The sequence below is a fragment of the Methanoregula formicica SMSP genome (assembly GCF_000327485.1).
Classification (GTDB): domain Archaea; phylum Halobacteriota; class Methanomicrobia; order Methanomicrobiales; family Methanospirillaceae; genus Methanoregula; species Methanoregula formicica.
In genome coordinates this window covers 959,665-1,069,364 of record NC_019943.1, presented here as the reverse complement: position 1 = coordinate 1,069,364, position 109,700 = coordinate 959,665, and the positions used below count along the sequence as shown (strand labels likewise).

At 56.7% G+C, this 109,700-nt stretch carries 126 protein-coding genes, 3 tRNA genes and 1 pseudogene (1 of these 130 running past the window's edge); 50 read left to right on the top strand and 80 right to left on the bottom strand.

Annotated elements, in window-relative coordinates; all coding sequences use genetic code 11:
* The first annotated feature begins 58 nt into the window (after nt 1–58).
* Nucleotides 59–835, top strand: coding sequence for a helix-turn-helix transcriptional regulator (locus METFOR_RS05475; protein ID WP_015285111.1), 777 nt, complete (start codon nt 59–61; stop codon nt 833–835).
* Between the two features lies 1 nt (nt 836).
* Here the strand turns inward: METFOR_RS05475 and METFOR_RS05470 are convergent, their stop codons facing one another.
* On the bottom strand, nt 837–1,688 hold the full coding sequence (locus tag METFOR_RS05470; RefSeq protein ID WP_015285110.1) for a UbiA family prenyltransferase: 852 nt from the start codon (nt 1,686–1,688) through the stop codon (nt 837–839).
* A gap of 212 nt (nt 1,689–1,900) precedes the next feature.
* Between METFOR_RS05470 and METFOR_RS05465 the strand changes: the two genes are divergently transcribed.
* A complete protein-coding gene (locus tag METFOR_RS05465) occupies nt 1,901–2,149 on the top strand; it encodes a U32 family peptidase C-terminal domain-containing protein (RefSeq protein WP_015285109.1) in 249 nt (82 codons plus the stop codon).
* A 224-nt stretch (nt 2,150–2,373) separates the two neighbouring features.
* On the opposite strand, the gene METFOR_RS05460 is transcribed toward METFOR_RS05465, so the two are convergent.
* The 14 genes from METFOR_RS05460 to METFOR_RS05395 form a co-directional block, all read right to left on the bottom strand.
* On the bottom strand, nt 2,374–2,784 hold the full coding sequence (locus METFOR_RS05460) for a RidA family protein (protein WP_048111187.1): 411 nt from the start codon (nt 2,782–2,784) through the stop codon (nt 2,374–2,376).
* Between the two features lie 625 nt (nt 2,785–3,409).
* The gene (locus METFOR_RS05455; protein ID WP_015285107.1) at nt 3,410–4,156 is read right to left on the bottom strand and encodes a hypothetical protein; all 747 of its coding nucleotides are present in this window, start codon (nt 4,154–4,156) and stop codon (nt 3,410–3,412) included.
* Nucleotides 4,157–4,262: 106 nt separating this feature from the next.
* Nucleotides 4,263–4,451 carry a 50S ribosomal protein L18Ae gene (gene rpl18a, locus METFOR_RS05450; protein ID WP_015285106.1) on the bottom strand — a complete coding sequence of 63 codons (189 nt, stop codon included), beginning with the start codon at nt 4,449–4,451 and terminating at the stop codon, nt 4,263–4,265.
* A gap of 6 nt (nt 4,452–4,457) precedes the next feature.
* The gene (locus tag METFOR_RS05445) at nt 4,458–5,120 is read right to left on the bottom strand and encodes a translation initiation factor IF-6 (protein WP_015285105.1); all 663 of its coding nucleotides are present in this window, start codon (nt 5,118–5,120) and stop codon (nt 4,458–4,460) included.
* A gap of 1 nt (nt 5,121) precedes the next feature.
* The gene (locus METFOR_RS05440; RefSeq protein WP_015285104.1) at nt 5,122–5,388 is read right to left on the bottom strand and encodes a 50S ribosomal protein L31e; all 267 of its coding nucleotides are present in this window, start codon (nt 5,386–5,388) and stop codon (nt 5,122–5,124) included.
* A gap of 3 nt (nt 5,389–5,391) precedes the next feature.
* Nucleotides 5,392–5,544 (bottom strand): 50S ribosomal protein L39e, encoded by a 153-nt coding sequence (locus METFOR_RS05435; RefSeq protein ID WP_015285103.1) that lies wholly within the window; start codon nt 5,542–5,544, stop codon nt 5,392–5,394.
* A gap of 12 nt (nt 5,545–5,556) precedes the next feature.
* Nucleotides 5,557–6,147, bottom strand: a complete 591-nt coding sequence (locus METFOR_RS05430) for an alpha hydrolase (RefSeq protein ID WP_015285102.1) — start codon at nt 6,145–6,147, stop codon at nt 5,557–5,559.
* Nucleotides 6,147–6,485, bottom strand: a complete 339-nt coding sequence (locus METFOR_RS05425) for a DNA-binding protein (RefSeq protein WP_015285101.1) — start codon at nt 6,483–6,485, stop codon at nt 6,147–6,149. Before METFOR_RS05425 ends, METFOR_RS05430 begins: the two co-directional genes overlap by 1 nt.
* 8 nt (nt 6,486–6,493) lie before the next feature.
* Complete coding sequence (locus METFOR_RS05420) at nt 6,494–7,084, bottom strand: 30S ribosomal protein S19e (protein WP_015285100.1); 591 nt, start codon at nt 7,082–7,084, stop codon at nt 6,494–6,496.
* 143 nt (nt 7,085–7,227) lie between these two features.
* Nucleotides 7,228–7,677, bottom strand: a complete 450-nt coding sequence (locus METFOR_RS16140; RefSeq protein ID WP_015285099.1) for a YhbY family RNA-binding protein — start codon at nt 7,675–7,677, stop codon at nt 7,228–7,230.
* Nucleotides 7,661–7,987, bottom strand: coding sequence for a ribonuclease P protein component 4 (locus METFOR_RS05410; protein WP_015285098.1), 327 nt, complete (start codon nt 7,985–7,987; stop codon nt 7,661–7,663). The genes METFOR_RS16140 and METFOR_RS05410 overlap by 17 nt, the downstream gene beginning before the upstream one ends.
* A gap of 93 nt (nt 7,988–8,080) precedes the next feature.
* Entirely contained in the window at nt 8,081–8,689 is a 609-nt protein-coding gene (gene purN / locus METFOR_RS05405; protein ID WP_015285097.1) for a phosphoribosylglycinamide formyltransferase, read from the bottom strand.
* On the bottom strand, nt 8,686–9,990 hold the full coding sequence (locus tag METFOR_RS05400; RefSeq protein ID WP_015285096.1) for a hemolysin family protein: 1,305 nt from the start codon (nt 9,988–9,990) through the stop codon (nt 8,686–8,688). Before METFOR_RS05400 ends, purN begins: the two co-directional genes overlap by 4 nt.
* An 88-nt stretch (nt 9,991–10,078) precedes the next feature.
* Complete coding sequence (locus METFOR_RS05395; RefSeq protein ID WP_015285095.1) at nt 10,079–10,900, bottom strand: sugar phosphate isomerase/epimerase family protein; 822 nt, start codon at nt 10,898–10,900, stop codon at nt 10,079–10,081.
* A gap of 42 nt (nt 10,901–10,942) precedes the next feature.
* On the opposite strand from METFOR_RS05395, the gene xseA reads away from it, so the two are divergent.
* Together xseA and xseB are read left to right on the top strand one after the other, a co-directional pair.
* Nucleotides 10,943–12,199, top strand: coding sequence for an exodeoxyribonuclease VII large subunit (gene xseA / locus METFOR_RS05390; RefSeq protein ID WP_015285094.1), 1,257 nt, complete (start codon nt 10,943–10,945; stop codon nt 12,197–12,199).
* Complete coding sequence (gene xseB / locus METFOR_RS05385; protein WP_015285093.1) at nt 12,183–12,368, top strand: exodeoxyribonuclease VII small subunit; 186 nt, start codon at nt 12,183–12,185, stop codon at nt 12,366–12,368. Before xseA ends, xseB begins: the two co-directional genes overlap by 17 nt.
* Here the strand turns inward: xseB and METFOR_RS05380 are convergent.
* Nucleotides 12,343–12,780 carry a DUF371 domain-containing protein gene (locus METFOR_RS05380; RefSeq protein ID WP_015285092.1) on the bottom strand — a complete coding sequence of 146 codons (438 nt, stop codon included), beginning with the start codon at nt 12,778–12,780 and terminating at the stop codon, nt 12,343–12,345. The genes xseB and METFOR_RS05380 overlap by 26 nt on opposite strands.
* Before the next feature lie 33 nt (nt 12,781–12,813).
* On the opposite strand from METFOR_RS05380, the gene METFOR_RS05375 reads away from it, so the two are divergent.
* The gene (locus tag METFOR_RS05375) at nt 12,814–13,389 is read left to right on the top strand and encodes an HVO_0476 family zinc finger protein (RefSeq protein WP_015285091.1); all 576 of its coding nucleotides are present in this window, start codon (nt 12,814–12,816) and stop codon (nt 13,387–13,389) included.
* A 258-nt stretch (nt 13,390–13,647) separates the two neighbouring features.
* On the opposite strand, the gene METFOR_RS05370 is transcribed toward METFOR_RS05375, so the two are convergent.
* The gene (locus METFOR_RS05370) at nt 13,648–14,340 is read right to left on the bottom strand and encodes a hypothetical protein (protein WP_015285090.1); all 693 of its coding nucleotides are present in this window, start codon (nt 14,338–14,340) and stop codon (nt 13,648–13,650) included.
* Nucleotides 14,341–14,483: 143 nt separating this feature from the next.
* Between METFOR_RS05370 and METFOR_RS05365 the strand changes: the two genes are divergently transcribed.
* Entirely contained in the window at nt 14,484–14,957 is a 474-nt protein-coding gene (locus METFOR_RS05365) for an Hsp20/alpha crystallin family protein (RefSeq protein WP_015285089.1), read from the top strand.
* Between the two features lie 87 nt (nt 14,958–15,044).
* Nucleotides 15,045–15,830 (top strand): CBS domain-containing ParB/RepB/Spo0J family partition protein, encoded by a 786-nt coding sequence (locus tag METFOR_RS05360; protein ID WP_015285088.1) that lies wholly within the window; start codon nt 15,045–15,047, stop codon nt 15,828–15,830.
* An 89-nt stretch (nt 15,831–15,919) separates the two neighbouring features.
* Here the strand turns inward: METFOR_RS05360 and METFOR_RS05355 are convergent, their stop codons facing one another.
* Complete coding sequence (locus METFOR_RS05355; RefSeq protein ID WP_015285087.1) at nt 15,920–17,083, bottom strand: sugar phosphate nucleotidyltransferase; 1,164 nt, start codon at nt 17,081–17,083, stop codon at nt 15,920–15,922.
* Nucleotides 17,084–17,208: 125 nt separating this feature from the next.
* On the opposite strand from METFOR_RS05355, the gene METFOR_RS05350 reads away from it, so the two are divergent.
* Complete coding sequence (locus METFOR_RS05350; RefSeq protein ID WP_015285086.1) at nt 17,209–17,475, top strand: hypothetical protein; 267 nt, start codon at nt 17,209–17,211, stop codon at nt 17,473–17,475.
* Here METFOR_RS05350 and METFOR_RS05345 read toward each other — a convergent pair.
* The gene (locus METFOR_RS05345; protein WP_048110830.1) at nt 17,468–18,928 is read right to left on the bottom strand and encodes a cobyric acid synthase; all 1,461 of its coding nucleotides are present in this window, start codon (nt 18,926–18,928) and stop codon (nt 17,468–17,470) included. The genes METFOR_RS05350 and METFOR_RS05345 overlap by 8 nt on opposite strands.
* 191 nt (nt 18,929–19,119) lie before the next feature.
* Here METFOR_RS05345 and yciH point away from each other — a divergent pair, with 191 nt between their 5' ends.
* The gene (yciH, locus tag METFOR_RS05340; RefSeq protein ID WP_015285084.1) at nt 19,120–19,425 is read left to right on the top strand and encodes a stress response translation initiation inhibitor YciH; all 306 of its coding nucleotides are present in this window, start codon (nt 19,120–19,122) and stop codon (nt 19,423–19,425) included.
* Between the two features lie 81 nt (nt 19,426–19,506).
* On the opposite strand, the gene METFOR_RS05335 is transcribed toward yciH, so the two are convergent.
* The 5 genes from METFOR_RS05335 to METFOR_RS05315 form a co-directional block, all read right to left on the bottom strand.
* Nucleotides 19,507–20,541, bottom strand: coding sequence for a type II secretion system F family protein (locus tag METFOR_RS05335; RefSeq protein ID WP_052310763.1), 1,035 nt, complete (start codon nt 20,539–20,541; stop codon nt 19,507–19,509).
* A 2-nt stretch (nt 20,542–20,543) separates the two neighbouring features.
* Complete coding sequence (locus tag METFOR_RS05330; RefSeq protein WP_048110829.1) at nt 20,544–21,467, bottom strand: type II secretion system F family protein; 924 nt, start codon at nt 21,465–21,467, stop codon at nt 20,544–20,546.
* Nucleotides 21,460–23,769: a type II/IV secretion system ATPase subunit gene (locus tag METFOR_RS05325; RefSeq protein WP_015285083.1), complete on the bottom strand. Its 2,310-nt coding sequence runs from the start codon at nt 23,767–23,769 to the stop codon at nt 21,460–21,462. The genes METFOR_RS05330 and METFOR_RS05325 overlap by 8 nt, the downstream gene beginning before the upstream one ends.
* Before the next feature lie 149 nt (nt 23,770–23,918).
* The gene (locus METFOR_RS05320) at nt 23,919–24,320 is read right to left on the bottom strand and encodes a roadblock/LC7 domain-containing protein (RefSeq protein WP_158491354.1); all 402 of its coding nucleotides are present in this window, start codon (nt 24,318–24,320) and stop codon (nt 23,919–23,921) included.
* Between the two features lie 50 nt (nt 24,321–24,370).
* Entirely contained in the window at nt 24,371–24,718 is a 348-nt protein-coding gene (locus METFOR_RS05315; RefSeq protein ID WP_015285081.1) for a roadblock/LC7 domain-containing protein, read from the bottom strand.
* A 262-nt stretch (nt 24,719–24,980) separates the two neighbouring features.
* On the opposite strand from METFOR_RS05315, the gene METFOR_RS05310 reads away from it, so the two are divergent.
* From METFOR_RS05310 to minD (METFOR_RS05300), 3 genes are all read left to right on the top strand, one after another.
* Complete coding sequence (locus METFOR_RS05310; RefSeq protein WP_015285080.1) at nt 24,981–25,667, top strand: flagellar biosynthesis protein FlhF; 687 nt, start codon at nt 24,981–24,983, stop codon at nt 25,665–25,667.
* Nucleotides 25,668–25,750: 83 nt separating this feature from the next.
* Nucleotides 25,751–26,266, top strand: a complete 516-nt coding sequence (locus METFOR_RS05305; RefSeq protein ID WP_015285079.1) for a hypothetical protein — start codon at nt 25,751–25,753, stop codon at nt 26,264–26,266.
* 70 nt (nt 26,267–26,336) lie between these two features.
* Entirely contained in the window at nt 26,337–27,134 is a 798-nt protein-coding gene (minD, locus tag METFOR_RS05300; RefSeq protein ID WP_015285078.1) for a cell division ATPase MinD, read from the top strand.
* A gap of 36 nt (nt 27,135–27,170) precedes the next feature.
* On the opposite strand, the gene METFOR_RS05295 is transcribed toward minD (METFOR_RS05300), so the two are convergent.
* The 3 genes from METFOR_RS05295 to METFOR_RS05285 all read right to left on the bottom strand — a co-directional run bounded on the left by METFOR_RS05295 (nt 27,171) and on the right by METFOR_RS05285 (nt 29,843).
* Nucleotides 27,171–27,971 (bottom strand): response regulator, encoded by an 801-nt coding sequence (locus METFOR_RS05295; RefSeq protein ID WP_015285077.1) that lies wholly within the window; start codon nt 27,969–27,971, stop codon nt 27,171–27,173.
* Nucleotides 27,972–28,023: 52 nt separating this feature from the next.
* Nucleotides 28,024–29,130, bottom strand: a complete 1,107-nt coding sequence (locus tag METFOR_RS05290; RefSeq protein ID WP_015285076.1) for a V4R domain-containing protein — start codon at nt 29,128–29,130, stop codon at nt 28,024–28,026.
* A gap of 101 nt (nt 29,131–29,231) precedes the next feature.
* Nucleotides 29,232–29,843 (bottom strand): hypothetical protein, encoded by a 612-nt coding sequence (locus tag METFOR_RS05285; RefSeq protein WP_015285075.1) that lies wholly within the window; start codon nt 29,841–29,843, stop codon nt 29,232–29,234.
* Between the two features lie 133 nt (nt 29,844–29,976).
* Here METFOR_RS05285 and METFOR_RS05280 point away from each other — a divergent pair, with 133 nt between their 5' ends.
* The 3 genes from METFOR_RS05280 to METFOR_RS05270 all read left to right on the top strand — a co-directional run bounded on the left by METFOR_RS05280 (nt 29,977) and on the right by METFOR_RS05270 (nt 31,845).
* The gene (locus METFOR_RS05280; RefSeq protein ID WP_233504456.1) at nt 29,977–31,188 is read left to right on the top strand and encodes an A24 family peptidase C-terminal domain-containing protein; all 1,212 of its coding nucleotides are present in this window, start codon (nt 29,977–29,979) and stop codon (nt 31,186–31,188) included.
* A gap of 1 nt (nt 31,189) precedes the next feature.
* Complete coding sequence (hisI, locus tag METFOR_RS05275) at nt 31,190–31,558, top strand: phosphoribosyl-AMP cyclohydrolase (RefSeq protein ID WP_015285073.1); 369 nt, start codon at nt 31,190–31,192, stop codon at nt 31,556–31,558.
* 95 nt (nt 31,559–31,653) lie between these two features.
* Nucleotides 31,654–31,845, top strand: a complete 192-nt coding sequence (locus METFOR_RS05270; RefSeq protein WP_015285072.1) for a hypothetical protein — start codon at nt 31,654–31,656, stop codon at nt 31,843–31,845.
* Nucleotides 31,846–32,022: 177 nt separating this feature from the next.
* Here the strand turns inward: METFOR_RS05270 and METFOR_RS05265 are convergent, their stop codons facing one another.
* Nucleotides 32,023–32,685, bottom strand: a complete 663-nt coding sequence (locus METFOR_RS05265; RefSeq protein WP_048110827.1) for a DUF4013 domain-containing protein — start codon at nt 32,683–32,685, stop codon at nt 32,023–32,025.
* Between the two features lie 240 nt (nt 32,686–32,925).
* Between METFOR_RS05265 and METFOR_RS05260 the strand changes: the two genes are divergently transcribed.
* Nucleotides 32,926–33,741, top strand: a complete 816-nt coding sequence (locus tag METFOR_RS05260) for a hypothetical protein (RefSeq protein ID WP_015285070.1) — start codon at nt 32,926–32,928, stop codon at nt 33,739–33,741.
* A gap of 221 nt (nt 33,742–33,962) precedes the next feature.
* Here the strand turns inward: METFOR_RS05260 and METFOR_RS05255 are convergent, their stop codons facing one another.
* The 4 genes from METFOR_RS05255 to METFOR_RS05235 form a co-directional block, all read right to left on the bottom strand.
* Complete coding sequence (locus METFOR_RS05255; RefSeq protein ID WP_015285069.1) at nt 33,963–34,520, bottom strand: hypothetical protein; 558 nt, start codon at nt 34,518–34,520, stop codon at nt 33,963–33,965.
* Between the two features lie 203 nt (nt 34,521–34,723).
* Complete coding sequence (locus METFOR_RS05250) at nt 34,724–35,320, bottom strand: hypothetical protein (RefSeq protein ID WP_015285068.1); 597 nt, start codon at nt 35,318–35,320, stop codon at nt 34,724–34,726.
* An 86-nt stretch (nt 35,321–35,406) separates the two neighbouring features.
* Nucleotides 35,407–37,032 (bottom strand): putative manganese-dependent inorganic diphosphatase, encoded by a 1,626-nt coding sequence (locus METFOR_RS05245; RefSeq protein ID WP_015285067.1) that lies wholly within the window; start codon nt 37,030–37,032, stop codon nt 35,407–35,409.
* A gap of 138 nt (nt 37,033–37,170) precedes the next feature.
* The gene (locus METFOR_RS05235) at nt 37,171–38,661 is read right to left on the bottom strand and encodes a DHA2 family efflux MFS transporter permease subunit (protein ID WP_015285066.1); all 1,491 of its coding nucleotides are present in this window, start codon (nt 38,659–38,661) and stop codon (nt 37,171–37,173) included.
* 125 nt (nt 38,662–38,786) lie between these two features.
* Here METFOR_RS05235 and METFOR_RS05230 point away from each other — a divergent pair, with 125 nt between their 5' ends.
* The 8 genes from METFOR_RS05230 to METFOR_RS05200 all read left to right on the top strand — a co-directional run bounded on the left by METFOR_RS05230 (nt 38,787) and on the right by METFOR_RS05200 (nt 44,110).
* Nucleotides 38,787–39,305, top strand: a complete 519-nt coding sequence (locus METFOR_RS05230) for a hypothetical protein (protein ID WP_015285065.1) — start codon at nt 38,787–38,789, stop codon at nt 39,303–39,305.
* Nucleotides 39,306–39,478: 173 nt separating this feature from the next.
* Nucleotides 39,479–39,808: a hypothetical protein gene (locus METFOR_RS05225; RefSeq protein WP_015285064.1), complete on the top strand. Its 330-nt coding sequence runs from the start codon at nt 39,479–39,481 to the stop codon at nt 39,806–39,808.
* A 153-nt stretch (nt 39,809–39,961) separates the two neighbouring features.
* Nucleotides 39,962–40,111 carry a hypothetical protein gene (locus METFOR_RS15510; RefSeq protein WP_015285063.1) on the top strand — a complete coding sequence of 50 codons (150 nt, stop codon included), beginning with the start codon at nt 39,962–39,964 and terminating at the stop codon, nt 40,109–40,111.
* A 336-nt stretch (nt 40,112–40,447) separates the two neighbouring features.
* Nucleotides 40,448–40,747, top strand: a complete 300-nt coding sequence (locus METFOR_RS05220) for a winged helix-turn-helix domain-containing protein (RefSeq protein WP_015285062.1) — start codon at nt 40,448–40,450, stop codon at nt 40,745–40,747.
* A 5-nt stretch (nt 40,748–40,752) separates the two neighbouring features.
* On the top strand, nt 40,753–41,178 hold the full coding sequence (locus METFOR_RS05215; RefSeq protein WP_015285061.1) for a hypothetical protein: 426 nt from the start codon (nt 40,753–40,755) through the stop codon (nt 41,176–41,178).
* Nucleotides 41,179–41,301: 123 nt separating this feature from the next.
* Complete coding sequence (locus METFOR_RS14495; protein WP_015285060.1) at nt 41,302–42,948, top strand: hypothetical protein; 1,647 nt, start codon at nt 41,302–41,304, stop codon at nt 42,946–42,948.
* A gap of 528 nt (nt 42,949–43,476) precedes the next feature.
* Nucleotides 43,477–43,773 (top strand): nucleotidyltransferase family protein, encoded by a 297-nt coding sequence (locus tag METFOR_RS05205; protein ID WP_015285059.1) that lies wholly within the window; start codon nt 43,477–43,479, stop codon nt 43,771–43,773.
* Nucleotides 43,766–44,110 (top strand): HepT-like ribonuclease domain-containing protein, encoded by a 345-nt coding sequence (locus METFOR_RS05200; RefSeq protein ID WP_015285058.1) that lies wholly within the window; start codon nt 43,766–43,768, stop codon nt 44,108–44,110. The genes METFOR_RS05205 and METFOR_RS05200 overlap by 8 nt, the downstream gene beginning before the upstream one ends.
* A 44-nt stretch (nt 44,111–44,154) precedes the next feature.
* Here the strand turns inward: METFOR_RS05200 and METFOR_RS15270 are convergent, their stop codons facing one another.
* The 3 genes from METFOR_RS15270 to METFOR_RS05195 form a co-directional block, all read right to left on the bottom strand.
* Nucleotides 44,155–44,352, bottom strand: a complete 198-nt coding sequence (locus METFOR_RS15270; RefSeq protein WP_158491353.1) for a hypothetical protein — start codon at nt 44,350–44,352, stop codon at nt 44,155–44,157.
* Nucleotides 44,353–44,513: 161 nt separating this feature from the next.
* Entirely contained in the window at nt 44,514–45,344 is an 831-nt protein-coding gene (locus tag METFOR_RS15265) for a transglutaminase domain-containing protein (RefSeq protein WP_015285057.1), read from the bottom strand.
* A 326-nt stretch (nt 45,345–45,670) separates the two neighbouring features.
* Nucleotides 45,671–46,816, bottom strand: coding sequence for a TIR domain-containing protein (locus tag METFOR_RS05195; RefSeq protein WP_015285056.1), 1,146 nt, complete (start codon nt 46,814–46,816; stop codon nt 45,671–45,673).
* A 342-nt stretch (nt 46,817–47,158) separates the two neighbouring features.
* Between METFOR_RS05195 and METFOR_RS05190 the strand changes: the two genes are divergently transcribed.
* The 3 genes from METFOR_RS05190 (at nt 47,159) to METFOR_RS05180 (ending at nt 53,285) form a co-directional block, all read left to right on the top strand.
* On the top strand, nt 47,159–49,114 hold the full coding sequence (locus tag METFOR_RS05190) for a PINc/VapC family ATPase (protein ID WP_015285055.1): 1,956 nt from the start codon (nt 47,159–47,161) through the stop codon (nt 49,112–49,114).
* Between the two features lie 22 nt (nt 49,115–49,136).
* Complete coding sequence (leuS, locus tag METFOR_RS05185) at nt 49,137–51,923, top strand: leucine--tRNA ligase (RefSeq protein WP_015285054.1); 2,787 nt, start codon at nt 49,137–49,139, stop codon at nt 51,921–51,923.
* Nucleotides 51,924–52,016: 93 nt separating this feature from the next.
* Nucleotides 52,017–53,285, top strand: a complete 1,269-nt coding sequence (locus METFOR_RS05180; RefSeq protein ID WP_015285053.1) for a WD40 repeat domain-containing protein — start codon at nt 52,017–52,019, stop codon at nt 53,283–53,285.
* Between the two features lie 31 nt (nt 53,286–53,316).
* Here the strand turns inward: METFOR_RS05180 and METFOR_RS14490 are convergent, their stop codons facing one another.
* Nucleotides 53,317–54,690, bottom strand: a complete 1,374-nt coding sequence (locus tag METFOR_RS14490; protein ID WP_015285052.1) for a zinc ribbon domain-containing protein — start codon at nt 54,688–54,690, stop codon at nt 53,317–53,319.
* Nucleotides 54,691–54,844: 154 nt separating this feature from the next.
* Nucleotides 54,845–55,162 (bottom strand): DUF5611 family protein, encoded by a 318-nt coding sequence (locus METFOR_RS05170; protein WP_015285051.1) that lies wholly within the window; start codon nt 55,160–55,162, stop codon nt 54,845–54,847.
* A 34-nt stretch (nt 55,163–55,196) separates the two neighbouring features.
* On the opposite strand from METFOR_RS05170, the gene METFOR_RS05165 reads away from it, so the two are divergent.
* Together METFOR_RS05165 and METFOR_RS05160 are read left to right on the top strand one after the other, a co-directional pair.
* Nucleotides 55,197–56,003, top strand: a complete 807-nt coding sequence (locus METFOR_RS05165; RefSeq protein WP_015285050.1) for a proteasome assembly chaperone family protein — start codon at nt 55,197–55,199, stop codon at nt 56,001–56,003.
* A gap of 6 nt (nt 56,004–56,009) precedes the next feature.
* Nucleotides 56,010–56,411, top strand: coding sequence for a DUF473 domain-containing protein (locus tag METFOR_RS05160; protein ID WP_015285049.1), 402 nt, complete (start codon nt 56,010–56,012; stop codon nt 56,409–56,411).
* A 181-nt stretch (nt 56,412–56,592) separates the two neighbouring features.
* Here the strand turns inward: METFOR_RS05160 and METFOR_RS15905 are convergent, their stop codons facing one another.
* Both METFOR_RS15905 and METFOR_RS16185 read right to left on the bottom strand, forming a co-directional pair.
* Entirely contained in the window at nt 56,593–57,054 is a 462-nt protein-coding gene (locus METFOR_RS15905; RefSeq protein WP_048110823.1) for a PEGA domain-containing protein, read from the bottom strand.
* Between the two features lie 267 nt (nt 57,055–57,321).
* Nucleotides 57,322–57,621 (bottom strand): annotated as a pseudogene (locus METFOR_RS16185) (IPT/TIG domain-containing protein); the annotation flags it as partial.
* A gap of 168 nt (nt 57,622–57,789) precedes the next feature.
* Here METFOR_RS16185 and METFOR_RS05150 point away from each other — a divergent pair.
* Nucleotides 57,790–57,864 (top strand) — tRNA-Arg (locus METFOR_RS05150).
* Nucleotides 57,865–57,936: 72 nt separating this feature from the next.
* Here METFOR_RS05150 and METFOR_RS14485 read toward each other — a convergent pair.
* From METFOR_RS14485 to METFOR_RS05090, 12 genes are all read right to left on the bottom strand, one after another.
* Complete coding sequence (locus METFOR_RS14485; RefSeq protein ID WP_015285047.1) at nt 57,937–58,638, bottom strand: metal-dependent hydrolase; 702 nt, start codon at nt 58,636–58,638, stop codon at nt 57,937–57,939.
* 76 nt (nt 58,639–58,714) lie between these two features.
* On the bottom strand, nt 58,715–59,191 hold the full coding sequence (locus METFOR_RS05140; RefSeq protein ID WP_015285046.1) for a NusA-like transcription termination signal-binding factor: 477 nt from the start codon (nt 59,189–59,191) through the stop codon (nt 58,715–58,717).
* Nucleotides 59,192–59,206: 15 nt separating this feature from the next.
* Complete coding sequence (locus METFOR_RS05135; protein ID WP_015285045.1) at nt 59,207–59,497, bottom strand: 50S ribosomal protein L30e; 291 nt, start codon at nt 59,495–59,497, stop codon at nt 59,207–59,209.
* Between the two features lie 26 nt (nt 59,498–59,523).
* Nucleotides 59,524–60,699, bottom strand: coding sequence for a DNA-directed RNA polymerase subunit A'' (gene rpoA2, locus METFOR_RS05130; protein ID WP_015285044.1), 1,176 nt, complete (start codon nt 60,697–60,699; stop codon nt 59,524–59,526).
* A 2-nt stretch (nt 60,700–60,701) separates the two neighbouring features.
* Nucleotides 60,702–63,341: a DNA-directed RNA polymerase subunit A' gene (locus METFOR_RS05125; protein ID WP_015285043.1), complete on the bottom strand. Its 2,640-nt coding sequence runs from the start codon at nt 63,339–63,341 to the stop codon at nt 60,702–60,704.
* A gap of 1 nt (nt 63,342) precedes the next feature.
* A complete protein-coding gene (rpoB, locus tag METFOR_RS05120; protein ID WP_015285042.1) occupies nt 63,343–65,157 on the bottom strand; it encodes a DNA-directed RNA polymerase subunit B in 1,815 nt (604 codons plus the stop codon).
* Nucleotides 65,154–66,713, bottom strand: a complete 1,560-nt coding sequence (locus tag METFOR_RS05115; RefSeq protein WP_199484008.1) for a DNA-directed RNA polymerase subunit B'' — start codon at nt 66,711–66,713, stop codon at nt 65,154–65,156. Before METFOR_RS05115 ends, rpoB begins: the two co-directional genes overlap by 4 nt.
* A 19-nt stretch (nt 66,714–66,732) precedes the next feature.
* Nucleotides 66,733–66,984 carry a DNA-directed RNA polymerase subunit H gene (locus METFOR_RS05110; RefSeq protein ID WP_015285040.1) on the bottom strand — a complete coding sequence of 84 codons (252 nt, stop codon included), beginning with the start codon at nt 66,982–66,984 and terminating at the stop codon, nt 66,733–66,735.
* 76 nt (nt 66,985–67,060) lie between these two features.
* Nucleotides 67,061–67,134: transfer RNA gene (locus tag METFOR_RS05105), tRNA-Lys, on the bottom strand.
* 125 nt (nt 67,135–67,259) lie between these two features.
* Nucleotides 67,260–67,895, bottom strand: coding sequence for a response regulator (locus tag METFOR_RS05100; RefSeq protein ID WP_015285039.1), 636 nt, complete (start codon nt 67,893–67,895; stop codon nt 67,260–67,262).
* A gap of 134 nt (nt 67,896–68,029) precedes the next feature.
* Nucleotides 68,030–68,665, bottom strand: a complete 636-nt coding sequence (locus tag METFOR_RS05095; protein ID WP_015285038.1) for a response regulator — start codon at nt 68,663–68,665, stop codon at nt 68,030–68,032.
* The gene (locus METFOR_RS05090) at nt 68,665–69,024 is read right to left on the bottom strand and encodes a roadblock/LC7 domain-containing protein (protein ID WP_015285037.1); all 360 of its coding nucleotides are present in this window, start codon (nt 69,022–69,024) and stop codon (nt 68,665–68,667) included. Before METFOR_RS05090 ends, METFOR_RS05095 begins: the two co-directional genes overlap by 1 nt.
* A gap of 257 nt (nt 69,025–69,281) precedes the next feature.
* Here METFOR_RS05090 and minD (METFOR_RS05085) point away from each other — a divergent pair, with 257 nt between their 5' ends.
* From minD (METFOR_RS05085) to METFOR_RS05060, 6 genes are all read left to right on the top strand, one after another.
* Complete coding sequence (gene minD, locus METFOR_RS05085; RefSeq protein WP_015285036.1) at nt 69,282–70,064, top strand: cell division ATPase MinD; 783 nt, start codon at nt 69,282–69,284, stop codon at nt 70,062–70,064.
* 12 nt (nt 70,065–70,076) lie between these two features.
* Nucleotides 70,077–70,274, top strand: coding sequence for a hypothetical protein (locus METFOR_RS05080; protein WP_233504455.1), 198 nt, complete (start codon nt 70,077–70,079; stop codon nt 70,272–70,274).
* 76 nt (nt 70,275–70,350) lie between these two features.
* A tRNA-Pro gene (locus tag METFOR_RS05075) sits at nt 70,351–70,424 on the top strand.
* A 30-nt stretch (nt 70,425–70,454) separates the two neighbouring features.
* On the top strand, nt 70,455–71,315 hold the full coding sequence (locus tag METFOR_RS05070; RefSeq protein WP_015285034.1) for a damage-control phosphatase ARMT1 family protein: 861 nt from the start codon (nt 70,455–70,457) through the stop codon (nt 71,313–71,315).
* Between the two features lie 139 nt (nt 71,316–71,454).
* Nucleotides 71,455–71,913, top strand: a complete 459-nt coding sequence (locus tag METFOR_RS05065; RefSeq protein ID WP_015285033.1) for an NfeD family protein — start codon at nt 71,455–71,457, stop codon at nt 71,911–71,913.
* Nucleotide 71,914: 1 nt separating this feature from the next.
* The gene (locus METFOR_RS05060; protein ID WP_015285032.1) at nt 71,915–72,997 is read left to right on the top strand and encodes an SPFH domain-containing protein; all 1,083 of its coding nucleotides are present in this window, start codon (nt 71,915–71,917) and stop codon (nt 72,995–72,997) included.
* 221 nt (nt 72,998–73,218) lie between these two features.
* Here METFOR_RS05060 and METFOR_RS05055 read toward each other — a convergent pair whose 3' ends face one another.
* From METFOR_RS05055 to rnhB, 3 genes are all read right to left on the bottom strand, one after another.
* A complete protein-coding gene (locus METFOR_RS05055; RefSeq protein WP_015285031.1) occupies nt 73,219–74,454 on the bottom strand; it encodes a hypothetical protein in 1,236 nt (411 codons plus the stop codon).
* Nucleotides 74,455–74,519: 65 nt separating this feature from the next.
* Nucleotides 74,520–75,821, bottom strand: a complete 1,302-nt coding sequence (locus tag METFOR_RS05050) for a site-2 protease family protein (RefSeq protein ID WP_048110821.1) — start codon at nt 75,819–75,821, stop codon at nt 74,520–74,522.
* 131 nt (nt 75,822–75,952) lie between these two features.
* On the bottom strand, nt 75,953–76,594 hold the full coding sequence (gene rnhB, locus METFOR_RS05045; RefSeq protein ID WP_015285029.1) for a ribonuclease HII: 642 nt from the start codon (nt 76,592–76,594) through the stop codon (nt 75,953–75,955).
* Between the two features lie 54 nt (nt 76,595–76,648).
* Here rnhB and METFOR_RS05040 point away from each other — a divergent pair, with 54 nt between their 5' ends.
* Nucleotides 76,649–77,317, top strand: a complete 669-nt coding sequence (locus METFOR_RS05040; protein ID WP_015285028.1) for a potassium channel family protein — start codon at nt 76,649–76,651, stop codon at nt 77,315–77,317.
* On the opposite strand, the gene METFOR_RS05035 is transcribed toward METFOR_RS05040, so the two are convergent.
* Both METFOR_RS05035 and METFOR_RS05030 read right to left on the bottom strand, forming a co-directional pair.
* The gene (locus METFOR_RS05035) at nt 77,306–78,502 is read right to left on the bottom strand and encodes an NAD(P)/FAD-dependent oxidoreductase (RefSeq protein ID WP_015285027.1); all 1,197 of its coding nucleotides are present in this window, start codon (nt 78,500–78,502) and stop codon (nt 77,306–77,308) included. The genes METFOR_RS05040 and METFOR_RS05035 overlap by 12 nt on opposite strands.
* The gene (locus tag METFOR_RS05030) at nt 78,486–78,668 is read right to left on the bottom strand and encodes a 4Fe-4S binding protein (RefSeq protein WP_015285026.1); all 183 of its coding nucleotides are present in this window, start codon (nt 78,666–78,668) and stop codon (nt 78,486–78,488) included. The genes METFOR_RS05035 and METFOR_RS05030 overlap by 17 nt, the downstream gene beginning before the upstream one ends.
* 48 nt (nt 78,669–78,716) lie before the next feature.
* On the opposite strand from METFOR_RS05030, the gene METFOR_RS15505 reads away from it, so the two are divergent.
* Both METFOR_RS15505 and ppcA read left to right on the top strand, forming a co-directional pair.
* The gene (locus METFOR_RS15505; RefSeq protein WP_158491352.1) at nt 78,717–78,881 is read left to right on the top strand and encodes a hypothetical protein; all 165 of its coding nucleotides are present in this window, start codon (nt 78,717–78,719) and stop codon (nt 78,879–78,881) included.
* Between the two features lie 58 nt (nt 78,882–78,939).
* Nucleotides 78,940–80,406: a phosphoenolpyruvate carboxylase gene (gene ppcA, locus METFOR_RS05025; protein ID WP_048110820.1), complete on the top strand. Its 1,467-nt coding sequence runs from the start codon at nt 78,940–78,942 to the stop codon at nt 80,404–80,406.
* A gap of 65 nt (nt 80,407–80,471) precedes the next feature.
* Here the strand turns inward: ppcA and METFOR_RS05020 are convergent, their stop codons facing one another.
* From METFOR_RS05020 to METFOR_RS05010, 3 genes are all read right to left on the bottom strand, one after another.
* The gene (locus METFOR_RS05020; RefSeq protein WP_015285023.1) at nt 80,472–82,490 is read right to left on the bottom strand and encodes a monovalent cation:proton antiporter family protein; all 2,019 of its coding nucleotides are present in this window, start codon (nt 82,488–82,490) and stop codon (nt 80,472–80,474) included.
* 108 nt (nt 82,491–82,598) lie between these two features.
* Nucleotides 82,599–83,729, bottom strand: a complete 1,131-nt coding sequence (locus METFOR_RS05015) for an endonuclease Q family protein (protein WP_015285022.1) — start codon at nt 83,727–83,729, stop codon at nt 82,599–82,601.
* A 66-nt stretch (nt 83,730–83,795) separates the two neighbouring features.
* Nucleotides 83,796–84,413 carry an SIS domain-containing protein gene (locus METFOR_RS05010; RefSeq protein WP_015285021.1) on the bottom strand — a complete coding sequence of 206 codons (618 nt, stop codon included), beginning with the start codon at nt 84,411–84,413 and terminating at the stop codon, nt 83,796–83,798.
* A 486-nt stretch (nt 84,414–84,899) separates the two neighbouring features.
* Between METFOR_RS05010 and METFOR_RS05005 the strand changes: the two genes are divergently transcribed.
* Nucleotides 84,900–85,352 (top strand): redoxin domain-containing protein, encoded by a 453-nt coding sequence (locus tag METFOR_RS05005; RefSeq protein ID WP_015285020.1) that lies wholly within the window; start codon nt 84,900–84,902, stop codon nt 85,350–85,352.
* 59 nt (nt 85,353–85,411) lie between these two features.
* Here the strand turns inward: METFOR_RS05005 and METFOR_RS05000 are convergent, their stop codons facing one another.
* From METFOR_RS05000 to METFOR_RS04960, 9 genes are read right to left on the bottom strand one after another with little or no spacing between them, the layout of a single operon-like run.
* A complete protein-coding gene (locus METFOR_RS05000) occupies nt 85,412–86,170 on the bottom strand; it encodes a proteasome assembly chaperone family protein (protein ID WP_015285019.1) in 759 nt (252 codons plus the stop codon).
* Complete coding sequence (locus tag METFOR_RS04995) at nt 86,163–86,318, bottom strand: RNA-protein complex protein Nop10 (RefSeq protein ID WP_015285018.1); 156 nt, start codon at nt 86,316–86,318, stop codon at nt 86,163–86,165. Before METFOR_RS04995 ends, METFOR_RS05000 begins: the two co-directional genes overlap by 8 nt.
* A gap of 7 nt (nt 86,319–86,325) precedes the next feature.
* Nucleotides 86,326–87,111 (bottom strand): translation initiation factor IF-2 subunit alpha, encoded by a 786-nt coding sequence (locus METFOR_RS04990; RefSeq protein ID WP_015285017.1) that lies wholly within the window; start codon nt 87,109–87,111, stop codon nt 86,326–86,328.
* 8 nt (nt 87,112–87,119) lie between these two features.
* Nucleotides 87,120–87,308, bottom strand: a complete 189-nt coding sequence (locus METFOR_RS04985; RefSeq protein ID WP_015285016.1) for a 30S ribosomal protein S27e — start codon at nt 87,306–87,308, stop codon at nt 87,120–87,122.
* A 6-nt stretch (nt 87,309–87,314) separates the two neighbouring features.
* A complete protein-coding gene (locus METFOR_RS04980) occupies nt 87,315–87,593 on the bottom strand; it encodes a 50S ribosomal protein L44e (protein WP_015285015.1) in 279 nt (92 codons plus the stop codon).
* 38 nt (nt 87,594–87,631) lie between these two features.
* Complete coding sequence (locus METFOR_RS04975; RefSeq protein WP_015285014.1) at nt 87,632–88,372, bottom strand: hypothetical protein; 741 nt, start codon at nt 88,370–88,372, stop codon at nt 87,632–87,634.
* A 35-nt stretch (nt 88,373–88,407) separates the two neighbouring features.
* Nucleotides 88,408–89,538, bottom strand: coding sequence for a DNA primase small subunit domain-containing protein (locus tag METFOR_RS04970; protein ID WP_015285013.1), 1,131 nt, complete (start codon nt 89,536–89,538; stop codon nt 88,408–88,410).
* Nucleotides 89,535–91,121, bottom strand: a complete 1,587-nt coding sequence (locus METFOR_RS04965) for a tRNA uridine(34) 5-carboxymethylaminomethyl modification radical SAM/GNAT enzyme Elp3 (protein ID WP_015285012.1) — start codon at nt 91,119–91,121, stop codon at nt 89,535–89,537. Before METFOR_RS04965 ends, METFOR_RS04970 begins: the two co-directional genes overlap by 4 nt.
* Nucleotides 91,122–91,126: 5 nt before the next feature.
* Nucleotides 91,127–91,396 (bottom strand): UPF0058 family protein, encoded by a 270-nt coding sequence (locus tag METFOR_RS04960; RefSeq protein WP_083883398.1) that lies wholly within the window; start codon nt 91,394–91,396, stop codon nt 91,127–91,129.
* A gap of 75 nt (nt 91,397–91,471) precedes the next feature.
* Here METFOR_RS04960 and METFOR_RS04955 point away from each other — a divergent pair, with 75 nt between their 5' ends.
* Entirely contained in the window at nt 91,472–92,347 is an 876-nt protein-coding gene (locus METFOR_RS04955) for an ADP-ribosylglycohydrolase family protein (RefSeq protein WP_015285010.1), read from the top strand.
* A 196-nt stretch (nt 92,348–92,543) separates the two neighbouring features.
* Here METFOR_RS04955 and METFOR_RS04950 read toward each other — a convergent pair whose 3' ends face one another.
* Both METFOR_RS04950 and METFOR_RS04945 read right to left on the bottom strand, forming a co-directional pair.
* Nucleotides 92,544–92,990 (bottom strand): UPF0179 family protein, encoded by a 447-nt coding sequence (locus METFOR_RS04950; protein WP_015285009.1) that lies wholly within the window; start codon nt 92,988–92,990, stop codon nt 92,544–92,546.
* 10 nt (nt 92,991–93,000) lie between these two features.
* Entirely contained in the window at nt 93,001–94,080 is a 1,080-nt protein-coding gene (locus tag METFOR_RS04945; protein WP_048110819.1) for an NAD(P)-dependent glycerol-1-phosphate dehydrogenase, read from the bottom strand.
* Between the two features lie 11 nt (nt 94,081–94,091).
* Here METFOR_RS04945 and METFOR_RS04940 point away from each other — a divergent pair, with 11 nt between their 5' ends.
* Genes METFOR_RS04940 through proS form a run of 3 tightly spaced genes read left to right on the top strand, consistent with a single transcriptional unit; the run spans nt 94,092 to nt 96,965 of the window.
* Entirely contained in the window at nt 94,092–94,958 is an 867-nt protein-coding gene (locus METFOR_RS04940; RefSeq protein ID WP_015285007.1) for a DUF63 family protein, read from the top strand.
* On the top strand, nt 94,951–95,517 hold the full coding sequence (locus METFOR_RS04935) for a stage II sporulation protein M (protein WP_015285006.1): 567 nt from the start codon (nt 94,951–94,953) through the stop codon (nt 95,515–95,517). Before METFOR_RS04940 ends, METFOR_RS04935 begins: the two co-directional genes overlap by 8 nt.
* An 11-nt stretch (nt 95,518–95,528) precedes the next feature.
* Nucleotides 95,529–96,965, top strand: coding sequence for a proline--tRNA ligase (gene proS / locus METFOR_RS04930; protein WP_015285005.1), 1,437 nt, complete (start codon nt 95,529–95,531; stop codon nt 96,963–96,965).
* A 69-nt stretch (nt 96,966–97,034) separates the two neighbouring features.
* Here the strand turns inward: proS and METFOR_RS04925 are convergent, their stop codons facing one another.
* Nucleotides 97,035–97,859 (bottom strand): ion transporter, encoded by an 825-nt coding sequence (locus METFOR_RS04925; RefSeq protein ID WP_015285004.1) that lies wholly within the window; start codon nt 97,857–97,859, stop codon nt 97,035–97,037.
* 76 nt (nt 97,860–97,935) lie between these two features.
* Complete coding sequence (locus tag METFOR_RS04920; protein ID WP_015285003.1) at nt 97,936–98,478, bottom strand: hypothetical protein; 543 nt, start codon at nt 98,476–98,478, stop codon at nt 97,936–97,938.
* A 218-nt stretch (nt 98,479–98,696) separates the two neighbouring features.
* On the opposite strand from METFOR_RS04920, the gene METFOR_RS04915 reads away from it, so the two are divergent.
* The 3 genes from METFOR_RS04915 (at nt 98,697) to METFOR_RS04905 (ending at nt 100,968) form a co-directional block, all read left to right on the top strand.
* Nucleotides 98,697–98,972, top strand: coding sequence for an acylphosphatase (locus METFOR_RS04915; RefSeq protein ID WP_015285002.1), 276 nt, complete (start codon nt 98,697–98,699; stop codon nt 98,970–98,972).
* A 233-nt stretch (nt 98,973–99,205) separates the two neighbouring features.
* Nucleotides 99,206–99,484, top strand: a complete 279-nt coding sequence (locus METFOR_RS04910; RefSeq protein ID WP_015285001.1) for a hypothetical protein — start codon at nt 99,206–99,208, stop codon at nt 99,482–99,484.
* A gap of 122 nt (nt 99,485–99,606) precedes the next feature.
* Nucleotides 99,607–100,968 carry a YcdB/YcdC domain-containing protein gene (locus METFOR_RS04905; protein WP_015285000.1) on the top strand — a complete coding sequence of 454 codons (1,362 nt, stop codon included), beginning with the start codon at nt 99,607–99,609 and terminating at the stop codon, nt 100,966–100,968.
* Nucleotides 100,969–100,987: 19 nt separating this feature from the next.
* Here METFOR_RS04905 and METFOR_RS04900 read toward each other — a convergent pair whose 3' ends face one another.
* From METFOR_RS04900 to tsaA, 4 genes are all read right to left on the bottom strand, one after another.
* Nucleotides 100,988–101,443, bottom strand: coding sequence for a hypothetical protein (locus METFOR_RS04900; RefSeq protein WP_015284999.1), 456 nt, complete (start codon nt 101,441–101,443; stop codon nt 100,988–100,990).
* A gap of 169 nt (nt 101,444–101,612) precedes the next feature.
* Complete coding sequence (locus tag METFOR_RS04895) at nt 101,613–101,921, bottom strand: hypothetical protein (RefSeq protein ID WP_015284998.1); 309 nt, start codon at nt 101,919–101,921, stop codon at nt 101,613–101,615.
* A 3-nt stretch (nt 101,922–101,924) separates the two neighbouring features.
* Nucleotides 101,925–102,827, bottom strand: coding sequence for an Mrp/NBP35 family ATP-binding protein (locus METFOR_RS04890; protein ID WP_015284997.1), 903 nt, complete (start codon nt 102,825–102,827; stop codon nt 101,925–101,927).
* Nucleotides 102,828–102,919: 92 nt separating this feature from the next.
* A complete protein-coding gene (gene tsaA, locus METFOR_RS04885; RefSeq protein WP_015284996.1) occupies nt 102,920–103,351 on the bottom strand; it encodes a tRNA (N6-threonylcarbamoyladenosine(37)-N6)-methyltransferase TrmO in 432 nt (143 codons plus the stop codon).
* Between the two features lie 89 nt (nt 103,352–103,440).
* On the opposite strand from tsaA, the gene METFOR_RS04880 reads away from it, so the two are divergent.
* Together METFOR_RS04880 and METFOR_RS04875 are read left to right on the top strand one after the other, a co-directional pair.
* Nucleotides 103,441–103,899: a YbhB/YbcL family Raf kinase inhibitor-like protein gene (locus METFOR_RS04880; protein ID WP_015284995.1), complete on the top strand. Its 459-nt coding sequence runs from the start codon at nt 103,441–103,443 to the stop codon at nt 103,897–103,899.
* Nucleotides 103,900–104,023: 124 nt separating this feature from the next.
* Nucleotides 104,024–105,211, top strand: a complete 1,188-nt coding sequence (locus tag METFOR_RS04875) for a deoxyguanosinetriphosphate triphosphohydrolase family protein (RefSeq protein WP_015284994.1) — start codon at nt 104,024–104,026, stop codon at nt 105,209–105,211.
* A 6-nt stretch (nt 105,212–105,217) separates the two neighbouring features.
* On the opposite strand, the gene METFOR_RS04870 is transcribed toward METFOR_RS04875, so the two are convergent.
* From METFOR_RS04870 to METFOR_RS04860, 3 genes are all read right to left on the bottom strand, one after another.
* The gene (locus tag METFOR_RS04870) at nt 105,218–105,409 is read right to left on the bottom strand and encodes a hypothetical protein (RefSeq protein ID WP_015284993.1); all 192 of its coding nucleotides are present in this window, start codon (nt 105,407–105,409) and stop codon (nt 105,218–105,220) included.
* Between the two features lie 25 nt (nt 105,410–105,434).
* Nucleotides 105,435–107,549 carry a protein kinase domain-containing protein gene (locus METFOR_RS04865; RefSeq protein ID WP_015284992.1) on the bottom strand — a complete coding sequence of 705 codons (2,115 nt, stop codon included), beginning with the start codon at nt 107,547–107,549 and terminating at the stop codon, nt 105,435–105,437.
* An 81-nt stretch (nt 107,550–107,630) separates the two neighbouring features.
* A complete protein-coding gene (locus METFOR_RS04860; protein WP_015284991.1) occupies nt 107,631–108,413 on the bottom strand; it encodes an FHA domain-containing protein in 783 nt (260 codons plus the stop codon).
* Nucleotides 108,414–108,666: 253 nt separating this feature from the next.
* On the opposite strand from METFOR_RS04860, the gene METFOR_RS04855 reads away from it, so the two are divergent.
* Nucleotides 108,667–108,903, top strand: a complete 237-nt coding sequence (locus tag METFOR_RS04855) for a hypothetical protein (RefSeq protein WP_015284990.1) — start codon at nt 108,667–108,669, stop codon at nt 108,901–108,903.
* A gap of 307 nt (nt 108,904–109,210) precedes the next feature.
* Here METFOR_RS04855 and METFOR_RS04850 read toward each other — a convergent pair whose 3' ends face one another.
* On the bottom strand, nt 109,211–109,700 hold the 3' portion of the coding sequence (locus tag METFOR_RS04850) for a hypothetical protein (RefSeq protein WP_015284989.1). Its footprint extends 452 nt past the window's final position; 490 of the gene's 942 nt are visible here — the last part of the coding sequence; its start codon lies beyond the right edge, outside the window; its stop codon occupies nt 109,211–109,213.

The following is a 109,700-nucleotide window of genomic DNA, read 5'->3' as shown; positions in this document are numbered from 1 at the left end:
TTTTTTCTCATGGGCTGTTGATCATAGTACTGGATAGTACAGGAGAACCGGGTGGTTTATGAACGAACTTCTGAACGTCGTCTCTGCATCGGACAAGCGAAGGAACCTCCTGATCCTTCTCAACAACGGGCCCTGCGAATGGGACGATATCAAGCGAATCCTGAAGGTAACCTCGACGGGAATGCTCCCCCAGATCAAGATTCTGGAGGAGGAGCACCTGATCGAGCGCAACGGAAGGCGGTTCTCCCTGACACCGATGGGAAAAGTGCTGGCAACCCACATGGAGCCCCTCATCAGGACCCTGGAGGTTTTTGAACGGGACCGCAAGTTCTGGTCCGAGCATACTATCGATGTCCTGCCCTTCGATATCCTTTCTGATATCCGGTTGCTCGGAAACTATGAGATCATCGAGAATTCCGACGAGGAGATATTCGACGTCAGTACCTTTCTGAAGAATATCTCCCCTGCAAAAAAGGTGAGGGGACTGGCACATACCGTTCACCCGACATGGCCCGCGTTCTTCATGGACATTGCCAGAAACGGGGTTGATTCATCCCTGATCTTCACGCCGGGGGTCATCAAGACCCTTAACGAGAAATATCCCGGGTGGATACAGGAGTACCTGGAACTTGACAATACCAGCATTTACGAGACAAAAAAGGACTTCAAGTTCTCTTACACCGTTACCGATACCTACTTCTCCATATCCCTGTTCTATACTACCGGTTTCTTTGATTCCAAGAACGACGTCACCAGCCGGGATCCGTCCGCGCTCGAATGGGGAGAGCGGATATACCGGTACCTCGTGAAAAACTCCGAAAAACTGAAAAACTGAATTATCCCGGGAGACAGGCCCTGACACCGACAGACAGGATCGACTCCCAGGAGATTGCCAGTTCCCTCATTTTCCGGTAAAAGACTGAAGGGCTGTTCTCGAATGCCGGCGAATAGACCACCAGGAATGCGATCGTGACCGCAAGGCTGAAGAGCAGGATCACCCATTCGTCACGAATCACACCGAAGAAAACTGCAAATCCCATGACCGTATACATGGCGGCAAGGACTGCGAGGAGGATTTTCTTTGTCGTCTTCTCCCCAAGATAGGCCGGAAGCGTCCTGACACCGGCAATGATATCTCCCTTTACATCCTTGAAGTCATTCACGCACGACGTGATGAAGACCTTCAGGCTGAAGAACAGGAGGATGATCCCGATGGTCATCAGGTTGCTGCACCACTGGCCGACGATGAGTGCGATGGTTGCAGCCCAGGTTATCCCGACAATGATATTCTTCCCGCCGAGGCTTCCTTTCAGCTTGAGCTGGACCGGCCCCAGGCGGAACCCTCTGGAGTAGAAATACCCGATGACAAACGGAACGAACGGTGCCAGATAGATACCGTCGAGAAAAAGCAGGACGGTACCGGCCAGGAACGCGAGTATGCAGGCAGCCAGCCCGATCTTCCGGTTCGCCCCGCAGAGTTCGCTCTTGTTGATGGCATCTTCTTTGCATTCAAGGGCCCGGTCAAGCGTATAAGTCGCATACATGATCAGGCCGAAGGCGATATACGGCAGGAACCGTGTGGCAATGCCGGCAAGCAGGAACGCAATATGGAGCCGGAACGCGGCCGAGATCGCTACCACTGTCGAGGAATTCAGGAGTTTCAGCGTGGGTGTATTGACAATCAGCATGAAAAAAAATTTAACCGGATTTTTTTATTACAAACCCATGAAAAATTACAACACCATTAAAAAATCCAGCCGGATTGTACGGAGAAGTGCGCCACCATTATCCGGTTCACTGGCCGGAAACCGGTAACCCGGGCCGGGTATGCAATGCCCGTTTTTGGAGAACCTTTATTTCCCGGCCCGGATAGTAGTCTCATGTCGGGAGGGAACCGACAATGGAGACCGTAATTGGGAAAGTGACCCACTACTACCCGAGAGTGGGTGTGGCCGCTATCGTCCTCTCGGATCACCTTGCGCGGGGGGACCATATCCACATCCTGGGACCGCATGACGACATCCACCAGACCGTGACGTCGATGGAGTTCGACCACAGCCCCATCGTGGAGGCTGACCCGGGGCAGGACATCGGCATCCGGGTCAGCGAGCGGGTCCACGAGGGCGATCTGGTGTACCGCGAGTACTGACTGCCCCTCACTTTTTTAATAATACAGGGTTGACTGTAGAAAACAGAAAAAAATACTCTGTTGAACTCCGTTGAAGTGATGATGGGGGCTGATGCCCCCATACCCCCGGTTGTGATGAACGGTCGCCACCCCGAAGGGCGCCCCCTCGGGGGCAGGGCTGGCGCAAGGGGGGGGGGAACAATGACTGGATGGAGGTTTTCTACAGAGCAAAAAAGAGAACAACGTTACCGCTTCTCTGCAATCATCTCGATTTCCACGAGCGCATCTTTGGGCAGGCCGGCAACCTGCACCGTGGATCGGGCCGGGAAGGTATCGGTGAAATACGTACTATAGATCCGGTTGACCGCAGTAAAATCGCTCATGCTGGTAAGATAGATCCGTGTCTGGACCACATCAGCGAAGGTGAGACCGGACGCGGTGAGGACCGCTTTCTGGTTCTCCATGGCACGGGTTGTCTGTTCTTCGATTCCTCCGGTCAGGTTCCCCGTTGCAGGATCGATACCTATCTGTCCCGAGAGCCAGACAAAGCCCCCGGACCGGACCCCCTGGCTGTAGGAGCCGATCGGCTCCGGTGCCTGCCGTGAATACACGGACTGTTTTTCCGGATGTGCTGCTCCGGGCGAAAGGGAATTCATATACAAGGCTCCGAGCAGAACCCCGCACGCAAAGATCAGGACAAGCAGCATCAGTTTCTTGTGGACGGTATTCAGGGTGACCCTCTCCGGATGTGATGATTAGCTACAGTACGGGGGTCTGGAAATATATCTGTCTGCATTGCGATGCAGGGGGGTATCCGGTATACCCCCCACCCGTTCCGGAAAAAATCCGTGCAAACCACCCCAACCACAGGGAGGGGGGGTATCCGAAAGACCCCTCCCCCCTTTGGCCGGAACAGACTCGCCACTACCATTTTCGGGTATGATAGGACACGCATTATCTGACGGAGAGGTCATGGAAAACCGTGAACGATCCTGTGTGCACTACTGCATACATCCTGGTTTTGAGTGGGGGGTGTCCGGCATACCCCCCCATCGGCATGTGGTGAAAATCGATCAGACCTCCCGCCATGAGGGGAGGGGGGTATACCGGATACCCCCCTGTAACGATGAGAAATAGCAGGAAAAACAGGTGAACGGGAGATCTGCTGTATGCACGGTCACGTCTGGCAACAGGGTAAAAAAGAGGGCCGGGGCAGGTACCCGCGGGTAGGGGGGTACGCAGGAACCCCCCTACCCCTTGTTTTTAAGAGGGGGATACCCCCTACTGTACCACTACGCTTGCTTTTGCGTCAAACGGGTTCTGCCGCATCGCGAGGCTGAAGAGGTACGGGTAATGGTTCTTTAAGTATTCCATATATTTCAGCCACTCGGGCACGAGCCGGGAATACACCCGCTCCATGTCTCCCTCAAGATGGGCAATATCGGCCGGGGGAAGGATCGAGAGGTCGTCCCGGGCCTTCAGTTCCTCGGTCAGGTGGGTTACGGCAAGGATCAGCTCCGTGAAGGTCTCGTGCTCGAAGACTGTCGGATTCTCGATGATGCGCAGGAGGAAGTCCTCGTTGCCGTCAAGGAGCGTGCGGAGCGATTCCCGGTCAATCCCTGCCGGATCAACTTTGCACTTCCACACGTCAAGGGAAGCCCGCGCCTGGCGGAACCGGTCGGCGGTCCAGTCCGCGGGGCTGACCTCCAGTTCCCTCTGTAGAGGCAGATTACAGGGATCCGCTTTCGAGAGACGGGAGAGGAGTGGGGTACCGACGCGGGAGAAGAAGATCCCGATCACCATGTTCAGCTTCTCCATGCGCTGCTGCTTCTCCCGGGATTCAAGGAGCTGGTCAATGATCAGGGTAACGCAGAGGACCTCGACCGGTATGAAGACCAGGTCGCCGACAAAGAAGATGCCAAGGTGGTGCAGGTCTTGGAATACCAGGTAGTGGACGGTCATCAGGAACAGCGTCAGGGTGACAAGCGCAAGCCCCACGAGCACCTTCCAGCGGGTGTCTTCCTTCATGCCGGAGATATCCGGCACGATACGTGATAATGAATCCGGTACCGGTGACCGTCCGGTCAGGGCCACAGGAAAAGACCGGATAAAAGGAGAGAAAATGTGATGGATGTTATGCCTTGACCGGCTTGACGCCGTCGACCTTGATGTAGCGGCGTTTCAGCTTGTGCTTGCTGCCGATCGTCGCAAAGGTGCGTTCCTCGGCCTGCTTCTCGTTGGGTGCCTCGACAACTTTCGTGTAGGGCATCCAGTCCTCGCCCATCAAAAACGAGCCTTTCACTTCAAACTTCTGATCTGCCATGTTGAATCACTCCAGAAAACCAAATACGTCTTCAATCCTGCCCAGTTCAAACCCGCTCGTGGCATTGCCCGCGATGTAGCCCTGTTCGTTGACAAGGAGGCCGGTGCAGACAAGTCCGCTGCCCATGTTAACGGACCCGGTGCCCACCGGGACCTGTGCAATCTTTTCCAGCTGCTCGATCTGCCGGTCGGTTGCCCGCGGGTGCACGATCACGCCCTTGTTGGTCGCAACCCCTGCCATTCCCACGGTCTTGACGCCGCCAAGAACGAGTGCAATGGTCTCGACGCCGAGGAACTCGCCGATGGCTTCCCTCAGGTCGGACGGCATGTCCGGGTGGACTGCGGCAAAACTGTCGTTTGCCATGATCACGTTTCCCGCCGCGTTCATCGACTCCGTCAAAAGCAGGACCTCGCGGTGCTGCGAGAGGATATCGATCTCCTCCTCGGTGGCAAGCCCCGAGACAACCAGGCCCCGGCTGTTGCCGGCAACAAGCGAGCCGATGATCGAGCTCCCCTGGACAGTTGTCTCGACAAGTGTCACGCCGAGCGCGGCCCTGAGGGCTGCCTTGAAATCCTCCGGTGCTTCGGGGGGGATGATGGCGATGTCGCCGAGCACCCGGGCAAAGACCCCGATGTTCGGATCGCCGTCGAACGTGATCGTCCTTTCCATCTTATGATTCCGGTGCAAGTTCTGCCTGAACCTGCCCGTCCTCCATCTTCATGGCACGGACACGGATCTTTGACGGCGGCTTCGAGCTGCCCCGCGACCATACCTTCTCGTTAATACCCTGGTCGAGTTTTACATCCTCGCTCTTCATGTGCTTGGCCAGGTACTTCCGGATGTCCTTGATAGCGCCGTTCGAGCGCTTCCAGCGGGGCATGCGGCGTGCATCCCGGAGGGGGATGACGTAGACGTGCTCTTCCATCTTCTCTGCCATTGTCTACACCTTCAGCGTGCTCTTGCGCCAGTTGCGCCTTCTTGGGTGGTTCACAACTCCCCGCTTTGTCCTGACCATGACCCACTGGGGCACGCGCCGGTTCTGGTCGCATGCCTTCGCGAGCCGGATTTTCCTACCCTTGCTTACCTTGCTCATCGTTGTTCACCTTTAATTGTTTTTCCTGCCGACAACGAGCGACTGCTCGTGGTGGGACGGGAAGAGGGGTGCCGGATCGAGCCCGCGGGCCCGGATCGCGTCCCTCAACTCTGCTTCATAGTCGCCGTTTGTGATCGTGCCGGTCTCCCCGTAGTTCACCACGAGGAGCTGGTCCGCCAGCCGGTCGACTTCGCGCCTGGGGATGCCGAGCAGGGGCCGCACGTACGAACACCCTGTCCTGCTCATCAGGCTCTGGACCGCATCACGCGGGAGCATCGGGACCCGGTCATCAAACCGTGTGCCGTCCCCGACCACGTCATACTCCGCTGCGAGCGATTCCACGGCGGCCCGGTGGATAGCATTGATGGCATCGTTCGGATACCCCTTTGTTATCACCAGGTTAGCCATTTCTTCAATCATTCCTTGTCTGAATACCCTCTTTTTCAGGGGGTAACCGAGTGCACCTGCCGCAGCCTCCACGGACGGGATCTGGCGGAGCGGGTCGAACACGAACGTGTTGAGTTCGACCTCGTAATACGTACCCAGCAGGATCGCTGCAAGGGAACTGTCCTTTCCGCCGCTGTACAGCACTCCAGCTTTCATTATCGTCTGGTGATGGAGTAATCCCGCTTTGCAGGCGCGAGCTGCCGGAGCAGCTCCTTAAGCTGTGCATCGGTAATCTTCTTCTGGAGCCTGCCGCTCTGGGCAAGCGCCACAAGCTGCTGCTCGACCGCCCCGGCAAACTCAGGTTTGGTCAGCTTGATGGTATTCAGCCGTTCCCGCGCATCAGGCTCGAGAACCTGCATGAGTATCATCTGGATCTGGGATTTCATGCGCTGCTGCCGCTCGAGCTCTTCCTGCATTGCCTGCTGGTCGCCAGCCTGCTGCTGGAGTTGGGCCATTCTGCGTCTGCGGAGTTCTGCCAGCTCGTCGTCTCCCATAATACACCTCACTGGGGTGCTTCTGCTTTATCTGCCTTCTTCTTGGCAGGCTTCTTCTCGGCCTTGCCACCTTCGGCACCGTCAGCAGCTGCTGCCTTCTCGCCCTTTGGCTTGCCCTTCTTGCCTTCAGCCTTCTTGGGCTCCTCGGCAACGGGCTTGACACGCTTCGGTACCGGTGCAGGCGGGTTCTTTAAGACATCTGCGGAGAGATTGTCCATGAACTTCATGCCTTCAGGGGAAACCCGGCGCCCGGTCTTGTCGTGGATGACGAGGCCGGCTGCCTCGAGCTGCTGGAGGGACTTACGGAGGATGGAGCCGCTGCCCTTGCGGAACGCGTTGGGCTTGGAACCGCGGTTCTTCTTTCCGCCGTAGAAACTCCGCATCCGTTCAACGCCCAGGGGGCCGTCGACATAGACACGTCTCAGTACTGCTGCTGCCCGGGTGAACCACCAGTCGGGGTCTTCAGGGGGCATCTCCTTGTGGACACCCGTCTTGGCAAAGGCAGCCCATGCGGGGGGAACGATCTCCTTCCGCTTCTTGAGCTCCTCGGCGACCCTCCTGATGATGTGGTCAGCGGGAACATCGTATACAGTCGTCATGTGATACCTCTACTGTTGATAATGAAATAACAGTCTTAACTTATAGGGCAGGAGGGTTCTTATATATTTCCACCGGCGGAAGTAACGACGGAGATACAGGTAAGAAAACGATGAATGAAAAAGGGCGTTATCAGGACCGTGAATTACTTCTTCCCTGCCTTCAGCGCCCCGGTCTGGCGCGGTTTTCCGGCAGGGCTTTCCGTTGCCGGGGATCTGGCTGCCGGCGCCCGACCCTTTGACTGGACCGCTACTGACCTGCCCTCTTTCCGGGCAGTCGTACGGGTGGTCCGCTTCACCGGTGGTTTTCCCAGGGTGTTTCCCGGGGCTTTTTCGGGGCGCACGGGAGATGCGGCACCCTTTCCCTTTTCGGCAAGCACCAGCGTCCTGCCCCGGACCTCCACGAGCCGGGCCTTTGCCCGGGCCGCGATCTCCTCCGGTTCGACCTCCGCACTCTGGAGCCACTTTACCTTGATCAGCTTCCGTTTCTTCAGCTGGGCGACAATCTCCTCGATCATCGTGTCTGAACAGCCCTGTTTGCCGATCCATACGGTCGGCTTTAAGTCCTGCATGGATCGGTCATTTGGTTCCGGCATCTGGTCTCACCACACGGTATCTCATCTTTTTGTTGCAGGAGCCGCAGGTGACAACAACATTGCCGTCGTGTACCCGTACCCGCATGTTGCTGCCCGGGACAAGGAAGGCGTAGCAGTGATGGCAATATTGCCGGCGGAGTTCGCGGTCGATCCGGACCCGCTGGCGCATCGCGATCTTCCGTGCGAGCTCCACATACCGGTTGCTCCGTTCCGGGTGTTCGGGAAAGGCCTGCTTTGCCTGCGCGAACAACTCGCTGATCCGTTCTTTTGCGATCTTCTTTGTCGCCGGGTTCTTGGATTTAGGCTTCATTGTCCCTGGTGCGGCTCCCGGTTGTGGTAATCTTTCGGTGTTCCGGGTAATAACCTTCCGGGTCAGAAAAGCAACAAGGGCGAGAAACTAGCCCTAATTCCGGGTCCTGACTTTTCGTCCCACAATCTCCAACCTGTCCTCGCAGAAGAGCCGGATCGCTTCTGGGAATGCGATATGCTCCTGTTCGAGAATGCGTTCGGCAAGGGAGTCCTCATCATCGGTATCGAGGACCGGCACGGTCCGCTGGAGGATGATTGGGCCGCCATCCAGGCTCTCGTCCACGAAATGGACGGTGCAGCCCGAGACCTTCACGCCATAGAGCCATGCCTGCCGCTGGGCGTGAAGGCCCTGGAAGCTGGGGAGCAGCGCCGGGTGGATGTTCACCATCTTCCCGGGAAATGCCCGTACGATCTCCGGGCCCACGATGCGCATGTAGCCGGCAAGGACGAAGAGGTCGGCGTGACACTCCTGCATCGCGGCAAGAAGGGCACGCTCGTATGCCTCCCGCGCGGGAAAGGAGGCATAGTCGACAATCTTTACCGGGATCACTGCTGCTCCTGCCCGCTCGATTGCATAAGCCTTCGGGTTGTCCGTGATGAGCGCAACGCAGGTTGCCGGTATCGTTCCTGCGGCTATGGCATCAATCACGGCCTGGAAGTTCGACCCCCGGCCAGATGCAAGGACTGCAATGCGCTTCTTCATGGTTTCTCCGGGGATGGCTCATCGCCAGCCGGTTTTTTGCCATTCCCGTGCACGGAGTGAACAAGGACTTTCACTTTCACGATCCTGCGGCCGTGCATCTGCATGACCGAGAGCGTGATATTCTGTTCCGGGAACTCGGCTTTCTCCCCGGGATGGAGCGGCAGGTGCCCGAGCCGGTCGATGAGCAGGCCCCCGATCGTCTCATAGGACTCGTCTTTGGGGAGACTGATCGCCATCCGTTCATTGGCGTCATCGATCCACATCTGGGCGTCAACGACAAAGACGCCCGGGGCAACCTCCTGGACATCGGGGTCCTCCTTGTCGTACTCGTCCATGATATCTCCGACGAGTTCCTCAAGGATGTCCTCGACCGTGACAATGCCGACGAAACTGCTGTACTCGTCGATGACGACTGCCATCTGGACGCGGTGGACCTGCAGCTCCTTTAACAGGTCATCGATCTTCTTGGTCTCGGGAACGAAGATGGGGTCGTACATCACTTCGTTTATCGTGGCGTTCTTCCTCCGCGAGACCATGGCGGCAAAGACGTCCTTGACATTCAGGATACCCTTGATGTTATCAATCTGGTCATGGTAAACCGGTATCCGGGAGAAGCCCGTCTCATTGAAGATCCGGATGGCGTCCTCGAACGAGACCGTGTCCTCCATCAGCGTGACATCAACCCGGGGCGTCATGATCTCGCGGGCGGTGGTGTCGCCGAACTCGAGCACCGAATAGAGCATCTCCTGCTCGTCCTGCTCGATGGTCCCCTCTTCCTTGCCTACGTCGATCCATTCCTTGATCTCCTCTTCCGTTACCGAAGGCTCTGCCGTATCCTTGCCAAGTCCCAGCTTCGGGGTCACCCGCTCGACAACCCAGATGATGGGAGAGAACACCCGGGAAAGGAAGAGGATGATCGGCGCCACGGTCAGGGCAAACGTATCGGGAGCCCGCGTTGCATAGATCTTCGGGCCGATCTCGCCGAAAACAAGGAGGATGATAACGACAACCCCGGTTGCAATCCCGACCCCGATATCGCCAAACCACCGGATGGCAATTGCGGTTGCCAGGGATGCTGCGGAGATATTGACGATATTATTGCCGATGAGGATCGTTGTCAGGAGGTGCTCCGGGTGCTCTTTCAAGGCCATGAGGGCATGAGACCCGACACGGTTCTCGTTGTCGAGGGTCCGTACCTTTGCCCGGGTCATCGAGATGAGCGCGACTTCCGAACTCGAAAAAAATGCAGAGAGGATGACGCAGATGATGAAAAGGAAGATCTCAAGTGCGTTTTCTATCATTGGATTTCACAACGTGCGGGTGCACGATATACGACTTCGCCTTAAAGTGTACCAGTATATTCGGGAGCGAATTTAATAAAACCAGCGATTACTCCATGCATTCCTGCATGAAGGCACGGTCGCGGGCGAGGATTGCGATCTTCTCCTCCGCTGAGAGGGGCCTCCCAAAGTTCAGGTCATCGATCTCGAGCGTCAGCGGACCCCGGTACCCGATCTCCAGGAGGGCTTTCATGACCCCGGCCATGACCGGGCTCCGGTCCAGCGGCATATGGAGTGTCTTTCCCTCTTTGCGGCTGATATGCACGTTTGCAAGCCGGTCACCGCACAGCTCGATATAGCGCAGCGGTTCCTCATCGTCTTTCGAGAGCGCGTGGGCAACATCGAGGGTGAAATACAGCCAGGGCTCGTCATCGAGCAGTTTCCGCATCCGTTCCGGTGTGCAGAGAAGCGAATTGACGATGGGTTCCATGTTCTCCATGCTCACCTTTATGGTGTCTTTCAGGGAGGTCTCGCGGACTACCGCGATGTACCGGGCGAAGCGGGCAAAATCCGCTTCACCGGGTGGACGTTTTGCCGTGCGCCGCCCGGGATGGAGGGTTATGACGCGGGACCCCATCTGCCCGGCCATCTCTATGGATCGTGCCGCATATTCCAGGGAAACCTCGGCAACATCGGGATTGATCGAGCACGGGTTCAGGTCCAGGATCGGGGCATGGACGGTGAGCGTCGCGATCTCCGGGTGGTTTGTGTGCTCGGTAACAACTTCGTGAACAGGGAGGTCCCGGAGCCAGAAATGCGGGGTCTCGATCCAGTACTCGATCGCGTCGAGCCCGGCCCGCGATACAGAGGAGAAGATCTCCGGGGTCGTGTACTCGTGGAAGACCATGCTGGATACGCCGAGCGGCACCATAACACTACTATTTGATATGCGGTTTTACCCTAATAGTTGTTGATGGACTGGTTCAACACCCCTGATGAGCCGGAAAAGAAGGCTGCACCGGCAGCCCCATTGCTCGTCTCCGAGCTCTCGGCCATCATCAGCGACCTGCTCGATGACCCCCGGCTCCAGGATGTCCGGGTCCGGGGCGAGGTGACCAACTACAAGCACCATGGCAGCGGGCACCGGTACTTCTCCCTCTCGGAGAAGGGAGGTGGAAGCACGGCAGCCGTGATCAAGTGCGTGATGTGGCGCTCGGATGCGGACCGACTTGCCTTCCGGCCGGAAGAGGGAATGGAAGTCGTTGTAACGGGATCGGTCACCCTGTATGCCCCGCATGGAGCGTACCAGCTCCGGGTGCGGTCCATGGAAAAGGCAGGGCTCGGTGAGAAGTACCTGCTTCTTGAGAAGTGGAAGAAGGAACTCGCGGCAGAGGGACTTTTCTCCCAAGAGCGCAAGCGGGATCTGCCCGCATTCCCGTTGCGGATCGGGGTGGTCACTTCCGAGACCGGGGCCGTGATCCACGATATCCGCAATGTCATCACCCGGCGTTACCCGGTCGAAATCATCATCTCCCCTACCGCTGTGCAGGGGGAGGAGGCACACGGGGAGATTGCCGCGGCAGTCCGACGGCTCTCCGGGCTCGCGGATGTCGTGATCGTTGCACGGGGAGGAGGAAGCTTTGAGGACCTCTTTCCCTTCAATCACCCGGATGTTGTCAGGGCAATCGCCTCCTGCCCGGTCCCGGTGGTCAGCGCCATCGGCCACGAGGTGGATGTCACGCTCGCCGACCTTGCCGCGGACGTCAGGGCGCCGACGCCTTCAGCAGCTGCCGAACTGGCTGTCCCGGACCGGAACACCTTACGGTTGCAGCTTTTTGAGTTGCGTGACCTGATGGGCTCTGCCCTCATCGGTAGGCTGGCATGGGCAAAGGAAGAGATATCCGGTCTCCGTGACCGGCTCCGGCCTCGTAGGTTGGCACAGAAGATCGAAGAACGGCAGCAGTTTGCCGCCGACCTTGCGGAACGGCTTGAACGGGCATGTTCCACCCGGCTCGAACGGGAACGCCTCGTCCTGGCAGGAATGCGGGTGGCACTCGACAGCCACAATCCTTCCGCCGTGCTTTCCCGCGGGTATTGTGTTGCAGAGAAAGACGGGACTATTGTAAAGAGCACCGGAAGGCTTGCAGAGAAGGACCGGCTCCGGCTCCGGTTTTATGACGGCAGCAGCCAGGTGATCGTGGAGCGTGTACACCATGACGGAAACGTATGAGAAGAAAATTGAGCAGCTGAAGAAGATCATCGAGAAGATAGAGGACGGGAACACGAGCCTTGACGAGAGCATGAAACTCTACGAGCAGGGTGCAGCCCTCGTCAAGCAGTGCGAGACGATGCTTGCCGAGGCCGAGGTGAAGATCACGACCCTTGGCCGGGACGCGTGACCCTCAGGGTGACTGTCATCTCTTTTCCCGCTGCAAGGTTTTTCACCAGGTCCCGTGGCAGCGTGAGCGCCACCCGGTCGGAGAGGATGCCAATCGTCCTCCCGCAGACAAACGTGCTCTTTCTCCAGACCATGTCCGTGGGATGGTCGAGTGTCATCTTCGCCGACCCGCGCGAGACTATCTCAGCGACCACACCACCGCACTCGAGCCGTGTGTGAAGGATCGCGTCATCGCGGGCAAGTGCCTGCCGGAACGCCGAAGAGAGGCCGGCACACCCCTTGTCCGCGGCAATGCCGATGATGCAGTTGCCGTTCTCGGTGAGGTGGTCCTCTGCCGTGACCTCGAACGTGGTCGGGTGGGTGGAGAGGACAAGGGGGTGTCCCCGGCACTGTACATGTTCCTGCGCCGCCATGCTTTATCATGTGAGGGTTGCCATTGATATTCAATGTTTATCACCGCTCAATGCCCTGAATGCAAGGACGAGACCGAGCACGAGGTCTTATCAGAGTCCCGCGACCTGCTCGTGCGGTGCACAGCCTGCGGAAACCACCACAGGATCCCTAAGGAGAAAGAACCGCAGGTCCTGCTGGTCAAGGCGATCGTGTCCCGTGAAGGCACCTCGAAGAACTGCGGGATCGAGCTTGCAGAAGATGATGAGTGCAGTGTCGAAGACCATCTCGTTGCCGAATGCGGGGACGATGCGTTTGGCGTTGAGGTGACGGCAATCGAGTGTGGCGAGAAGCGGGTGAAACGGGCAAAGGCGGGAAAAATCACCACGCTCTGGACCCGTGCCATCGAGAATGTGGTTGTCAAGGTCTCCATCCACGACGGCTGGAAAACGATCCCCCTCTACATGGAATGCGACGGCGAACAACCGTTTGTTGTCAATGAGGTCTACACGGCATCAGGAAAGCGGTTCCGGGTCTCGCACATCAAGCTCCGCGACGGCCCCCTCATGAGAAAAGAGGGATGGAAGACTGTGGCCCACCGGATCAAGAGGATGTACGGTACCCGCGTTTGATCGTTTCGCAAGGAAACGGACAGATTCCATCGCTACAAGGGGATGGTTCCACTGCCTGGGATCCCCTAGGGACTGCTTTTGTTTTTTGATTTTATAGCATTCAGGGAGGTTTCCAATCCCTTCTATCCCTTGAGGGAATTGCCGGAGAAGTATTTCCATTATCCTGATGCATCCCTCCGCCATAGAAAAACGCGCCTGCTCACTCTGCAAATGCCGCATGCACGATAGCGGGAACTAACCGCTAAAAAAGGGAGATATTTACTGGTGGGAGAACTGGACTACGGTGATATCGGCGGACGGGTAGCCGAAATCCACGACAACCCCGGCATCGGAGACCCGGACAACCTGGGCGAGCCGGACGTACGAGACTACTGAAGTGTTTCCTGCCATTGACTCAGGGTTTTCCGATACGCCAAGGAGCAGCGAGTCACCGGCTTCCAGGGACTTTATGTCGATCTGGGTTTTCTCCAAGTCTTCAGGGGAAAGGAGCGTGGTCATGGTGCCGGACGTTGGTAAAATGACCTTCTTCTTCTCATTGGCCTTCATACCGACAACCGCATTGCTGATGGCAGCATACTCGGGGTTGTACAGGGCGAACTCCTGGTAACTCCCGCCATTCATGGGGGAGTACACCAGTATCGGGAAGAGAGCCTGACGGTAGGACTGGTTGGCGGTCAGGGTGAGCCGCTGTGCAAAGAGGAGCGAGGCCCCCTTGGCTACCTGTTCCTTGTATACCTGCTGGTCTGTTGTCAGGAACGGCCTCCCGGTGGAGTCATAGATGGTGTAATCGACCTGTACCGCATCCCCTGCTTTGACCGGCGCAATACCGGAGATCCAGTTCATTCCCAGGGTGGAGACCACCATGACAACGACAAAAAGTATGGCAACCGCGACATAGAGCATCTTCTTCCAGGTCTTCACGGTTGCCTCTTTCCGTTTCTTTTCTCCCATAAAACTAATCCTCCTTACTACATCGCAACTGCACAGTATAAACTATTCCGAACCGGTTGGAATGACAGCAATATTTATTAATGATAAATAATAACTTTGAGTTATCCCCAAACCAGAAGCAGGGGAACAAAGGAGGCATGACCATGGTATGGAGAAGGTATCCAATCGACTCCATCTGGCATGAGATGGACGAGATGCGGGAGGAAATTGACAGCCTGTTCCGTCAGATGTCTGAAAGAGGCAGGCTCCTTCCCGCAGGAGGGATGAGCGACCGGATGCTTCCCGCGATCCGCGGGGAGTTCCGCGTAGACGTCCGCGAACATGACAATGACGTGATCGTTGTCGCAGACCTCCCGGGTGTTGACAAGGAAGCCGTATCGCTGCAGCTGGTTAATCCCCGGGCAATTGAGATCTCCTGCGAGAGGAGCGATGAGCGCGAGGAGAAAGGCAAGGGTTTCTACATGCGGGAGCGGATGTCCGGCTCGATGAGAAGGATTGTCGCGCTGCCGACGGACGTAACGGACAAGGACGCACGGGCGAGTTTCCGGAACGGCGTACTTGAGGTGACCTTAAAAAAGACAAAAGATGCAAAGAAATCCCGGATCGCAATCGAATGAACATACAAAGAAAGGAACATCACCCCTCTCATTCTTTGCCCTTTTTTACCGATGTGTTAAAATGCCGGGCGCTGTAAAGCTGTAGTGATGGACAAGAAAAAGGTCAGGGACTACATGACCTACGACGTCATCAGCGTGGACTCAAAAGGGGCCGCACAAGACGTCATCGATAAGATCCAGAAGACGAACCATGACGGTTTTCCGGTTGTTGACGGTACCCGGGTCATCGGGTATATATCAGCCCGAGACCTTTTGTTTACCCAGGCAGATACACCCGTTGAGCAGGTTATGTCCAAGAACCTCATTGTCGCCGACCCGGATATGGATATCAACGATGCTGCCCGGGTCATCTTCCGCAGTGGGATCCAGAAACTTCCTGTTGTAGATGAGAGGAATAACCTGCTTGGGATCATCTCCAACTCCGATGTGATCCGCTCCCAGATCGAGCATGTCTCCCCGGAAAAAGTCTTCAATTTTATGTCCACGCTCAAGAAGCTTTACAACGTGGATCCGACGCTTGACCGCGGGACACTCCCGGTCAAGGACCTCCTGCCTACCCAGTCCAAGGTGTATGAGGACGAACTGGAAGGTCGGATGTACGAGATCCGTAAGGGGCTTGCCGAACCTATCATCGTGGTCCGCCGTCCGGGCAGGACAATCCTCGTTGACGGTCACCACCGGGCTGTTGCCGCGAAGAAACTCGGGATAACCGCCCTCGATTCATATATCATCGATATCAAAGACGATATCGAGCTTGGTCTCGAACGCACCGCACAGGCCATGAACCTGAAGACTCTTGACGATGTACAGGTGCTCGACTATGCACGGCACCCGCTTGTCGCAATCACGCACCGCATGGTTAAACGTGACTGAAATCACGTTTCACCACTCACAGGTCTGATGACCTGTTCATTTGTGAAGAAAGACTGGTATCGAAAAATCGAATAAGAAATTTATTGATATTACGACCCATTGCACCGCAAGTCGTATTTCTCGTTGAGCACGTGCTCTTTTACAACCGTTCCTTCGGGCACAACAACCTCGGGCCAGAGGCGGGTCTTGGAGTGCACGATGACCTTATTCCGGAGGACGACCCGGGGGCCGATCACGGTATCGTTCTCGATGCTGCAGTGATCTCCGATATGCGTATCATTGTCCATGATACTGCCGGAGACCGTGCTGTTTGCACCCACGATGACCCGATTATAGAGTGATGACGAGAAGATCTTGGCGTTGTTCCGGATAATGCACTTCTCGCCGATCGTGGTATACGGCCCGATCAGGACATTATCACCAATCGTCGTCCCCGTACCGATGGCCACCGGGCCGATCACCCGGGTGTTCTTTCCAAGCGTGATGGACCCGCCGAGGTGGACGGGGCCCTGCACCTGTGCCCCGTGCATGGAGAGGTCGCCGATGATATCAGTGAAGTCGATACCCTGGAGCTTCCAGCGCTCTGCATGCCGAAGGGAGTGCGGGCTCCCGACATCGGTCCAGTTCCCCCGTGCCAGCCACCCCTTTAGGGATTTGTTCTCTTCCATCAGCCGGGGAAAGAGGTCCCGGGCAAAGTCGTACTTGACACCCGCGGGGATGTAATCAAAGATCTCGGGGCTGCAGACATACATACCGGTGCTCGCGAGGTTGCTGAAGATTTCTCCCGGCCCGGGCTTCTCCTTGAAGCGCTTTATCTCGTAGCTGGCATCGATCTCCGCAATACCGTACTCCCCCGGGTCATCGATGGAGATGAGCCCGATGCTCACCGTTGCCTTCTCTTTCTGGTGGGCCCGGTAGAACTCGAGCACGTTCAAATCCGTGACATGGTCGCCGCCAACAATGAGGAAGTCCTGACCATTAAGATATTCCTGGGCGTTTTTGACGCTGCCGGCAGTCCCAAGCTTGGTCTTCTCGTGGACGTACGTGATCTCGGCACCGAAAAGCGACCCATCACCCAGAGCCTCCTCGATCGCCTCCCCCATGTACCCGAGGGTCAGGACCACTTCACGAAAACCCAGGTTTGTCAGGTGTGCAACAAGGTGCTGGATGGAGGGGCGGTTGACGATGGGGATACAGGGCTTCGGCCGTTCGAATGTGAGAGGGCGAAGACGGGTGCCTTCCCCTCCGCACATGATACACACCTTCATGGTACAACAGGTTTCGTTCCGGAATGGTTTAAGGCTGATGCTTTCCTGTTCCGTTCTCCATTTTTATATGCCATGGCGGGGAATAGATTGTAAACACTGACGGTGTATCCATGGCTGATGAAGAGTACCGGTTGTTACCGGCAACAAAAGGGAGGGTCCAGTGCCTTCCGGAAAAGAAGCAACCGCTGGAGAACTGCGGGTTCTGCATCCACTGCCGCGAGTTCCGGGTGGGCAACACATTCGTCAAATCGCCATCGCTGGCGTACTGCATGAAGTGCCGGGTCACCGAACAGGTGGATTACACCAAAGCCGATGCCGTGAGATGCGCTGACCGCAAGGGTGAGGGATTCCACAGCATCACGAATATTATCAGCTGAAATCCCCTCTGGAGCACCCAAGGAGCGCCACAATCCGCTCCATGTCCACATGCTGCTCGAAGTGGTCCGCGAGTGCATCGTACGGGTCGCCTGCCGATTCCGGGATCGGTTCAAACGGTATCCCTCTCTTTTCGTGCAGGAATGAAAGCAGGGCGTTTGCCGCAGACGGGTTCTGGAAGAGCCCGTGCATGTAGGTGCCAAAGACCAGCCCGTCATCGCTCACCCTCCCGTCACCCCCGAATGCTTCCTGGCTGCTGCCGGATTTCGTAACCCCCATGTGGATCTCGTACCCTGTCACGGTCCCCATGGCCGAAAGGATGGGAGGAACGGAATGTGCCGTGCGGGTCACCTGCGTCGTGTTCTTGTCATACGAGGTGAAGTGCGTGATGCAGTCAAGAAGTCCGAGACCATCATAGGTCCCGGCTGCTGACTCGAACCCGGCATCGACCAGGTGCGTGCCAAGCATCTGGTATCCGCCGCAGATCCCAATGATGGGGACTCCCTGTTCACGAACCCGGTATAATTCCTTGTCCATTCCCGCGGCTTTCAGCGAACGGAGGTCCTCGATGGTATTCTTTGTCCCCGGGACGATCACACAGTCAAACCCAACCAGGGATCTCCCCGGATCCACATACTCCACAGAGGAATACTGTTCCAGCAGCTCGAAGTCCGTGAAGTTTGCGATCCTCGGCAGGCGGATGACCGCGATCCGGACACCATTCCGCATCACCTTCTTGTCGCCTATCGAGAGCGAGTCTTCGCTTGGCAGGTGAAGGGAGATGTACGGGACAACGCCCAGCACCGGCACCCTGCAGAGTTCCTCGATCTTCCGGATCCCCGGCTCGAATATCGATGAATCCCCGCGAAACTTGTTGATGATCACCCCTTTTACCAGTGGCCTGACCGTATCCGGAAGGAGCTGGATCGTCCCATAGACCTGGGCAAACACGCCTCCGCGCTCAATGTCGGCGACGAGGATGACGGGGATGCGGAGCCGCTCGGCAAGGAGCGTATTGGCAATGTCCCGGTTATAGAGGTTCACTTCGGCTGCCCCACCGGCTCCCTCGACCACCACCTCACCATACTCCTCTTTCAGGCGTTTATAGGAAGAGACCGCCTCTTCCAGCAGCTGTGGCGTCTCGCGGTAATAATCAGTTATCGGGACATCCTTGTATGGCCGGCCATGAAGAACCACCTGGGAGATACAGTCACCTTTGGGTTTTAAGAGCACCGGGTTCATGTCGGTGTGGGGGGTCACCCGTGCAGCAAACGCCTGCATGGCCTGGGCCATCCCGATCTCGCCGCCCAAAGGGGTCACATAGGAGTTCAGGCTCATGTTCTGTGACTTGAACGGGGCAACCGTTATCCCCCGCCGGACAAGGCAGCGGCAGATAGCGGCCACCGTGACGCTCTTTCCTACGTGGGACGCTGTACCCACCACAAACAGCGACATGCTCTCGTATAATGTCTGCAGGGATCTTAATAACAGGTGCTCATCGTTCCTGCGGGTCCGGAACAGGGAGGGAAGCCGCAGCCAAAAAAAGCCAGATCCTTGCTGACTCGTGATGTTGGGTAGCATATTGGACGTTTTTGCCCTGATAAATGCCAAATAATAAATAAAGAGAAACGTAAAAATACTGACTAATGATTGGTGGGATTTGCCCGACGTGTGGTCTACCTAAGGAATTATGTATTTGTGAGGAGGTAGCAAAAGAACAGCAGAGGATCAATGTCAAAGTCAACAAACGCCGGTACGGGAAAGAAGTGACCGTCATTGAAGGACTTGATCCGACGGATATCGATCTCGAAGACCTTTCAAAGTTCCTGAAAGGGAAACTTGCCTGTGGCGGGACCGTCAAGGGCAACTCCATTGAGTTGCAGGGCAACCACCGGGACAGGGTCAAGGAACTCCTCTCCCTCAAGGGTTTCAACTTGGAAAATATCTCTTGATTCTCTTTTTTCATTTTTTTCAATGCAACAAGACAAGAACCAAAAGAGCGGACAACATCTTCTGCCGGAGCAAAAAAAAGATCAGATAAAGAACCTGAACGTGACCCACGCGATCAGGAGCATGATGGCCGAGTACTTCAGGCCGCCGATGATCCGGCCCTCGCCCATCTGGCCGGCAACAAGGCCCGAGAAAAATCCCTGCATCATTGCCGCATGGGAGAAGAGGCGCTTGTATACGAAGATATCGATCTTTGCCCCAAACCCGGAAGCCCCGGATTCCGCGGCGGTTGCCCCGGCCGTTGCCATGGTCGAGAGGAACGAGGACACAAGGATCGCGATGACAAAGAGGAAGACGGCAAATGCCACGAGAACGATGATGACATAGATCATCATGTTGTTGGCACGCTCCTGCTGGAGGTTCACCACCTCGAACGTATCCTTTGCGGCAGCCCTTAACACCTCGCTGACATCCCCGCCGGCCTTGCTCGCCTTTGCGATCAGATCCACGCTCCGGTCGGCAAGCCCCGTTCCCAACCCTTTGCCGAACCGGTACAGGGCTTCAACGAACCCGACTCCCCACGACATCTCGTTGTCCAGTTTCCGGATATGTGGCGTGAGGGTGCCATACTCCGAAGCGGCCACCAGGTGGACGGCGTTTGGCAGCGTCATACCGGAATCGTTCATGCCGGCAAGGTCGCGGAAGAAGTTCGGCAGGGCGTTTTCCAGGTTCTTCACCCGCATCTGTTCCTTTAAGTCGAGGAGTGCGACGGGCACGATCGCGATCAGGACCGCAAACATCAGGAAGTCGTCAACCGAGGTGGCGGTAAAGAGTACATTCATCCCGTAGTTCTGCACCATGAAGATGAACCCGCCGAAGAAGACCAAGAGCGAAACGGGGATGCAGACAATGAGGATGTTCTCCGGCCTCTCTGTCAGTACCTGGAGGGGGTGCTTGAGGAATTTACCCAGCCCGGTGCGGCTCTGCCGCTCCTTCTCGAGCCGTACCGCGATCTGGCTGAGCTGCTCCTCTTCGATGGCGTTCAGGTCTGCACTTCCCGGTGACGGGCGATCTTTTGCCCTGCCGGGCATCTTTTCGAACATCTCCCTGATATCCATGGTCAGGTCTCCGGTGTCATTGTGCTGATCATGACGACAAATGCCAGGCTGCCAAACGGTATCATGATATAGACAATGGCATAGAGGAACATCGGCCTGTTGTCACCCGATAGTACGGACATAATGGACTGGAGGATGATCAAAAAGAGTGTCCCTGCAACCATTGCGGTGACGTACGACTCGGCGATCAATGCCAGGAAATCGAGGAACTGCTTCTGGGTCTGCCGGTTCTCAAGGGCGTACTGGTCCGCCTTGGTCCGGAAATAATCTGTCAGGTTCCCCCCGCTCGATATGCTCGCCATCGCGCCCTGCAGGAACTCCTTCATGCGCTTGCTGGGCGTGCTTGCCGATACGAGGCGCAGGGCATCGATTAAGTCTCTCCCGAAGATATCGATCTCCCGGGCAACATACCGGGCTTCGACCGAACTCTCGCCATAGATGGGGCTGTCCCCGAGCAGCCGGAAGACTTCGGCCGGGGTGATGCCTGCTGTCGACATTGACGTCACGTAGTTGATCGCGTACGGGAGGCTCGCATCGATCTTGCGCTGCCGGTTGCCCGCTTCGATGCCGGGGTACATCAGGAATGCCGCAAACGTGAGGCCGCCAAAGACCAGAAGCGAGAAGATGGTGATGACAATGGTCCCGATGACAAGGCTGTGTTGCGAGAGGACGAGGACAAAACCCGGGACTGCGCCCTTGTACTGGATCAGGTTCGGAAGCCGCAGGAGCCAGGTGATGAGGCCGATGACGGCCGCCATGCAGAACCCGACGAGAATGGCACTGATAACAGCGGTGGAGAGATAGACCTCGAACGGTGTCTTGAACCGGGCCGAGATCAGGTCGTTTTTCAGCTGGGCATAGTCGTTCCGCTTGGCCTTCATCCGGTTGCCGATGAGGTTGAAGCAGAACCGCTCGTAACTATTCATAGAGGTCCTTCCTCACTTTCTCAATAACGGTCTCCGGGTCGCGGTGGTAAGAGATGAGGGTCTTTGCCACATCCCTATAGTGGCGGATCTTCTTGATGCGCATCCATTCGAGAACTTCCTGCCTCCGCTTGAGCTCTTCCCGCATCCTCCCCTCATCCCAGCCCTTCGCCTCCATGATCTCTTCAAGCAGGTAGGACTTGCCGGAGTAGGTATGCTCGTCTGTCGCCGACCGCCACTTGAAGACCTCGTTTGTGATCAGCTCGTTTGTCCGCGGGTCGATGTCGAGAATCTCAACGATCTGCTTGTTCCGCCGGATACGTTTGCCGCCGACCCGGGCCTGGACCTGCACGCAGATAAAGTCCAGTGCCGAGAGCATGTTCCGCGGCACGTCCATGGGCGGGTTCTCGATACGGTGCACAACGCTCGCCACCGAGTCCGCGTGGGTGGTGGAGTAGGTGACATGGCCCGTGCTCATGGCCTGGAAGAGAGTCTGGCATTCCTTGCCACGGACTTCTCCCACGATGATGTACTCGGGCCGCTGCCGCATGGCCGCACGGAGGAGCTCGTACATGTTGATCTCCCCCCGTCCTGCCGTGTCGAAGGAGTCGCGGGTCACGCTCGGGATCCAGTTCGGGTGCGGGAGTTTCACTTCGCGGGTATCCTCGAGCGAGACGATCTTGGCCATGGGGGGGATGAAGAGCGAGATGGCGTTCAGGGCCGTGGTCTTCCCGGATGCTGTCCCTCCGGCAAAGATGGCCGACTTCCCGTTCTCCACGGCAAGCCAGATGTACGCAATCGAGAGCGGGGCAAAGGTGTGCCACTCGATCAGGTCTGTCGGCGTGATCGGTTCGTCCTTGAACTTACGGATGGTGAACGTGGAACCGTGGGCAGTCACTTCCGTCCCGAGGGTCATCTGGATACGGGAACCGTCCTGCATGGTGGCGTCGAGGATCGGTTCTGCTATGGAGATGTACTTCCCGGCACGCTGTGCAAGTTTTGTGACGAACGAGTCCAGGTCCTCGGCAGTGTGGTAGGCCAGCGTGGTCTTCATCGATTCGTAGCTGGAATGGAACGCGAAGATCGGGGTGTGCACACCGTCGCACGAGATATCCTCGATGTACTTGTCGTGCATGACCGGGTCGATGAGGCCGTCGCCGAGGAAATCCTTGTGCATGTTGTAGTGCAGCTTCTCTTTCTGCACGGGGGTGAGCCGTATGCCGTAGTCCTGGAGGACATCGTTTGTCGCCTCCCGAAGTTTCAAGCGGGCCTCGTCGCGGGTGATGTCCTTGGTGTTGATGTCAAGGGTCTCAAACAGGCGTTCCTTGACTTCCTTTAAGAGATCATTCTCCTGTTCTGCTAATACAGGCTCAATGACGTTATAGGTATATTCGTGGGTAGCATGGTCGTAGATGATCCGGACGTACGCATACGGTTCGTTGACCGGGTAGAGCTCGATCTCCTCGATACCGGGGCGGGGCGTGAAGAAGAGATCCACGAGCGGGCCGTGTTTTTTGGCATCGTACTCTTCCTCCTCGGTACGGATAGCGGCAAAGAGACCCGCGATGCTGAACTTCTTTGCTGCCGGCGGGGCCTTTGTCTCTCCGGCAGCAACAACATCCCCGAGATCCAGGTCCTTGAACCCGGCCTTGAAGAGTTCCTTCTTCCAGATCTCGTCAAATTCATCCGGAAGGCTGCCGATCGACTGCCCATCATAGGCGCTGACGCGGCTGTGGAGCTTGAGCTCTTCGACCTCGAATGTTGCGCTCTTCGGGAGGATCAGGCCGGAGAGGTCGGTGATCTGGTCCACGGAGATGATCTTCTCTTCGGCATCTGTTCCCGCCTCTTTTGGGGGCTGCGGGGCAGGATCTGCGGTAACCGTGGGCTTTGGCTTCTTCTTCCAAAGTGATCCCCGCGGATCCTCGTCGATAATCTCGACTGCCGTTTCTGCGGCGGAAGTGACTTCTTCAGCGGCGGTGGCGGGCGGCTCCTCTGCTTCCAGCAGGTCGTCAAGGGTTACTATCGCGGGTGCCTGCTGGTCCTCCTGCGGTTCTGCCGGGGGGGCCGGGGATGGTGAGGATGCCGGGCCGGGATCCTTCTCGCGCGTCTCCCCCATTCCCAGCTTCTTCATGAGGAGGGAGAAATCGCCACCGGAGGTGGCGGGTGGTTCGGCAGGTGTGCCGGCCGGACTTTTCGTTGCCTCGCCTTCCTTCCCTCCCGCAGGAGGGGCCTCCTTTTTCATGGTCCCGATCCTGGTGAGCAGCCCCTCGACATCATCAAGAGGTTCGCCATCTTTGTCAGCCATAGCGGATCTCCATCTCAGCGTTTCCTATACAACTCCGCTGCCCCGTCAGCGCCACCCTGGTACAAGATACTCTGCACCCGGCTCTATGTATACTCTCTGCAAAGGAGAGGCACACCACCGGAAGGTGCATATCCTCTTGACAAATGTTTTCAGGAGGATGAATGATCCCGCCCCCCGAAAACATCCAATTCCTTCTGGATACCCCGTAGCAGTACCCGGATCAGCCCGAGCTGCGCATCCGATCGGGTAAGAACGCAGAGCGAGAGGTCCCCACACGGGGCGATGATGCACTTGTTCTGGGAGGTTTCAAGGATTAGCTGGTCGACGTTGCCAATTCCCAGCTCGCAGGAGACCTTTGCCCCTGCCCTCATAAAGTCCTCGGCAAGTGCTGCAACGTGCTCGAAATCCTCATCACCGACCGACTGCACCGGAAAACCTTCGAAGAACGCTGACACGGCAATCACGCCGGGTTGGTTCCGGATCTTCAGGAGCTGTACTTGATCAGGCAGCCGGAGACCGCGTCCGGCCCCTTCATCGCGTGGACTCTTCATGATCTCCCGGTCGGTTCCTGCAGGAAATTCCATAAAAAATGTGTGAATTTTCAGAGTGCTGCAACAATGCGTTCCTTGTTCTTCTTCAGTTCGTACCGGATCCTGCCGATATTGGCCGTGGTGTCAGCGACAAGGGCGATGAGTTCATCGGGGGAGAGTGGGGAGATGAGGATCGGCCCCTTCTCACACTCGACAAGCATCTGGGAGAGTTCCCCCTTGCCGAGGGTATTCCCCATTGCCTCCGATGTGCCAAGACCCGTTGAGGCCATGGCCCCCAAAGCCTCAATATCTACCTTTCCCGAGACCGCGCTCTCGATAACAAAACCGTCCCGTCCCACTACAACTGCCGCTGATACGCCCTCAACCTTTAAAAATTCCTCCAGCAATGGCTTCAGCATGGTTCACCAGATATAAATGAATCTTTCTTGCTCTTTTTCTATTAAAATATTGGCCTTTTGCGATCGCTGAATCAAACGGCTGGATGGGTAAAATACACCAGATTTCAGGCCAGTTCGTTCATGACCGGGGACATTTTGCATCCATAACGCCTCCATTTTATTAAAACCGGAGGATACCGGGATTATTTCCGGTAATCTTGCGATACCTCATCCAGACGCCCAAAAAGAAACTATATAGCGGGATATCTCGTACCACTACTCAATGCAGCTCCCGAGAGGCACGTTCCGGGAAATCCGGAAGAAGGTCGTCCTGCAGGACCTCCTTGCCGAATTCGAAGATACCCGGTTTACCGGCACCTGTGGCATTGTTGCCGGGCCGGCAACCGGTTCTTTTGTTTTCCGGAACGGGGCGTGTATCCTTGCCAAGTTCCACGGGCAGGCCGGCGATGCTGCAATATGGGAGATGCAACAGTCTGCACGGGATGCCGTGGATGTTATTATTTCGACACTGGACGAGACGCAGGTCAGGCTCGCCCTGGAATTCAACCCGTCATGCATTGTCCTGACCGAGCCGGCTCCGGATACCGGCCGCAGCCAGTCTGCCCGCGGTACCGCTCCGGCCCGCACCATCCCTCCTGTGCGCTCTGCCGCTCCCACTGCACCTGCATCATCCCGGTCCGGCGGGCGTGTCCTGATCACGAGGGGTGTGCCGGTACCTAAGCAGGATAGCGGGCATACGCAGGATGCTCCCCGTGTCGCAGCCCACCTGCCCCCAAAAACACCCGAAACGAGAATATCTATTGCGGATACAACTGCAGAGCATGAAGACCTTGAGAGCGAGATCGATGCCCTGGACTCCATGGACCTCGACCTTGTCACTTCAAGGATCCGGAGCGAGTGCAAGACGCTCGTGAAACATCTCGACCTCGACCACCTGCTCGAACGCTGAACCAACGGAGTTGATCCCCCATTACCCCTGCCTTTCCCGCACCGGATTTCCTTCTTTATCTCGGAGCCGGTATCATCATCATTGTGATCATCGTGACCATCGTGTACCTCTGGTCCAGGTCCCGGGCAGGCAGGACACCTGCGACCGGGAAGGAGGCCGCCCGTAGCAGGAGATTCGATTACCAGCCCGCGGCTCGGCCCGTGACACCCCGCATCCGGCCACCAGTCCCAAGGCAACCCCCGTCCCCCGCAACACCTCCCATGCCGGCGGCAGTAAGCGTGGTCGATGGCAGGACCGACATTACTGACAGCACCCGGGCGCTGGCAGAGAAGTACTCCCTTGCCGGGTTCACTCTTGCAACCACCGACGGCCTTGTCTTCTCCACGAGCGGGAACCCCACGGCAACGGAGGATGCTGCCCAGTATGGTGGAATAGTCCCGCCGGACGGGATACCGGAGGAAGGTGGCGTCACGCTCTTTTCCCTCACCCACCAGGGCACAAGCCTGACCGGCGTCATCCGTCCGGATCGTCCGCTGAAAAGAGACGTGATCCGTTCCATCAGGAAGGACACCCAAGAGATTTTAAACCGGTGGATATAACACGAATATAAGCGGAATCCGGTAAGATTTCCACAGATTACCGATCGTATCCAGTCACGTCAGGTTCCTTATGGTCAAGGTCTATACAATCGCTTCCGGCAAAGGCGGGACAGGAAAGACCACTGTATCCGTCAACCTCGGTACCATGCTCGCCCAGCTCGGGAAGGAGACCTGCCTGATGGACGCCGACATCGGGATGGCCAATGTCGGGCTCATCCTTGGCATGCAGGACGTTCCCGTGACCCTCCACGAGGTCCTTGCCGGGACCGCGGTGGTGAGTGATGCCACATACAGCGGCCCCGCCGGCTTAAAGGTCATCCCAAGCGGCATCTCCCTCCAGGGATTCCAGCAGGCTGACCCGGAGAAGATACGCGACGTTATGGGAGAACTGGTAAAAAAGTTCGAGTTCCTCTTAATCGATGCACCGGCCGGCATCAGCAGGGACGGTGTCGTCCCCCTGGCCGTGGCTGACGAAGTGATTCTGGTTGTCAACCCCGAGCTCTCCTCCATTGTCGATGCCCTCAAAACCAAGATCCTCACCGAGGTTGTCGGGGGGCATGTCCTCGGGTGCATCATCAACCGCGTCGACCAGGAGAAGACCGATGTCATCACGAAGAAGATGGAGAAAGTCCTTGGCGTCCCGGTGATCGGGATCATCCCCGAGGACTCCAATACCCGCCGGGCGTCCTCGGCAAAAGTCCCGATCGTCATCAAGTACCCGTCCTCCCCGGCATCGCTTGCCATCAAACGGATTGCCGCAGATCTTGCCGGGGTGGAAATGGCCGAGGAGAAAGCGTCCCCGGCTGCAAAGGAAGGGTTCGTTGACCGGTTCACCCGGGTGCTCTTCAAAAGAAAAGAAAAACAGTAACCGGGCCTAGTAATCAGATTGTATTCTTCGAGCGGATTACCGCGATCCCATCGGCTTGATGCGGATCTGCTCTGGCGGCTTCTCTTTTGCGTAAACGAAGACGCCGAGCATCTCGTGTTTGTCGTCCTTGACGGGGCGGACGGTTGCAATAACGCTTTTGAGCTCCCCGTGCTTTGTCAGGAGCAGCGTATTCGTCTCCCGCATGATGACCACCATCTGGCTGACAACCTCCGGCACCGGGTCGGGGATCTCCTTTCGTGACGACTCGTTCAGGAGCCGCATGGTGTCGCGCCAGTGGTGCATCAGGATATCGCCCGGAAGGAGGCCGAGGACCCGCAGGGTGTATGGATTGTAAAAGACGACCCGTCCAGTCAGGTCGAGGATCATGACAAGGTCATGCGCAGCAAGGATCGTCTTCGGGTTCCCTACGGGATACATGTCCAGGAACTTTTTCCGGATCCCATGGTTGTACAGCGCAAGCCCCACGTTCGAGATGAGTTCCTTATCCGTAAACGGTTTGAGGATGTAACCGAGCGGCTGGGCGCCCTTTGCGCGTTCGATCAGCGTATCGTCGCAGTGAGCTGTCAGGAAGACAACCGGTACCTGGAAGAGCTGGAAGATAAACCGCGCAGCCGTGACACCATCCATCTTCCCGGCAAGGGTGATGTCCATCAGTACAAGATCGGGCAGGAGTTCAGCCGCCATGATGATCGCTTCTTCGCCCGATGATGTCTCTCCGGCGATGACGTACTCCTTTCTCTGGAGCATGGTACTGATGAGGTTCCGGATGATCTCATCGTCCTCGACAATGAGGATCCGGGAGGCTTGCGGCGGCATAATGTGTCTGAGGTTTAATAGGTTTTTTGGGAGATGTTATTAAACAGGCGGATTAGGATCGGTTCGTGATGGAAAAGACGCAATGGTCGTCACCTTTAGACTTGCACCTGATCTCCTTTGCCTGTACCTTAATCCCAAACGCTCCCTCGATGATACCGGCAAGAAGGCCTGCCGTGCAGAAACAGACGTTTTTGCCGGTGGCGCCAAAGGATTCCGACTCCACGGTGTGGGAGAGGGTGATCGTCTTGGTCTTGCTCGCTTCGTCCCACTCTTCGCTGACAAGCCTGAACCAGCCCATCTGCGCATAAAAAGCAAAGGCCATGTCAGAGAGTGTCTTCGGGTTCGTGATCCCCATCTTCTTGTAGTGCTCTACGTTCTCCTTCCCCATGTCCATGTAAGCCCGGTAGTTCACCCCGTTTGCCGGCGCCTCCCCCATCGTCTTTTTGAGCGACTGTGTCATCGACGTGAAGATGAACCGGGGCATCATGACAACCGGTTCATCGATGAGCTGGATCGTTCCCTGCAGGGGCTTGTGATCGATGAACTCGGTGATAGCCGACTCACCCTTCACAACAGCCTCGGCCTTGAACTTCCAGCTGGGCTCCACCTGGTCGCAGACAAATTCGCAGTACGGGTTTCCTTGTGCATGGCAGCTCTTCTCCAGACAGAACCAGGTCTTGCCGGTCACGGCTTTGAGCACCCCCTCGATCCAGCCCTGGTGGATCCCGCAGACCGGCATGTTCCAGTCCTTTAAGACCTCGGACTCAAAGGTCTGTTTTGTCCGGAGCACGATCCGTTTCTCACCTGCCTCCACGAGCTCTAACGGTGCGCCCCATCCCTGCTGGTGCTGGAGAGTAAACACCAGCATCACAAACTGTGCCGTGGTAAGTTCCATGCCCTGTTTTTTCAGGAGACTGGCAAGGCCCACGGAGCCCTGGCCTACCGAACGGAAGAGTTTCCGGACCGCCTTGACCGCGAGTTTCCGGTTCAGGCTGGCCTCGTACATCTCGTAGATGGCCCGCACAAGATAATTGGGATTGCCGGCAGTCCGGACACCGAAAACCGAATAAATCCCGGCAGCGGGATCGAGCTCGACATACGGGGCGATCGTCTTCTCGCCCTTCATCAGCGCCTCGAAATCTTCACGCCCGATCTTCATGGTGATAGTGTTCGGTCACTAAAAATTAAAGCATTTCGAAACGTCCGATAGGGAAAAAAAGCCTGATTTGGAAATATTTTGATTGCGTTATGTGCCAAAGGTTAAAGTTCGATAAGGATCTTCTGGTTATTTTCCCTGAAGTGAAGAGTAAATACCCTTATCTGCTGGCTCCTGTCCTGCACGATGCACTCGTAATCGCCATGCATGAGGCGGAACCCGGCGCTCCCGGTACCGTCCGTGAAATCACTCCCCAGGACCCTGCCGTCTTTCCGGATAGAGAGGCGGACTCCCTGCTGCGGCTCATGGTTTTTCATAAGGACCACCGTGAGCTTGCCCACGCCTTCACTCTTCACCCCGATCTCGGGGATCGCCTCGCTGAGGCCCTGCCTGAGACGGGTTGCATCGAAGACCCGGCAGCCCATGACAAGCGCTTCGGCAATATCCGGCTTCACCTCGTACAGCGTGAACTGGTCCATCCGTGTCACCAGGATCACGGCCTTGTCCCCGAAGAGGTCACCATTCTCGTCAGAGAAGATCGCACCCTCCGGTTCCCCGCGGACAAACGCGAGGCAGCCGATGGCCCCGTCACCGCGGGCAACGGCAAGCCCGAAAAACCCGCTACCTTCGGCCATAGGGAAGATTCCGGGGAGAGGGGACATCCCCCGCTCCCGCGCTTCCAAGAGAATGGTATCGATCATCTGCCGGACTTTCATGCACGTTCACCTGCCGGCAGAGGGGATGTCCCGGGTATTCTGGCATCCATCACCGGTTCTTTTGTACGGTTAGGCGACCCGGGCAGATATAGGTACCCGGCCTCATCGCTATGCATAAGTGGTCTAAAAAACGATGGTACAACGGATTATGGAGTTCTTCCTGCCGATGGTAGTCTCGGCTGTCGCCGTCCTCGCCACTTTGATCTATGCATCCCTGCTTGACATCCAAAACCGTCGCGTGCCGTTCATCACCTGGCTTCCCATGCTTGCCATCGGCGTTGCCTGCACGGCTGCGCTCCTCTGGCAGAAAACCGCTAACGCGAGCCTTCTTGCAGGCTACCTTGCCCTTGTTACAAGCTTTCTGTACGCAGACTACCTCGACAACCGGGGACGCACGGACTCCCGCGGCCTGGCAGGCTATTATGCAAATGAGAAGATCTTCTGGTATTTTGTTCCGGTCCTTGTGCTCCCGGCCCTCTCCTGGTTCGTTCTCACACCGTCCGTTTCCGTCCTGATCCTGCCCTGGTACGCGATGTTCGCCGGGATCCTCGGGTACGTCACCTGGCGGGAATACAAAGGATGGCCAGAGCCCCGCCGGAAGGGAAAGAGAGGACAGGTGCCCCGCGGGCCGGACATGAGCGAGATGCTCGGCCGCTGGTATTTCGTTCTTATCATCCTCATCTTTGCCATTGTTTCGGCAACGATGCTCGTTGGCACTGGCGGCTGGGGGTCATCAGCCATCGCCCTGCTGCTCATCACCCTATTTACCGGGGTCTTTTACATCTTTGGCCGGATGCACCTCTTTGGCGGGGCAGACGCCTGGGCACTCATCTTCATCGCGCTCTGTGTCCCGCTCTTCCCGTTCACCCCGCTCCTTGGAAACTCCCCGCTCGGCTTTCTGGCCTTCTCGGTGCTGATCAACGCCCTCATCCTGAACCTCGCTGCACCTGTGGGCATCTTCCTTGTCAACATTCTGCGGGGCAACAGGGCACCCCTCATGTACCTCTTCTTCGGGTTCCCGGTAAAAGGGGACGAGATCCAGAAGGAGTGGGGGTTTGTCATGGAGGACTTTGAAGAGAAGGACGGGAAGCTCACCCGGAAATTCATCGGATTTTTCGATGCCGTGAAGCGGATGTATAAAGGAGAAGGCCGGGTCTATACGAAGGATCTCCGCGAGCACCCGCAGGAATTTACGCACGAACTTGCCATGTATAAGAAGGCCGGGACGGTCTGGATCTCCTATGCCGTCCCGTTCATCATCCCCATCACGGCAGGGTTTGTCACCGCAGTCATCTTCGGCGACTTCCTCTATGCCCTGATGAGACTACTCACCGGAGGAATCTGATATGCTTTCCCTGAAATTTGCCGACGGGCTGATCCCGGTCATCGTGCAGGATGCACAGAGCCGCGACGTCCTGATGATGGCCTATGCAAACAACGAGGCAGTCCGCCTCACGCAGGAGACCGGCTTTGCGCACTACTACAGCCGTAGCCGGAAAAAGCTCTGGAAAAAGGGCGAAGAGAGCGGCCACTTCCAGAAGGTGCTCCGCATCCTTGCCGACTGCGATGAGGACTGCCTTATCTACGAGGTGGAGCAGACCGGCGCTGCCTGCCACACGGGATACCGCACCTGTTTCTACCGTACACTTGACGGGGATGTTGTCGGGACAAAGGTCTTCGACCCCGAGAAAGTCTACAAGAAGCCCGGGCACTGACAATCCCTGCCCGCCATCATCGCACATCATTTTTTTTGAAACCGGGCAGCCATCCGGCACAATACTCATAAGTTCCGGGCGCAGAAACGAAATCTGTGACCCGGCGTCATCACCAGGATCTATCCCGCTTCGGAAAGATTGTTACCGCAGCCACTATCCTGCTTGCCGTCCTGCTGGTGGTTGTCTTCACCGTCCCGTTTTTTGAGGACTGGATCTACCTGAAATTTTTCTTGATCTGCAGTCTCGCCTTTGTCAATCTCGGGATCCTGTACCTGATCCGTTGCTGAACAAAGCCTGATCCGGTGCCCTGGTTTATCACAACGCAGACGAAGGGGAGCGATACGTGCGATGCGTGAATACACTTCACCCGAAACACCATAGCGGAGGCACAGCGTAACGGCTGCCAGTCCTGCACCCGGCACAACCCGGGCGTGCGAAAAAAAGAGTTCAGGGATGTGATTCCCTTACATGGAATCTGCCGAGTCGTAGACCTGGCATAAGTAGCGGGACATCAGGAGCGTCAGGGGTGCCATGAGCAGGAACTCGAGGATCAGGCCCAGGTACGGGCTGATGATGAAGTTGAGGCACTCAATAACGCCGAAAAAGATCAGTTCGATAACCATGATGACAATCATTGCAATGATGTAGTTGGCCCACCCGATCTTACCGATGGTACCGAGAATGGCGCCGAAGTTGAACGCTTCGCCCATGCTTCCGGTCCGGGCGAACCGGATGATCCCGATCGTTGCAAGGAGCCCGGTGATGATGGCCACGACCAGGAGCACAACGATGCCGATGAGTACGCCGCCGATGATCTCCATCAGTGCCGCGGGGTTCATGACGAAGGCTGAAACGCCGGCCCCGATCACGAAGATGGCGATGATGATGCTGGGGAGTGCCCAGATGATACTGATGATGGCGTACTTGATACCATCGACGATCAGGGTACCCCACCCGTCTACTTCGGGTGCCGGCTTCTCACCGCGGAGGACCTTCAGGCTGTACCCCAGCAGGGGGATTGTGAGCAGGAGGGTTGCGATCAGGAACAGCAGGTACTGCTTCCACTTGCCGACAATGGCGTCCTTTGCATAGGCAAAGGAATCGCCAAGCATGTTTGCGTAATCCATTGTTGTGTTTCACCTGTTACCGTATAAACCGGCTCCATTATCTTTGGCGAACTATTATTAAAGCATGTGGGAGGGCCCGTTTTGAAAATGCATTAATTTAAATGCGTTTAGGTCGGATTCCCCGCGATATTGGCGATTGCGCGGGATTTGCTGGCAGGAACTACCGCCGGCACGGTGCGATGAAAAGCCGCTGCACGGAAAGGATCAGGCTTAACACGGTTCCGGCATTACCATTGATCCATGCGAAAGCCCGCTGTTGGCAGTACCGGACTATTGCCCCTCCTGCTCCTTATCCTGCTTCTGGTCCCGATCCTCCTGTCTGCGGGCTGTTTGTCCGGAACCGGTGAAGGCGGGGCACCTGTCACGACAGCGACAGCGTCACCTGCTGCAACCACCGAATCCGCAACGGTTCTGGTCACGCTTTCGGCACCCACGCTGCCGCCCGCAGAAACAGCAGCCGTTACAACAGCCGGCCCGGAAGGTTCCTCCACAACAGCACCAGCCGCGACATGGGTTGTCCCGACCTATGGCGCAACCGGCGATCCGCGGATTATTATCCTGCAATTCCAGAAAGAATACTTCAACGCAGACCTTCCCGACTGCGGCATGAGGAAGTTTTTCCCGGAGGCAGCCACGGATCCCAATTATGGCATTGCCGGCCGGCAGGGGACTCTTGTTGCTCATTCTGAAGAAGATATCCTCAGGTTCCTTGAGACCAATGCCGTGACAAATGTCACCACGGTCGAGGCCGGCCGGAGGATCACCGATTACATCGAGCCCGCAACGCTTGGGGGTCCTGCCTGTTCCGGAATGATATCCACCCCCACATGGAACTTCGTCCTGATCAATGCGACCATCATTGGCAGGAACGCCCTCCCGGCGGAATACGCGATCGGGTTCAATGTGCGGTCAAAAGGCGTTGTCGTTGCGCAGATCCGGGCTGACCGGAATCTCACGCTTGATACCCCGGCACTCTTTGCGCTCTATGTCCCGCTGAAGACCGCCGAGATGGAACGATTCGACAGTGTTGAGATGGTCTTTGCGCGGAAAGGCTGATCCCAGTCGCGGGTCCGCAGGGGAGACAGCGTCTGGAATGCCGGCATGGGCTAAGCATTCGAGTCACACCTGCGTTTCGTGATCGGTAATACAAGGGATAAAACTGCGGAAGTACGAGTTGCAAATCCACTCTGCCCGTCGCGATGATGAAAACCGGATAGTAAAAAACAGATTGGGGCTGTTACCCCGCGATACAGAAGATCCTGCATGCCCTTGCAAGATCACCCGAGGATTGCACCCGGCTCAATGGTCCAGGCAACGTGGTAATCCGGTTCTGCGCCGATTGTGCCATCGGGCCCGGACTTCTCGAAGAAGTACACGTCCAGCACCGCACCCTTGGAGAGGACACCAAGGTCCTGGTTTGTCAGCTGGTCGATATAATCGCGGGCGGCTTCCGTATCCCCGGGTGTGATCCATGCCGTGCGGGCGCCGCTTCCCTTGTGGGAGACATTGATCCCGCCATAGGAGTTCCCGTTTGCGTCCGTCAGTTTCGAGAACCAGACAAACATCACCGGTTCCGTCCCGGTATTCTCGGCTGCGACATAGATTGTCACGGTCCGGCCGGTCTCGTTCTCTGCTTTTGCGTCGAGTTCGATGCTGTGGAGGAAGACATTCACCGTCTTGTTCCCGGACCCGAGGGTAACGTTTCCCGACATGGGGAGGACTTTTTCGCCAGCAGGTGTGCCGGTTGCAGCGGGGAGAGCCGCCGGGGCTGAACAGCCGGCGGCAATCAGCATACCCGCGATGACAAGCATGAGTGCAAGAGTCTTCAGTGTCATAGCTTCCCAACTTCCTTTATTGCGGCTGGAATGTTTCTCTGCAAAGATGAAAAATGCACCCATCTTTTCAGGTCGTGCAGAGAACTCCCACGATATGGGCTCTCGCATTGTTGCATTCTGCTCTCTGCACGGGGATTCCATCATGAATAGTAAGAGTATGAAAGAATTTTCACTTCCTGTTAATCTTCCGACAAACAGCCGTATTATTTCTTCGGTAACTCCGTAGGCACCGGAAGCACACTGAGCAGCCCGAAGTAGACAGCGGAGATGAAAAGCACATCAAGCCAGAGCGCTGCCATCATCAGGACAATGTAGCAGGGGAAATGGACCGAATAGACCGCCTCCCCGAGCCCGGACCCCGATACGATCAGATCGAGCAGGTTCCCAGAACCAGGAAACCGCGAACCGAAGAACGGAAGCGGCCGGTCCGGCCTCACGCCGTCCAGGATGGTAAAATAGGTCAGGAAGTTTCCGATGAACGCAAGAAGAGCGAGACTCAGCCAGCTGTCCCCATTTCTCTCCGGTTTCCTGAACCAGCAGTATGGGGTGACAACTGCAAGGGTTACGAGGAGGAACATGATGGAAAAGACGGTCAGGGTCCCGACAAGGACTCCGGCACTGTACAGCATTCCGCTGACCGAAAGCCAGCAGGTGATGATCAGGACGATAACTGCAACAAGGACTGGAAGATACACCGGCACCGGGTCTGCCAGTTTTCTCATCGCCGTAAGCGCCAGCCACGGTCCCGCAATGGCAAAGGCAACGAAGAGCATGAGAAGGAGGAGCGAGATTGGATCCATAAATATAAAGAAAATATAAATTTATAGTTAATAAAAACGATTGGTTTCAGGACAACAGGCCAACACGACAGCTATTTTGGAAGAGATCATTTCTCTGCACACGTGCGAAGCTTCTCCCCGAGCCATGGGAGAAAATCCTTCTTCCGCGACATCACGCCATCGAGGTGGACCGGGAGAGGCCGTTCAAAGATCGCGGTGAGCAGACCGGCATTCCCACAACCATAACAGTCGCTGGCATTATCCATGACGCTCGTGAAGAGGGCAAGGACAAGGTCGGCCCCGGTCTTGTCCTGCAGCGTCCGCAGCTCACGGTGGATCTCCACCGCCCGCCCCGTGTTCCACGAGAACGAGGGAACCATCACCTGCGAGATAATCACCTTCCGGCCAGAGAGGTCGAACTCCTTGGTGTCCCGCGAGAGGATGGTGGCAAGAGGCACACCTGAAAGGTCCATCCCCTGCTCCAGTAGTTCGATCCCCAGTGCACCCGGGTCTTCACCGGAAACCTTCGCGAGGTATTCCACGGCATCACGGTCGATCGCTGTGGTGGTGGACATGCGCAGGGCGAGCGTGTCGGAGAGGACCCCGCAGAGAAGGACCCCGGCCACGGCTTTTGATGGGGGTCGGCCGGAGTCCCGGAACTTCATTGCGATGATCGTTGATGTCGAGCCAACGGGATCGTTGAGGAACCGGATCGGCTTTAAGGTCGTGATCGTCGCGAGCCGGTGGTGGTCGATGATCTCCACGATCTCCGCCTCCCCGATCCCTTCCACGGCCTGCGATGCCTCGTTGTGGTCAAGGAGGATGACGGGCCTGCGGACATCGTCAAGCAGGGTTGTCCGGGTCAGGACACCGGCCAGTGTCCCTTCTTTTGTGACGACACAGGCAGCACGAAACTTCGAGGATGAGACCACCTTCCGCGCCCGTGCGAGCGTATCGTCGAACGTAAGGACCGTCACCTCGGTCTCCATCACCTCGCGGGCCGGCAGCGAGAGGTTGATCATCTTGCCGACTCCGAATGCATCCAGGTCGGTAGAGAGGACGGTGACACCGCGTTTCTTTGCCTCGGAGAGAACCCGGTCTCCCGCGGGAGCGCCTTCTGCAATGATCAGGCACGCAATACCTGCCGAGATGAAAGCCAGCTGGGCGGGTTCATCATCCCCGACCACTGCGATGTCGTTCTTCGTCATCTTCGCGAGCGTGACGTGCAGGGCATCGATCGCGATGTAGACCCGGCCCTCCAGGGTATCGTGCGCTGCCACGCGGACCTCCGCGTTCAGGATCCTGGCAAGAGTCCCCGCCGGAATCGGCGTAACTGTCAGCTCGGAGATATGGATCTTCCCGAGATACGCCCCAGCAAGAGCATGCTCCCCTATCATACCGACCGGCCGCCCTGCGCTATCAGTAATAACAACGTTCCGGATTCCCTCCTTTGCCATCAGGGCCGCAACATCGACAGTCGGGACATCCTGCGGGAGCGAGAAGACCGGCTTATAGGTGATGTCTGATAGGAGGGGTTCGACTGACGGAATGTGAACCGGTTCCGGTGTGCCGAACCGTTTCAGCATCCACTTCGATTCCGGGTTCAGTTCCCCGCACCGCGCCGGGACCGCACGGCCAGGGGAGTCGCGGTTCAAAAACTCCGCGTAACCGATGACGCTTGCCGTGCTGTCCGAGTCGGGCTGCCGGTGACCAAAAAGGTAGATGGGTGTCATGGAAAATGCAACCGGCCGGGCCGGGATATCAGGCAGTAATGGGCGCTCCCGGGTCTTAAGGTACGGGGGAGCCGGAAGACACAAAAAACGCGTTGCACGGGGAAACAGGGAAAAGATTGCCGGTAATCTCCGGCAGCCCTACTCCACGTTCCTGATCAGGATCTTTGCCTCCGCTGCATAGTCCGGGTGGATCTCTTCTTTGACCGCAAGGGAGAGGATGAGGATGACAATGCCGAAGATCAGCGAGAGAATGAATGCAACATCAAAACCGGCGGAGAGCACTTCAAGTTTGATGTTGACCGGTGCGTCCTTTGTGATATCATAGTTCTTCGCGATCAGCATGACCCCGAGAATCAGGAGCGCGTTATAGGTCGCAATCCCGATGGACTGCGGGCCATTCCGCTCGAGGCTCGTCAGGCTTGAGAGCATTCCAGCCTTTGACTTGGAGACCGACATCATGATCATTGTCGTGATGGGACTGACAATCAACCCGAGTCCGAACCCGATCAGGGCCAGGGCAAGCATGACAAAGCCGGTGGAGGTGTAGGTCCGCAGCATTGTCATCAGGAAATAGCCGATAATGAGGGGGATACTTGCAAGGATGCAGAGCCGCCGCGGACCAACGCGGTTGAACGTAGCGCCGGAGATTAAACCGGCAACCATCATTGCAAAGGAAAGGGACGTCATGATCAGCCCGGCCGTTGAGGTGTCGTAGCTGTGGACGTACTCGAGGTAGAACGGCAGGAGGTAGTTGATCCCAGACAGGCTGAAGAAGACAAGGATGAGGATCAGGTTCGCAATAACAAAATTCCTCTTTTTGAAGAGCCGTATGTCGAGGACCGGGTCATCGGCGGAGAGCTCGTTTTTCACAAACCATGCAAGCGAGACGACCATGAGCACGGCCATGCCGATGATGACCGGTGAGGTCCAGCCGAATGTCGAACCTTCCGAAACCACGAAAACAAGCGACGCAAGGCCGATGAACGCGAGCACGGCGCCCGGCTTGTCAAATCCTCCCTCGCGCTGCACCGGGCAGCTTGCGGGGATTACTTTTGCGCCGAGCATGATGGCAACGATGCCGACCGGGATGTTGATGAAGAAGATCCAGTGCCATGACAGGTACTGGGTGAGGACGCCACCAATGGTGGGGCCGAGCGCCGTGCCGAGCGCTGCGAGCATCATGATGATACTCATCGCCTTGCCCTTCTGGTCGGGGGCAACGAACGTGGAGATCATGGCAGCGGCAACCGACATGAGCATCGCGGCACCAATGGCCTGGAACATCCGCGACCCGATGAGCGAGGGGAATCCCGCGATGAACTCCGGAAGGAAACCGCAGAGGAACGAGCCGATGGTGAAGATGACAAAACCGGAGAGGAAGATCCGCTTGTACCCGAGAGTATCGGCAACTTTCCCAAAGACCAGCACGCAGCCTACCATGACAAGCAGGTAGGAGGTAGCGACCCAGCTGACGGTGCTGGTCGAGACATTGAAGGACTCGGAGATGGTTGGAAGTGCGATGTTGACGATCGTGCCGTCAAGACTTGTCATGAACATGGCAAGCGAGATGGAGAAGACGAGGAGGGCGAAGCCCTGTTTTGGTGCGGTGCCGGTGGCCGGATTATCCATTTGTTGGAGTTGTCGGTGCTGCTACATGAGGGTTGCGGAACGGGGGCTGGAGTGCCGGGAGGCCGGAGGGGTATCCCGGATACATTCCGGAGCGTTTATCATATCCGCGGAACACCGTTTCCGGTATGCAGGAACCGGCATGCCATGAGAACTATCCCGCAACAACGGTAATCGTCGCAAACCTCGTGCCGCTCCTGATCTGGGTCATCGGGGCGTTCCTTCTCTCCCGGATCGGCCTCCCCTGGGCTCTCCTGTATCTTCTCTTTGTGCTTGCACTCGAGTTCCGGCTCGTAAGCGGGCATTGCAGGGACTGTTATTATTTCGGGAAGACCTGTGCCTTTGGCAAAGGACGGTTGAGTGCCCTGTTCTTCCGGCGTGGCAGCCCGGAAAAGTTTGCGCACCTGAAGATCGGCTGGAAAGACCTTGTCCCGGATTTCCTTTTATTCCTGGTTCCCGTCATTGCCGGGATCGTACTTCTGGTTTGGCAGTTCTCCTGGACAATCATTCTCCTCATCACCGTCCTCCTTCTTCTCGGGTTTGCGGGCAATGCCTTTGTCCGGGGACACCTTGCGTGCCGGTTCTGCAAGCAGCGGGAGATCGGCTGCCCGGCCGAGCGGCTCTTCGATGCAAAGAAACCGTCGTGAGAATTTCCTGTGGTCAACGGGCAGGACCCTGGACCGGCCCGCAGGACGGCACCCGTTCCGTGAGAATACCTGCCGGACCAGATCCAGCAGTTGCCCGCGGCCCTGGTGCATTTCAGAATCTTTTTCGTCCGTCACGCCGACTGGGTTTTACCAGAATCCCTCCGTGATCCGCTATGAACTGCCGCCCTGTCCTCCTGATTGTTTTTGTTGTTGTACCTGTTTTTTTCCTCTCTCCCGTTCAGGCCGCAGACCTGTCCGAGGACGAACTGCTGCGGAATGCGCAGAACCTGAGCCTCGAAGTACCGGAAAAGGGCACAGCCCTGCTCGGCTCGCAGGAGTCCATGGGGGAGATGGTCGAGTGGCTGAACGCCTGCAGCCGGGCTCTCATCGGATTCTTCAATGACACGATGAACCTGCTGGGACTCTCGAACACCAGTTACGTGAAAGACATGAACAAGGCCTTTGAGCCTGTGCTCAAGAATCCGCCTGCCATCCACAAGTAACCGGAGACTATCCCGGCATCTTTTTGTTGGAAAAACCGTCCTGGTCCTTTTCACCGGTTTTCCGATCCTTACCGTTGCTCTCCCGCACGCAAGGTTTATCGTCCCATCATCCAAGTGGAGAGTATCACGCGAGTGTGTGATGGAGGTTTGGTGATGAGTGACGTAAAATCCAGTGATGCAGTCGGGAACCTGGTAAAGTTTATGATCTTCCTTGCAGTCGTTGCCCTGCTGGCAACGCTTGTGATCTATTTCATGGCCGTGGCGCCGAACCAGCAGGCAGTTGCACCGATGAACTTTTTGTAACGGAAGAGAGACAAACCGGGGAAGCTCCCCGATAACCCCTCTTCTTGTTGGCAATGGAAACCCCGGGAGTCACCGGCCGGGCAGGGCTCCCGGTGTAAGCGGATTTGATCTTTTGTATTGCTTTAAAGCACATGGAAGGTCTTATTGTCATCGTGATGGGTTCCTCGCCTACGGTAAGCACTGCTACTGTTGAAGTTTGGCCCCCACGACGAGGTTTATTAAGACAACAGGATCTATATCGGCCTCCTGTTTCAGCTCCGGATCCTCCCATATACCATCTCTTTTTAACCAAAAACACTGCTACAGAATATCTATCCGGGACATGGGAGAAACCTCGTGAAACAGATACTCTGGTGGCTGATCGCCGGGTCGAGAGGCGGACTGAACCGTGCCCGCATCATCATGGCGCTCCAGAAGCGGCCGTACAATGCCAACCAGCTGACGCAGCTATCCGGCCTTGATTACAAGACCGTCCGCCACCATCTCGATGTCCTGAAAAAACACCACGTGATCACCGCGACAGGTGAGGATTACGGGACCATGTATTTCCTGTCGGAGACGATGAAAACCAGTTTTGATGACTTCCTTGCGATCTGGAAGCAGGTCGATATCCCCGGGGAAGCACAGGAGGAGTAAGAGAAATGGAGAAGAAGAACCTTATCTGGATCATCCTCATATCGGTGATCCTGCTGATAATCCTCAGTCTCACAATACCGGTCTTTGTGCAGGCACCGCACCCGGTCAACGACAAAACCCAGAACCCGCCCCAGCAGCAGCCGGCAAAAGAGGAGGCAAAGCAGCTCAAGACCGTGATCTCGTTCATCAACATCGGCCTCATCATCCCGCTCTTTATCATCTATGCCGGCATCTACCGGCGGATGAAGAGTTCCTTCACCCTCGGCCTGATGGCGGTCATCTTCGCCCTGGGGATGTACGCGGTCACCTCCTGCCCGCTCATCATCAGCCTCGTTGGTGGCCGGACCGGTGACATCGGCCTCTTCCAGATCATCCCCGACCTCTGCACAACGATAGCGCTGGTCATCCTCATCAGGATCAGCCTTGAATAATTTTTTGGCCGGACTACGGCGTAATTTGGGTATAATACGGGCCTGATTCCGGAATTTCCTTATCTCCTTTTCCGATAAACCCGTTTGACAACCCATGGGTAACACCAGAAAGGAGATACCAGAATGAGAACAGGAACCATTGCCGGCTTTTTTGCTGTCGCAATCTGCCTCATGGCACTTGCCGTGGGGGCAGCAAGTGCAGCAGGCCAGCAGTACACCATGGAACAGACGCTGTCCGACCGCGGGCAGCAGGCAACGATTGCATTCGACGCGCTTGCCTTTTTATCCGGCGATTCGTGCAGCGACACATTCATCCCGCCCGGCAAGGTTGCCGACTATGCCGGCTTCCAGTACCTGCGGGACAATGATGCAACGCAGATGGGACACAACACGGACTTCGTGACCCGGATCTCGGATAATGTATTGTATATCCTGAACGATGACCAGCGGGCGCAGTTTTCTGCGCTTGCAACAACCGAGGCACCGCTCACCACGCAGTACGCCCTGATGCGGTACCCGCTGATGAACGCGTTCCGTGCCCAGCTGGAGGGCAATATCCCGTCCGGCAGCAGCGGCCTTGATCAGGCAGCGGTCAAAGCCTATTCGGCGCAGCTGTACGATGTTGATGCAAGCATCAGCATTGCCCGGGCAAAGACCTATGCGAGTGTGATCCGGTCCCTGAACGAGAGCCAGCGGGCATACCTTGACACGATGGCAACCAAAGGTATGGCCGACATGCCGGGTGTCGATGCCTCCGCAGCGCTGAAGAGCAGCGGGCAGGGCAGTTCGGTTGCGATGCGCACCTATGCAAGCGAGATGTTTGCGTGGTATGCGGGATCGGTTGACAGGGATGTCTACTTCTGTCCCGAGCGCCAGGGAACCTACTTCGGCTCGTTCTACATGAAGGACCGCCCGGCCATGGGCAATGCAGGTTATTCCATCAGCACGACCCTGACCGGTGACTCCGGCGAGGCATTCCTCGCGCTGCTCACCGACACCCAGCGATCCGAAATCACCGGCCTTGTCGACCTCCAGCGTGCGGACCTGAACGAGATCGTTGCAACGAGGACCGCGATCGCAACCGAGTTCCGGAAGGCGCTGAGTGGAGAGACGATCGATGAGACTACGGTCAGAAGCCTCTCAGAACGCTATGGCGAACTCGACGGCGAGATCTCGTACTGGTACGCAACGCACTTCGCAGAAGTAGGCCAGACCCTGACAAGCGACCAGAAGCAGAAGATGACTGCCCTCCGGAATCTCGACGGCTACACCTGCAGCGGTGCGTACCTGTACTCGCAGCAGATCTCCTACCCGCAGAATGTCCCCTCGGACTTCCTCTTTGGCGTGGGATCCTATGACTGCACGCAGATGTCCGCATGGATTGCGGCCCAGCAGCTGGTGAGCCAGCAGCCAGGTACCAATAAGACCGGCCTGCAGGGCAATACAACAAAGAAGGGTCCGGGCGGAAAGCAGAACGCCGGCAACGTGACCGGACAGAAACCCGTTGAGAAAATCCAAAACGGCAACGTAACGGCGCACAAGCAGAAGTCCGGGCTGGAAAAGCCGGACCGCATGCCGGTCGAAGAGGTCAGCGCGAAACTCGGCGAGTCGGGCTATGACATCAGCGGTGTGCAGGCAGCACTCGCAGCAAATGACCGTGAAGCCATGAAGGCATGGATGAAAGTGTTCAAGCAGAACAACCCGGGCGTTGCCGAAAGTATTGAAGGAAAGACGGATACCGGGATCTCAACTGATATACCGGTGGGGTAGGTGAGAGGCTGGACACACCTCCATAACTGAGGTGATCCCATCCGGGCCCATTTCTGCCCCGGATCCCCCCTCCCCCCACCATTTTTCTGCCTTATTCGCGATTTTCCATGTCTCACATTTCCGGAAACCCCCATTTCACCCCAATATCACCGAAATAAGTCAAATTCCCGCCCGGAACACGTGTCTCTTTAGGCGCTTTCCAGAAGCGAAATACTACCTTAAGGGTAGTATGAGCTGGAGAAGAACGCGAAACGCGTTCTTCGACTTGCAAAAGTCGCCCTGGCACAGGTAAGGGACAGGGGAAGAGGCAATCGGCCAAAGGAAAGCGTACATTACCGTTTTATAAATCCCTGTAAAATCGTCAGATTAGCGGGAAAACGCGTATTGTTTGAGATCTTGGGAACACTGAGTAAAACTGCCGGGGTTTGTACATGGGGTGTGGGCAAGGCCGGGCCTGAGGGTCTCGCGGACACATCCTCGTAAAATATTTATTAATAGTTCATCACCCACTGTTACATAGGTACCATCATGCGATACACCCGGCAGGATATTCTCTCCTCCTTAAAAAAACTCAAAGGAGATGTTGCAAGAGAGTATTCGGTCAAGACAATCGGGGTGTTTGGCTCAGTTGCCCGCGATGAACAAACGGGCACAAGCGATATCGATCTGCTGGTGGAGTTCTCAAAGCCGGTGGGGTTTGTCACCTTCATGCGGCTTGAAAATTTCCTCTCCGAGAAACTCGGAACGCAGGTGGATCTGGTGACTTCAGATTCCTTAAAACCGGTGATCCGGCAGGATATACTCGCCGAGGTCATCTATGTCTAAGCGTGAGGTGAAACTCTACCTTACGGACATTGACGATGCTGTCTCTGCGATCCAGTCCTACACAAAGGACATGACATACGAGCAACTGCTCGTTGACCGGAAAACCCGCGAGGCAATCATTCTCAATTTTGTCGTAATCGGGGAGGCCATAAAAAAGATCCCGCAAGAGGTTATCGATCGCCACCCGGAGGTTCCCTGGAAAGAGTTCGCGGGAATGCGGGACAAGATGGTGCACGGCTATTTCATGATCAGCCCAGCGATCATCTGGGAGACGAGCAGGCACGATCTCGCTCCGCTTGCGGATGCCGTGAAGGTGCTGCTCCGGGAAAATGCGTGAGCAGGGGTATCCTGCCAGCTCGCAGTTCCCTCCTGTTCCATCCTTCAGACAAAATCATCACCCGGTTTTCCTGACGCATGCGTAAGGGCTTTATCATCAACCGGCAGCGTGAAGGGGAGAGGCGGTGTGGGCAGCGCCAGGCCGAGGCCGCAGGGGACCCGGATTGGTGTAGAGGGGAGGGGGGGCAGGCAGAACTCGAAGACTGATGTCTTCTCGTGTCTCACCCTTTCAGGGTTCGACATTTCGGAAAATGCAGCCAATGGGAGGAGTGTTTTTAGATTTCAGATAGGGGAAGAATAGGTGGGTATGGGGGGTTGAGGATGGAGGAAAGAGGTGGAGTGGGAATAGAGGTTGATGGAGAGATTGATAATGGTCAATATACCTGTTAAAATTGATAATTCGATTAAGTAAAATGAGAATTATTCTTAAAAATATGTATATTGCTGAGTTTCAGTAGACTTATGGATTTCATACCAACATTCAAACAGTACTTTGACGAAAAAAACCTTTTTGCATTTATGATCGATTCTGACAAACGAGTGTAACGATCACTCACATCTTCTCCTGTATCCCCACGATAAATTCGAAGTACCTGCCAAGAAGCAAAATAACTATATTGTTCTGGTTTCCCGAACCAACGGTTTTGGCAAGGTGCATTATTTTTGCAGGGGCTTTCATTCAAAACATGATCTGCACCATAGACAGTTGGATCATAGAAATACCATTCATCATTGTTCAATTGAACTTCAAGGAAAACATGATTTCCAGTTTTCACCGGCACAATTCCATATTCCCAATGTCCAAGATCTAAAATAATCGGGCGAGACACTATGCCTGTTCGATTAGAGACATTTGCAAAGAGAGCAGACTCTTCGCCACATGCACCAAATTTGTAATATGTAATCCAGTAAGGATCTTCGGCATAAGGGGCTTTGACAGATGAAGAACGGGTTGCTCGAATTTTCCCTTTGGATTCATATGAATATGTGTTGGCATATGGATTCATACTCTTCAAACTAACTCCATGCCAATAGATATCTGTAAAATTTTTCGTCTCCCATTCAGCAATTTTATCGAATCTTTCAGAAAGGTTGGAAATTTGTTTAGCTTCATTGACAATGCGATTAATTTCAATTTCGCTTTGAGGCTTGATTTCACTCTGATATTTTATTGCAAAATAGTCATTCAATGAATCAGTGACTGTGTTTTGTTCAGTAATAACCCAAATAATCATGATGGAGAATAAACATCCTATACAAAACAACACAAGGAAAAAAATATTTAAATACGCGGATTTTTCCTTTTCGAACCACTTCTGTATCCAACCAATCAGAAATTGAATTTAGTATTTTTACAAAATTCATTTTTTCCAATAACAAAATTGCCGCATAAAAACAGAAAATAAAAGTGATATAAAATGGGAGATATGGGCTATTGATGGATTGATTATACCAAGTTGTGATCATGAGAAAAAATGTTGAGAGATCTATCACAAATAAAGTACGACTTTTATAAGATAAATTGTTTTAAAAGATTATTGCAGAAAAAGTGATTGGGAAATTATGAAAACTCATTAAACGTTGTTAATAATTTTATCAAAGCTTTTGTATCCAGAACTTCTCCCTCATATTCACAGCGATATAATCCTTGTAAATTAGATGGCAGTGTTATCCCATTTTGAACCAATAAAATATTATTACGTCCATACAGGGCTAAGGCGGCTCCTATTTCAATTAATACATTATCATTAATTTTTTTATGTGTCTTGCCAGTTTGATCGATTAATTCTCCCTCATTATTGATTATGATTACACCAGCAAAACAAGATCTCATATCATCGAGAACTTTATCAGGAACGGGTTTTGATGTTGATTCCCGCTCCACACTAATAATTGGTTCATATTTTCCAAATTTTATGATTTCTTTTAATTGATCAACAATTTGTTTATTTTTCCCATGTGAGATGAAAACACGATTATTTTTTACTTTTTCGACACACTCTGTTTTTACCGGACTATATTTTTCGGAAATTTTTTGAACAGCTTGAACTACACCGGAGTCCTCCATTTCTGTATCAAGAATAGTCGAATCTTTTAACGATTCGTGATCATCATGATTTTTTGTGGTCGGTTTAGTAGTTACAGAGATATAGTATCCTGTTTTTGTTTCAGTAATTATTCCACAAAACTTTCCATTTTCTACAATAACGTCAAATGCATTTTCCGTTCGTTCTTGCGGAATTCCCAATGAAAATAAGACATTTTTACCAATATCTTTAGTAGGTAATTTTGCTTTATCGTATTTTTTGAAAAAATCATTGATAATTTTAGGCTTTAGAACTGCAGTCACTAAGGCATTTTCTTTTTCCCCATCTTCAGTAGGAATAATTATTGATTTGCCTAAAGGTGTGATCGTTATTTCTGGTACCTTATAGCCCCCTTGAGTAATTCCATAAGCAATAGCTGAACCTGTCAACATCCGCCAAGTATTACTAGTAGGAGATAAATTCATAGTTTTAGCGATTAAATGAGGTTCGCCTCCTTTCGCCGCGAACTGATCACAAATTACCTTGGCAATCTCTAAGGATCGCTCAAGAGAATACATTGGGATAATTGATTGAGAAATAGGATTTCTTTTTTGAGTCAACTTTTCTTTAGGAGGGACTCTATTAATGTCCTTTGTTTCAATTGTTTTTTTATTTTCCATGTGATGTTGTTAAAATTTTTTATGGTTAATAAGCTTGTGAAATAAAATTCTTTTTTTTAACTAATTTTTCAATTGAGTTATAATAGATCTAGTATTCCTCACCACTCGAAGATTTCCTGCGGAAATCCTCTCTCGCCCCGCACTGCACCACTCTCGTAACAATCCCGCACTTATATAATCTTGTTGGTAACATACAGTACACCATCAACGATGTCCCATCGTTGAATAGCTGTGCGTCCGCCCCGATAGGTGTGGGATGCAAGGAAGAGCCGGGATGCGTGCTGCGCGTCCCAGATGCGAATATGATAGCATACCATAGAAGACCATACAAGAGGATATCATATGATTTTAGTACCAGATACGAGCGTCCTTATCGACGGGCGCATCACTTCGATGATACAGGCCGGTGAATACAAGGGTGCAACAATAATCGTGCCGGAAGCCGTGGTGGCGGAACTCGAGGCCCAGGCAAACAACGGGCGCGAGATCGGGTTCTCGGGGCTCGGCGAGCTCCAGTCGCTCTGCAAACTGGCAGAAGAGAAAACGATTGAACTGAAATTCTCCGGTGTACGGCCTTCGCTCGAGCAGGTGAAGCTTGCAAGCGGTGGCGAGATCGACGCGATGATCCGGAACATCGCGATTGAGAACAAGGCGCGGTTCATCACGAGCGACAATGTCCAGGCCGAGGTTGCCCGGGCCAAGGGGCTCGACGTCATCTACTTAAAACCGCAGGTGACGGACTTCGTCCCGCTTGCCATCGACCAGTTCTTTGACGAGCACACCATCGCGGTGTTCTTAAAAGAGCGGATCAGCCCGATGGCCAAGAAGGGCTCCATCAACGACATGAAACTCGTGAAGATCCGCGAGGCACCGACAAGCGAGTACGAGCTCCGCATGCTCGCGCAGGAGATCCTGGAGCGGGCCAAGCGCGACCCGGACGGCTTCATCGAGATCGAGAAGCGGGGCATCACGGTTGTGCAGATCGGCTCCATGCGGATCGCGATTGCACGGCGGCCCTTCTCGGACGGCATGGAGATAACCGCAGTCCGCCCGATCGTTGACGTGACCCTGAAAGACTACACCAAGTCCGACATCATCACGAAAAGGATCACGAACGAGAAGCGGGGCATGCTCATCATCGGCGCTCCGGGTGGCGGCAAGACCACACTCGCCCAGAGCCTTGCGACCTATCTCTCTGACAGTGGCTTTGTCGTCAAAACCATGGAAGCCCCCCGCGAACTCCAGGTGCCCGACCAGATCACGCAGTACACGATGCTCGACGGCTCCATGCAGGCAACGGCCGACATCCTGATGCTGGTCCGGCCCGACTTCGTCATCTTCGACGAGCTCCGGAACACCGAGGACTTTGCAACCTACGCGGACATGCGTCTTGCGGGCCTCGGCATGATCGGGGTCATCCACGCAAACGGCGTGCAGGACGCGGTCCAGCGCTTCAGTAACCGCGTGGACTTCTCGGTCCTCTCGCAGATCGTCAACACGATCGTATTCGTAAAACAGGGTGTCATTACGCGGGTCTACGATGTCGGGTTCACCATCAAGGTCCCCGAGGGCATGGGAGACGAGGTGCATATCCGGCCCGTGACCACGGTCACTGACCACGAGACGGGCGAACTCGTGCTCGACATCTTCCGGTACGATGGCGAGACCATCGTGATGCCGGTGATGGCGGGACGGAACGCCCCTGCTGCAAAGCCCGCACCGGCACCGGTCCAGTTCGCGGCCCAGCCGGTCGCTCCGGCTCCCGTTGCAAAACCGGCCCCCGCTCCCGAACCCGCACGGAAGGAAAGCGACGACCGGCCCGGCTGGAAACTCTCCGAGAAGGAGATCCAGCGCGAGATCGGGCGTTACACCGATGGCTTTGTGGACGTCCAGATGATGAGCGACACAAAAGCCGTTGTGTATATCGATGACAAGGACGTGCCTGCTGCCATCGGCAAGGGCGGAAAGAACGTCTCGGCCATCGTGAACAAGCTCGGCATCGGGATCGACATCAAGCCCCGGTCCGAGTTCGAACGCCAGCAGGTGCAGGCACAAAAGAGCGAGGAGGAGTACAACCTCGGAGGTGGGATAAAGATCCAGACCGACAAGAAGCAGCTCACGATCATTGCCCCGTCCGAGAGCGGCAAGATCGTGGACGTCTTTGCCGGGAAAGAGTACCTCTTCACCGCCACCGTCAACGAGCAGGGCGAGATCCACCTTGCCAAGAATTCAAGCATTGCGCAGGAGATGCTCCGGCGCCACACGAACAACGAAGTCATCAAGCTGAGACCGGTATAATCACCGGGAGCAGGTGCATAACGTGAGCCAGTTCAATCTTTCCGCCTTTGAAGAAGAGGCACACGAGATGTGGACCCATGCCTTTGAGTCCAACCCGTCAGATCTGGAAAAGTATTACCTGAACGTAGCCTTCCCGTACCCGAGCGGGGCCATGCACGTGGGGCACGGCCGGACATACATTGTGCCGGACGTTGTCGCACGCTTCTGGCGCATGCGGCAAAAGCAGGTGCTCTTCCCGATGGCCTTCCACGTCACGGGAGCGCCCGTGGTGGGCATCTCCAAACGGATCGCAAACAAGGATGAGAAGACCATCCGGCTGTACCGCGACCTGTACCGCGTGCCGCAGAACATCCTCGACAAGTTCACCGACCCCTTAACCATCGTCAGGCACTTCGCGGACGAGTACCAGCGGGTCATGACTTCCTGCGGCCTCTCGATCGACTGGCGGCGCCGGTTCATCACGGTGGATCCGACGTACTCGAAGTTTATCGAGTGGCAGTGGAAGCACCTGTACGATGCAGGCCATGTCATCAAGGGCGCCCACCCGGTCCGGTACTGTACCGTTGACGAGAACCCGGTTGGCGATCACGATCTCCTGGAAGGCGACAAGGCCGAAGTGATCAAGTTCACGCTCGTCATGTTCCGGTTCGGCGATGCGTTCATTCCCTGCGCAACCCTCCGGCCCGAGACCATCCACGGCGTCACGAACCTCTGGGCCAACCCTGACGTCACGTACGCGAAGATCAGGCTCGACGGAAAGCCATGGATCGTCTCGAAAGAGGCAGCCGAGAAACTTGCCCTCCAGGACCACACGGTCGAAGTCACAGGCGAGATCAGGGGAAGCGATCTCGTTGGCAAAAAGGTCAGCCACCCGCTCTGCGGCGAGGTCCCGATCCTGCCGGCGCCGTTCGTTGACCCCGACATGGCATCCGGCATGGTGATGAGCGTCCCCGCCCACGCACCGTTCGATTACATCGCCCTCCGCGACCTCCAGCAGAAGGGGCAGTACATGGAGATCAAACCCATTCCGCTCATCAGGGTCGAAGGCTACGGGGAAATCCCGGCGCAGTACGCGGTCGAGAAGGCCGGTATACAGAATCAGATGGACAGCCGGATGGACGCGCTCACGCAGGAGATCTACTCCGCCGAATTTTCCAAGGGAAAACTCTTCGATAAGTACGGCGGCAAGCCCGTGCGGGTTGCCCGCGAGGAAGTTGCCGAACTGATGCAGCAGAAGTACGACTCGGTCGTGATGTACGAGTTCGACCAGCGACCGGTTGTCTGCCGGTGCGGCAACCGCGTCCGTGTAAAGATCCTCCACGACCAGTGGTTCTTAAAGTACGGCGACCCGGCATGGAAGCAGGAGGTCCAGGACCACCTCGACACCATGGCACTCGTGCCCACCGAGGTGCGGACCGAGTTCGACCGCACCATCTGGTGGCTCAAGGACTGGGCCTGCACCCGCCGTGTCGGCCTTGGCACAAAGTTCCCTTGGGACCCCGCCCAGCTCATCGAACCGCTCTCGGACTCGACCGTGTACATGGCGTATTATACGATCGCCCACAAGATCCGCGAGATCGAGCCAAAGCTCCTCACCCCCGAGGTCTTCGACTACATCTTCCTCGGGAAAGAATCCGAAGATTTGCCCGAGAAGAAGAAGCTCGACGCGATGCGAAAGGAATTCCTGTACTGGTACCCCTACGACTTCCGGTTCTCGGCAAAGGACCTCATCTCCAACCACCTCACCTTCCAGCTCTTCCACCACTGCACGGTCTTTGCCGGGCAGAAGGACAAGCTGCCAAAGGGCATGGTCGTCTTCGGCATGGGCCTGTTGAACGGCGCCAAGATGTCAAGCTCCAAGGGCAATGTCTTCCTCCTGGAAGACGCCGTCAAGGAGTTTGGCGGCGACACCGTCCGGATGTTTTTGATGGGCAGCGCCGAGCCGTGGCAGGACTTTGACTGGAGAAACGAACTCGTGCTCTCGACAAAGAAGCAGATCGAGCGGTTCTACAACACCGTCATGGAGATCAAGGACGCTGCCGGTGAGCCGCACGATATCGACCGGTGGCTGAAAAGCCGTCTCCAGATGCACATCGCAAAGACCACGGAAGCGCTCGAGAACTTCCAGACCCGGCAGGCCCTGCAGGAAGCATACTTCGGGATTGAGACCGACCTCAAGTGGTACCGCCGGCGCCTCCCGAAAGACTGCGATGGCAGTCGCGAGCTCCACGATCTCTGCTCGGTCTGGGTCCGGCTCCTTGCGCCGTTCATCCCGTTCACGGGCGAGCACCTCTGGAAAGAACTCGCGGGCGAGGGGCTCATCTCGTTTGCCCCGTGGCCGGTGGCAGATGCAAAGCTCGTGAGCCCGAAGATCGAGCTTGCCGAGGAACTCCTGGCCCGGACGGTCGAGGACATCGAGTCTATCGTGAAGCTGATCCAGCTGCAGCCCAAGGCGATCACGATCGCCCTTGCCCCCGAATGGAAGCACCAGATCTTCAGAACGATCGCAAAGGCCGAAGACAAGAACACCGTGATCAAGGAGATCATGAAGGACGAGTCCATGCGGAAACGCGGCAAGGAGACCACCGATACAACCAAGCAGTGCACCACTCTCATCCACCGCCTGCCCCCGCACGTTGTCGCACCGCTCGTGCAGGACCCGATCAACGAAAAGGCTGTCTTCGATGCGGCAAAGGGATTCCTCGAACATGAGTTCGGTGTGCCGGTCCACGTTGTCATGGCAGAAGAGGCCGGCCATGTCAAGGCACTCACGGCGCTGCCGTTCAAGCCGGCGATCATCATCGAATAACTCTTTTTCACCAACCCGCCGTTTCATTCGTATAACCCCGGGGTTCCACTCAAATGATAACCCGGCGGATGATACGTTTCATTCAGATACATTATGACCACGGGCACTCGGATACTCGTCCTCTCAACCCTATTCATTCTCGCGACAAGCCTTGTCGGCAATGCGGCAGCCATGAGCATCGGGATCGACTGGAAACAGACCCCCTACCTTCCCGAAAGTGTCTTCTCCGGCGTCACGATGACTCCTGACGCATCCATGGTATCTGCCGGGGGAAGCCAGATCCTGGTACGGAACTGGAACGGGAGCATGCGCTGGGGAGGCCAGCCCGGGTTCATCACTTCCATGAGCTCCGAAGGGGACTGGGTGGTCACAAGCGATGGTATCACTGCAACCCTCTATAACCGGTCCGGCCAGGAGATGTGGTCGCGGAGCATGGGCGGGGCAGTCCGCGCAGTGGCAGTGGCCCCAAAAGCTGCGTTCGTTGTCACGACCGACGAGAAGGGGAACTGGATCACCTGGAACCGGAACGGGGAACTCTTACACCGGAACAAGACCGAGGTCGCAAAACGATTAGCCATTGCACCTGCCGGCAACCTGATTGTTACCGCGACCGAGAACGGCCTGCGGTACTACTCCTCCACGCTCACGCCCCTGTGGACCGACCCGCGTGAGGGAAGCCTTGACGAGTACATTATCATTTCAACAGACGGCTCAACCATCCTCACGTACGGTGGCCGACGTCTCTCCTCGCATACGCCCGAAGGGGAGCTCAACTGGCAGGTGGACGTATCCACTGCTGCTATCAACGATGTTGCGTGCAGCCAGGACGGTTCGTTCATCGTAGTCGGCAGCCAGGACAACGCAGTGCGGGGGCTTGACCGGTACGGGAAGATTCACTGGACCTTCAAGACCGCCCAGTGGCCCAACGCGGTAGGAACCTCAGCAAACGGAGTGGTAGTTGCCGCGGGTGTGAATGACGGGGCCGTCATCATCCTCGACCATCACGGCAAAGAGCAGACAAAAAAGCAGTTCGACCTCCGCATCCAGCCGCGGACACTGGCCATGAGCCGCGACGGGACAAAAGTTGTTGTTGCCGATCAGCGCTACCTGTACGGCCTCTCCCTGCACGATGACAGTGCGTCCGAGACCCCTGATGAGACGATCTTTGTCGCCGCCCCGCTCAATCCGGTTCCCAAGACAACAGAGCCGACAACACTACCTACGACCATGATACCGGAAGTCACGATGCCGGAAGAAGCACGACCGACCCCGACGACAACAAAGGCGTCCCCGTCCGGTGCATGGGCGCTCCTCCCGGCAGCCACGGGAGCACTCTGGCTTGCCATGCGGGGCCGCAACTGAACAGGGAGGTGGCTGATGGGAGCCCGGTGCCTCAGGACCGCCGTGAGAAGGAGACGGTCCGGTCGATCAGCTTGTACCGCTCGCCTGAGTAGAAGAGGACCGTCACCACGACCCGTTCGGCACTCCGCGTCCCGGTTACGGTGACATCGGTCATCCCCTGTGACGGGAGGAGATGGTCGGAATCGGTTGTCCCGTCCGGGTGGAATACCGTCACTTCAATATCTTTTACAACGTTCCGCGACGGGCCGGTGACAGTTACTGTCACATCCCCGGTCACAACGTCTTTGAACTCTTCAAAGTGAAGCGTGTACTGGGGGGGCAGGATATCGACCTGCTCCGGTGTTTCAGTGGCTGCGGGAGTTGCAACGGGAACTGCCGGGGCGGGAGATTGAATCTCCGTTACGACGGGTGCAGGGGGAGACGTTGGCTCAGGGGTGACAAACGGTGTTGCGGTGGCAACCGGCGTTGCCTGCACGGCGGGTGCATTCGTCCCTGACACACCGGGACCGTTCAGCACCGGCAGAAGGGCAACAATCGCGATGGCAATCAGGATGACTGCCGCAATGAGCCCGATGACCAGGAACGTCTTTTTCGAAGAGCCGGGCTTTCGTGGCGCTGTTGCCGTGGCCGCGGCTGGTTTTTTCGGCATTGTCGGTGCAGCGCCGGCAGGACGTTTCTCTGGTCTGGGGCCGGTCGGTTCCTCTGGTTCAAGCCCGAGGAGGAGTTCATCAACCGGCCCGACCCGGGATTCCGGAATGACTGCGGCAGGTCCGGGCTCCCCCTTTACGTGTCCCGGTTCTTCTTCTTGCTCACCGGGAAGTTCTTCTGCCGGTTCTTCTGTAAATTCGTTTTCCGGTTCTTCTTCCGGTGCTTCTTCCGGTGCTTCTTCCGATTCTTCTTCAAATTCTGTTTCCGGTTCCTGTACCGGTTCTTCTTCCCATTCCTCTGCCAGTTCCTCCACCGGCTTGGGTTTTAGAACGGGTTCCGGCTCGGGTTCCTCATCCATGACCGGTCCTGCACCATCCTTCACCGCAACTTCCAGGGCATGCTCCGGTCCGGAATCCTCCGGTACTCCAAAATTGGCCGTAACGACCGGTTCTTCCGTAACGATTAGCCCCCGCGGGAGGACCGGCTCCCCGGAAACGGGCGGGGCTGCCGGTGCGCCTGCAGGAGAGGGGGCGGCAGGGACGTCGGCCTTCTTCACCGGGTCGCCGCAATTCTCGCAGAAGCGTGCATTGGGCAGGAGGGGCGTTCCGCAGGAACGGCAGACCGGTGCCTGGGCCGGGGGCTGGAGTGGGGGGATCTTCCCGCCGCATTTCTCGCAGAAACGGTCGCCGGCATTGACCGGGGAGTTACAGGCAGGACAGGTGGACGCAGTCTCAGGCGCCCGTTCTTCGCGCATCATGGGTGGTTCCCTGTAGTAGAATGGTGGGACTCATAGCTGATAAGTGCTGACATTTTCACGCAGGAAGAGGAGAGGAAAAAAAGAGTGCAGGTATTGTGGGTGACGCTGGTACACAGGGACCTGCAGCAGCGCACCCCGCTTTATGGCAGGTGCCCTATCCCTCAGCCGCGCTCTTGGCCCGCTTGACCCGTTCCTTGGTGGAGAACCCGGTGACCGCGTCAAGGAACTTCCGGAACCGCTTGTTGGTATCGATAATGACGACATCGGTTGCGCTCAGGTCGGATTCGGTGTCGATGGTCACCGTCTTGCCGCCGGCGCCGATGATCACGTCCAGCCGCTTCAGGGCGCCAAACGCGATCCGGTAGCCCTTGCCGGTCTTTTCCGGTGCAACGCCAAAACAGTTCTTCAGTTCTGAAACGGCCCTCGTCTCCAGATCCTTGGTGAGCCCGCGCTTGATGGGATACTCTTGCATAATACTTTTTTAGTACTTGGTCTATGTTAAAGTAATGACGGCTGATGCTCCTGAGCTCGGAGACCGGATCTCAAAAAAGCTGGACAGTGTCCACGCGGATCTTGTCACAATCGCCTCCAAAAAAGATCTTAATATCATCTCGCAGCCACTTCCGGAGAACGGCGCTGTCCTGCTGGGCTTCCCAGGAAGTGGTCTAGTCGGGACCATTGCGCTCCAGTACCTGGTCGACCAGCTTGAGTTCGAGCAGGTCGGCTCCATGAACTCCCGCTATTTCCCGCCGCTCGCGATGATGAACAAGGGGCTCATCAACGACCCGGTCCGCATCTATGCCAAGAATACCGGCGACATGAACCTTGCCGCGATCGTTGCCGACATCCCCATCGCGCCCCCGATCTGCTACGAGATCGCAAACGGCATCATGGAATGGCTGGAGACGTTCAAGCCAAAAGAGGTCCTGACCATCGCCGGTATCGTGACAAACGAGCCGGAAAAGCGGGTTTTCTCGGTTGCAACCACGCCCCAGGCCCTTGAGCGGATCCAGGACATCACCCTCGTCCTGCCTATCGGGAGCATCTCGGGGATTGCATCAAGCATTCTCACCGAATGCAAGGCGCGGAAAATTCCGGCAATCGGGCTTTTGGGCGAGACCGTCAATGCACCCGACCCGCGGGCATCGGCCTCGACGATTGAAGTGCTCAATAAAATGTACAACCTCGCCCTGGAGACCCAGCCGCTGATCGAGCAGGCCGTGGAGATCGAGCAGAGCATGGGCAAGCTTGCCGAGGAAGTGCAGCAGTCCGCGGAGACGAGCCCGAAAAAAGACCTGCCGATGTATGGGTGACCTGCCATGAAGTGCGCTGCATTAACCAGTATCTCCCCCGACATCATCAAAGAACTGAAGTCGGGGAGGCCGCGGACGATCGAGCTCCAGAGCACACACAACATCGTCACGGTTGCCGAGGTCGAGCCCGGCCCTGACACCCACATCTTCATGACCTCGACCGATGTCGAGGACCTCTCCCCGGGTGACGCGGGGATCTGCGTCTTTGTCCTCTCGACAAGCCTCTCCATGAAACGGGTCGTGGAGTTCTCGCAGGGGGGGACCATGTATGAGGAGCGGGAGCGCGTCTCTGCGAGGGTGCAGGTAAAGTTCTGCGCAACCTCGGTCATCAAAGGCGTGTACCGCGACGGGCTGATGAAGCCCACGAAGGTCGAAGTCCTCAAGTCCTCGTGCTACCATGCGGGGTGACCGGTTCTCCGGCCTCGGGTAACTCTTTTTTCAGTACTTCCCTGTCACACTGGCGACCCGGCCCTCCACTCACTGAGGTATGGGGGATAGGGAGAATCGGCAGCACCCGCAGGGTTGCTGGGGGCGTCTTGTGGTTACACGAAGATTTCAAAAGAAAAAGGAGAGGAAAAACCGGGGGGCGTTACTTCCTGCGCAGGGCCACCAGTGCAAGGCCGATGCCGCCGACAATGACAAGGACATCCAGAGGGGATGCAGGCGTCGGTGTATCGCTCGGCCAGGGTGTCGGTGTCGCGCTTGTCTGCTTTCGTGTCACTTTAATGGAAGTCGGTATCGTGGTCGGGGCTGAGGTGGGTGTTGCCGTGGTCGCGGTGGTTTTGACTTCGAGGTTTGCTGTATAGGAGGCCGTTGTGCCGTCCTTGATCGTTACCGCTCTCATCCAGTCGGCATAGCCGTCTTTTTTCACCATGATCTTGTAGGTCCCTGCATCAAGGTCGTCAATAGTTATCGGCGTTGTACCCTTGCTTATGCCGTCAAGATAAAATGTGGCACCTGATGGTGATGAGGATACCTCAATACTGCCGACAGCAGCGGAAGTTACCTTAAATGAAAGTCCACACTTCTGTGTGCCGTAATTATCCACCACACACACCTGGTATGTATTCAGGCTCTTTCCGGTCAGGTCTAACGTAGCGTTAACCCGGGTAGCCGATACGTATGTTGGGGTTTTTGCTGAGGAGTTGGAGTACTCTGAATTATAAAGAAATACTCCGGAAATATGGGAAAGCCCCTCACCGACAACCGAGATTTTCGTGCTTACGTTGTTGGTCCGGCCGCTTGCGGGAGATACTGATGACAGCGAAATCGCCTCACGCTCGATGAAAATATCTACCAGCTTGTTTGACTCGGTATTATCTGTCTTATTAACTACAATCAGACTCCAAGTTCCCACTGCCAAATCTGATGGGAAAGTACAGACAATCGTTGAAGCAGTATGAGTCCCAACCGGGATATCGCTGATGTTTGTTGAGCCTTTCATCAGTTTTACACCCACAGAAGAAACATCAAGTTCTGTCCCTGAAATCGTAACAGTAGTCGGAGTTCCGGTATAGCCATACGTTGGACTGATGGAACTGATTGATGGTCCCGCAGCTACCGGGACCACTATAAGAACCAAGACGAGCAGACTAAGTACTATGCTGATGGTCTTCATGGAAAAACACCCACTAATCGTATCAGGGTAGATGATAGGAACCCGAATAAGATATATTTTATTAAATTTATTCGGTGGCGCGCTCCTCGCGGCATTTTCCGCGTGAAGGTTTAGGGGACCAGCGTGAAACAGATTAATTATCCACGAGCGCGAAAATAGAAGGCACACGGGCCTGTGGCTTAGCCTGGACATAGCGCCGGGCTTCTAACCCGGATGCCGGGGGTTCGAATCCCCCCAGGCCCGCTTCCGTTTTTCATGCCATACAGGCAATTCGTGTATTCTGCAGGAAATAGTTTATCCCGGTTGTCTTCCGCCTCATTCAGGAACAGTGGCCGACACAGGCCATTTCACGAGGACAACCGCACCGCACAGGGCCATGATCCCTACCATGATATCCGTTACCGGATCATATGTCGGGGCAAAGAAAGCATGGGGAACCGCAGCCGGACCAAAGACAATCAGATATACACCCATGATCCCGAGAAAGAGGGCCGCGAATACCTGCAATGCTGCAATCCGTTGTTTTGTCATGACGGGGGTGGGGAATTCCGGCTTCCCCATACTCCAGCAGATGAGGATAACAAGGCTGGCGAACGCAAAAATCCACTCGGAGAGCGAGGAGATTTCCAGCCAGAAGTAGTGGCCAAGATAATCAGGGAGGATAAATGTCGGGAACGGACCACATATCGGGAAGAACCAGGTCGCCGGTACGCTCCACATGGCATCGAGAACCTGATGGGAGAGGATACCACATGCACATGCCATTCCGAGAAGGGTATGTCGGTACTGCCACACGAGGAGACCTGCAATCAGAACAAGGGAGAAGAAGAACAGGGAATGTGCAATGGTCCTGCCAGCGCCAAGCAGACCCGGAAACAGCAGGGCAAGCGGCTTGTTAAGGAGGTCGGGCAGGAGTGCACTGAGAATACACAGCGGAAGCGCACGCCGGTCACCAGCCAGCTTCCAGAATCCAAGGCCTATGAGTGCCCCAAGGAATGCATGGGCAAAGACAAACATTTACTGATCTGGTACGTTGCGTACAGGCATAATCCTGCACATTCGAATGCCGTGAATTGATAGAGAAAAAAGAGAATTACAGGCTGTCCTCTGCACCGGCGGCCTGTCCGTCCATCGGCTTTTGCAGGATCTGGACATCGGCGATGTTGTGCTGGCGCAGGGCGAGCTTTTTCGCCTTGAAGATGTTCTTGCCTTCCTTGCCTATTGCAATGCCGCGGTCCTCGTCCCGGACTTCCACGGTTGCGGTCTTCTGGTCATCCTCGCCCTCGAAGAGGATGGAGGTGACCTGGGCGGGCAAAAAGCAGTTCTTCAAAAACTGCTCGGCATTGCTGTTGTATTCCACGACCTCGATCTTCTTTCCCATGACCTCGGAAGCCTTCTTGATCGAGGCTCCCTTCTTGCCAATTGCAAGACCCATGTCACCGGGGTTGATGACAAAGATGAGCCGGGCGTTCCGGTCGTCGACCACGCAGTCGCGGCTGCCGGCCCCGGTCAGGCTCTCGAACTGGGAGATCAGGCGCATGCAGTCTTCGGTCAGTTTTACTTCGACCATAGGGTGCACCTGACGTTACGCCCTCTTGAGGGAGAGGATATCCGACTCGCCCGGGCTGATGATGGCGAGGGTGCTGACCATGAACGGCTTACCGCAAGCCTTGCCGAGCGCAACGCTCGATCCCTCGAACGTGTGGATGAAGAGATTTTCGTTCGTGGAAAGTTTCTCTTTGAAGGATGCCGGACAGTTACCGGCAACGACGACCATCTGGGCTTTGCCTTCCTTGATACATTTCTCGGTGTTGTTCTGGCCAAGGATGACGGTTCCTGTCTTGATTGCTCTTCTGAGTGAAGCATTAAAATCCATGTACAATTCCTCGTAGGTTTGTGCAATTAATTCTCGTTCTGCCTGATTGCTATCAGTTTTACATCGCCGGTGCCCAGCTGGATCGGCTGGCCCACGATGACGTTCTCGGTTACGCCGCTCAGTTCATCAACTTCATTTGCGACGGCCGCGTCAAGCAGGTGGTTGACAGTCACTTCGAACGCCGCACGGGAGAGGACACTCTCCTTCTCGCCGGCGATACCGTGACGGCCGATCTGCTTGACCTCGCCTTCCATGCACATCATGTCCGAGACAAGCATGAGGTGGCGGACATCCACGGCGATACCCTGTTCGTTGAGGGTGGATACCGCCTCGTGGATGACCGCGTTCCGCGCTGCCTCGATACCGAGCACCGATGCGATCTCGCTGATGTTGTTGGTGCGGGTCCTTGTGGTGTCCACACCAGTGACATCAAATACGTCCTTAAGGTTGGATCCTTCAGTATAAAGTATATACTCCCCGGTCTCCTTTCGGACCACCACACGGATGATATCATCGATGCCCTGAACAATGACGTTCCTGACGTGCTCGGCAAGCTGGAAGAGGTTCTGGTAACTCTCCTTGTCCTTGGGAGAGAAGATGATGGTCGCGGTCGCCTCGTCGATCTCGTGCTCGAAGTCGCGGTAGTGCCGCCGGTCGCGGATCTTCTTGGGCGCCACCTCCATGATCTCGGAGGGCGCGATCTTGCGCTTGTCGCAGACCTTGGTGTTCAAGTGGACGACTACCTGCATGTTCTCCATGTCGGTCGTGATATCGCCGAACTCGTGGAGCGGGGCCGCCTCGATCTGCCAGCTGACCTCACGGGCCTTGTCACGGTCGTTTGCATAGTCCGGTTCAAGGAACACCGTCATTGTGGGCGTGCTCGGCTCTTTCCGGGCGTCCATGATCTCGATGAGACGCGGGAGACCTAAGGTAACGTTGATCTCGGCCACACCGGCATAGTGGAAGGTACGCATGGTCATCTGCGTGCCCGGCTCTCCGATGGACTGGGCAGCGATGATGCCCACTGCCTCGCAGGCCTCGATCCGGGTGCTCTGGTACTCGGCATTGACACGCTCGAGGATCTGCTTGAACTGGGCGTCAGTGATCTCCTTGCCGTCGAGGTACTTCCGGAGCTGGTCCTTGGTCTTCTGGGGGAGGGATGCTGCCTCGATCTTCTTGTCGTATTTTGCATCGAGTGCCATTGTTACACCTCCTCCTTGAGGATACTCTCGACAATACCCTTGACATCGACAGGGTCGCCAAACGCGCTCTTGGTCGGGTCGGTGCCATCCTCGCCGTACTCGAACTGGATGATCTTGCCGCCGGTCGACCGGACGGTGCCGTCATACGCTACCTTGAGGTCCTGCAGGGCATTGATCATCCTACGCTGGAGGTACCCGCTCTGGGACGTACGGACCGCAGTGTCGACGAGACCTTCACGGCCGCCGATTGCGTGGAAGAAGAACTCGGTCGGGTTGAGGCCCCCCTTGTAACTGTGCTGGATGAACCCGTGCGCGTCCGAGCCGCGGTCGCCCTTCTTGAAGTGCGGAAGGGTGCGGTCGTCGTAACCACGGACGATACGCTCACCACGAACCGACTGCTGGCCGATACAACCGGCCATCTGGGTCAGGTTCAGCATGGAACCACGGGCACCGGAGACCGCCATCACGACAGCGCTGTTGCCAAGACCCAAGTGGCGGCCGGCGATCTGACCGGTCTGGTCACGGGCCTTGCCCAGCACCTGCATGATCTGCATCTCGAGGGTTTCCTCGACGGTACGGCCGGGCATCGGTTCGAGCTGGCCATCCTCGTAGATCCGGATACGACGCTCGACGTCGAGAGCTGCATTCTTCAAGACCTCGTCGATCTGACCATATTCGGTCTTGCTTAAATCTTCGTCATCGATACCGAACGAGAAGCCGTCCAGCATGATACCGCGGATCGAGAGCTTGGTAAAGTCGTCGATGAACTTCGTGGCCCGCTTCATACCCTGCTGGCGGATGATACGGTTGACCACCTGGCCATCGAATGCCCCGATGGCCTTCTTGTCGATGGTCCCCGACTCCAGTTTCCCGTCGATGATGCGGACGTACGCATCGCGTTCGCACACCTCCTTCTTGCAGGTGTCGCAGTTCTGGCAGGAACTTGCGTGGAAGACCATGTTGAGATTCTCGGGGAGAATGACAGAGAAGACCTGCTTGTTGCTCCAGTACTCAACGCCGTCCTCAACCTTCCCTGGCTCGGGCATGCGCTCAATGCCAGTATAGCGGAGGAGATAGAGCGCCTGTTCCTTCGTGAACCAGCGCAGGTCATGCGTGAGCATGAAAATACCCGAGACGTGGTCGTGGATACCGCCGATGATAGGGCCGCCGAAACGCGGGGAGAGGATATTCTCCTGCACGGAGATGAGAATGGATGCCTCGGCCCGGGCCTCCTCGGTCTGGGGCACGTGCATGTTCATTTCGTCGCCATCGAAGTCAGCGTTGTATGGCGGGCAGACCGCGGGGTTGAGCCGGAAGGTCCTTCCTTCCATCACCTTGACGCGGTGGGCCATGATGCTCATCCGGTGCAGCGAGGGCTGGCGGTTGAAGAGCACGACATCGCCGTCGCGGAGCTGGCGTTCGACTGTGTAGCCGGGCTCTATCATGTCCGCAACGGTGTCGAGGTTGTCGGCGCCAAGGCGAAGGCGGCGGTTGTCCGGCCGGATAACGTAGTTTGCCCCGCAGGGTGCATTGACGTCCGGGCGGGTCGGGCCGTTCCGGACGATTTGGCGGAGTTCCTCGATATTATAGGGGGTGACGCGGACCGGCACGGTCATCTCGTTTGCCACTGCGCGGGGCACACCTACCTGCGAGACCGAGAGATTCGGGTCGGGGGAGATAACGGTACGGCTCGAGAAGTTCACACGTTTACCCGAGAGCGAACCACGGAACCGTCCGTCCTTCCCCTTCAGGCGCTGCGAGAGAGTCTTTAAGGGCCGGCCGCTGCGGTGGCGGGCCGGGGGACAGCCGGCAACCTCATTGTCAAGGTAAGTTGTCACGTGGTACTGCAGGAGTTCCCAGAGGTCTTCGATGATTAGCTGAGGCGCGCCTGCGTCCTGGTTCTCCTTGAACCGCTGGTTGATACGGATGATGTCCACGAGCTTGTGGGTGAGGTCGTCTTCCGAGCGCTGGCCGTTCTCCAGAATGATGGAGGGGCGCATCGTGACCGGTGGGACCGGGAGCACGGTGAGGATGGTCCACTCGGGGCGGGCAACGTCAGGATTGATACCGAGCGGGATTAAGTCCTCGTTGGGGATCTTCTCAAGACGCGCGCGGATGTCGGCGGGGGTGAGCTTGTGCTCGACCTTCTTGCCGTCCTCGACCATGACCTCGGAGAAGGTTGTCGGCTTCTCGAAGTTGATCTTGAGCTGCTGTTCGCCGCAGTGGGGGCAGACGCGCTCCTTCTTGACGTCCTTTTCTGAGAGGAGGTCCCCGGTCTGGTCGTCTTCTGTACCAACGACCTTCTCGACTTCCTCGGGGGAGAGAAGCACACGGCCGCAGGCACGGCAGGTGACACGGAGGAGTTTTCTTATGAGCCGTGTGTACCCGACATGGATGACGGGCTTTGCAAGCTCGATGTGGCCGAAGTGGCCGGGGCAATCGCTCGCCTTCTGGTCGCAGGTCTTGCACCGGAGGCCCGGGTCGATGACGCCGAGGTTTAAGTCCATGAGCCCCTGGGGGTAGGGGAACCCGTCGTCATCGTAGGTGTCGGCCCAGATGATCTTGCGGACGCTCATCTCGCGGATCTCCTTGGGGGAGAGGAGGCCGAACTCGATCTGGCCGATTCGTTTTGGGGATGGCATGTTACACCACGTCCTGTAACTTCAGTCTGGGTGCTATACCCATGCTCTTCATCTCGTCAAGCAGGAGCTTGAACGCGTAACTCATCTCGACCGAGTAGATGTCGGTCTCGTTGCCGCAGGCAAGGCAGCGGGTCATGTTGCGCTTGCGGTCGAGCATGGCAACCATGCCGCAGTGTGCGCAGACATATTCCTGCACCTTGTCGGACTCATCAAGGAGACGCTCCTTTAAAGCCATGGCGGCGCCGTGGCCGATCATGACATCGCGCTCCATCTCACCGAACCGCAGACCGCCTTCACGGGCACGGCCTTCGGTCGGCTGGCGGGTTAAGACCTGCACCGGGCCGCGGGACCGTGCGTGCATCTTCGAAGATACCATGTGGTAGAGTTTCTGGTAGTAGATGACACCGATGTAGATGTCGGCCTTGAAGACCTTGCCGGTGATGCCGTCGTACATGACTTCGCGGCCATTGTGGGAGAAGCCGAGGTTCTTTAACGATGCGCGGAGGTCAGCCTCGCTCTCGCCACCGAACGCGGTTGCATTGATGCGCCGGCCTTCGAGCGACCCGACCTTACCGCCGATCATCTCGAGCATGTGCCCGATGGTCATACGGCTCGGAATGGCGTGGGGGTTGATGACGAGATCAGGGGAGAGGCCGCTCTCGGTGAAGGGCATATTTTCCTGAGGGGTAATCAGGCCGACAACGCCCTTCTGCCCGTGACGGGACGCGAACTTGTCGCCGACTTCCGGGACACGGAGGTCGCGGGTACGCACTTTCACGAGCCGGGAACTGTTCTCGCCCTCGGTGATGATGACAGTGTCGACAATACCGTGCTCGTTGCTTCGCATCGTGACTGAGGTGTCGCGCCGCTTCTCGACCGCGATCAGCTCGCCCGATGGCTCTTCGAGGAACCGGGGGGGAGAGGTCTTGCCGATGAGGACGTCCTTTTCCATGACAACGGTCTCGGGGTTGATGACACCGTCTTCGTCAAGGTTCTTGTAGGACTCGGCACCGTGGGCGCCTGCAACATCCTCTTCGGGCACCTCGATGCGGTCGATCTGGCCGCCGGGATACCTGCGCTCTTCGCCTTCGTAGGTCCTGAAGAAGTGGGACCGGCCAAGGCCGCGCTCGATCGAGGCCTTGTTGAAGATGAGCGCATCTTCAATGTTGTATCCTTCGTAACTAAGGATAGCGACAACGAAGTTCTGGCCGGCCGGGCGGTCGTCGGAACCGATCAGTTCGGAGGTCTGGGTATGGGTAAGCGGTTTCTGGCAGTAGTGGAGCAGGTGGCCCCGGGTGTCCGGGCGCAGCTTCATGTTTGCAGCGCCGAAGCCAAGCGCCTGCTTGACCATTCCTGCGCCCATCGTGACACGGGGACTTGCGTTGTGCTCCGGGAACGGAACATGGGCTGCACCGATACCGAGGATCAGGGAGGGGTCGATCTCCAGGTGGGTGTGCTCAGGCGTCGCATTCTCGGGGTTCATCGCGATGTAAAGGTCTTCTTCCTCTTCTGCGTCAATGAACTCAATCATACCGTGCTGGACGAAGAAGCCGATGTCAATCTCCTTTTTTGCAAGGCGGGAAAGGTCGTCTTCGGTGATGAGCGGTTCGCCGTTCTTTAAGACAACCAGCGGGCGGCGGGCGCGACCGCGATCGGTCAGGATCACGACATCGCCGTTATACTCCTTGTGGGAGACATTGACTTCTGCCGATAGCGCTCCCTGCCTGCGCATGTTCCGGATATTGGCGACAAGCGCCTTTGGGTCGTCGACAAGGCCGATGAGGGCGCCGTCAACGAATACACGTGACTTCTTCACTGGACCTCACCCCGGATGTGCTCGACGCCAAGGTTATGCAGGATGCGCATGATCTCTTCCTCGTCGTCAACACCCTTGCTGATCTCCACCATCTGGGCAAAGTTTTTCACCAGACCACAATTGGGTCCTTCGGGTGTCTCGCTCGGGCAGATCCGGCCCCACTGGGTCGGGTGCAGGTCACGGGCCTCGAAGTGGGGCTGTGACCGGGAGAGCGGCGAGATGACGCGACGGAGGTGCGAGAGCACGGCCATGTGATCCACACGGTCAAGGAGCTGGGAGACACCGGTCCTTCCGCCTACCCAATTACCGGTGGCAAGAGGATGGAGGAGGCGCTCGGTCAACACATCGGCGCGGACCGCGGTTGCGATCGATAGGTCGCGGTGCCGCATGCTGGCGCGCTCGAGCTGGTACTTGATATCTCTCGTCAGACGGTTGAGGGAAATACGGAAGAGATCCTCCATCAGGTCACCGGCAAGTTTCAGCCGCTTGTTCGAGTAGTGATCCTTATCATCGATCCGGCGCTTGTTTAAAACCAGATCGAAACAGGCTTCAGCCATGCGCCCGAGGAAGTGAGCCTTTGCAAGCCGTACCGAGAGGACAGCCTCCTGATAGCCCTCGTCGCCCTCCTTTAAGTGTGCCGGCATAGCGTAGTTGAGGTGTGGCAGGAGGTAATTGTCCAGCACGAACTCGGCGCGCTTCCTCTGGTAGTCCTTGGTCTGGTTCGGGGCAAGCTTCTTGCCCACGTACATAATGCCGCCGTCAACCGAATCGCACTCGCTCTCTTCGAGGTTTTGCATCATGAACGTCAGGATATCCTCATCGCTTGAAACCGCGTTGACGACCTCCTGGTCGTTTGTCATGCCCAGGGCGCGCATCAGATCCACGAACTTTAAGTGCCCGGCAACGGACGGGAAAGAGACCTCGAGAAGGTTCTTCTTGTTCCGTTCAACGACCACCAGCGCGCGATACCCGCGGAACTGGGAGAATACCTTGGCCACGTAGATGCGCTCATTGTAGCGCTCGGTGAACTCGGTCATGATCTTGTTGGACGCAAGGTCCTCTAAGGTCATAAGCACACGCTCGGTCCCGTTCACAATGAAATAGCCGCCGGCATCGAAGGCGTCCTCGCCGTGGGAGACGCGCTGGGCGTCGTCCATGCCGTAGAGATTGCAGGCAAGCGACCCGACCATGATCGGGAGCTGCCCGATCGTGGTGATGATGGGGTCCTGCCGGTCATCGCCATGGACCAGGGTGAGGCTCAGCTGGATAGGTGCCGCATACGTCAGGTTGCGGAGACGGGCCTCGCTCGGGTAGAGTTCTCCCTGCGAACCGTCTGCCTCCCGGACGAGCGGCTTTTTTACCTCGATGTTTCCGAGTTCGACCCAGACCGGGTCATTGTTCCTGCCCCGGTTCTCGATGTCGGTCTCGATGATCCGCTGCTCGTTTACCACTTTCTGGAGATTGTGTTTCAAGAAATAGTTGAAGGAGTCAAGCTGGTGGCGCGCAACATGCTCCCGTGAAAAATATGCCCTCGATAAAATACTTCTGTCAATCAGACTGACCAACCCCAAATGATTACTTCTTCGGTTTCCTGATCACGAGCCGGTATGCCTCGGCCCTGCCGGCCGTATGGCTCGTCCGGATGATCCGTATCACATCATCAGCTTCGGCGCCGATCGTTTTGACTGCAGGATCGTCATGATAGATTTTCGGTAATTGTTCGGTTGTAATGTTATAGCGGGTAAGGAGTTCTGAAACCTCATCCTCGCTCATGATTTGATGATCCGGCACCATCACGTGCTCTAACACATTCAGTTTGGTGCTCAATGAAAAACCCCCTCACAGATGAACAAATTTCCTCTCAGATGCATCACCGCAAAAATCCCACGATTGCTCGTGGCAACGGGCCCGGAGGGATTTGAACCCCCGACCACCTGGTTAAAAGCCAGGCGCTCTACCTAACTGAGCTACGAACCCATGGATACTGTTCAGTCCAAGATGTACAGCATTATAACAATGCCAAAAAACTATTTAAATATTCTCCCTATATCATTGATACGTTCGTTACATCTCAGCTGAAAGAACTGGCGACCAGGCGTACATCAGGCTGCCGGTGAATTGGGGATCTTCCCGCTCAGCTCCTTCAGCCGGATTTCGTCGGCCAGGATCTTTTCTTCAAGGTTTTTGATGGCGGCGAGGTCTTCGGCCGGTGCCTCACGCCCGACATTACTCATGTCGCACGCTTTTTTGAGCACACAGAGCAGGTTCCTGTCCACCTCGATGCTTTTCCGGAGTGCAGCATATTCGTCAATGATCCCGCTCTCAACGCCGGCCGCTTCTGCGCCCTTTGTCTCCGCTTTCACGTCACTCCTCCGGGTGAAGACCCGCTGGATTGCATCCAGGAGCTGGGCCGGGTTTACGGGTTTTGAGACAAAGTCCTCGATGTTGATGGCGTGCTGCTGTGCCTCTTCGGGAGTGATCTTCTTTGCTGAGAACATGAGCACGGGGATCTCCCTCGTCCCGGGGGAGGCCTTGAGACGGTCGAGCGTCTCCCAGCCGTCCATCGGCTCCATCATGATGTCGAGGAGGATGAGATCCGGTTTTGTGGTGGCAAGGAGCGCAAGGGCTTCATCACCGCCATGGGTGGCTATCGGGTTGAATCCTTTCCGTTTGAGGAGCGCGACGAGCCCGTCCACGATATAGGGACTGTCATCAACAATCAGGATCGTGTCGTCCATAACCTAATCTCCCGTCTGCCATCGCGGGTATGCGGCAGGATGGAATAAAGAGCCGTAAGTCTCCGCCTGCATCCCGGGTGCCGGATAACATATGCCCGCATAATATTTCAATGGTACCGGATCTCCGGCACCCGTCACTTCGGTTGAGGAGACCCGGACAGTTCTCCCTTGATCTGCTGGAGACGGGACTCCTGGAACTTGATGTTCATTTCCATGCTTTTTATCGCACGGGAGATTTCGTCGCTGACCCGCGCCTTGGAGTCATTGAAGTTGTAGGTGGTTTCGAGAATCTTCATGAGGCGTTTGTTGACATCGATGCTTTTTGAGAGCCGGGCATATTCGGAGATGATCTCAGTATCGAACCCCGACTGGCGCGCCATGTCCATGTCGGACTTGATGGCCTGCCTGCGGGAGAGGACATGCTCGATCGCATCATAGAGCTCGCGATGGGTGATGGGTTTTAAGACATAGTCTTCAATATAGATCCCGTATTCCTGCGCCTCGGTCGGGGTGAGCTGTTTTGCAGTGAGCATCAGGACCGGGATATCCTTTGTTGCCGGGTTCTCCTTGATCCGTTCGAGGGTCTGCCATCCGTCGACGGGTTCCATCATGATATCCAGCAGGATGAGATCGGGAGTAACAGTCTTTAAGATCTCGATGCACTCCTCACCACCATACGCGGCAACAGTTCGGTACCCGCCCCGTTCCAGCATAGTGACAAAGACATCGACAATAAACGGGCTGTCATCGACAACAAGGATCGTGAACATCACATGGCCTCCCCAATCTTTTTCGCAATAGGGAGCAACGCAGCATGGATCGCATCCGGATCTGCTGAGCTGGTAAGGATGACTGCGATAAGGAAGTTCTCCCCGGCACCTATGACAACAATCGTGGCATCCGTGGCGCGGATGGTGATGGACTCCATGGATTTCATCTTGATGATGCTCCCGACGGACTCAGCAGATGCAAGGATCGTTGCGGAGAGGGCGCCAAACCAGGGTTCGTTCAGGTCGCGATCAAAATGCTTTCCGGCAATGATCCCGTCACGGGAGACAAGGGCACATGCTGCGACCCCGTTTATGGACCGAATCGTTTCAATAAAGGCAGAGATCTTCTCTTTCAACATGCTGCTGCTCCTGCTGCTGCATAACCCTGTGTAATTGATAATACCCGATAGAACCATAAATACATATTCTTTTTTCTGGTTCTGTGATTACGCAGATTTGGGAAAAATAACAGGGATAACGGGGCATGCAGGGAATCGCGGATTTCTTTTCCGTGTTTTTGTACCTTTCGGAATGCATTGACGAAAGCCGCTGCGAAAAAACAGCAAATCCATAGGGATAAATAGCTTTTTTGCCAACCGGACAGAATAGTGCTCAAATGATCCGGGCCTACACCATCACTTCCGGGAAAGGGGGCGTCGGGAAGACCACGCTGACGGTCAACCTTGGTATATCGCTAGCCCAGCTGGAACGGGAGACCTATATCCTTGATGCGGATATCGGCATGGCAAACATGGCCCTGATCCTGGGGATGGACGATGTCCCAGTAACACTCCACGAAGTTCTCGCCGGGAAAGCAGACATCGAGGATGCTATCTATGAGGGGCCTGCAGGAGTCAAGGTGGTCCCGAGCGGGATCTCACTCCAGGGATTCCAGCAGGCAGACCCGGACAAGCTGCGGGACGTGATGCACAAGCTCGTTGACCGGTGCGAATTCCTTCTTATCGACGCCCCGAGCGGAATCTCCAAGGAAGGTGTTGTCCCGCTCTCGGTCGCCGACCAGGTGATCCTCGTGGTCAACCCGGAGCTTGCGTCCATGGCCGATGCCCTGAAGACCAAGATCCTCTGCGAGGTTATGGGAGGACAGGTGTATGGTGCAATCCTCAACCGTGCCGGGGAGGAACACACCGAGATCCGCTCCCACAGCGTGGAGGATGTGCTGGGTGTCCGGGTCATTGACGTGGTACCCGAGGACGCAAGCGTGCGGAGGGCTGCGGCGTACAAGTCGCCCTGCGTCCTGAAGTACCCGACAGCACCCGCCACGAAGGCGTTCAAGCGGATCGCTGCCCATATGTCGGGTGTGGACTATGACGAATCGATTGCCGATGACCGGCGCGAGGAAAGCTTTGTGGACCGTCTCGCACGGGCGGTATTCCGGTAACGGGGGCAGGCTGTGACATACGAAGGATACATGCTGGTGCTGTTTGGCGCGGTCATCGTGATCCAGCAGATGATCATCTACCTCATGTACGTCCGGATCCGCCAGCTTCTCCGTGAAGTCGACACCCTCGCCGGCAGGATGAAACTCACCGACACGGAGCTGGAGAACCTCATCTGCCGGGTCGAGGAGTTCAAGAAGAGCAGGATCTGACCCCCCGCACAGATCTTTTCTCCCGCACCTGCGAACGATAACATAGATAAGTGATATCATCCAACAGTATGAGAGCGGGGCCATAGGGTAGCCTGGCCATCCTAGGAGACTGGGGGTCTTCTGACCTGAGTTCAAATCTCAGTGGCCCCATTTTCGCGTTGTTTTTCTGGTGTTTCCCGCATGAAGATTACCGATACCTGCACTGACTGCCTCCTCTCCCGCGTCAGCCTGGAGTGTTCCCTCTGCGGAGCGGATGTCCCCCTGACCGAAGAGACTGTCCGGGCCTGCCGGCAGGTCATGGAGGAACTCCGTAACCAGTCCCTCTCCCACCCGCAGATCGCAAGCCGGATCCACCGCAGGGCGTACGAACTCCTCGGGAGCCACGATCCGTTCGATGAACTCAAGCGCTCCGGCAACCGGCAGGCAATGGACGTCTGCCGGCAGGTGCGGGGAAGCCTGCATACCTTCCGCGACCATGTCCACGCGGCAGTCATCGCGAACATCTTCGATTATGCAGTCAAGGGTCATGAGGTTACTGACGATTTTTATTCGTTCTTCACAACCGAGATCCAAAAACAGCTCTACATTGACGACACGGAGAAGATCCTCCCCCTCTGCCGGCGGGTTGTTTACCTTTCCGACAACTGCGGCGAGATCGTCTTCGACAAACTGCTGATCCGGTATCTCAAATCGCAGGGCGCACACATCACCCTCGCGGTCAAGGAGACACCCCTCCTGAACGATGCAACGCTCGAAGATGCCCGGGCTCTCGGGCTTGACAGGATGGTTGACCATCTCACCTCATCGGGTGGCGGCGACCGGGCAGAGATCGGATTCAACCGGGACCTCATCCCCGGCGACCTGAAGGAGGCCATCGACTCCTGCACGATCATCATCGCCAAGGGGATGGCAAACTTTGAATCCATCTCGGAGATGAACGATCTTCCGCCTGTTGCCTACCTGCTCGCCGCAAAATGCGGTCCGGTGGCAGCCGAGCTGGGGGTTCCGGTCGGCGTGAAAGTGGCAAAGCTGCGGATGTGAAAAACGCCTCTTTCCTTCACCAGATATCTGCGCTTTCACACAGCAGAGGGGCAGAAATTTTCTTTTCAACCACAAATTTTAATAATTGACCAAGGATGACGGCCCATACTTTAAATCCGCCGGCAACGGAACAGTAACCATGGTACTTCTGGAAGGAATCGCCCTTGGCTGGCTCCTGATCGTGATCGGGGCAGTCCTCCTCCTCGTGGAGGTCCACAGCCCCGGGTTCTTTGCCACCGTGCCGGCAACGGTCATGATCATCTTCGGGATCCTGCTGCTGCTCGGCATGGATATCTTCAACAACGGGTGGGGCATCGTGATCGGCGTTGTCGTTGCCATTGCGGCCGCAGCGTTCACGGTCTGGATGTACAGCCGCATCACAACGGATGAGAGCCCGACCACCATCAGCCGCGACTCGATTATCGGCAGGGAGGGACGGGTTGTAAAAGACGTTGACCCAGACTCCCTTTCCGGCAAGGTCATGATCGGGAGCACGGAGTGGAGCGCAAAATCAACCGGGCAGATCATTCCATCCGGAAAGAGCGTGAAAGTCATTGACTCCCAGGGAGTCCATATCATCGTCGAAGAGGTAGCATAACATGGTATCATTCATTGAAACACTGATCGTCATATTCCTCGTACTTGTCATCATCGCGATCTTCGCAAAAGGCGTTGTTATCATCCAGCCGTACGAACAGGGCCTCCTGATCCGGCTCGGCCAATACATCGGAAGGATGAACCCCGGCTTCCGCTGGATCGTGCCATTTGTCTCGGAGGTCCATAAGCTCGATCTCCGTACCCAGGTGATGGATGTCCCGAGCCAGGAAGTTATCACCAAGGACAACTCCCCGACAAATGTCGATGCGATTGTCTACATACGGGTGATCGATCCCGAGAAGGCATTCTTTGAGGTATCGAACTACCGGATTGCTACCATTGCCCTTGCCCAGACCAGCCTCCGTGGCATCATCGGCGACATGGAACTCGACGAGGTCCTCTACAACCGGGACGTCATCAACACCAAGCTCCGCGATATCCTCGACCGCGAGACCGACCAGTGGGGTGTCAAGGTCGAGCGCGTCGAGATCAAGGAAGTCGACCCGGTCGAGCAGGTCAAGACTGCAATGACCGAGCAGACCGCAGCCGAACGTGCCCGCCGTGCAGCCATCCTCAGGGCGGACGGGGAGAAGCGCTCCGCTATCCTCAAGGCAGAGGGCCTCCGGCAGAGCATGATCCTGGAAGCGGAAGGAGAACGGCAGAGCAGGGTGCTCAAGGCCGAAGGTGAACGGCTCGGGCGGATCCTGCAGGCGCAGGGTGAAGCACAGGGCCTCCGCATCCTCTCGGTCGGTTCCCAGCCGCTCGACAACCGGGCCATGACCGTCCTCTCGCTCAACGCGTTAAAGACAATGGCCAACGGGCAGGCAACAAAGATCATCTTCCCGTTCGAAATATCCCAGCTGATCCGGCAGGGAGCAAAGTTCCTGGGTGCAACCGAGGAGACTGCGGCAGACATTGCCGGCCGGCCGGTCATGGACGAAGCGATCCTTGGCGATATCCCGAAGCGCGAGGAAGTGGACGCCATCTTGAAGGAGATCCAGGACGCCATCCCGCAGGTTTCCGAAGACGAACTCAAGGACACGAGCAAGCGGAAAGTCACCTCACCGGAGAAAGGACCAGAATAATTTTTACACTTTTTTTCCGCGGTTGCCCGCGTTAACCCGCTTCCGTATCGTCTCCTCCCACAGTTCCGCATTCTCGTACTCTCTGTGGCTGCCCTTGGGGGCGGCTGTGCGGAACTCTGTCCCACTCCCAAATGTCCCGAAACACCCGGTAGATCGCGGGTTCAAACCGGGAATCTAAACACCCTGTTAGTGAAAATGTTAGTGAAAAAAGAGAGAGGGTATTATGGGCCTGACGGAGGAGCGCAGACTCCGCCCTTGCAGGTAAGCCCGGATGCACAATCAGTAATTGCACTGCAGGAGGATCCCGGGGCACCGGTATTCCCCGGTCCGCCGGTTCCCTGCGCAACAGCAGGAGCCCCGGTAATACTGGCCGCCGATGATGAGGTCACGGACTTCGGGTCCATACAATACCCGCCGCTGCACGAGAGCCCGCCCATACAATCGGAACTCTGTGTACAGTCCTTGTTCAGCTCGGTGGTCTCAGTCCACTTGCCGCAGTTCATGCACGGCCGGCAGGCGTGGTAGGTCCACCGGGTGCCGGGATCCTGTCCTCTCAGTGCCGCCACATATTCGGTCTCCTTATAGTTGACCAGGCCCTGCCCGATGTTGATGTACCCGTGCCCGATCTGGACTTCCCAATAATCATGAGAGGCATCGGAATCCTTCCACATCAGCTGGTACATGTTCCCTGCTTTTGTCATGGTTTTGCCGTCAATGTTCAGGAAATCTTTCTTAACGACGGAGTAGAAGTAATCACGCGCCTCGCTTTCGGTCATCGTCAGCGTCGGGAGGGCCGCGGTCATGGCAGCCTGCGATGGGGCAGAGAAATTCGCACAGAAAATGGTCAGGTCATACTTGTCCGTGCTGAATGCGGATGGAGTCTCCAACCCAAGAGTTGCACCTTTGCCCTTCGGGACACTGTCCCAGTACCCGAACGTGCAGTACATCTTCCCGGCAGTATACTGCGGCGCTCCCTCTCCCTGCCACCCGGTCTCATCAACACCGGGGCCGAACGCCGTCCCGATGACATAATACGTCCCGGCATAGGGGTTGCTGGCAGGCAGGGTCTTGGTCATCCAGTTGATGCCCCGTGCCTGTGCGGGCGGGTCAACGAGAGCGGAGCTCATGACCGCACCCATCTTCTGTTTGATGGCATCGTCAGCGCAGGATGTCCCTGCACCCATCTCACCGGCGCCGGATGCTGCACCGCTGGGTGCACCGCCCATGGCCCCGCCGCAGGCTGCCGGATTAGCGCTGCAGAACTGGTCGCATTCAGTCGTGTGCTGCTGGCAGTACGCGGCACAGCTTGCCGCCGAATCGCAACCGCCCGGGCCTTTTGCCGCACCTGCCGGCCCGCTTGTACCGGGTTGTGAACAGCCGGCAATCAGACAGGTTGCCACAACAAGGATCACAAGAACAATCCAAGGTAAAGAGAAAACATCCCTGTATTTATCCATAGAAATGATGGTGCACCCTGCTATGATAAAAAAATTATGGATTATACCATGGGCGCGATGTTCCTTCACATATGGAGGATTTTGGGCAGCAGGAAAATCGCGATGATAACGACAAGCATGGCATAACTGACAGCCGCAACCACGTGCCCGGAATACTTCAGCAGTCCTTTTTTGTCGAGGATCCGGTCAACACCCTCCTTCATGATATACCCGCCGTCGAGCGGCACCAGCGGGAGGGCATTGAAGGTTCCGACAACCAGGTTCCACCAGCCGCACCAGAAGAGGAGCTGGATGACAAGCCAGAAATGCGGGAAGGGCGTGTTCCACATCACCGAGCCGGCGCTGTCGTTCATCAGGATCATGAACGAGCCGTACGTGGCAGGGTCGAGGATCACCCAGATCGGGATGGCAAGGAGGACAAGAAATCCAATCGGGCTTAACAGGTTGTCAAAGATCCGTTTCAGCTGGCTGGCATCGTAATACGAAACCCCCATGAAGCCACTGGTCTTGTTGCTGATTGCAGCCGGCCATGCAGAAAGGGTCAGCGAACAGGTAGCTGCTATCCCGTCCTTCTCGACAAGCAGCGTTGCAGTATCCCCGGGCCGGGTAGTATCGAGGACCGATGCCACATCGTCCCGTGTGGATATTTTCATGCCGTTCACTTCCTTGATCACCGAATTTGCCGGGACACCTGCGAGAGACGCAGGGGTATCGGGATAGATACCACTGATAAGCGGCGTCGAGAGCGGGACAGCAAGCCCAAGCAGGATCACGAGGAGAGAGAAACACGCGATACCAAGGACGATATTGTTGGTGATGCCGGCACCGAACATCCGCATCTTCGCGAGACCTTTTGTCTTCTCCTGGTCCTCTTCGTCCGGTTCGACAAAGGCGCCGATGGGAACAACCGGAATGAGAATCCCCATGGATTTCACACGGATCCCTTCGATACGGCAGAGAATGGCGTGGCCGAACTCGTGGACGACCATCGTCACAATGAGGCCGAAGAGGACAGCGATGGTGAGGGGGATGAACTCATTGACACCCGGAATTGCGAGAACATTCCGGATCTCGTTGACCGCAGTCGGCTCTGGCTGGTGGACGATCGTTGTCTGGAGCGAGAGGACAAGCATGACAGTCATCAGCACCGAGACAATGATGACCATCGCAACCCCGATTGTCCCATAGAACCGGAAGAACCGGCTATAACGGGTAAACCAGTCAAAGAACCCGACCCGGTCCGTCTTGATCGCCAGGATCGGACCGTAAAAGACAACGTGGTCTTCCCAGAGCCGGAATGTCTTGATGTAATAAGCGATCATCGCATACACAGCGATGATAACGCCTGCGACCAGCAGCCAGTCCATTATCATATAAGGCAGTTCCGGAAGGATAAAGGGCTTGTGTATGCGGAGGGTCAGCAGACCTGACGCAGGAGAAGAACCGAAGGCTCTGCGACTTGTCGTGGGTCATCAGACCCGAGAAAAGTCAAATGCAATTACCCGAAATCCATCAGGCTCTTCTGCGATCTCCGGGCAAGGATCGCACCAACCGTCTTCCAGCTCTTCCGGGCAATCGGGGGCGGCGTCCGGTGCTCGTCTATCCAGTCATTGAGGAACCGGATCGTGACCGGGTCGGAGGGGTACCCACTTCCCAGATCACCGTATTTCTTCGAGAGTGTGGCAATCGCCCGGTCCCGCGTGACCTTGGCGATGATACTCGCCGCGGAGACCACGGGGAACTTCTCATCAGCATGGTGCTCCGAGACGATCTCGCAGTGGTTATCCAGGTAGCTTTTGACCATCTCGGCGTACCGGAAGATATTCACATCGCAGGCATCGACATAGGCGCAGTCTGGTGACAGTTTCCGGATGACCTGCGCATGGGCACGGGCAACCGCGGCGTTCATGGTCATCTCGGTACGGATCGCGTCGATCTCGTTTGCGTCAAGCCGGACGGTTGCGACTTTGCACCGCTTTTTAATCAGGGAATAGAGCCGTTCGCGCTCCTTTGCCGAAAGGAGTTTCGAGTCTTTCACCCCGAGGTCGTCGAGAACATCTTCCGCCGGCACGGCAACTGCCGCCACCACCATCGGGCCCAGCACCGAGCCCTTTCCTGCTTCGTCGACCCCGCAGATCACATCAACCGGTTGATGCGCAAAATATTTCAATGGCGATGATGGTAACCGGTAGTCATGTATATTGTCATCGTGGGGCTTGGCGGGATCGGGAGAAACCTCGCCAGACAGTCAGTGGAGCATGCACATACCGTCGTCGTCATCGACCAGGACGAGGCCCGGTGCAGCGAACTGCTTGAGCACTACGATGTGATGGCCGTAACCGGCAATGCAACGGACAAGACCGTGCTTGAGGAGGCCGGTATCGACCGTGCGGACGCCCTCATTGCAACCACCAGCGACGACTCTGTCAACCTGATGACCTGCTGGCTGGCTAAGAAGTTCCGGGTCCCCAACGTGGTCGCTATCGTCAACCAGCCCTCCCACTCCGATTTCTTCAAGGAGGTCGGGGTCCGGATCAGCGAAAACCCGGACGAGCTCGTGGCAGCCCGCCTCTATTACTGGACCCAGAACCCGCAGCTCCAGCAGCTCGCATCCATCCCCGGCGGCACAATCTTCGAGATCGTAGCGGAGGCAGGGGCTCCCATTGTCGGCCACGAGATCCGCGAACTCAAGGTGAAAGACTTTGTCTTCATCGCCATCCGCAGGGTCAGGGGCGAGCTGATCATCCCGAGCGGGAACGTGAAGATCCAGCCGGGCGATATCTTTACCGTGTTCACGAAAAAGGAGGCCGAGGACGACTGCCTGCGGCTCCTCAACAAGCAGCTCAAAAAATCAGCGGAGTGAGGCCGCAAGGGCCCCGAGTTCCAGAACCAGTTTCGGGTTCACCCGGATAATCTCTTTTACCAGGTTTAATGTGGTGAATTCCGTCATGTCGATCTTCGAGACCGAGTGGATGATCTCGTTGAGTTTCTCATCGGGCTGTTTGATCAAGTATTCCTTGATGTGGTAGTTGCGGTCGATGGTCTTTCCCATCTTGGAGGTACGCCAGGCCTTGTCGTAGGCCATGAGGGCCTTCTTTGACACATCGCCCTTGCCGATGCAATCCGCAGCGGTCTGTGCCGCAAGCTTCCCGGTGAACATCGCATTGTAGATGCCGCCACCGGTCAGGGGGTCGACAACGCGGGCAGCGTCGCCGGTCAGCATCAGGCCGTCGGCAACCGTGCATTCGAGCGGCCGACAGACCGAGACACCGCCGGGGATGTACTCGATGGTCTTTCCCTTCGGGAATGTCTTTTTGACAAACTTGTCGAGATAGTCCTTTGCCCGGTGCCCTTCACCACTCTTCTTGCCGGAGATCCCGATCCCGACATTCGCCGATTTGGGCCCCTTGGGGAAGATCCACAGGTACCCTTCCGGGGCAACCTCGTTACCGAGATAGAACACCGTGGATTCCGGGTCGATGTCGATGCCGGTCATTACGTACTGGACACCGCTCATGATCTCCCGGACCGGCACGGTTGTATCGATCCCGCACCATTTCGCAAACTTCGACTCAACGCCGTCAGCAGCGATCACGACCTCTGCACGGACGCTCGTCATCTTGCCCGCATGATCGATTTTTGCGCCTTTTACCACCCCGTTCTCCATGATGGGAGCTGCAGCCCGGGACTTGACGGCAACGTCCGCACCGGCATCGGCTGCCCGCCAGACCAGCTCGCGGTCGAAAATCTTCCGGTCAAGGACATACCCGACCTTGCCACCGGCCATCTTCGAGGAGAGCTGCATGACAAAACCATCGGGAGCAACGATGGTTGCCCCGGTCATCTCCGCCGATATCCAGCAGGGGTCCGGATCAATGAACTCCGTGAGCGCTTCCTTCCCGATCCCTTCTGCGCAGCGGACTGGTGAACCGATAGCGGGACGCTTCTCAACAATGCAGGCTGATAGGCCTTTGTCCACGGCGGTCTGTGCCGCGAGTGCGCCGGCAGGCCCCCCTCCGATGACAAGGACGTCATACCTGCTTTTCATGGACAACCTCCAGGGCCCCGAGAGGGCAGACCTTTGCACAGACTCCGCAGCTGGTGCAGTTCTCTTCAACGGACAGGTACGCATCGATCAGTTCAAGGGCGCCTTCCGGGCAGACCGAAACGCAACATCCGCAATATCCACAGATATCCCGATGTACTTTGAGCATTGAGAGATCATGTTGGTTTTTTCCTTCATTAATTGTTATGATTCTCTGGTGCAGCCGGACCTCCGGAGTTGTGGCATCTTCGGGATGAATGGGGAGTATGTCGGGATCCCGCGGAGAATTCTTTCAGGCCCCCGGACAGGGACCGGAATCCCGGTCGGGCACTTCACGGAGCATTTCCCGGAGTTCGTCAACCTCAAAAATAAATATGGTTGACGATAAAACTTCACCGGCGCAAGACCGGGAACCATTCCCGCACGGCCGGTGTTTACCCATGGATGAACTGCCCAGGATCCCCCAGTGTATGAGCACCCAGCACCCGGACAATGTCCATGTTCCGTTTTTCGCAGAGACGTCCGAACTTGGTGGCGAGGACGAAGTGAAGGAGGCGTATTACATCTATTCGCATCTCGGTTGCCACGAGCAGATGTGGGACTGCGAGGGAAAAGAGGTGGACAATTTTGTGGTCAAGAAACTGCTGACAACGTACTCCCCGTTCTTTGCCGACAATATCCTCGGGAAGGATATTTTCCTGACTCTCCGGGTGCCAAACCCCCATATCGAGAAAGCCGAGGCAAAGATCCTGCTGGAAACCCTGGAGAGCATTCCCCGCTCCTTCGATGTCGCCCGGATTTTCTATAAGAACGATATCCCTCCCATCTTCGAGGTCATCCTTCCCATGACCGACACCCATACGGCCATCGACAATATCTACCAGTACTATGCGGACTTCGTGATTGGGAAGCAGTTCAAACGGCTCGGGGGACGGGATACCACGATTGCTGACTGGATCGGAACATTCTCCCCCAAACATATCAACGTCATACCGCTGTTCGAGGACCAGACGAGCATGCTGTCGGCCCATACAACGGTGGGACGGTACATCCTCGACAAGCACCTCCCCTACCAGCGGGTCTTTCTGGCCCGTTCAGACCCTGCGATGAACTACGGGCTTGTCAGTGCCGTGCTGCTCAACAAGATCGCGCTGGCAAACCTCCACCGGTTGCAGGAGGAGACCGGCGTCCCGGTATATCCGGTCATCGGCGTAGGCTCCGCCCCGTTCCGGGGGAATCTGCGGCCCGATACGGTCGACCGGGTAAGCGCCGAATATCCCTCCGCGTACACGTTCACCATCCAGTCTGCGTTCAAGTACGATTATCCTCCTGATGAAGCAAGGAACGCCGTCCGTGCGCTGGAGTCGCGGGCGGTATCCACCCCTCACCGTGTCGATGAAACGCAGTGCCTGCAGATCATGGAACGCTATACAGAGGCCTATATCCGCGAGCTCATCCCCCTTTCGGATATCATCAACCGTATCGCCGGGCATATCCCCGGTCGCCGAAAACGGAAACTGCATATCGGATTGTTCGGCTATTCCCGCAATACGGGAGGCATGAAACTCCCCCGCGCCATCACGTTCACGGCGGCCCTGTACTCCATCGGGATACCCCCCGAGATCCTCGGGCTCTCGGCACTGAGTGACAGGGACCTCGACTTCGTGCGCCGGATCTATGTCAATTTTGACCGCGATCTCTGCGATGCGGCCCGTTACCTGAACCCGGACTCGCCCTATCTGGGTGAAGGGATGAAAGATGCCCTCCTGAGCATCACCGGAGACAGAATCAACGATGACCACCGCCAGGCAACGGAGAACATCCTAAGGGCCCTGCGCGAGAGCCGGACTGCTGAGATTCAGTCGGATATCCTGCATGCAGCCAATATCAGGAAATTCCTCGGGTAGGCAGAGACTGCCGGAATGATGCCCAACGCAACCGGCCCGTATTGACAGAGTGTTCCTTTCGGTGCTTACCTGCTACCGGGAGAACCCGACAAGAAGAGACCGGTACCCTTCGCGATATCCACAGGAGAGGCATAGATGATCGCGATGTCGCCCGCATGCAGTTCCGTCTCTCCCGAAAGACCGGTAATGGTCTGGTCGCCCCGGCGGATGGCAAGGATCAGGAGGTTGGTCCGTTTCCGCAGGTTGTACCTACCCAGGGTCATCCCGTCGAGCGCCGAACCCGGTTCCACCGTGAGCGACGCAATGGTAATATGGGGGATGTGCCGCACGAGATCGGGAAGCGTGGTTTCCACGGTATTTCTGGTCCGGAGCATCTGGTAGCCATCGGCACGGACGTCATGGATAAATGTCTCGATCTGGTCACGGGGAACGAAGTACTTGTGCAGCACGAGCGTGAAGATCTCCACTGATGTCTCGAACTCCTCGGCGATCACCTCATCGGCACCAAGGGAATGGAGGTCTTTTGCCTCGCTGACGTACCGTGTCCGGACAATGATGGTGAGCGCCGGGTTGAGGCTGTGGCAGAGAGCAACAATCTTCCGGGTGGCAATTGGATCGTTGATGGCAACAACGGCGATCCGCGCTGCCGGGACACCGGCATGCGAGAGGACCCCCCCGGCAGTTGCATCGCCAAAGACAACGGATTCCCCCTCGTTCCGGGCAGCTTTGACAAGGTCGGGGTTGAGTTCAACGATGGTATACGCAACGCCCGAGCGGGCTGCCGTGCGGGCAAGGTTCCTGCCCGTGACACCGTACCCGATGATGACCAGGTGATCGGTCTTTTCCGGACTTTTCCCGTTCTCATCCACGATGCACGTGCCGCGGGCTATCCGGGCCAGCGACGGTTTGCTGCAGAGCCACCCGGTGAGCGGCTGGCCAATCCCGAGCACAAACGGCGTGGCAGCCATGGTCATCAGGGCAACGATGAGGAATGTCTGGTAAATCCCCGAAGGGATGATACCGGCAGAGAAACCGCTCTGGGCGATGATAAAGGAGAACTCCCCGACCTGTGCCAGGGCAAGGCCGGTCATGACTGCCGTGCGCAGGGGATAGCCGAGGGAAAGCGGGGCCGCGGTGGCAAGCAGTGCCTTTGCCAGGATGGCAACCGCGATCAGGAAGAGGACGATCCAGATGTTGGCAAGGAGGAACCGGATATCGACCAGCATGCCGACCGAGATGAAGAAGAAACTGGTGAAGATGTCGCGGAACGGGAGGACGATGCTCGTTGCCTGGTGGCTGTATTCAGACCCTGATATGATCAGGCCGGCGAGCAGGGCCCCGATAGCAAGGGACATGCCGGTGAACGAGACCATCCAGGCAACGCCAAAGCAGGTCAGGATGACCACGAGAAGGAAGAGCTCCTGGTTGCGGGTCCGCGCGATCTCGTGCATCACGCGGGGGATGACCCATTTCGCGAGCACGATGAGGACGAGGACGATGGCAAGGTCCTCGATGACAAGGGTGACAAGGGCTTCCGGGGAGAGGAGGGGTGTTGTGTCCTGCAGGGGAATGCTTGCAAGGAACGGAATCGCCATGATCATCGGGATGGCCATCAGGTCCTGGAAGATGAGGATCCCAAGCGCGATGCTTCCGTGAGGCGAGTCCATCTCCCCGCGTTCGTGGAGGATCTTAAGGACGATGGCCGTGCTTGACAGGGAGAACAAAAAGCCCATCAGGATAGCCTGGTTTACCGGGAGGCCCAGGACGAATGCCAGCCCGAAGAAGAAGAAGAATGAGAGCAGGACCTGGAGCATCCCGCCGACAATGGCGATGGCGCGGATCTTCCAGAGGTCCTTGAAGGAGAACTCAAGACCGATCGTGAAGAGCAGGAGGATGATGCCGAGTTCCGCGAGGCTTGCAACCTGGTCCTGCCCCTTGATGACCGAGAGGCCGTAGGGACCGACGATCGCCCCGGTGAGGATGAAGGCGACAAGCGGGGGCACCTTGATCCGGTTGAAGACCATCCCGACAAAGAGTGCCACGGCAAAAACAATCAGGATATTTGCAATCAGTCCGAGTTCCACAGATCTCTCTTCCGGATAATACTGATGCGGGGATCAAAAAAAAGATGTGCCCGATGGCAGGTCCCCGGGGACCCTTATGAGAGAAAAACGATGCGTGCCAAGGGGGGATCAGCCATTTTTCTCAAGCGAGAACGTCCCGTATTTCCCGCCCCCGCCCGGGTGCAGCACCACCGTCCCGCTGCGGAGCGCCTGCACGGCATCTCCCACCTTCGGGTGGAGTGCGCGGATCTCGGGAACGGGGACATCGATGAGGACAGCAATCTCATTGCCGAAGGTTTCGATGAACCGGGAATAGATGGTTTTGCATTTCTTCGTGTTCGGCGATGATGCCCCTTCCATGGTCTGGATGATCTGGGCGAGCGGGATGACACGGACATACGGGGGACGGGGACGGGCCTCGCTCCCGTGCGACAATTCCTTTGCACGGTCGGACACTCCTTTCTTGATGATCCCACCGTCCTTCGGGCACTTCCATGCATGCCGGACCGCGTCCTCAAGGGAATACTGCGTGTAGCAGCGGGTGCAGGCCGTGCGGTTGTACTTCCCTTCCTCGGGGAAGAATCCGGCATTCATCCCGATTGCACCCCTGCGGATTGCATCAAGGACGCCTTGGGCCCCGGGCCGGTTGAGCGTGATCCGGTTGAATTCCCTCCCGAGTTTGTCCGGGTACGGGCTGTGAGCATCGGAGTTTGTCAGGAAGGGAATATCATAAAGGTCCGGGATTGCCGCGCCATAGGAACTGTCTGCGGAGAGGCCGAGCTCGAGGAAGTCGATCTTCGCGCTGCCATAACAGGCCGGAACAGAATCGAAGTACGCGTATATCGCCGTCCACGGGGTGAAGGCATGGGCAGGGCCGACCAGCGCCCCGACATCGTGGGCTGCATGTGCGATCTCCTCGCCACTGAGGTAGACATGTGGCCTTCCCGCGGTGACAAAGCTCTTGCAGGTACCGGCAAGCAGATCGCGGAGCTGGTCGAACTGGCCCGGATCTGCAGCAAGGATCACGTGGTGGACCCGGTTCTTATCCTCAATTTCCCCCTGCGGGACAATCACGATGCCGGCATCGTTGGCGTAGAATAACTCCCATCCTTTCAGCCAGTCCGGCTGGAGGGCATCCCCCGTGCCGAGGACCTGTATCCCCTTCGTCACACAGCCACGGATCAGCTGCTCAGGCTGCATGAAGCGGGAGACCGCAATAGAGAAGGGGGAGTGGATATGGAGATCGGCGGTGACGTGCATTGTTATCAGACCATAGGAGAAGACAGGGGTTAAAACCACGGGACGGGAACTATTGTAACCCGGCCCTCATTCAGTATTGGAGAGACGTTTTTTCAGTTCAAAGGCCCCTTCCTTTCTTGCCTCCATCAGAGCAGAGATGACAGCATCGGAGAAGACCAGCGCAAGGGTCTCGAACATTGTCCCGAGCGGCGCAAAGGAGGCTTCCACCGACCGGTACTGCCCGGTCACCTGCCGTTCCTCGAAGGTCGCGGTATCGCCGTGGTAATACCCGGTGAGGTCCCCGAGGTTCACAACACAATCGGCCATCCGGCTCATGGTCGATTCGGGTGATGCCGTGACAAGGCAGACAATGCCCCCGAGCCCCTTAACCGTCTCGCAGAACGTTGCCATGGTATGGGTCTCCCCGGAGCCGGAGAACATGACCAGCGTGTCGCCCGGGCGGAGGGCGGGGGTGATGGTCTCCCCGACAACGTAAACGTCAAACCCCAGGTGGAGCATGCGCATGGCAAAGGCCCGGGCAATGATGCCGGACCGTCCGGCACCGGCTATGTAAACCCGTTGTGTCGAGAGGAGACGGTTGAAGAACGCCAAAGTCTCCTCCCTGCTGATCATTGCCGCGGATTTCTTGATCGAGTCGGCCATCTGGTCCATAAAGAGGGGAATGTCGGAGAACTCTTCGGTCATGGTACTACTGGGATGTTGTGTACTGAGCGATATGAGAGTATCGGTGGGGGTCTGCATTGCTGGTAATGGGGGTCGGGCAGGGGCAGGTGTCCACATCTGCCGGCCCGGTTGCTGCAAGATGCAGGTGAATTTTGGGAGTATATCCAAACGGGGCAGAGCGGAAAACAGCGTCTGAACGACAGCCGGATCGAGCGCAGGTTGCGCGATTTCTTTTAATAAATCTTTTCCGGAAAATTCCGGGAGGATCAACAATTGCCCCTGCCCGACCCCCCCATCAGCTTTTGCATTTTTTACCATTTTTAGGAGATTTTCCGAGATGAATTTTTTCCAACAGGTAAATCCGGTGCATAGGGGGGTCGGGCAGGGGCAGCGGGGATCACAGGACTGGCCGGGGAGGTCTGCGGTCCGGGCCTGCCCCTATCCAAAACATCATAGCACCCGGGTACCAGAAGACCACGGGATGCTGATGATATGGCAGGTACAGGAATGGTGCAGACAGGCGACAGCGCCCCGAACATCTCCGTAAAGGACCAGAACGACAAGACCTTTGATCTCTACGAGCATGCGGGAAAAAGCGTGCTGCTCTCGTTCCATCCGCTCGCGTGGACGGAGTTCTGTGCAGCTCATATGAAGTCGCTCGAAGATAACCGGAGCGTGATCCTCGAAAACAACTGCGTGCCCGTGGGAATCAGCGTTAATTTCGTTCCGTATAAAAGTGCATGGGCACAGAGCATTGGAATACAGGAGACACCGCTCCTCTGCGACTTCTGGCCGCAGGGTGCTGTTGCCATGAAGTACGGGATATTCGGGGATGCAAACGGCTTCTCCGAGCGGGCGAACATCATTGTTGATGAGAGGCAGCGGGTTGTATTTGTCAAGGTCTACCCGGTGCATTCCGTGCCGGATATCCGGGAGATCATTTCGTTCCTGAAACAATAATCCACAACAGCCATAAGAAAAGAGAGCCTTCAACGGGGCGGCCGGTCATCCCGGCCCCCTCACCCGATATAACTCAGTTCCTCGTCCTTCCCCTTTTCACCCTCGACCATGCTCTCGATGGCCTTCTCCATCTCGGCGGCACGGTCGTTAAGCTTGGTCGGGTCAACGGGAAGGTCGATCAGCTTCGAGAGCACCGACAGGACGCTTGCGGCTGCCATCGGGTCAACCAGGTACCCGCTCGTCTCGCCCATGAGGCATACGGCATCGATCCCCCGCCCGGCGGAGAGGCCGAGGATCAGGCCGGCAGCCCCGACAATCCCGCCGCCCGGCTCATCACGGTCGAACGTGACACCGGCGGCTTCCAGCGGGGGACGGAGCTCTTTCTTGTTCACGGCACCGAGAACCCGCGGCCCGTTGACGAGGTGGCCTACCCCAAAACCGCCGAGGGTGTAAATCTGTTTCACGCCCAGTTCCTCTGCGATATCGCAGTAACAATCGGCAAGGATATAGTGGCCTTCCCCTGACGTGCTCTGGTGGTCACCCACAAGGAAGACGACATCGCGCTTCCCCTCCTCGCGGTAGAGAAAGATCTCGTTTCTCGCCAGCCGTGCAAGACCGTCTTCTTCGAGAACAACCTGCGGGGGGAAGTAGATGGAGTGGATCTCCCCAATCTTCTCGGCCGAGAGTATGTGGATCATATACTCGGCAACGAGCTTTCCCACCTGTCCAATGCCGGGAAGCCCCTCGATCAGGATTGGATTAAAAAGGGGTTTTTCCGGGTAGCCATCGGCATACCGGACAGCTATGTCCTCAATCATGTTTTGCCAGCCTGCGATACCTGCCGTACTTGTCCATGGGCGAGAACCGCACCGGGTGGGCAACGGAGGTAGGCCTCCCGCAGGCAGGACAGGTTAACGAAAGGGTATAGATATGGTCTGCCGGGCAGTGCCGTATACGGCCGGTCATTGTTGTATTACTTCCCGGACTTCGGTTTCTTGACGAGCTTGCCCTCGCCACCGGCCTTCTCGAGGACCGCAATCGCTGCATTGGCGGACTTCTCGATCGCTTTCTCGGCAGCTTTGTAATCCGGGGCCTTTATCTTGATTCGGTACGTGGGGGCGCCAAGGTATAACAGTTCAATCTCTGCCCCGGCGCTCTTCGTGGCGCTTGCCTTCTCAAGTGCCTTCCGTATCACCTCGACACCGTCCGGACGGGTCGATTCCAGGATAAGGTAGCCGGTCACTTCGACGTGGGGGACCTTGACACTCTCGCCGGCCACTTTCTGGAGGGTCTCGGAGATCTTTTTGGAGAAACCGAGTTTCTTTACCGTTGTCTCGGGATCAATGACGAGGTCTTCGAAGACCGGGTAGAACGCCCCGTACTTCTTGTAGATGACATCCTCGATAGATGCGAGGGGCTCCTTTGCCTGTTCCGCGACAAACCCGAGCCACTTCTTTGCCTTGGACTCGTTCTTCCACTCGCGGATCTTCTCGCGGCGCTGGTGCTCGTTGACATCCTTTAAGGAAAGGTCGATATGGCCGCGGGACCGGTCAACGTTGAGGACCTTGCAGACGATCTTCTGGCCCTCGCGGATATGGTCGCGGATATACTTGATCCAGCCTGTGGCGATCTCTGATATGGGGATGAGCCCCTGGCGGCCGCCGTATTCATCGAGCGAGACGAAGGCAACAAAGTCCTTGACGTTCTCGACCGTGCAGACGACCAGTTCCGATTCCTGGGGCCACTCCCTGTCTGCCATGAGACGACTCACTGGAGCTCTTGGACGATCTCGGCCTTGATGTTCGCACGTCCGCCTGCGGGGGTTGCAAGCTCGCTGCCACAGACAATGCACTTGACGACTGTGCTGGCCTTCTCGAAGAGGACCTGTTCGTTCTCACAGTCGGGGCACTTTACCTTTAAGAATTTGCTCCGGTTTTCCCTGATCTGGCTTACCATGTTCGTTTACTCCGTCAGCTCGAATTTCGCGACACGGTATCCCTTGCGCAGGTGCGCCTTTTTGCAGGTGACACAGCGGTACCGTACGTTGATCTTCTTTGTCGGCTTGTCGCCGCCGGGCACCTTGGAGAACTTACCCCGGTTCCCGACATGGCCTCTCCGGGCTTTCTGCCGGTCAATCCAGTGGAGACCGGTTGTTTTGCCCTTCTTTACCTTCTCGACCTCGTGTACCTGGTGGCTCCTGCAGAAGGGACAGTAGGTCGTAAATTTTGCTGGCATCTTCATGAAAATTTCACCGATAGTCCTGATGACGAATACCTATATTATTTGCAGAGGTTGATATTTAAGACTATGTTGCGCTCGGTAAGGACCGCAGCATTTCGCTCGGGAAGCGTCACTATATCTCCCTTTGAGAGCGTATAAACTCTCCCATCCACCCCCATGAACGTATCCATGTCCTGGAGTACCCGCACGAGAGTGCAGGGGTGGGTGATCGGCCCTGAACCGGCCGGGGCTCCAGCCACGGGGGCCGGTGCCGGCCCTGCCTGCACTGCCGGGACATCTGTTTCTTCTGCCACCCCCGCTGGTTCGGAGGTTTCTTCCAGCTCATCCTCATCGCCGAGTGGGGCAGCTGCGGGTGCTGCAGCCGGGATTGGAACAGCGTGCCGTGGAGAGGTGATCGGCACATGGGGGCGGTTTCTTATCAGGAGCCCCTGGGACTGTTCGATCGCGGTCGTGATCTGGTCGAACATCTCGCGCTCCGCCGGGATCATCCGCTTCACCTCTTCGCGGTCATAATAATTTCCCTCGGCATGCATTACCGTGAGCGCGAGGATCTTCCGGGTCCTCAAAGAAAAGATGTCCTCAAGGGTCTCCCGGATCGAGAGGGTCTCATCGATAAGCGAACGCGCTTCATCGGAGAACGGGTCTTCGAACTCGTAGACTTTCTTTGTGATAGCCGCAAGCTCGGAATGCCCTTTCTCATAAAAATCAGGAGAGACAGATGTCAGCCTCCCGGTCTCCCGCTCTGAAAGAAGGATGCTGCGCAGGTCATCGAGCTTCATGATTTCGTCCCGGTATTATATATTGATCCGATTATTTATGCAATCTCCGCTATGCCGCGGCAGCAGAGAAAGACTGCCACCGCTTCCGGTACTGTAGTGATGCCCTTTTGGATCTCATAAGTGCTTCCGAGCATCGGCATCCTTAACGGGAATTTTGCATCCACCTTCACGTCGCGTGTCCCGAACACGACAGCGTCGGTGAGCGGATCGAAATCGTGTAGTTCACGGAGTTCGAGGGGCTGCACCCGCATCCCGCTTCCTCCGTGAAGGGACGTAGGCATCCGGATAAGGCGCTTCGTGTCGGTCGTGACCGGCTCGTCGGCAAGGGCTGCCCGGGAGAGGAGCCGCTTCTTAAACTCCCCTTCCTGCTGCTGGACAATATGGGAGAGGACGCGGTTCTTGAGGATCATCGGGGAGGGCCGGTTCGCGATGTCCTCCATAATCTCCTCCCTTTTCTTCAGGAATGTGGCTGCCGAATCCTTGCCAATCCCTTCGATTGCGGCGAGGTGTGCGACGGCCTCTGGTTCCGGAAGCGCCCCGATCCACCCAAGATATTCGATAAGGGCCCCGCGGTACCGCCCCGGCCACCCCGGTGCTCCCGTGAGCCTGCCCGAGAGCATGGCAGGAGGATCGATCCCGATACCGCAAACATAATCGATCAGTTCCCGGCGTTCGGAACTCCCCCAGTTCCGGAACGCGATGTCGCGGAGGTGGACATGGTAGCCCCGGCCTCCCGAGAAGACAAGGTCGATGGTCTTTGGCTCGATCCCGAACTCGTCTATCAGGATCGAGAGGAGTTTTTCTGTCTCTTCCTTGACCCGTGAGAGCATCTGGTCATACGGGCCCCGCACAATATGATCGGCGTCAAGGTCGAAGATCAAATCGGCCCCGCACCAGCCCTTGTCTGCCATCGTCCCGGCATCGGGCTTCTCGTAATATGCCGTCGAATAGTAAGCGTGCTGGGGGATGAGGTTCTGGATAAAGGAGACCATCTCGCCGCTGCCGGGAAAGCCGATGTGCCGCCGCATCCGGGTCTCGGCTGCACCCGGGTTGAAGAGGATGAAGCCCCACTCGCGCTGCTCAATCGAAGGTGGAGCGACAAGGACCGTCTTCTTGTAATATTCGGTAAACCGCTGGCGAAGGAATTCGGCTGTGGCCGGGTTCATGACAACCCCTTGATCATATAAGGCCCTCTGCGTTCATATCCCTGCCTGCGGTAATACGGCCGGACACCGATGCCACTCATGATGGCAAGATTGTAGTAACCGGCGGCCAATGCAATCTCCTCGGCCCGTCCAAGGAGCATCTTCCCGAAGTTCCGGTGCTGCCACTCCTCAGACTCGGCATCCTTTCCCAAGGGGACGACGCTGCCGTACACGTGCAGCTCGCGCATGACCGCCGCCCCTTCGAGTTCGGGGCGGTAGACCTGCGACGGGAACCGGAGCCGGGAGAAGCCGATGAGGGAATCATCCGAAACCGCCGAGATGAAGTGTTCCTTTCCTCCACAGGCCTTGTATTCCAAGACGCGGATTTCCATCCCTGCAAGGGAGGGGAGACGCCCAATCTCCCGGCAGCGGATGCACCGGCACCGCTTCCCGAGCGCCTTCAACCGGTTCTGAGCCAGTTGCCGGAAGTTGGAGTGCGGGGAGCCGGCAACGATCAGCTTGGCCGGGATATCCCGCTGGATCCGCTGGAGCCGGGTGTATTCCGGGATAAGGGACTTCCCGTACGCTATGAGATCGATAAGCTTTTCCTCATCATACGGAGAATATCCGCCCCGTTTCCAGAGATCCTCAATCTCGGATCCAGGTGTGACGAGCGTCGGGTAGATCTTCAGGAAGTCTGGCCTGAAGCGGGGATCGTCAAAGAGTGTCGCGAACATCTGCCGGTCCGCTTCGATGCTGGAGGAAGGGAGATTGGGCATCATGTGGAACCCGACCTTCAGCCCGGCGTCACGGAGGAGCGTATTCGCCGCTACCGTGTCTGCAACCGTGCAGCCCCGCCGGTTATAGGCAAGGATCACATCGTCTGTGTGCTGGACACCGAGTTCCACTTTTGTTACGCCAAGGTCAAGCATCCGGTCGATGTGCTCCCGCCGGCACCAGTCCGGCCGGGTCTCAAAGGTCATGGCAACGCACCGGATCGCGGATGTCTCATTAGCCGACTCGACCGTGGCCACCGGCAGGTACTGTGATGCAGACGTGGTTTCCGGGTAGACGTTCATTGCCTCGATGCATCGGGAGACGAATTCTTCCTGGTATCCGACAGGGCGGGCGGTCATTGTCCCGCCCATCACGATCAGTTCCACCTTATCCACGCGGTGGCCCAGCACCTCGAACTGTTCCAGCCGGGCCCGGATCTGCCGGAACGGGTCATACTCGTGCTCACGTGCCCGCTTTGCCGCCGGTTCCTCTCCGGTATAACTCTGCGGGGAATGGAACGGGTGCTCCGGCCCGCCCGGGCAGGGAAGGCACTTGCCATGGGGGCAGGGATACGGGGAGGTCATCACAGCAACCGGGGCAACACCGGACAGGGTGCGAGACGGCTTGACAAGCAGGATCCTGCGCAGGGTCTCGTACTCTTCCGGCCTTGCAGCAGCAAGGATCGCGGAGTTCTTCGGCACTGCCGGCAGGGAATACTTCCTGCAGGTCTCTATCTTAGCCGCAACAACGATGGCATCGTTGAACGCACCTTCAGGAAGGGTGAGGAGGCGGGAGATGATCTCCCGGAGAGCAGGTTCCTCATCCATGAGTATTAATGTTCAGCTGCAACCTTCTGGGAGGCAGGTTCATGAGAATAGTTCACCGCGGGCGGGACGGGGCGGTGGTGGATATGGGTAACGATCTCATCCCCGAGCGTGAGGAGAGCGTCCTTATGGGCTTTCTTGTCCTTGTGAATGTGGACAGGAGAAATTTCCAAGGAATTGTAGCGTTCAGTTCCGATCTCTTCGTTGCTGACGCCCTCGTAGTACTTCTTGATGTGGATCATCAGCATATGTAAATGCAGCAACTCTTCCTTTTGCACACTATCACCTTTTCCAAAATGATCCTTTTTTTGTAGGACAGATATATCTTATTGGTGAGGTTTATATCAGGAGCAATGCGGCACGCGGGATCGCTCGTTGGGCTCGCTGTTGGCGACGCGTTGGGTGCGCCCTTGGAAGGATCTCGAAGATCTGAAGTCTGGCTTACGCAAATGCGGCCCGGAGGGCGCCATTTCCGGAACCGTGGAGAAGTCACGGATGACACGCTACAGGCTGGTGCAGTTGCTGAATCGCTCGCTTTTTGCGGGCGCTTTGATGAAGACGACCTGATAAAAAAATTATCGAGGGGATATATACAACGCCCGGAATGGTTTGGTCCGACATCCTCCCGGTTTTTCGATCTGGTCCTTTCCGGCACCCCGCCGCACCGCGCCGCACGGATCGTCCATACCCAGAACCATGGCAGCCGGTCCAATGGCAGCGTGATGCGGGGCTTCCCCCTTGGTATCTTCTTCCCCCCGTCAGAAGTCATCTCAATGAGCATCCGCTGCTCCGCCATAACGCATCACGATCCGGTGGGAGGGTACTGTTCGGCGTTCCTGAACCTGATGGTGAGCGAGATGGTGCGGGGGGTTCCACGGAGGACCGCATTCCGGCACGCCCGTTCGCTTTGTATATATCCTGAGGTGCACGCAATCCTGGGCAGTTATGATCAGTATGATCCGGATCCTTCCTTGGATTGCGTACTCTGCTCGCAGGCAGCCCTCCGCTGTTTCATGGATGCCCGGTCGTTTGAACAGGCTGCTCTCTCCGCGATCAACCTTGGCGGCGATGCGGATACGGTCGGCGCCTGCACCGGTGCCCTTGCCGGTGCGTACTGGGGACTTAAAGCTATTCCGGCACGATGGCGGGGGGAACTGGAAGGATACGAAGGACTTGTCAGGCTGGCAGAGCGGATCTGGGTGGGCAGAGTGGATAATTACATGCGATAAGTGACATTCGCAAATCTGTCGGATCCATGGCAATACCCGAAATGCCGCGGGATTGGCCATAACGGAATTCCCCAGTCGGTTTTCTGCCTGCAGTGGCAGAAAAAGGGGATGAAGGTGCTTGGGGGCGGTGGCTCATCTCATCGTCCGGCAGGATGCGTAGAGGAGTGGTGGATGAAAATGTTCCACAATAGAAGCGTTACGCCGGCTTGATCTCCACAAGCTTCAGCGCCCGGCCTTTCTCGCAGATATCCGGAGCATTGCCCAGGACATCCACCACAATATATTTCTCACCCTCAACGACACCTTCGGGGCGACAAAGATCAAAACTCCGGCAGTCCTGTTTGTTGCAGGAGAATTCCGGTTTGATCTTGGAGTTGATGATCGCCATCTCCGGGCTGATCAGGAGGGTGATGGGGGCTTCCATCACCTCTACCGCGGTTGCACCGTTTAGGTGCACTGTACAGTCATGGTGGGTTGTCCTGACCGTGACAACACGGTACTTCCGGCCTTTCTGCAGGTTGTTGCAGGCCTTCTTCACCTTGCAGGTGCCGCATCCGGGAGCCTCCCCTTCGTAAATAAACTCTGTCCCCGGCTTTGCAAGTACCGTTCCCACGAGGGTCACTTTTGTCTTCGCGTCTGTCACACCGGCCACCTCATTCCTTATACAGCATCAGCACCAGCTTCTCTGCCGACTCGCGGGTCAGCCCCATATCGAATATGGTAAAGCGCTCGGGACGGATATCTTTTGCCATCAGGAGCGCTTCCACCGCCGTTGCATCGTCAATGCCCACGTCTTTTGGGGTGACCGGCGCCCCGATGCTCTTCAGCGATTCACGGATCCCCTTCCAGTCACCCCCGTGGAGGTACATTGAGATGATCGTGCCGATCCCGCAGCTCTCGCCATGGAGTGCCTTTCCCGGGGCGAGGCGTTCAAGGGCATGGGAGAACTTGTGCTCCCCGCCGCTTGCCGGGCGCGATGACCCGGCAATACTCATGGCAACCCCGCTGGACACGAGCGCTTTCGTTACAATCCATGCCGACTCCTCGCTGGATGGTTTGATGAGAGGGGCATTCTTCACAAGGATCTCCGCAGTCATCTTCGAGAGGGCAGCAGCGTACTCGCTTACCTGTTCGCCTTTTACCCGGTGGGCAAGTTCCCAGTCGAGGATGGCCGTGTAATTGGAGATCACGTCCGCACATCCTGCTGCAAGGAGGCGGTGGGGGGCCCGTGCGATGATCGCGGTGTCTGCCACGATGGCAAGGGGGGGATGAGCCTGGAGCGATGAGTGCCCTCCTTCAACGGCTACCGATGCACGGGCAGAAGCAATCCCGTCGTGCGATGCCGCAGTCGGGACTGAGATGAACGGCCGGTCGAGATTGTACGAAACAATCTTCGCCGTGTCAATCACCCGTCCGCCACCAACCCCGATCAGGAAGTCTGCATCTGCAGCAGCCTTCTCTGCCTCTTTAATGACGGGAAGACTGATCTCCTCGGCAAAGAATGGGATGATTGTCCAGCCCCCCGAAAGGATCTCCCGGACACGGTTCCCGGCAAGATCCATCGTGTTCTTTCCGGAGATTAAGAGCGCTTTCTTACCTAGTTTCAAATCTTCGCAGACCGAGGGGAGTTGCTGGAAGACATCATGGCCGATCACAACGTCACGGGGCAGCTGCATCCACCGGGACTTGTCAAAGACCTTCTCTTTGAGTAATTTTATTGCATCTGCGCTCATTGTAATCATGGATGATTAGTGATTTCATCTACAAATACTACATCGATCCCATCAGGCTCGGCCAGCCCTATAATGTTGTCGATACGCTGACCTACGCCCTTATCCTTGTTGTCGGTGTTTACCTGTTGTACCGCTGGTTATCCACTTCCACGTGGCTCTCGGATATCGGGTTTACCATCGACGCCACATTCATTCTCTCGACCATCCCCTATGTCATTCTCGGGGGAGTGATGCGGGTCATCGAAGATACCGGCATGATCACCGGTGACTTCAAGTATCTCCTGATAACCCCGCTCATCTATTTCGTCCTCTTCTTCTTTACCATCGGCATGCTCTTCCTCTCGCGGTACCTCACGCTCCAGGGACTCACGAAGCACTACCTCACGTTCTATTTCTGGGCCGGTGTCTTCTCTGTTGTTGTTGCCTCGCTCATTCTTATTGCCTGGAGCACGACCCACCACGGCATCGACTTCTACGTGCTGGGCGTGATCCCGCTCATGGCCGTTGTGGCAACGGCCCTTGTCTGGGCGTTCATGCGCTATGCCTGCCGGTGGGAGTATGTCAATGACCCGCTGTATATCACCCTGCTTTTCGGTCAGCTCCTCGATGCCAGCGCCACCAGCTTCGGGATCGACCTCCACCCGTCGCTCCAGTACATCGAGCAGCATGTGGTCGGCTCCCATCTCATCGACCTGACCGGCACCGCGTTTGTGATGTATCCCTTGAAACTCATCGTCCTCTTCCCTGCAATCTACATCATGCAGCTCTACCGCAAGGAAGCAAACACGGCATTCTGGCACCTTGTGCTGCTGGCGATGATCGTTGTCGGGTTTGCGCCCGGTGTCCGCGACATGGTCCGGATGGTCCTCTATGTCTAATTCCCCGCTCGCCAATGCCCTGGTAATCACACTCCTCCTCTTTTTTTCCACCATGTGTGTCGGGTGGATCGGATCTGCCCAGAACCCGGCCATAGGAGAACAGCTGATGGATCTCTTTGCCAAGGAGGTCGCAGGAGAGATCACCAAGGATAACCCGGTGGAAATGTGCGCCAAGCTGTTCGGCAACAACCTCGGTGCCTGCATCCTCCTCTTCCTTGGCGGGGCGTCCTTTGGGATCCTCACTATCTTCATCATGAGCTTAAATGGCATCGTCATCGGGGCGATCATGGAGATTGTCCATGAGACCCACTCGCCGCTGTTTGTCGCTGCCGCCCTCATCCCGCACGGCATCTTCGAGATCCCAGCGTTCATCATTGCGGGCGCACTCGGGATACTCCTTGCACAGGGCCTCATCGCCGAATGGTACGGCGAGGGGGACACAGGGAAGGAGGTAGCCCGGTACGGACGGCTCTTTGTGCTCTTCGTCCTCCCGCTTGTTGCCGCAGCCGCATGTGTCGAGGCTTTTATTACGCCGGTTATCATACAATTAGTAGCTTAAGAGGACACGAGATGGACGACGATACAGGCACCCTGCCGCCAAAGCAGGACTTTTCCGGATGGTTCAACGATATTCTCTGGCGGGCCGAGATCATGGATGTCCGCTACCCGGTCAAGGGGCTGTACGTCTGGTACCCGTACGGGTTTGCAATCCGCAAGTTCGTCTATAACCGGCTCCGGGAACTCCTGGATCGTGACCACGAGGAGACGCTCTTCCCGCTGCTCATTCCCGAACAGGAGTTCATGAAAGAGGCTGAGCACATCAAGGGCTTCGAGAATGAAGTCTACTGGGTCACGCACGGGGGAACGACCCCGCTCGATGTCAAACTTGCCCTCCGGCCCACGAGCGAGACTGCCATCTACCCGATGTACGCCCTCTGGCTCCGCTCGCACGCCGATCTCCCGATGAAATACTACCAGATCGTCAATACGTTCCGGTACGAGACCAAACAGACCCGCCCCCTGATCCGGCTCCGCGAGATCACTTCGTTCATGGAGTCTCACACGGTCCATGCCACCTGGGACGAAGCAGAGGCGCAGTGCGAGTACGAGCTTGGCCTCACGAAGGAATTCTACGACGGCCTTTGCATCCCCATCACCATCTCGAAGCGGCCGGACTGGGACAAGTTCCCGGGGGCTGACTACACGATCGCGGTGGACGCCATCATGCCCAATGGCCGCACCCTCCAGATCGGGACCGTCCACCACCTCGGGACACACTTCTCGAAGACCTTCTCCATCAACTACGAGGACAAGAACGGGGAGCAGCAGCTCGCCAACCAGACCTGTTACGGGATATCGGAGCGGTCGATCGCCGCCCTCATCTCCCTGCACGGTGACGACAAGGGGCTCATCCTTCCCCCCGCCGTTGCACCGGTCCAGGCAGTCATTGTCCCGATCACCATTGGAAAACGCCACGAGGATGTCCTCGCTGCGGCAAAGAAGCTGGAATCCGACCTGAAGGCTGCCGGGTTCCGGGTGAAGATGGACACCCGGGACATGCGGCCCGGTGCCAAGTACTACTGGTGGGAACTCCGGGGCGTGCCCCTCCGGCTCGAACTCGGGCCCCGTGATATCGACGGCGGAAAGGTAATGGCCGTGAAGCGGACGGGAGAGAAGTCATCCCTCGAGCTCGCAACAGTCTGCGACGGGGTGACCCGGGTGCTTGCGGAGATTACGGAAGGGATCCGTGCAAAGGCCGAGGAGCACACGAAGTCGCACCTCTGTTCCGTTGACTCGATGGATGCCCTCAATACGGCCCTGAATGACGGAAACGTTGCAGTCGTCCACTGGTGCCGCGAGCGCGAGTGTGGGGACGCCATCGAGGAGAAAGCAAACTCTTCCATCCTCGGGACCGAAGTCAGGTCACCCTATGTTGCCGCAACAGACGGGAAATGCATTGTCTGCGGGAAACCCGGCAAGGCAACGCTTGTCGGGCGGACCTACTAACCATTTTTACGCATCTTTCTTCTCGTTTTACTTTCTTGCAGGGCAATTCTGAACTGCGAATAGGTAACATCAGTTCCCTTTTGGCGGCTGATCATCCAGACGTGCCTCGATCCGGTCCAGCCGGGCTGCCAGTTCTGCATGCTGTCGGTTCTGTTCCCGTATCGCATCACGGATCTCTGTGAGCGCAGTATCTCTCCCTGCATTCTTGTCTCCATCGTCCGGGATCTCCTGAATATCCGGGGTCAGGAGCTTGTTGGCGATGTAACCGGCAAGGGTACCAAAGAGCCCGACGCCCATGGTCATCACCATGATGCCCACCATCCGCCCGGCGTTCGTTACCGGGTAGTGATCCCCGTACCCCACCGTCGTGATAGTCACGTACACCCACCACATTGCTTCGGATGCCGAGTGGATATTGGCATCCGGTGCGGAGCGTTCAGCCATGAGGACAAGAAAAGCCCCGCTCTCAATGACCAGCATGACACAGAAGACAACGATGAAAAGGACGCTCTCTGCCCGGTGCTTTTTCAGTTGCTGCAGAATATTCCGTGCGCCGTACTTCTTCAGGAGCCGGTATGCCTTGAAGATCCGGAAGAGACGGAGGATACGCAGCGCCGGAATGCTTGCGAGCAGGTCTGCCCATCCCCAGTTCCGGAAGAAGTAGTGGGCTTTTGACTCCGCGGTCATGAGACGGAAGATGAAGTCGGAGAGGAAGATGATCGTCAGGAAGAAGTTGATGACTTCCAGGACCCGGACTGCATCCTGGTCCAGGCCCGGAATCCATGAGACAACGAGGTTGACAACAGAGAGGATGGAGACAAGGATGATGAAGATCTCGTAGCCGGGATCTTTCATCTCCTGCATATCGAGGGTTGAACTCTTGCCGGGGTCCATGGATGACGTCACCAGTACAGGTAACGGGAATCCGGCATCAAACCTTAAAAGAGAATGGGTTTTGGTTCCCCGATCGTCACGGCGGGGTGAGGATATTGCCCTGCGCTGCAATCTCGGCAGGAGCAAACCGCCGGATCGTCAGGGGTGTGGCAACAGCAGGGGCCCGGACAACGATGACTACCATCCGTTTGGCAGGAAGGAATGCACGCGGGTTGAGCCGGATCACAAACTGCTCTTTGTCTTCGATCCGGTTGTTCTGGTCTCCAACCGGGTCTACGACGTTCAGGATCCCCCAGCAGCCCTGGGGGGGATTGCCCCAGTAGCCTTCGACCGGGATCAGGGTCTCGGTCTTGATGGTATCAGCATAGATTATTGAGATCTTCTCCATATCGACAGGTCGTGCGCCCGGGACAAGGGCAACCGTGATATCGATGGTATCGATGGTACCCCCGGCCAGGCCGGCCCCGGTCACGTCCCCGACGAGGACCAGTGCCTGGCCCGGAAGGGGAGGCTCCGCTGAGAGCGTTTCCGCAATCGGCGAATGATCTTCCTCAGTGCAGCCGGCAAGAAAAACGGCTGCAATAAGGAGTGTCACGATGATGAAAAACTGGTATCTCAAGGCTAGGTACCTCTGCCTTTGTACTGCGATATAGTGGGGACTGGATCCTATAAAAACATGTTACTCATTATAAAAATACGACAGAAAAATACAGGGAATACCAATGAACTGCAGAGAGGCAGGCGGTCTTGCCATCCAGTATCTTCCGCCGCTCACCCAGTCATCACCGGACACGATATGCCAACATTTATGACTGCCGATCGTCAGAAAAGTAGGATATGGAGCGGATCACCGCCATTGCCAGGGGCCGGGTGCAGGGAGTAGGATACCGGCATTTCGTGGAGACCTGCGCCCGGGCAACCGGCGTGCACGGGTACGTGAAGAACCTCCCGGACGGATCAGTTGAAATGGTTGCCGAGAGTTCCCCTGCGTCGCTTTCGGATTTTATCCGGTATGCACATGCGCGTGACAATCCGGGGATCCATGTGGAGCAGATCGATGTGTCCCCGGGCCCTGCCACCGGGGAGTACCGCGGCTTCCGGGTGGAGTGGTAGTTTCCCAAACTACCACTCCATTGCTCGCCAGGGCTCACTGTGCGGTCACCGGTTTTTTTGGCATTTCCGACCACAAACCTGTTCTCGGTGGCTCAACTACCCTTACCAGGTGTATGATGACCGCTGCCTTCCATTGGGGCCCATGGCGATTTTCTCCCGTTCTCGTGCTCCTTCTCCTCTGCTCTTCCATCGTCCCCGTATGTGCGGGTCCGTCACCGGGGAGTCCGTCCACGATGATTACGCCGGGAATTTATCCGAATATCACCAACCTGTCATTGACCAACGTGGAGGATATGCCGGAATTCACCGTCACACCGACTCCCCTTGATCTCTTCCATGCCGAACTGGACGCGGAGACTCTCCCGGGTCCACGGTACATGGGTTTTGGCCCCAGTGTCATCGGGATCTCCATCGATCCCCGGCTCCTTGCGGTATGCTTCGCCGTTGCCCTCATCGCACTTGTCATCTGGTTTGTCAGTTTCCGGAACAGGCTTGACGAAAAGGAGGACTGAAAAAATCTTCGAACGCCTTCCGTTCTGCGCTGCAGCAGGTAAGTTTCCTGCTTCCTGTACCGGGCAGTCCTGCACCGGTTTTTTTACCTCCTTCCATGTAACACTACTACTAGGAATACACCATGGCAGGTATGGATGAGAACAAGCCCTATCTTCCGGAGCGGTACCGGCAGAAGATCCGCGAGAAGAACCGCAGGCGTGCGGCGGTGAAAATCCTCACCATTACCCTCATTCTTATTGTGATCGCAGTTCTCGTCTTCTCCCTTTCCCAGCTGCAATGGGTCGGCCTTGCCGCGGTACCGTTCTCTCCCCCTTCACAGCCGGCACCCTCGCCAGTTGTGGTCACAACCATGTCCCTGGATTCGCAGATGGGAACCCCGGCACAAAGTACATCCAGGACACCCTTACCGCCAGCGTCCCCTGCCGCAGTCCCGCTTGTCGCAGGATATGCCATAGAACCGGGTGTCACGCAACAGGCGGGCAGCGGTTCCCTCTCTCTTGTGCAGGCAGAAGCCGCCCTGCGCAGGTATTGCCCTGAAGATATGTTCACCATCAGCAGCGTGAACTATTCGGCTGGTTCAGCCAGATCCCTTTTCGGATTCACCCTGCGGACGGCAGGTGGACGGTCCCCGAAAGAGGACCTGGTTGTTTTCATCGAAGCGGCCAGTGGAATGCCCTGGTCCGCAGGGGAAGAGACAGCCGCAATCCCCAAAGAGATGGTTTCTGAAGTCGTCCTTGCGGAGTTCCCGTATGAGGGGGTTTTCACGCCGGGCATCTGGTACGATGACAGCCCGCAGGAGGGCAGTGTCTGGAGGTTCACCCTTGCATCAGGGAACATGACGCTTGTCTCTGGCAGCGTGGATGCAACAACCGGGGAGATCCAGGCGTTTGCCCGGAATATCCCTCTCTACGGAAGACCTGCCGACCCGGCCGTTACACAGGAAACAGCACAGGGGATTGCTGAAAAATACGTTACCGCCCGCACCAGTGGCCTTCCCCTCATCCTTACCTCCTCGCGATATGACCGATGGGGAACGGAGTCGGTGCCTGCGGCAGGTGCGTACACGTTCTCCTGGGAGCGCAGGTATCTCGACTACCCGGTGGATACAGACGGTATCACCGTGGTTGTCGATGCCCTTAACGGCGATATTATCGAGTATGACAAGCGGTGGACAACGGCAGAGTATGCATTCTCCCAGGCGATCGTCCCGACCATTGCACGGCACGACGCCACCTATGCTGCCATGGAGGCAGCAAGAACTGTGTACCCGGAACAGATCGGGAGCGTACGCATCCTCTCGTCTGAACTGCGCTGGAACAACGGGCAGATGAAAGGAACAGTCCCACGCCCGGGATCTGTCCCGCTGGCATGGAAGATCGTCTTTGATGATGAAATACTCCGCACCAACGCATCACTGGTACCGGGGATTGCCTGGATCGACATCCAGACGGGGAACATGACGGCGATCGAGTACCGGCACTAAAAATGAGAGGATGAAGACTTCAGCACCGGTCGCAGATGAACCCGACTTCAAGTGCCGTCTTCTTCATGTCGCCCTGGATCTGCTTCTTCCCGCCGCGGAAGAACCAGCGGTGGCACTTTACGCAGTGTTTAGGAAGGATCCGGTCCCATGGTTTCATCGGGATCTCAAGGGCAAAGCCTGTCCGCGACCATTCCTCCGGGGGTTTTTCGGCATTCTGACTGTAGGTGGTGACCAGTTCCATGACCTGGTGCGGGGGCACCCCGATGTCGACGAACTTCTTGAAGACAAAGTAATTGAAGATGAGCCACGAGAGATCGGAGCGGTCGAGGACCCCCTCGTACTCGCCAAACGACTCCTCGAAGTCCTCGAGCGTGCAGCCGCAGAGAGGGCATTTCCCCCCCACGAGCTCGTCAAGAAAGACCTCTTCCTGGCACCCCGGACAGGTCGTGTGCGGGGACTGCATGCGTGATGTCATGTATACTCCGGGTATCGGATATGATATGGGTATTCAACAGGGCGCCCAAAACGGGCGTTCGGATTATGGAAAGAATGTTACGTAATATTTGGCGGGTCTGGTGATAAGGGTATCACCACGGCATAGTTACTCTGATAAAAACATGGCGGTCGGGATACAAAAAACCCGATCAGTCCGCGAGCGGTTCGGCCGGTTCCATGATAAGCGAGCCAAAGACCACCTTCTCGATGACTTGTGCAACGTACCGGATATGCATGGCCTGTTCGAGATCCTCATTACGGTGGACATCGGCATAGATCTGGAGACGCATGAGCGAGAACCGGAACCGGTCAAGGGTCTCGTCATCAAGGGTCATCGCCTCCCTATAGATGGGCTCCACAAGATCGGGAAACGAACGCGGATTCTCGAGGGCGGTGGCAACTGCCTTGTAGAGGGGAATTGATTTCTCCTTTCCTGCAAGAATCCGCTGGTAGTCCATTACCTATCCCTCGACAACCTTGATGAGTTCTTCCATGACGGCGTCAACGCTCTTCCACGTGGGATTGTCGGCACGGCGGATGATAAACGGGCGGCCCTCGTCCCCGGCTTTCCGCATCTCGATGTCGAGGGGGATTGCACCAAGATACGGCACAGCAAGTTCTTCGGCAATCTTCTTTCCGCCGCCTTTCCCGAAGAGTTCGATCTGCTCGCCGCAGTGGGGGCAGACAAGACCGCTCATATTCTCGACGACACCGATGACGGGGAGCCCAAGCTTCTCAATGAATTTTGCGGACTTGCGTGCATCGAGCGTTGCAACATCCTGAGGCGTGGTGACAATGACAGCACCGCGGACATTGGGAGCAAGCTGGGCAATGGTCAGCGCTTCGTCGCCCGTGCCCGGCGGGAGGTCGACAACGAGATAATCGAGAGGCCCCCAGTTGACATCGGAGAGGAACTGCTGAATGGCCGCCATCTTCATCGGGCCGCGCCAGATGATGGGGGTGCTGGTGTCGGGAAGCAGGAACGCCATCGAGATGACAGAAAGCTTACCGGTAACACGGACCGGCTCGATCTTGTTGTCCATCGTCGTGAGCTTGTGCTCTTCAATCCCGAGCATCTTGGGGATGTTGGGACCGTGCATGTCAAGGTCGAGGAGCCCGACCTTCCTGCCATGGTTCGAAAGCGCGTACGCGAGGTTGACCGAGACGGTCGATTTCCCGACACCGCCCTTGCCGGAGAGGACCATGATGACATGCCTGACGTCCATCTCTGCCTTGGGCGGGAGTCCGGCCTGCCCATTCTTTGCAGACGGGCAGGAAGAGGCCGTAGCGCAGCTTGAGCACTCCTGTTTACATTCCTCGTCCGCCGGTTTTACCGGGGTATTGGGTAATGATTTCTTTGCCATGAATTGACTCCTGGTATCAGTTAGCAATCGTACAGATTGGGCGCACAAGACAATAAAGATGGAAGATCGATGCAGGCCGAAACGACAGGCCCTTAGTCCCTGACACAGTCGAGATCGGGATAGTACGGCTTGAGATCGAGAAGCGGGGTCCCGTCGAATGCATCCAGCCCGCGGACCATGAGCAGGTTGCCCTCGCGCCGGAGAAGGTCCACAACGGCAAACCCGATAGGATTCGGCCGCTCGGGCGAACGGGTGGCAAAGACACCATGCTCAATCCCGGAGCCCGGAGGCGTTGCCTTCAGGAGCGTCCGGTCCGAGCGGTCAAACCAGTACAGGGCGATGAGGTGCATATTCTTCTCAATGTCCTGCAATGCTTCGACATATGCAGGCAGGATTTCAATGATCGATTCGGTGTCGGAGAGTCTTCCCTGCCGTGGAGCATCGCCCCGCTTCCGGTAGGGCGAGCGGATGATCCCGACAGGGTGCAGTTCCAGGTATCCGCCAGTCTGTTGCGTGCCTGCCATGTACTGATGCATCATCTCCCGGTTATTAAAAGCCTGCCGGGAATGCTGCAGGAGAAATGTTCATGCAGGGAATCGGTTCATCATGATATATGGATCCCCTCTCCGTGTCCCTGGACTTCCTGGAATTCCCCCCTTCGCACACATGCGATGGCGGGAACCTCTCGCCCCGGATATACCTGAAGAAGATCTCCCCTGCGGCGGTCTCGGTTGCGGTAATGGTCTTCAATCCCTTCGAGAAGTCCTGTTGCTCGTTTACGCCATGGATATGCTGGAACCTCCCGCCGTCCCCGGTTATCCCGGAAGGCATCCCCCCCGGGGAGATGGTGACCGCACCAGTACCGGCCGTGCAGGGGATCACGGACCATGGTACGATCGGCTATACCGGCCCCTGCCCTGCCCCGGGGACCATGATCCGGTACCTGTTCAGGGTATACATCCTGGACACGATGCTGGATCTCCCTCCCGGCGCGGACAAGCATGCGCTGGTCGCAGCACTGAAAGGACATGTCCTCCAGTACGGGGAAACTGCGGCGGTTGCCTCGCGGTAAAGAGCGACGGGATACGGGAGGAACCATCGGAGCAACCATCCGGTCGCGCGGTTCCGGGGATGGGAGGAATTCAGCACCTGCCCGTTTCGCCATCCTTAACACCTTCCCGCGCAAACGAGCAGTTATGAAGAGACCGGCGCGGAAACGCGTTCCTGACCCGGAACGTGCATCCGCTATCAGGGCCCTTACCATGAAACGGGAGGCGCTCCTCTCGTCCCTGGCAGCGACCAGCGCAGATGCCGTGCGCCGCTATGACCGGGAGCAGGAAGACATCCGAACCCCGTACTCCCGCGATGCCGACCGGATCATCCACACCCGCGCCTATACCCGCTACATCGATAAGACGCAGGTCTTCTATCTTGTGGACAACGACCATATCACGCACCGGGTCATCCATGTCCAGCTGGTCTCGAAGATCGCCCGGACGATCGGCCGTTCGCTCCGGCTCAACGAGGATCTCATCGAGGCAATAGCCCTCGGGCACGATATCGGCCACATCCCCTACGGCCACTTCGGGGAGAGCTGCCTCTCTGCCCTCTGCGAACAGCACGGGATCGGCAGGTTCTCCCACAATGTCCAGAGCGTCAGGTTCTTAGACCAGATCGAGGACTGCGACCTGACCATGCAGGTCCTTGACGGTATCCTCTGCCACAACGGCGAAGCCGACGACATCCGGATCGCGCCCGAACCCCTCTACGGCTGGGCTGCATTCGACCGGAAGGTCCAGGAGAATGCCGATGGAAGACGTTCACGGCCTCCTATGACGCTCGAAGGCTGCGTGGTGAAGTTCGCCGATACGATTGCTTACATTGGCAGGGATTTGCAGGACGCACGGGACGTGGGGCTCATCGATGACCGGACCGCAATTCCTGCGCAGGCAAAAGATGTGCTTGGCAGCACGAACCGGGAGATCATCAATACCCTGATCTACGACCTTCTCGAAAACAGCGACGCGGAGGAGAAGGGATTCATCTCGTACAGTCATGAGGTGGAACAGGCGCTGATCGCCCTGCGGGCCTTTTCGCGGCAGCATATCTATGACAACCCGAAGCTGACTGCGGAACGGAAAAAGATCCAGCGGATGTACTTCACCCTCTTTTCCTCCTGCCTCGAATCGCTGGAACAGGAGGAGACAACAGCAAAGATCTACACGGACTTCATCAACACACGGTGGACGAACACGCGTTATCTCAAAACAGCAACCCTGCCGGAACTCGTGCGGGATTTCATTGCCGGGATGACCGACCGCTACTTTGCCAAGCGGTACGAAGAGTGTGTCATCCCGAGAAGAGTGGAAGGGAAGTTCCGGTAAAAAACGTCAATCGCAGCGGCTCTTGGGCCCGGCCCATCCGGTGAATCCGCAGTAGATGCAACCGACACCCTCGCAGTGTCCGCAGAGGGTCTTTGGGGCTGTGACAAGGACAGTCCCGGCCTTGTTGCAGTACAGGCAGCCCTCGCCATCACAATGGCGGCAGGTCGCAGGCTCAAATGTCTTTTCCGGTTCGCTCATTCGTGGTCACCCCGTACATCATGGTTCATCCGTCATCCTCGTCAAGGTACCCTTTGAGTGCGGCAAGCAGCTCCTCTGCCGACTGGTACCGCTGTGCCGGGTCCTTCTCCAGGCACTTTATGATGATCTTCTCGACAGCCTCTGCTTCGGGATTGTACTCTGAGGGGCGAAGCGGGGGATCGCGCAGGATGGCATTTCCGACTTCGACAATGCTCTCCCCGCCAAAGGGGATTGACCCGGTGACCAGCTCGTAAAAGACAACCCCGAGCTGGTAGATGTCTGTCCGTTCGTCTGTCCTGCCGAACTCGGAGGGTGATACCTGTTCGGGGGCTGCGTAGGAGAGAGAGAAACCCGCAACGCTCGATTTCTTGACATCGGCAGCGAGCACCTTGCTCATCCCCCAGTCCGTGATCTTTGGCACCAGTTCATCGGTAAGCAGGATGTTGTGGGGTTTGATGTCACGGTGGATGAACCCGTGGTCATGGGCGTAGCGGAGCCCTTCGGTAACACCGGTGATGAGACGGACCGCTTTCCAGACGGGGAGGGGTTTTTCCAGCGCCTCAAGCGATCCCGGGACAAACTCCATCTCAACGTACGGGACCGGCAGGATGTTCACCGCAGAGACTTCGACGATATTCTGGTGGCGGAGGGTCTCCCAGGCAGCAATCTCGTTCAAGAAACACTTCCCGGTCACCTCGTCGAAACTGATCGGGATCTTTACGGCAACCCGGACACCGTCAGTCTTACGGTACGCCGAGAAGACCCAGGCGATCCCGCCCCGCCCGACAAACGATATGTCGGTATACTTGCTCTCCAGCTCCCGGGGGAAGTAGTTCTTCTGGTCCGTTGCTGCAGGGAGGGGCGAAGCCCGCGTCTCTTCCGCCATGTCAGCCACGGTCTCCGCGGGCCGTGTGACAAGTCCCCATGTCTTGTCAACGGCTCCCTTCAGGACGGACGCCGCCCGGGTGGTGACCGGGGCAAGGGATTCGGGAAGGGACACCTCCTCGGACGAACGGAAAACGAAGAGATAGACACCGATACCGGCAAGGACAAGGCCGATGGCAATGAGGACAACCGCGGTCAGGGGGATGTTCTGCAGGATCCTGGCAAACCCCTCTCCGATCCCTGAACTCCCGGAAGTGCCCGGGGTTGATGGCTGGGTCGGCAGGGGAGACTGCACGGCTGTTTGCGCCGGTCTCGCCGTCACCGGAATCCGGGTAGTGACCGGTGACGGTGAGGCCGTGATGGCCGCCCCGGAGGCGGGTGTGGCGTCAACGCTCACGGTAGAATAATACGTGACCGGGTCCATCAGGGGAAAGTCGTCGGCAGAATATGGATCGTTTCCCTCACCGGCAGCAACGCTGGTCTGCGTCGGGTAGGGAATATCCCCGATTCCGTCACCGTTCGCATCCTTCCCGCGGTAGTCGTTCCAGTAATTGCCCATCCGGCTCTTTACGGTCGTTCCCAGATAGATATACTGGTAGGTGGCGGGGCTGCTCCATAAGGAGCTCGGACTCTTCGAGACAACATTCTGGGTGTTGAAGAACATGTTCCGGGAGACCGTGTTGGACCGCGATTCGGCGTCCATGGTCATCCCGATGGCATTATCCTGGATGGTGTTGTCATCGAACGTGTTGCTGCTCGATGCGGTAAGGGTAATTCCCGCCCGGTTGTTGCCGGTGATAGTATTGCCGACAATTGAGTTCTTGTCGGACGAAACGAACGTTATCCCTTCGCCGTTGTCCTGGATGGTATTGTGCCGGATGAAGTTGCTGTCCGAGGAGACGCGGATCCCGCTCGCACCGGCACTTCCCATGATGGTGAATCCCTGCACGGAACAACCGTCGGCGTGGATCTCAATGCCGCTTGCTGCCGGCTGCGGTGCGATGACCGGCGCTCCGCTCCCGCTGTCCACACCAATCAGGGTCAGTTTCTTGTCAATCCGGACGGGATCCGTGTACGTCCCGCTCATGACACGGATAGTATCGCCGCCAACCGCCCAGTCAACAGCATCCTTGATCGTGGAGAACTCGGCTCCACTGGGCCCCACCGTATGTTCGGCGGCGGCAGCCGGCAGGCTGATGAGCATGGCAGCAAGTGCAATAACGCCAAGGATCCGGAAGCGTGAACACGGGATCATGGGGGATCGAAAGAAACTACTTCTCTTATTCGTACTGGAGGGGATAGTTCTTATAAGTGCGTCCTTTTCACCCGCAGTTCATTATGCCCCGGGAAGGATCACGACGAGCCGGACACCAGATATGCCTTTTGCAAGTTCGATGAGGTCCCCGTCATGGAGCGCGTTCTTGATACCTTTCTCCAGCTTGTGGTTGTTCAGCTGGGTGCCGCCGGTGCTGCCGCAGTCCTCGAGGTACCACCCGCTCTTGTCATGGGTGAATTTTGCATGGGGGCGGGAGACACGGGTGACCGCAGAATAACTGTCGGCAAGGACGATGTCTTTCTCGGGCTGGAACGATGCAGCATTCTCCGGATCATTCCTACCCACAGCGATGCTGTCGCCTTTTAACAGGAATACCTTCTTGTCATCCGGGCCGCCCAGGACGATGGCTGCCGGAGCATTACCCAGCACTTCCTTGGAGAGGGTGCCTTTCACCTCGTCAAGCCGGCGCGCGATATCGCTTCCCACCACCTGGACCCGGGTATTAGAGAAAAGCCCGAGGTTCCGGATGATTGCCTCAAGGCCTCCCGGGACCAGGGAATACTCCCAGACCGGGTGGATCCCTTTCGACGTCGGGGCACCGAGTCCCGCCTCTTTTTTGATCACGCCGATACTCAGCAGCCTGTCAAGGTGCTTCTTGGTATTCTCGTAGCTCGTCTCGATCTCCTTGGAGATGGTACGGGCATCGCGGGGTTTCTTTTCCAGGAATTTCAGTATCCGTAACCGTGCGCTGCTCGAGAGCACGTCCAGGTATTCCGAGAGCTCCTCAAGCGAGTCGGAATCCTCGTGAACAATGAGTGTGGGGGATTTGTCAGCGGCGTCCATGATGCTCCACCAGGGGGTATACACCTTCTCTTGGTTACCGGAAGATAAGGGTATGACTGTTTATATTTTCTGCTTATGGTTTCTCTTCATAATTACACTCCCCGGGTTGATTCCTGTAACCGCGGGGTTCTGTCAATAAACCCGGGCAATTCTGGGTATTTATCAGCCTGCCCGGAAAACAGGATAAATCAGGTGATGCACGAAGCTGATTCGGCGTGTCACCGATCCATCCAAAACAAAAGGAGACCACTTCATGAACACCGGCATCATCATGATCGGACTGTCCCTTGTCCTGCTCTCGGTTGGGTTGATCTCATCCCCGGCTTCCGCAGCGTTTCCCGATGGCGGTTGTGGCAGCGCTGTCATGGTACCGGGTTCCCCGCACGGGGCAACGATTACCAGTACATGGGAGACCAGTGGCACACCTGTTTTCCCGATCACCAGCGCAGGGATTCGGACATACAATCACCGGATGCCCGGCAGTTCATGAGATGCCCCCCATGCCACGCACCGGAACGAACGTTGACCAGAACAGCACGTCATAAGGCCCGCAGCACACGGGCCGTGAAACAGGTAACGGCACCACTATCGCCTCATACTGCCGGCATGAGCCGGCAGAAATGCAGTACACACTCCAGAGGTCCGGAGATCACTCGTTTCTCCGGAGATCATACACACCCCATCATCCATACTCTTTTTACAAAGGGATTTCCGTTATTCTCCCGCAAGAACTCAGGATAACCACAGAGCCGCGGATATGACCCGGGAATGTCTATGAATGATAAAAAGGGGGGAGATTATTTCCGCTTGTTCAGGAACAGCGCCATGCAGGCCCCTGCTATTCCCAAGGCGAGAATAGTGACCGGTACCGGTACCGGGGATTCTTGGGGAGCGGTTGTGGGAAGCGCGGTTTGCTGAACAGTTGTCTTTATCGCGGTCGGTCGTGTCGTCGGGGTCTGGGGAGCCGTTGTTACCGCGGCAGCGGGAGTCGTCACTTCAGCCTCGGCAGGAACGGTGAGCCGGACATTGTCGAGATAGCCTTCAGCGTACCGGTGCATCATACCATAGTCCCCGATCGAGCCGAGATAGATGCGGTCCATCCCGCTCAGGTCCTCGACAGTATTGATGTAATACCCCCAGATCTCCTGCCCGCTCGTCTTCTCGTTCACCTTCATGGTGAGGGTGCGCTGGTCCTTGTTGTAGTCCACCGTTACCCGGTAGGTCTTGTTCAGCTCGTAGTTCACGGTCGGGCCTTTGTAGGCAATGCTGCCGCTGTTCTGCGTATCT

Coding starts and splice junctions, on each gene's coding strand:
- METFOR_RS05475 (WP_015285111.1), top strand. CDS start 59: ATGAACGAACTTCTGAACGTCGTCTCTGCATCGGACAAGCGAAGGAAC.
- METFOR_RS05470 (WP_015285110.1), bottom strand. CDS start 1,688: ATGCTGATTGTCAATACACCCACGCTGAAACTCCTGAATTCCTCGACA.
- METFOR_RS05465 (WP_015285109.1), top strand. CDS start 1,901: ATGGAGACCGTAATTGGGAAAGTGACCCACTACTACCCGAGAGTGGGT.
- METFOR_RS05460 (WP_048111187.1), bottom strand. CDS start 2,784: ATGAATTCCCTTTCGCCCGGAGCAGCACATCCGGAAAAACAGTCCGTG.
- METFOR_RS05455 (WP_015285107.1), bottom strand. CDS start 4,156: ATGAAGGAAGACACCCGCTGGAAGGTGCTCGTGGGGCTTGCGCTTGTC.
- rpl18a (WP_015285106.1), bottom strand. CDS start 4,451: ATGGCAGATCAGAAGTTTGAAGTGAAAGGCTCGTTTTTGATGGGCGAG.
- METFOR_RS05445 (WP_015285105.1), bottom strand. CDS start 5,120: ATGGAAAGGACGATCACGTTCGACGGCGATCCGAACATCGGGGTCTTT.
- METFOR_RS05440 (WP_015285104.1), bottom strand. CDS start 5,388: ATGGCAGAGAAGATGGAAGAGCACGTCTACGTCATCCCCCTCCGGGAT.
- METFOR_RS05435 (WP_015285103.1), bottom strand. CDS start 5,544: ATGAGCAAGGTAAGCAAGGGTAGGAAAATCCGGCTCGCGAAGGCATGC.
- METFOR_RS05430 (WP_015285102.1), bottom strand. CDS start 6,147: ATGAAAGCTGGAGTGCTGTACAGCGGCGGAAAGGACAGTTCCCTTGCA.
- METFOR_RS05425 (WP_015285101.1), bottom strand. CDS start 6,485: ATGGGAGACGACGAGCTGGCAGAACTCCGCAGACGCAGAATGGCCCAA.
- METFOR_RS05420 (WP_015285100.1), bottom strand. CDS start 7,084: ATGACGACTGTATACGATGTTCCCGCTGACCACATCATCAGGAGGGTC.
- METFOR_RS16140 (WP_015285099.1), bottom strand. CDS start 7,677: ATGCCGGAACCAAATGACCGATCCATGCAGGACTTAAAGCCGACCGTA.
- METFOR_RS05410 (WP_015285098.1), bottom strand. CDS start 7,987: ATGAAGCCTAAATCCAAGAACCCGGCGACAAAGAAGATCGCAAAAGAA.
- purN (WP_015285097.1), bottom strand. CDS start 8,689: ATGAAGAAGCGCATTGCAGTCCTTGCATCTGGCCGGGGGTCGAACTTC.
- METFOR_RS05400 (WP_015285096.1), bottom strand. CDS start 9,990: ATGATAGAAAACGCACTTGAGATCTTCCTTTTCATCATCTGCGTCATC.
- METFOR_RS05395 (WP_015285095.1), bottom strand. CDS start 10,900: ATGGTGCCGCTCGGCGTATCCAGCATGGTCTTCCACGAGTACACGACC.
- xseA (WP_015285094.1), top strand. CDS start 10,943: ATGGACTGGTTCAACACCCCTGATGAGCCGGAAAAGAAGGCTGCACCG.
- xseB (WP_015285093.1), top strand. CDS start 12,183: ATGACGGAAACGTATGAGAAGAAAATTGAGCAGCTGAAGAAGATCATC.
- METFOR_RS05380 (WP_015285092.1), bottom strand. CDS start 12,780: ATGGCGGCGCAGGAACATGTACAGTGCCGGGGACACCCCCTTGTCCTC.
- METFOR_RS05375 (WP_015285091.1), top strand. CDS start 12,814: ATGTTTATCACCGCTCAATGCCCTGAATGCAAGGACGAGACCGAGCAC.
- METFOR_RS05370 (WP_015285090.1), bottom strand. CDS start 14,340: ATGGGAGAAAAGAAACGGAAAGAGGCAACCGTGAAGACCTGGAAGAAG.
- METFOR_RS05365 (WP_015285089.1), top strand. CDS start 14,484: ATGGTATGGAGAAGGTATCCAATCGACTCCATCTGGCATGAGATGGAC.
- METFOR_RS05360 (WP_015285088.1), top strand. CDS start 15,045: ATGGACAAGAAAAAGGTCAGGGACTACATGACCTACGACGTCATCAGC.
- METFOR_RS05355 (WP_015285087.1), bottom strand. CDS start 17,083: ATGTGCGGAGGGGAAGGCACCCGTCTTCGCCCTCTCACATTCGAACGG.
- METFOR_RS05350 (WP_015285086.1), top strand. CDS start 17,209: ATGGCTGATGAAGAGTACCGGTTGTTACCGGCAACAAAAGGGAGGGTC.
- METFOR_RS05345 (WP_048110830.1), bottom strand. CDS start 18,928: ATGTCGCTGTTTGTGGTGGGTACAGCGTCCCACGTAGGAAAGAGCGTC.
- yciH (WP_015285084.1), top strand. CDS start 19,120: ATGATTGGTGGGATTTGCCCGACGTGTGGTCTACCTAAGGAATTATGT.
- METFOR_RS05335 (WP_052310763.1), bottom strand. CDS start 20,541: ATGGATATCAGGGAGATGTTCGAAAAGATGCCCGGCAGGGCAAAAGAT.
- METFOR_RS05330 (WP_048110829.1), bottom strand. CDS start 21,467: ATGAATAGTTACGAGCGGTTCTGCTTCAACCTCATCGGCAACCGGATG.
- METFOR_RS05325 (WP_015285083.1), bottom strand. CDS start 23,769: ATGGCTGACAAAGATGGCGAACCTCTTGATGATGTCGAGGGGCTGCTC.
- METFOR_RS05320 (WP_158491354.1), bottom strand. CDS start 24,320: ATGAAGAGTCCACGCGATGAAGGGGCCGGACGCGGTCTCCGGCTGCCT.
- METFOR_RS05315 (WP_015285081.1), bottom strand. CDS start 24,718: ATGCTGAAGCCATTGCTGGAGGAATTTTTAAAGGTTGAGGGCGTATCA.
- METFOR_RS05310 (WP_015285080.1), top strand. CDS start 24,981: ATGCAGCTCCCGAGAGGCACGTTCCGGGAAATCCGGAAGAAGGTCGTC.
- minD (WP_015285078.1), top strand. CDS start 26,337: ATGGTCAAGGTCTATACAATCGCTTCCGGCAAAGGCGGGACAGGAAAG.
- METFOR_RS05295 (WP_015285077.1), bottom strand. CDS start 27,971: ATGCCGCCGCAAGCCTCCCGGATCCTCATTGTCGAGGACGATGAGATC.
- METFOR_RS05290 (WP_015285076.1), bottom strand. CDS start 29,130: ATGAAGATCGGGCGTGAAGATTTCGAGGCGCTGATGAAGGGCGAGAAG.
- METFOR_RS05285 (WP_015285075.1), bottom strand. CDS start 29,843: ATGAAAGTCCGGCAGATGATCGATACCATTCTCTTGGAAGCGCGGGAG.
- METFOR_RS05280 (WP_233504456.1), top strand. CDS start 29,977: ATGGTACAACGGATTATGGAGTTCTTCCTGCCGATGGTAGTCTCGGCT.
- hisI (WP_015285073.1), top strand. CDS start 31,190: ATGCTTTCCCTGAAATTTGCCGACGGGCTGATCCCGGTCATCGTGCAG.
- METFOR_RS05265 (WP_048110827.1), bottom strand. CDS start 32,685: ATGGATTACGCAAACATGCTTGGCGATTCCTTTGCCTATGCAAAGGAC.
- METFOR_RS05260 (WP_015285070.1), top strand. CDS start 32,926: ATGCGAAAGCCCGCTGTTGGCAGTACCGGACTATTGCCCCTCCTGCTC.
- METFOR_RS05255 (WP_015285069.1), bottom strand. CDS start 34,520: ATGACACTGAAGACTCTTGCACTCATGCTTGTCATCGCGGGTATGCTG.
- METFOR_RS05250 (WP_015285068.1), bottom strand. CDS start 35,320: ATGGATCCAATCTCGCTCCTCCTTCTCATGCTCTTCGTTGCCTTTGCC.
- METFOR_RS05245 (WP_015285067.1), bottom strand. CDS start 37,032: ATGACACCCATCTACCTTTTTGGTCACCGGCAGCCCGACTCGGACAGC.
- METFOR_RS05235 (WP_015285066.1), bottom strand. CDS start 38,661: ATGGATAATCCGGCCACCGGCACCGCACCAAAACAGGGCTTCGCCCTC.
- METFOR_RS05230 (WP_015285065.1), top strand. CDS start 38,787: ATGCAGGAACCGGCATGCCATGAGAACTATCCCGCAACAACGGTAATC.
- METFOR_RS05225 (WP_015285064.1), top strand. CDS start 39,479: ATGAACTGCCGCCCTGTCCTCCTGATTGTTTTTGTTGTTGTACCTGTT.
- METFOR_RS15510 (WP_015285063.1), top strand. CDS start 39,962: ATGAGTGACGTAAAATCCAGTGATGCAGTCGGGAACCTGGTAAAGTTT.
- METFOR_RS05215 (WP_015285061.1), top strand. CDS start 40,753: ATGGAGAAGAAGAACCTTATCTGGATCATCCTCATATCGGTGATCCTG.
- METFOR_RS14495 (WP_015285060.1), top strand. CDS start 41,302: ATGAGAACAGGAACCATTGCCGGCTTTTTTGCTGTCGCAATCTGCCTC.
- METFOR_RS05205 (WP_015285059.1), top strand. CDS start 43,477: ATGCGATACACCCGGCAGGATATTCTCTCCTCCTTAAAAAAACTCAAA.
- METFOR_RS05200 (WP_015285058.1), top strand. CDS start 43,766: ATGTCTAAGCGTGAGGTGAAACTCTACCTTACGGACATTGACGATGCT.
- METFOR_RS15270 (WP_158491353.1), bottom strand. CDS start 44,352: ATGTCGAACCCTGAAAGGGTGAGACACGAGAAGACATCAGTCTTCGAG.
- METFOR_RS15265 (WP_015285057.1), bottom strand. CDS start 45,344: ATGATTATTTGGGTTATTACTGAACAAAACACAGTCACTGATTCATTG.
- METFOR_RS05195 (WP_015285056.1), bottom strand. CDS start 46,816: ATGGAAAATAAAAAAACAATTGAAACAAAGGACATTAATAGAGTCCCT.
- METFOR_RS05190 (WP_015285055.1), top strand. CDS start 47,159: ATGATTTTAGTACCAGATACGAGCGTCCTTATCGACGGGCGCATCACT.
- METFOR_RS05180 (WP_015285053.1), top strand. CDS start 52,017: ATGACCACGGGCACTCGGATACTCGTCCTCTCAACCCTATTCATTCTC.
- METFOR_RS14490 (WP_015285052.1), bottom strand. CDS start 54,690: ATGATGCGCGAAGAACGGGCGCCTGAGACTGCGTCCACCTGTCCTGCC.
- METFOR_RS05170 (WP_015285051.1), bottom strand. CDS start 55,162: ATGCAAGAGTATCCCATCAAGCGCGGGCTCACCAAGGATCTGGAGACG.
- METFOR_RS05165 (WP_015285050.1), top strand. CDS start 55,197: ATGACGGCTGATGCTCCTGAGCTCGGAGACCGGATCTCAAAAAAGCTG.
- METFOR_RS05160 (WP_015285049.1), top strand. CDS start 56,010: ATGAAGTGCGCTGCATTAACCAGTATCTCCCCCGACATCATCAAAGAA.
- METFOR_RS14485 (WP_015285047.1), bottom strand. CDS start 58,638: ATGTTTGTCTTTGCCCATGCATTCCTTGGGGCACTCATAGGCCTTGGA.
- METFOR_RS05140 (WP_015285046.1), bottom strand. CDS start 59,191: ATGGTCGAAGTAAAACTGACCGAAGACTGCATGCGCCTGATCTCCCAG.
- METFOR_RS05135 (WP_015285045.1), bottom strand. CDS start 59,497: ATGGATTTTAATGCTTCACTCAGAAGAGCAATCAAGACAGGAACCGTC.
- rpoA2 (WP_015285044.1), bottom strand. CDS start 60,699: ATGGCACTCGATGCAAAATACGACAAGAAGATCGAGGCAGCATCCCTC.
- METFOR_RS05125 (WP_015285043.1), bottom strand. CDS start 63,341: ATGCCATCCCCAAAACGAATCGGCCAGATCGAGTTCGGCCTCCTCTCC.
- METFOR_RS05100 (WP_015285039.1), bottom strand. CDS start 67,895: ATGGACGACACGATCCTGATTGTTGATGACAGTCCCTATATCGTGGAC.
- METFOR_RS05095 (WP_015285038.1), bottom strand. CDS start 68,665: ATGTTCACGATCCTTGTTGTCGATGACAGCCCGTTTATTGTCGATGTC.
- METFOR_RS05090 (WP_015285037.1), bottom strand. CDS start 69,024: ATGTTGAAAGAGAAGATCTCTGCCTTTATTGAAACGATTCGGTCCATA.
- minD (WP_015285036.1), top strand. CDS start 69,282: ATGATCCGGGCCTACACCATCACTTCCGGGAAAGGGGGCGTCGGGAAG.
- METFOR_RS05070 (WP_015285034.1), top strand. CDS start 70,455: ATGAAGATTACCGATACCTGCACTGACTGCCTCCTCTCCCGCGTCAGC.
- METFOR_RS05065 (WP_015285033.1), top strand. CDS start 71,455: ATGGTACTTCTGGAAGGAATCGCCCTTGGCTGGCTCCTGATCGTGATC.
- METFOR_RS05060 (WP_015285032.1), top strand. CDS start 71,915: ATGGTATCATTCATTGAAACACTGATCGTCATATTCCTCGTACTTGTC.
- METFOR_RS05055 (WP_015285031.1), bottom strand. CDS start 74,454: ATGGATAAATACAGGGATGTTTTCTCTTTACCTTGGATTGTTCTTGTG.
- METFOR_RS05050 (WP_048110821.1), bottom strand. CDS start 75,821: ATGGACTGGCTGCTGGTCGCAGGCGTTATCATCGCTGTGTATGCGATG.
- METFOR_RS05040 (WP_015285028.1), top strand. CDS start 76,649: ATGTATATTGTCATCGTGGGGCTTGGCGGGATCGGGAGAAACCTCGCC.
- METFOR_RS05035 (WP_015285027.1), bottom strand. CDS start 78,502: ATGAAAAGCAGGTATGACGTCCTTGTCATCGGAGGGGGGCCTGCCGGC.
- METFOR_RS05030 (WP_015285026.1), bottom strand. CDS start 78,668: ATGCTCAAAGTACATCGGGATATCTGTGGATATTGCGGATGTTGCGTT.
- ppcA (WP_048110820.1), top strand. CDS start 78,940: ATGGATGAACTGCCCAGGATCCCCCAGTGTATGAGCACCCAGCACCCG.
- METFOR_RS05015 (WP_015285022.1), bottom strand. CDS start 83,729: ATGCACGTCACCGCCGATCTCCATATCCACTCCCCCTTCTCTATTGCG.
- METFOR_RS05010 (WP_015285021.1), bottom strand. CDS start 84,413: ATGACCGAAGAGTTCTCCGACATTCCCCTCTTTATGGACCAGATGGCC.
- METFOR_RS05005 (WP_015285020.1), top strand. CDS start 84,900: ATGGTGCAGACAGGCGACAGCGCCCCGAACATCTCCGTAAAGGACCAG.
- METFOR_RS05000 (WP_015285019.1), bottom strand. CDS start 86,170: ATGATTGAGGACATAGCTGTCCGGTATGCCGATGGCTACCCGGAAAAA.
- METFOR_RS04995 (WP_015285018.1), bottom strand. CDS start 86,318: ATGACCGGCCGTATACGGCACTGCCCGGCAGACCATATCTATACCCTT.
- METFOR_RS04990 (WP_015285017.1), bottom strand. CDS start 87,111: ATGGCAGACAGGGAGTGGCCCCAGGAATCGGAACTGGTCGTCTGCACG.
- METFOR_RS04985 (WP_015285016.1), bottom strand. CDS start 87,308: ATGGTAAGCCAGATCAGGGAAAACCGGAGCAAATTCTTAAAGGTAAAG.
- METFOR_RS04980 (WP_015285015.1), bottom strand. CDS start 87,593: ATGAAGATGCCAGCAAAATTTACGACCTACTGTCCCTTCTGCAGGAGC.
- METFOR_RS04975 (WP_015285014.1), bottom strand. CDS start 88,372: ATGAAGCTCGATGACCTGCGCAGCATCCTTCTTTCAGAGCGGGAGACC.
- METFOR_RS04970 (WP_015285013.1), bottom strand. CDS start 89,538: ATGAACCCGGCCACAGCCGAATTCCTTCGCCAGCGGTTTACCGAATAT.
- METFOR_RS04965 (WP_015285012.1), bottom strand. CDS start 91,121: ATGGATGAGGAACCTGCTCTCCGGGAGATCATCTCCCGCCTCCTCACC.
- METFOR_RS04955 (WP_015285010.1), top strand. CDS start 91,472: ATGCGGCACGCGGGATCGCTCGTTGGGCTCGCTGTTGGCGACGCGTTG.
- METFOR_RS04945 (WP_048110819.1), bottom strand. CDS start 94,080: ATGAGCGCAGATGCAATAAAATTACTCAAAGAGAAGGTCTTTGACAAG.
- METFOR_RS04940 (WP_015285007.1), top strand. CDS start 94,092: ATGATTAGTGATTTCATCTACAAATACTACATCGATCCCATCAGGCTC.
- METFOR_RS04935 (WP_015285006.1), top strand. CDS start 94,951: ATGTCTAATTCCCCGCTCGCCAATGCCCTGGTAATCACACTCCTCCTC.
- proS (WP_015285005.1), top strand. CDS start 95,529: ATGGACGACGATACAGGCACCCTGCCGCCAAAGCAGGACTTTTCCGGA.
- METFOR_RS04925 (WP_015285004.1), bottom strand. CDS start 97,859: ATGGACCCCGGCAAGAGTTCAACCCTCGATATGCAGGAGATGAAAGAT.
- METFOR_RS04915 (WP_015285002.1), top strand. CDS start 98,697: ATGGAGCGGATCACCGCCATTGCCAGGGGCCGGGTGCAGGGAGTAGGA.
- METFOR_RS04910 (WP_015285001.1), top strand. CDS start 99,206: ATGATTACGCCGGGAATTTATCCGAATATCACCAACCTGTCATTGACC.
- METFOR_RS04905 (WP_015285000.1), top strand. CDS start 99,607: ATGGCAGGTATGGATGAGAACAAGCCCTATCTTCCGGAGCGGTACCGG.
- METFOR_RS04900 (WP_015284999.1), bottom strand. CDS start 101,443: ATGACATCACGCATGCAGTCCCCGCACACGACCTGTCCGGGGTGCCAG.
- METFOR_RS04895 (WP_015284998.1), bottom strand. CDS start 101,921: ATGGACTACCAGCGGATTCTTGCAGGAAAGGAGAAATCAATTCCCCTC.
- METFOR_RS04890 (WP_015284997.1), bottom strand. CDS start 102,827: ATGGCAAAGAAATCATTACCCAATACCCCGGTAAAACCGGCGGACGAG.
- tsaA (WP_015284996.1), bottom strand. CDS start 103,351: ATGGCAGGCACGCAACAGACTGGCGGATACCTGGAACTGCACCCTGTC.
- METFOR_RS04880 (WP_015284995.1), top strand. CDS start 103,441: ATGGATCCCCTCTCCGTGTCCCTGGACTTCCTGGAATTCCCCCCTTCG.
- METFOR_RS04875 (WP_015284994.1), top strand. CDS start 104,024: ATGAAGAGACCGGCGCGGAAACGCGTTCCTGACCCGGAACGTGCATCC.
- METFOR_RS04870 (WP_015284993.1), bottom strand. CDS start 105,409: ATGAGCGAACCGGAAAAGACATTTGAGCCTGCGACCTGCCGCCATTGT.
- METFOR_RS04865 (WP_015284992.1), bottom strand. CDS start 107,549: ATGATCCCGTGTTCACGCTTCCGGATCCTTGGCGTTATTGCACTTGCT.
- METFOR_RS04860 (WP_015284991.1), bottom strand. CDS start 108,413: ATGGACGCCGCTGACAAATCCCCCACACTCATTGTTCACGAGGATTCC.
- METFOR_RS04855 (WP_015284990.1), top strand. CDS start 108,667: ATGAACACCGGCATCATCATGATCGGACTGTCCCTTGTCCTGCTCTCG.